A 113835-nucleotide genomic window follows, 5' to 3' on the forward strand; every position below is an offset into this window, starting at 1 on the left:
ATTTCCCATGAGTCCGGGTTTGATCTCCTGACCGATATAGCAGTGGTCGCTGACAGCTATCAGTTCCCGACGGTATACGCTGGTAATAAATGATGGAATGAAAATAAAAAACCCACCAGGAACGGTGGGTTTTTCACACTTAGAATTTGATCGGACGCTTGTCGCTTTCGAAGCCTGCATAGCCAGGTTTCTCCTGGGACCGCTCCCCCTGCTCCTTTTTCGCGATATCGTCGACGGCTTCACGGAGCGCTTCAACGAGCTCCTGCGTCCTGGACATCTTCAACATCCTGTCTATCGCGCTTATCTCACCCAACATAACCATGACACTCCCCTGGCTGGCGGTTCGCAAATCTCACCATGAACGCTGACAAGCCCTTGAGTGGTCTGTTACGCAAAACGGTTCCAGATATTCCAGGTGCGATGCGTCCGGCTTACTGCTGGAGTTGTGGTGTTTCCTGCCCCAGGCAGCGCACAGCCTGTTTCTTGTTATTCACCAACACACCGCTCAGGCCTTTCTGCTCAGTGTCGAACATCACCAGTACACCATCCACGCATTGCGCCACCTGAGCGGCTGGCGCCAGGGAGATCTTGTAGTCCTCGCCGGGCACGGTCTTGAGCATGGTGAAGTCGCTGAGCAACAACGCATCTTCCGGCTTGGCGAAGTGCAGGTAGCCGTAATACCACAGGCAACCGACAGTACCGATGATGGTGCCGATACCGGTGAGGATCAGCGGGATCATATTGCGTTCTTCGCTCATTGCGGGCTCTCTGATGAGTCAACTTTAGGAATCGGGTAATTCGGGATTTCGCCCAGGCGACGCAGGCCGTTGAAGTGCTGAGGGTCATCCAGGTAACGCAGCATCACGGTTTGCCAGGTCTTGTCGGCAAAGGTCTGCACATGCCCGCCGCGGGTCAACTGCAACACCCTGGGTGGCGGTGCGGCCTGGTACAGGCGGATCCCGTTGGCCACCGGCACAATCGGGTCATCCAGGCTGTGGAACAGCAGCTTGGGTACTCCTGTCAGCCGGGGCATGGCGTAAATGGCACTGTCGGCGTCCGGGACCAGCCAGGACAACGGCACCTGAAACGGCCATGTTAACCAGGAGGTACTCAGGGCGAATTGTCCTACGTCACGATAACTGGCGGGCACGCCGTCCAGCACCAGCGCCTTGAGCCGGGGTTGGCGCTCCGGGTGGGCGGCCAGGTAATGCACCGCCAATGCGCCACCCAGGCTCTGGCCCAGTACTATCAACGGCTGGCCTTGGGTTTCGGGAGCCTTGTCGATCCATTGGAACGCCGCGTCCACATCCTGGTAGATCGCCGGTAATGATGGCTTCCCCTCCGACAAGCCATAACCGCGATAGTCCACCAACAGCACTTGGTAGCCCTGCTCGGGCAACCACCAACTGCCGCCCAGATGCCAGGCCAGATTGCCGCCGTTGCCATGCAGGTGCAGCACCGTTCCCTTGAGCGGCACTCCGGGGTTGGCCGGTAGCCACCAGGCGTGGAGCTTTATGCCGTCGGCAGTGGTGAGGGTGACGTCACGGTATCGAAGGTGAGCTTTTTCCGGCGTGAACGGCAGGCCGGGCTCGGGGTAGAACAGCAGGGAACTGCAGCCGTTCAATGTGAGTAGCAGGCACAGAATGCCGAGGATTCTCATCCGTTGAAGCCTCGCGAATAGCACGGTTTAAAGGATATTGGAGTAATCCGCCTCGATCCGATCCAGGCTCAGGTGGTTGAGGAAGTTGGAGAAGCACATCCACGCCGCCAGCGCGTTCATGTCGCGGAACTGCTCGGGCAGGTACTTGGGTGGCACCACCAGGCCTTCGTCGACCAGTTGGCGCAGAGTACGCATGTCTTCCAGGGTGGTCTTGCCGCAGAACAGCAGCGGTACTTGTTCCAGCTTGCCTTTGCGCACGGCCAGCTGGATGTAGTTGTAGACCATGATAAAGCCCTTGAGGTAGGACAGGTCCTTGGTGAACGGCAGACCGGTCGGCACCGAACCACGGAAAACACGACTGGCGTTGCCGTAGCTTTCAGCCATCTCAAAGCCTTGCTCACGGAAGAACTCGAACACCTGCAGGAAGTCGGCGCCCTCTTCCACCATATGGATGGCGCGGGTGCGGTTGGTCAACTTGCGCAGGCGGCTCGGGTAGGAGGCGAAGGTGATGATCTCCATCAAAATCGCCAAACCTTCCTGGGTCACGGTGGACGAGGGCGGGCCCTTGGACAGGAAGGTGCAGATCGGCTGGTTCTGGCCATTGAGGGTAGTGCCGACATGCACCAGGCCTTCATGCACCTCCAGGGCGCGCACGTCGCGGTCGTTGAACATCGCGTCGGCGCGGATCTTGATGTAGTCGGCGCCCGCTGCGGCGTCAGCGACAATACCGTCGGACTCGAACACGCGGATGGTCTCTTCGGCCTCACCGAACACCTTGTTCAGGCGGGTTTGCAGCAAGGCGACGGCGTCCTTGGCGGTGAGCGTCTTGGCCTCATCCTTCAGGTCACCACGGCCATCGATATTGTTAAGGTAATCGGAAAGCATCAGGCCCAAGTCAGCCAGGGTCGGGTCGCCGGCGTGAAACGCATCGGAGGCAGCGCCATACAGTTCCTGGGAAATCAGGCCGAAATCCTCGGTACCACGCGCTTCGAGCATGCGCACCACCATGCGGTATTCCTTGCACATGCGGCGCATGATCTGCCCCACCGGGCTGAATTGGCCGAGGCGGCGGGTGATGTCGCGCTCGATGTTCTGGAACTCCAGCTTCACCGCACTGGAGTCGAACGACAGTGGCCGATTGAGGTAGTAGTCGCGGCTCACCGCCGGCATTTCCTTGCCCTTGGCCTTGAGGAATCCCTGGCGAATGTTTTCGTCCCACTTCACGGCGTCGAGGACGCGAATCGGTGTTTGCGCCAGCACAATGCGATCAGACAAGGTGCGTATCGTCTGCTGGTAATCGTCCACCCGGTGCTTCCTCTTTAAACGTTATTTGCCCGCGCGCTGGTAGCGCACGGCTTCCACGAATACATCGGCATTGGCCGGGTCATCCAGGTAGGCAAACACCTGGTCCAAGGGGCTGTCGACCAGCACCCCGGCGCCCTCGACCGTGTCCACGGTGCTGCCGTGCAACGCCTGCTGGCCTATGGCTTGGTGGATCTGCTCAAGGTCGAGGTTGTAGACCACCAATTCGTGCTTTTCGTTGATCTCAAACCCCGCCAGGATGAAATGCCCACCCAGCTTGGCCGGCAGCGGCGCCGACAAATACCAGCGGCTGCCATGGCGCGAAACGGTAAACAGGTATTCGTCACGCTGGCCGGGCTTGGCTGTAGGGTAGCTCACGGCTTTATAGCGGTGTTCACCAACGGCACTGATATGCAGGTTGAGCGGCTCGCCCCAGGCATTTTTGCTCGACCACTGGCCGAGCAGGGCCGGCGGCGCGGCCTCATGGGCTGGCAGCGGGTCCTTGAAGGTCACCAGGCAACCGCTGAGCAGCAGGAACGACAAGGCGATTGCAACCACGCACCAGGCTTTCATTGGACATCCCCCGGTGTCAGACCGAAGCCAACACCAAATGCATATAGCGCTTGAGGATCTCAAGCATCTCTTCACCGGTCAGAGGCTCTGCGCTGCCCAGCAGGCCCTGATATTCCATCCGACTGATTATCGCCGTCAACACTTTGGCATCCTGTTGCGGCTCGCGCGAGCCCAACACCTGGAAGAACTGCCCGGTGCCCTGCAACAGAATCTGCTGGTGGGAACGCACCAACTCCGCCAGGCGCGGGTTGAGCAGGGCTTCCTGGCGAAACGCCTGCTCGGCCATCAGGTATTCACGGCGGTTGGTCAATTGGCGCAGGACGTAATCAGCGGTCAGCCGTGCAATGTCATCGGCCAGTTGTGAACGCGATTCGGGGCTGCCATCGCCATAGGCGACCATTTCGCGCAGCAGGCCTTCGTTACGCACCCACAGCTTGCCCATGAATGCGGCGCTGCGCTCGACGTATTGGGCGAAGGTATCGGTGAGCAGGTCATCGATATCCTTGAAGTAATAGGTGGTGGCGGACAGGGGCACGCCCGCCTCCGCCGCCACCGCTCGATGGCGCACGGCCCGTACGCCGTCACGGACCACGATGCGCATTGCCGCATCGAGAATGTCTTGCCTGCGTTGCTCGCTGCCCCGACGACTGGCCTTGCGGCCCTGGTACTGGACGCTTTCAGCCACGGCAGCGGCAATGCCGGCGGCGCCTTCTTGAGCGGTTACGCGGTTCACGACACACATCCTTGAATAGATCAAAACCTGGCGCTGTTTGCTTGACGCTTATTAACGCCACATAAAAAAGCCGCCTTATAAAAGGCGGCTTCGGATTTCGCTACGGTTACGCTTGTGGCCGCATGTGCGGGAACAAGATCACGTCGCGGATCGACGGCGAGTTGGTCAGCAGCATCACCAGGCGGTCGATGCCGATCCCTTCACCGGCGGTCGGCGGCATGCCGTATTCCAGGGCGCGGACGAAGTCGGCATCGTAATGCATGGCTTCGTCGTCGCCGGCGTCCTTGTCGGCCACCTGGGCCATGAAGCGCTCGGCCTGGTCTTCCGCGTCGTTCAACTCGGAGTAGGCGTTGGCGATCTCACGGCCGCCGATGAACAGCTCGAAACGGTCAGTGACGTTTGGGTTGTCGTCGTTGCGACGGGCCAGCGGCGACACTTCGAACGGGTACTGGGTAATGAAGTGCGGCTGTTCCAGCTTGTGCTCCACCAACTCTTCGAAAATCATCACCTGCAATTTGCCCAGGCCTTCGAAGCCCAGCACCTTGGCGCCGGCTTTCTTGGCGATGGCGCGAGCCTTGTCGATGTCGTTCAGGTCGTCGGCGGTCAGTTCAGGGTTGTACTTGAGGATCGAGTCGAACACCGACAGGCGCACGAACGGCTCGCCGAAGTGGAACACCTTGTCGCCGTACGGCACGTCGGTGCTGCCCAGGACCAGTTGCGCCAGTTCGCGGAACAGTTCTTCGGTCAGGTCCATGTTGTCTTCGTAGTCGGCGTAGGCCTGGTAGAACTCCAACATGGTGAATTCTGGGTTGTGACGGGTCGAAACGCCTTCGTTACGGAAGTTGCGGTTGATCTCGAAGACTTTTTCGAAGCCGCCAACCACCAGGCGCTTGAGGTACAGCTCCGGCGCGATACGCAGGAACATTTCCATGTCCAGGGCATTGTGGTGGGTTTCGAACGGCTTGGCTGCGGCGCCGCCAGGAATGGTCTGCAGCATCGGCGTTTCGACTTCCAGGAAGTCGCGCTTCATCAGGAAGCTGCGGATGTGCGCGATCACTTGCGAACGCACGCGGAAGGTCTGGCGTACTTCTTCGTTGACGATCAGGTCAACGTAGCGCTGGCGGTAGCGCTGTTCGGTATCGGTCAGGCCGTGGTGCTTGTCCGGCAGCGGGCGCAGCGACTTGGTCAGCAGGCGCACGTTGGTCATTTCCACGTACAGGTCGCCCTTGCCGGAACGGGCCAGGGTGCCTTCGGCGGCGATAATGTCGCCCATGTCCCAGGTTTTCACCGAGGCCAGGGTTTCTTCCGACAAGGTCTTGCGGTTGACGTAGACCTGGATACGCCCGGTCATGTCCTGGATCACCATGAACGAGCCACGGTTGAGCATGATGCGACCTGCCACCTTGACCGGGATCGCAGCCTCTGCCAGTTCTTCCTTGGTCTTGTCCGCGTACTGTTTCTGCAAGGCATCGCAGTAGTTTTCGCGGCGGAAGTCGTTGGGGAAGGCATTGCCCTTGGCGCGCTCGGCAGCAAGCTTTTCCTTGCGCAGGGCGATCAGGGAGTTTTCTTCCTGTTGCAGGGCTTGCGGGTCGAGTTGTTGGTCGCTCATGTCTTTTGAAATTCCATCACAGATACGTTTTCCCCAGCCTTCGGCTGGGGATCGCGGGCAAGCCCGCTCCTACAAGGTTCTTTAGAGGCCGGATTTCAGGCTGGCTTCCAGGTATTCGTCGATATCGCCGTCGAGCACCTTGTCACAGTCGCTGCGTTCGATGTTAGTGCGCAGATCCTTGATCCGCGACGCATCCAGCACATAAGAGCGGATCTGGTGACCCCAGCCGATGTCCGACTTGGTGTCTTCCAGCGCCTGGGATGCGGCGTTGCGTTTCTGCATTTCCTGCTCGTACAACTTGGCCCGCAGCATTTTCATGGCGGTGTCCTTGTTGGCGTGCTGGGAACGTTCGTTCTGGCAGCTGACCACGGTGTTGGTCGGTACGTGGGTGATACGTACGGCCGAGTCGGTGGTGTTTACGTGCTGGCCACCGGCACCGGAGGATCGGTAGGTGTCGATGCGCAGGTCAGCCGGGTTGATCTCGATCTCGACCTTGTCGTCGATCTCCGGCGAGACGAACACCGCGCAGAACGAGGTGTGGCGACGGTTGCCGGAGTCGAACGGGCTCTTGCGCACCAGGCGGTGCACGCCGATTTCGGTACGCAGCCAGCCAAAGGCGTACTCACCCTTGATGTGCACGGTCGCGCCCTTGATTCCGGCAACTTCACCGGCGGACAGCTCCATGATGGTCGCTTCGAAACCGCGCTTGTCCGCCCAGCGCAGGTACATGCGCAACAGGATGTTGGCCCAGTCCTGGGCCTCGGTGCCGCCGGAACCGGCCTGGATGTCCAGGTAGGCGTTGTTCGGGTCCATTTCATGGCTGAACATGCGGCGGAATTCGAGTTTGGCGAGGTTTTCCTCGAGACGGGCCAGCTCGGCGACGACATCGCCCACTGCGCCTTCGTCGTTTTCTTCGACGGCCATGTCCAGCAGGTCACGGCAATCGGCCAGACCGGTGTTCAGCTCGTCAAGTGTATCGACGATCTGCGCCAGCGCAGCGCGCTCGCGCCCCAGTTCCTGGGCGTATTCAGGTTTGTTCCAGACAGCAGGATCTTCAAGCTCGCGATTGACTTCGGTCAGACGCTCATGCTTTTGATCGTAGTCAAAGATACCCCCGAATAGTTTCGGAGCGCTCGGACAGGTCCTTGATGGTGTTAAGGATCGGGTTGATTTCCATGGCGGGCAGCACTCGTTGGCGAACTTTTGAAAGCCGGCGAGTATAACGGCAAATGGGGGGGAACGGCAGTCCGCTGGGCGAAAAGGCAGGATTTGTACACAACCCAAGACCCATCAAGATCCCAATGTGGGAGGGGGCTTGCCCCCTCCCACATTGAATGGGGTAAGACTTCAGGTCACTCGATACCGACCTGATTGCGCCCATTATGCTTGGCCGTATACAACCCCTTGTCCGCCGCCACAATCACCTGCCGACAATCCGTGCCCTGCTGCGGCGTCATCGTGGACAAACCAATGCTGATGGTCAGGCTGGAACCCTCGGTCGGCGCAATGTGCGGAATTTTCAGCGCAGCCACCGCCATCCGCAGCTTCTCGGCCACCAACCGCGCCCCGCCCGGCGAGGTATTCGGCAGCACCAGGGCAAACTCCTCACCGCCATAGCGCGCCGGCAAATCCGAAGGCCGACTGCTGGCCTCTCGGATGGTCGCCGCCACCTTGCGCAAAGCCTCGTCACCTTCGACATGCCCGAAGCTGTCGTTGTAAGTCTTGAAGAAATCCACATCAATCATCAACAACGACAACTGAGTCTGGTCACGCATGGCACGCCGCCATTCCAGTTCCAGGTACTCGTCGAAATGGCGACGGTTGGACAGCCCGGTGAGGCCATCGGAGTTCATCAGCCGTTGCAGCACCAGGTTGGTGTCCAGCAGTTGTTGCTGGCTGACCCGCAACGCACGGTACGCCGCATCCCGCTGCAACAGGGTCATATAGGAGCGCGAGTGATAGCGAATGCGCGCCACCAATTCGATGTTATCCGGCAACTTCACCAGGTAATCATTGGCCCCGGCCGAAAACGCCGCGCTCTTGATCAACGGGTCTTCCTTGGTGGAAAGCACGATGATCGGGATATTCTGCGTGGCCGGGTGGTTGCGGTATTCGCGCACCAGGGTCAGGCCATCGAGGCCGGGCATTACCAGGTCTTGCAGGATAACGGTCGGCTTGATGCGGATCGCCTGGGCAATCGCCTGGTGCGGATCGGCGCAGAAGTGGAAGTCGATATTTTCTTCATGGGCCAGGCCACGCCGCACGGCTTCGCCGATCATGGCCTGGTCGTCGACCAATAACACCATGGCGGCATTTTCGTCGGTCTTGATGTCGTCGATCTGTAAATCATTCATGTGCAGTCACCTGAATTACTGCCTGCAAGCCAGCACCGCAAGAGGCCTTGTTCATTTGGCAAAGACCTCCAGCAATCGGGGCGCAATTCTATCCAGTGGGCGAATTTCAACAGCAGCATCTATCGCCGCCGCCGCTTTGGGCATGCCGTACACCGCCGAGCTCTGCTGATCCTGGGCGATGGTCAAATAACCTTGTTCACGCAGCAATTTTAGGCCCTGGGCACCGTCGCGCCCCATGCCGGTCAGCAACACGCCGACGGCATCGCCATTCCAGTGGCTGGCCACGCTTTCGAAAAACACGTCGATCGACGGCCGGTAAATCTCGTTCACCGGCTCTGCGGTATAGGCTAGCGTGCCATTCTTCAATAAACGAATGTGGTGGTTGGTACCGGCCAGCAGCACCACCCCGCTTTGCGGTGGCTCGCCCTCGCGGGCCAGGCGTACCGGCAGGCCGGAGGCGCTGCTCAGCCACTCGGCCATGCCGGCGGCGAACACCTGGTCCACATGCTGCACCAGTACGATGGCGGCGGGAAAGTCCCGGGGCAAGCCCTTGAGCAGGATTTCCAGGGCAGCCGGGCCACCTGCCGAAGACCCGATGGCCACCAGGCTCTGGCGTTTGCCGGTAGTCCGCGGCGTGACGGTTTCGGCGCGTACACGGCTGCCGCGCTGGCCGATCAGCCAGCCGATATTGAGGATCTTGCGCAGCAGCGGCGCCGCCGCATCCTTGGGATTGCCCACGCCCAGGGTCGGCGTGTCCACCACGTCCAGGGCGCCATGGCCCATGGCTTCGAACACCCGGCTGACGTTGGCCTGGCGGTCGACGGTCACGATGACGATGGCGCACGGGGTCTCGGCCATGATCTGGCGGGTAGCCTCCACGCCGTCCATCACCGGCATGATCAGGTCCATCAGGATCAGGTCCGGGGTCAGCTCGGCGCAGCGCTGCACCGCTTCCAGGCCGTTGCTGGCCACCCACACCACTTCGTGCGCGGGCTCGAAACTCAAGGCGCGGCGCAAGGCCTCTACCGCCAGGGGCATGTCATTGACGATCGCAATCCTCATGCCCGTGCGCCTCCGATCAGCTCCACCACGGCGTCCAGCAGGGCGTCATCGTGGAAACTGGCTTTGGCTAAATAATAGTCGGCGCCGGCGTCCAGTCCACGACGTCGGTCTTCTTCACGGTCTTTGTAGGACACCACCATCACCGGCAACGATTGCAGGCGACTGTCACGGCGCAAGAGTGTGACCAATTCAATACCGTCCATACGAGGCATATCAATATCAGTGATCAACAGGTCAAAGTCTTCGGAACGCAAGGCGTTCCAGCCGTCCATCCCATCGACCGCCACGGCCACTTCATAACCACGATTAAGCAGCAATTTGCGTTGCAGTTCGCGCACTGTCAGAGAGTCGTCCACCACCAACACCCGCTTGCGCGGTGCCTCGGTGGCTTGCTGGCTGCGCCGGGCAATGCGCTCCAAGCGGCCGGTGTTGAGCAGTTTGTCCACCGAGCGCAGCATGTCTTCGACGTCGACGATCAACACCACCGAGCCGTCGTCCAGCAAGGCACCGGCGGAAATATCCTGGACCTTGCCCAGGCGATCATCCAGCGGCAACACCACCAGCGTACGCTCGCCGACAAAGCGCTCCACGGCAATCCCATACACCGCATCACGCTCGCGGATCACCACCACTTTCAAGGTGTCCGACTGACTCTGCCCCGCCGGGCGCTGCAACAACTGGCTGGCGGCGACCAGCCCGACATGCCGGCCCTCGTGCCAGAAATGCTGGCGGCCCTCCAGTTGCACGATGTCGTCGGGCGCCAGGTCGCACATGCGTTCGATATGGGCCAGCGGGAACGCGTAGGCTTCTTCGCCGACCTCCACCACCAGGCTGCGCACCACCGACAGGGTCAGCGGCACCTCCAGGTGGAAACGACTGCCCTGCCCTGCCGTTTGCTCCAGCACCACCGCACCACGCAGTTGGCGGACCATATGCTGCACCGCATCCAGGCCGACCCCGCGCCCGGACACTTCGGTGACCTTGTCGCGCAGGCTGAACCCCGGCAGGAACAGGAACGTCAGCAGTTCTTCTTCGCTCAGGCGCAGGGCGGTTTCCACCGGTGACAGGTGCCGGTCGACGATGGTGCCGCGCAGGCGCTCCAGGTCGACGCCATTACCGTCATCGCTCAATTCCAGCACCAGCAACCCGGCCTGATGGGAGGCGCGCAGGCGGATCAAACCTTCCGCCGGCTTGCCCGCCAGCAGACGTTGCTCAGGCATTTCGATGCCGTGGTCGACGGCATTGCGCAATAAATGAGTGAGTGGCGCTTCGAGCTTTTCCAGCACGTCGCGGTCGACCTGGGTCTTTTCGCCTTCGATCTCCAGGCGTACCTGTTTGCCCAGGCTGCGACCGAGGTCGCGCACCATGCGCACTTGCCCGGCCAGCACATCGGCAAACGGGCGCATGCGACAGGCCAGCGCGGTGTCATACAGCACTTGGGCGCGCTGGCCGGCTTGCCAGCCAAACTCGTCCAGTTCAGCGGTTTTTTCCGCCAGCAGGGCCTGGGCTTCGCTGAGCAGGCGGCGGGTGTCGGCCAGGGCTTCCTGGGCTTCGAGCGGCAGTTGTTGAGTCTTGAGTTGCCCGTCCAGCGTATCCAGCGCTCGCACGCTCTGGCTCTGAAGGCGCTTGAGACGCTGCAGGCTGGCCAGATACGGCTTGAGCCGCTGGGTCTCCACCAGGGATTTACTCGACAGGTCGAGCAGGCTGTTCAAACGCTCGGCGGTCACCCGCAGCACGCGTTCGCCGCCTTCGGTCATGCGTTTGTTCTGGCGTGGCGGCTCGGCGACCACCGGCGGCGCGGGCTCCGGTTCGGGTTCGGGCTCCGGCAGCAGTGTTTCGACGATGGGCGCTGGCTCTGGCACAGGCGCCTGGGACGGGTCCAGCAAGCGCTCCATCAACGCCACATAGGCGTCGATGTCAGCCGGCCCCACATCATTGCCCGGCGTGGCGATGCGCATCAGCAGGTCGGTGCCTTGCAGCAGCGCATCGATATGTTCGGGTTGCAGGTACAGGCGACCTTCCTGGGCACTGACCAGGCAATCTTCCATGACGTGGGATACGCTGACCCCGGCGTCCACCCCAACGATCCGCGCGGCGCCTTTGAGCGAGTGCGCCGCGCGCATGCATGCTTCAAGCTGATCGGCCTGGGTCGGGTTGCGTTCCAGGGCCAGCAGGCCCGCGCTCAATACCTGAGTCTGCGCATCGGCTTCCAGGCTGAACAGTTCCAGCAGCGAGGCATCGCGCATCTGGTCGGGGGTCATGTGAGGCTCCGGGTCACGGCAGACAACAATTGCGCCTCGTCCAGCCAACGCAGGCTGCGGCCTTTCCACTGCAACACGCCTTGGGTGAAGCGCGCACTGGCCTGGGCGCCCGAGGCCGAGGCGGCCTTCAAGGTGCGCTCATCGATGGCATGGATGCCGTCGACTTCATCCACCGGCACCACCACCGGACCATCCTGCGCGGCGATGATCAACATGCGCGGCATGATGCGCCCACCGCTGGCGCCGTTGCCGGTGGCATCCAGGCCCAGCAGTTCCACCAGCGACAGGCACGCCACCAGCGCACCACGGACATTGGCCACGCCGAGCAAGGCGCGGGAACGCTGGTGGGGCAGCGAATGAATCGGTTGCAGCGGCGCAACTTCCACCAGGCAGCGGGTGGCAATGCCCAGCCATTCCTCACCGAGGCGGAACATCAGCAGGGAGCGGGTGACCACGTCTTCGCCGACGTCAGCAGCGGCAACCGGACGATGATCATCCTGCTGCAAGGCATAACGGTCCAGCAAACGTGTGGCCGCTGCCGAGTACACCGAGCAGTTGCGGCAGTGAATATGGTCCGCCAGCAGCGGGCAGGACTTGTCGCCATGGATGCCGATGCGGTTCCAGCAGTCGTCGATGGCCTGGGTATCGGCCAGGGTCAGGTCCAGCCCTGCGGTATCGAGTGCGTCGGTGTTACTCATCGTTTGGACTCACTGTCAGCTCGCTCACTCCGCGCGGCACGCGCCTGCAAGCGGCGCGCCCCCGCACTGTCGCCCTGGGACTCGAGCAACGCCGCCAGGTGCATCAAGGCCTGCGGGTGCTGGGGTTCCAGGTACAAGGCTTTTCGATAATAACCCTGGGCTTCCAGGGCGCTGCCGGCCACATCGCTGAGCAGCCCCAGCCAGTAGAACACCTGGGCGGCCGGCGGATGGTTACTCAAATACTGTTCGCATGCAGCGCGGGCTTCGGCGCTTTTGCCTTCGTTGGCCAGGGTAGCGATGCGGCTGAGCAAGTCGCCCGCATCGGTTTGCACCGTCTTGATCGGCACCACCTGGGCGCTGGCCTTGCTGAAAGGCCGTGGCTTGCTCGGGATCGGTGCCGCACTGCGTTGCGGGACGGGCGCGGCGCTCGGCACAAATACCGGCTCGGGCTTGACCGGCTCGGCATGCCGACTGAACGCAAAGGACTGTGGCACACCAATCGAACGCATGCCGTGGCGCCCCAGCAGGCTGCCCTCGGCCGGACCGATAAACAGCACGCCGTCCACGTGGGTCAGGCCCTTGAGCACCTCGAACACTTGTTTCTGGGTCGGCTGGTCGAAGTAGATCAGCAGGTTGCGGCAAAACACGAAGTCGTAGCTCGCCTCATTGGCCAGCAGTGTCGGGTCGAGCAGGTTGCCGACTTGCAGGCGCACCTGTTCGCGCACGCGGTCGGCAATGTGATAACCGTCACCGTACTCGGTGAAATGGCGGTCACGGAAGGCGATATCGCCGCCGCGAAAGGAGTTTTTGCCATACACCCCACGCCGTGCGCGCTCCACCGACAACGGGCTGACATCCACGCCCTGCACCTTGAACTGATGCGGCGCCAGCCCGGCATCCAGCAACGCCATGGCGATCGAATAAGGTTCTTCACCGGTGGAGCACGGCAGGCTGAGGATGCGCAGTGCGCGCATCTGCTTGATTTCGGCCAGGCGCGCCTTGGCCAGGCGGGCCAGGGTCGCAAAGGATTCGGGGTAACGGAAAAACCAGGTTTCCGGGACGATCACCGCTTCGATCAGCGCTTGCTGTTCATCCTGGGAGCTTTGCAGGTACTGCCAGTATTCGCCGGGGGTCTGCGCGTTGACCGCCTGAGTGCGTTGGCGCACCGCCCGCTCGATAATGGCTTCGCCGACCGAGGCAACGTCCAGGCCGATGCGTTCTTTCAGGAAGGCAAAGAACCGCGGATCGTGGCTCATAGGCTCAACCCGGGGCAAAACAGCACGGCGCGCACGTCGTCGGTCAGCAGGTCATTCACGCCGATCCACTGCATCAGGCCCTGCGCATCTTCGCGCACCGGTCCCAGGTACGGCGCCTGGCGGTTGTCCAGGCCATAGGGCTGGAACTGGGCCGGGTCGCAGCGCAGGGTGTCGGTGGCCTGTTCCAGGATCAACCCCAGCCAACGCGGCTCGCGCCAGGGCTCCGGCTGGTAATTGACCAGCACCAGCCGCGTGCTGGTACGCGCCTGAGCAGCGGTGCCGAAAGTCAGGGCGCTGAGGTCGATCACCGGCACCAGCGCGCCGCGATGGGCAAAGATGCCCGCCACCCACAGCGGCGCATGGGCAATCGGTTTCAATGGCAGGCGCGGCAGCACCTCGGCCACTTCCGTGGCCTTGAGGGCATAACGTTCGTTGCCGATGTGGAACACCAGGAACAACGCCTTTTTCGCTGCCGGGACGGCGCCGCGTTTAGCCGCGAGGTCGCTCATCAGACTTTGAAACGCGACACGCCGCTGCGCAGACCGACCGCCACCTGGCTCAGCTCATCGATGGCAAAGCTGGCCTGGCGCAGGGACTCGACGGTCTGGCTGCTGGCATCGCCCAGTTGCACCAGGGCGTGGTTGATCTGCTCGGCACCGGTGGCCTGGGCCTGCATGCCTTCATTGACCATCAACACCCGCGGCGCCAGCGCCTGTACCTGGTGGATGATCTGCGACAGTTGCTCGCCCACTTGCTGCACTTCGAACATGCCGCGGCGTACTTCTTCGGAGAACTTGTCCATGCCCATCACGCCCGCCGACACCGCCGACTGGATCTCGCGCACCATCTGCTCGATGTCGTAGGTGGCCACGGCAGTCTGGTCGGCCAGACGCCGCACTTCGGTGGCAACCACGGCAAAACCACGCCCGTATTCACCGGCTTTCTCGGCTTCGATGGCGGCATTCAACGACAGCAGGTTGGTCTGGTCGGCGACCTTGACGATGGTCACCACCACCTGGTTGATGTTGCCGGCCTTCTCATTGAGGATCGCCAGCTTGGCGTTGACCAGGTCGGCGGCGCCCATCACCGAGTGCATGGTTTCTTCCATGCGCGCCAGGCCTTGCTGGCCGGAACCGGCGGCAACCGAGGCCTGGTCGGCGGCGGTGGACACTTCGGTCATGGTGCGCACCAGGTCCTTGGAGGTGGCCGCGATCTCGCGGGAGGTAGCGCCGATCTCGGTGGTGGTGGCGGCAGTTTCGGTGGCGGTGGCCTGTTGCTGCTTGGAGGTGGCGGCAATCTCGGTCACCGAAGTGGTCACCTGCACCGACGAGCGCTGGGCCTGGGACACCAGGGCCGTGAGTTCGGTCATCATGTCGTTGAAGCCGGTTTCGACCGCGCCGAACTCGTCCTTGCGTTCCAGGTTCAAGCGTTTGCTCAGGTCACCGTCGCGCATGGTTTCGAGGATATCGACGATGCGCTGCATCGGCGCCATGATCGCGCGCATCAGCAGCAGGCCGCACAGGCCGGCAGCGAGGATTGCCAGGGCCAGCGATACAAACATGCTGATTTTCGCGGCGGATACTGCATTATCAATCGCGTTGGTCGCACGGTCGGCGACGTTCTTGTTCTCGGTGATGATGTCGTTGAGCTTCATGCGGCCTGCGACCCAGCTGGGCGTCATCTGCGTATCGAACAGTTTGCGTGCGCCAGCTATGTCCTTGTTCTGCAGGCGCTCTACGACGGCAGCCAGCGCCTTGTTGTAGGCCTGGTGCTGGATTTCGAATTTATCGAACTCGGCCTGGTCCTCGCCTCCACTGATGGTCGCCTGGTAGTTGGCCATCTGCTGCAGGATGCGCGCTTCATAGGACTTGAAGTCGGCTTTGTCGGTGTCGGTGAACCCCTTGTCTTCACGCAGGCCGATCAACTCCAGGGTCTGCAGGTAACTGTCGACCCACGCGCTACGGATCATGGAGCTGAGGTAGACCCCGGGCACCGCGTCGTCGCGCACCGCGACTTCACTGGTTTCGATCTTCAGCAACCGTGAATAGGAGACCACGACCATTAACAGCATGATGGCGATAATGACCGCAAAACTTGCCAGGATGCGTTGGCGCAAGGTCCAGTTCTTCACAGTAATTCCTCGGAGGGCCATTCAAATGGAGGGGAGTATAGCTGAGCAGAAGCCCTCATTTATCAACGGGTTTTGCTGTAGCGTCCACAGAATGCAAATGTGCTAGGAGGCTTGCCCCCGATGGCGATGTGCCAACCAACTGTAAATAGGCTGAAACACCGCTACCGGGGGCAAGCCCCCTCGCACATTTTGATCGCTGCACGCCCCGTCTTTACGCGTTCAGCCGCACCTGTTTTTCCAGTTCCAGCTTCAAGCCGGGCTCGAGCTTCAGTTGGCGGGCCAGCTCGTCAAGGTAGGCTTTCTCCATGAAGTTCTCCTCGTCCACCAGCATCACGCTGGCGATGTACATCTCGGCCGCCATTTCCGGAGTGCCGGCAGCCCGCGCCACATCGGCCGGGTCCAAGGGTTTGTTGAGTTCGGCGTGCAGCCAGCTTTGCAGCTCGCGGTCGTTGTCCAGCTTGGTGAATTCGCCTTCGATCAGCGCACGCTCGCGCTCGTCCACATGGCCATCGGCCTTGGCCGCCGCAACCAGCGCCTTGAGGATGCCCTGACTGTGTTGCTCGACCTGGGCCGGTGGCAGGCGATCGATAGTCTGTGGCTCGCCCTGGGGCGCGCTGGCCTGATTGGCCTGCCAGTTGCCGTAGGCCTTGTAGGCGATAACGCCCAACGCCGCCAAACCGCCGTAGGTCAGCGCCTTGCCGCCGAATTTACGCGCCTTCTTGTTGCCCAGCAGCAGGCCCATGGCCCCCGCCGCCAGCGCGCCGCCGCCAGCACCACCGAGCAGGCTGCCCAGGCCGCCACCGCCGAGCAGACCGCCCAGAGCACCTTTGTCGTCCTGCCTACGCTGGCCGCCAGCCTTGTTTTGCAGCATGTCCTGGCCAGACTTGAGCAACTGATCGAGCAATCCACGGGTATTCATTCGCAGCCTCCAGACACTTGGGTTCATAGGACCAATAGGCCCCCAGCGTAAAACTAAGTGCCAAAAAGCCCTGATCTAGAGTGCTTCCAGATGTAACGCGACCGCCCTTCACTTAAATCGATATACACTCGAACAAATCTATAAAAACACCCCACTGGTAATTCCAGCATGATGACCTTGCGTCAAATCCGGCACTTTATTGCCGTGGCCGAGACTGGTTCGATCTCCGCCGCCGCGCAGACGGCGTTTATTTCCCAGTCGACCCTGACCCTGGCGATCCAGCAACTGGAACAGGAAATCGGCGTCAACCTGTTCAACCGTCACGCCAAGGGCATGACCCTCACCCACCAGGGCCATCAGTTCCTGCGCCAGGCGCACCTGATCCTCGCCACCGTCGACAACGCCAAGCGCAGCCTGCAACAGAGCACCGACCAGGTCGCCGGGCAGTTGATCATCGGCGTGACCAGCCTGGTGGCCGGTTATTACCTGGCCGATTTGCTGACTCGCTTCCAACGCGCCTACCCCAATGTGGAAATCCGCGTGATGGAGGACGAACGCCCGTATATCGAGCATTTGCTGGTCAGCGGCGAAATCGACGTGGGCGTGTTGATCCTCTCCAACCTCGAAGACCGCCACGCCCTGCAGACCGAAGTGCTCACCCACTCCCCGCACCGGCTTTGGCTGCCCGCACAGCATCCGCTGCTGGAACACGACAGCATCAACCTGGCCGACGTGGCGCGCGAGCCCTTGATCCAGCTGAACGTCGATGAAATGGGCCACAACGCCCAACGCCTGTGGACCAGCGCCGGCCTGCAACCGCGCGTGACCCTGCGCACCGCCTCCACCGAAGCGGTGCGAAGCCTGGTGGCGGCAGGCCTGGGCGTGTCGATCCAACCCGACATGACCTACCGCCCCTGGTCGCTGGAGGGCGACATTATTGAAGCGCGGCCGATTGCCGACCTCAGCCAGACCCTCGACGTGGGCCTGGCCTGGCGCCGTGGCACGGCGCGCCCGGCACTGGTGGACCCGTTCCTGACCGTTGCCCGCGAACAGCCGCACCCGCGCAAGCCATCTATTTAATCGAATGCTGTATTCAGTATTTAGTATTTGTTGACCTCGCGCCTGACCTCTAGTCTCTGCTTATCCCCTAAGAGAAAGGTCAGGCCCTCGTAAGAGAACGCCCATGGCCGCACAAGAAAAGAGATCACGAAAAATGTCCGGCGCGCCCACCCCGCTGCTCACTGCGTTGCTGATCGACGGCGAACTGGTCCCGGGCCAGGGTTTTGCCGAGCCGATCCTCAACCCGGCCACCGGTGAAGTCCTCACCCAAATCGCCGAAGCCAGCGCCGAGCAGGTCGAGACCGCGATCCTTGCCGCCCACCGTGCCTTTGCCGGTTGGTCGCGGACCACGCCGCAGCAACGTTCGAACATCCTGCTGGGCATTGCCGACGCCATCGAAAAACACGCCGATTACCTGGCCCGCCTGGAGTCCCTGAACTGCGGCAAGCCGCTGCACCTGGCACGCCAGGATGACTTGAGCGCCACCGTGGATGTGTTCCGCTTCTTCGCCGGGGCCGTGCGTTGCCAGACCGGGCAACTCAGCGGTGAATACCTGCCGGGCTACACCAGCATGGTGCGTCGCGATCCGATTGGCGTAGTGGCCTCGATTGCGCCATGGAACTACCCGCTGATGATGGCCGCGTGGAAAATCGCTCCGGCCCTGGCGGCCGGTAATACGCTGGTGTTCAAGCCATCGGAACACACGCCGCTGTCGATCCTCGCCCTCGCCCCGGTGCTCAAAGACCTGTTACCGCGTGGCGTGATCAACATTCTGTGTGGCGGCGGCGAAGGCGTTGGCAGCCATCTGGTCAGCCATGCCAAGGTGCGCATGGTTTCGCTGACCGGCGATATCGTCACCGGGCAGAAGATTCTGCAGGCTGCCTCCAAGACCCTGAAACGCACGCACCTGGAACTGGGCGGCAAGGCGCCGGTGATCGTATGCAACGACGCCGACCTGCAAGCCGTGGTCGAGGGTGTGCGCGCCTACGGTTACTACAACGCTGGCCAGGACTGCACCGCCGCATGCCGCATCTACGCCCAGGCGGGTATCCACGACAAACTGGTCGCCGAGCTCGGCGCCGCTGTCAGTAGCCTGCGCTTTGCCGGCAAGCGCGACACCGACAATGAGCTGGGGCCGCTGATCAGCACACGCCAGCGCGACCGCGTGGCCAGTTTTGTCGAACGCGCCCTCGGCCAGCCACATATCGAACGCGTCACCGGCGCCGCCGTGCATTCCGGTGCCGGCTTCTATTACCAGCCGACGCTGCTGGCCGGCTGTAAACAGAACGATGAAATCGTGCAGCGCGAAGTGTTCGGCCCGGTGGTCACCGTAACGCGCTTCGACGAACTGGAACAGGCGGTGGACTGGGCCAACGACTCCGAGTACGGCCTGGCCTCGTCCGTGTGGACCCAGAACCTGGACAAGGCCATGCAAGTGGCGGCGCGCCTGCAATACGGCTGCACCTGGATCAACAGCCATTTCATGCTGGTCAGCGAAATGCCCCATGGCGGCTTGAAGCGCTCGGGGTATGGGAAGGATCTGTCCAGCGACTCGCTGCAGGACTACAGCGTGGTGCGACACATCATGGCGCGCCACGGCCAGCATCTTTAAAACAACAACTAAGCTCTTGCGTTACCGGTTCAAACAACTGCCCCGACCATAATTAAAGAAGAGGGAACCCCCATGTCTGCGCACAAGACCGCACTGCTCAGTGCTTTGACTACCGCGCTGCTGGCCAGCGCCAGCCTGCAGGCCGCCGAACCGCTCAAAGCGGTGGGTGCCGGTGAAGGCCAACTGGATATCGTCGCCTGGCCCGGCTATACCGAACGCGGCGAAAGCGACAAGGCCTACGACTGGGTCAGCGGTTTCGAGAAGGAAACCGGCTGCAAGGTCAACGTGAAAACCGCCGCTACCTCTGACGAAATGGTCAGCCTGATGGCCAAGGGTGGCTATGACCTGGTGACCGCGTCGGGCGATGCGTCGCTGCGGCTGATCGTCGGCAAACGGGTGCAGCCAATCAATACCGCACTGATCCCCAACTGGAAGAACATCGACCCCCGCCTGAAAGACGCGCCGTGGTACGTGGTTGGCCAGCAAACCTACGGCACCCCGTACCAGTGGGGGCCAAACGTGTTGATGTACAACACCAACGTATTCAAGACCGCGCCCACCAGCTGGAATGTGCTGTTCGACGCGCAGAACCTGCCGGACGGCAAGCCGAACAAAGGCCGCGTGCAGGCGTATGACGGCCCGATCTACATCGCCGACGCGGCGCTGTACCTCAAGTCGGCCAAGCCGGAACTGGGCATTCAGAACCCGTACGAACTCACCGAAACACAGTACAAGGCCGTGCTTGAATTGCTGCGCGCCCAGCAACCGCTGATCCACCGCTACTGGCACGACACCACCGTGCAAATGAGTGACTTCAAGAACGAAGGCGTGGTGGCCTCCAGCGCCTGGCCGTATCAGGTCAACGGCCTGCAGAACGAGAAGCAGCCGATTGCCTCGACCATTCCGAAGGAAGGCGCCACCGGCTGGGCCGACACCACCATGCTGCATGCCGAAGCCAAGCACCCGAACTGTGCCTACAAATGGATGGACTGGTCGCTGCAACCGAAGGTCCAGGGCGATGTGGCCGCCTGGTTCGGCTCCCTGCCGGCGGTGCCGGCGGCGTGCCAGGCAAGCGAATTGCTCGGCGCCGAAGGCTGCAAGACCAACGGCTTCGACCAGTTCGACAAGATCGCCTTCTGGAAAACCCCGCAGGCGGAAGGCGGCAAGTTCGTGCCCTACAGCCGCTGGACCCAGGATTACATCGCGATCATGGGTGGCCGCTAGACTCCATCGGTCTCCTGTGGGAGGGGGCTTGCCCCCGAGTGCAGTGTGTCAGCCAGCACATCTGTAACTGATCCACTGCTTTCGGGGGCAAGCCCCCTCCCACATTGACCGCATTCACAGATGTTTTGTTTTTTCAGAAGTCCAGGCCGGGCCGCTGCGACGACCCGTGCCTTTTCGGAGCACCGCACCATGACACTTGCAGTCCAATTCACTCACGTTTCCCGTCAGTTCGGCGAAGTGAAAGCCGTTGACCGGGTTTCCATCGATATCCAGGACGGCGAGTTCTTTTCCATGCTCGGGCCTTCCGGCTCGGGCAAGACCACCTGCCTGCGCCTGATCGCCGGGTTCGAGCAGCCGAGCGCAGGCTCGATCCGTATCCACGGCGAGGAAGCCGCCGGCTTACCGCCCTACCAGCGCGACGTGAACACCGTGTTCCAGGATTACGCGCTGTTCCCCCATATGAATGTGCGCGACAACGTTGCCTACGGCCTCAAGGTCAAGGGCGTGGGCAAGACCGAGCGCCTCAACCGCGCCGAAGAAGCCCTGGCCATGGTCGCCCTCGGCGGCTACGGCGAGCGCAAGCCGGTGCAGCTCTCCGGCGGTCAACGCCAACGGGTGGCCCTGGCCCGCGCCCTGGTCAATCGCCCGCGTGTGTTGTTGCTGGATGAACCCTTGGGCGCCCTCGACCTCAAGCTGCGCGAGCAGATGCAGAGCGAACTGAAAAAGCTGCAACGCCAGCTGGGCATCACCTTTATCTTCGTGACCCACGACCAGACCGAAGCGCTGTCGATGTCCGACCGCGTCGCAGTCTTCAACAAAGGTCGCATCGAGCAGGTCGACACCCCGCGCAACCTGTACATGAAACCGGCCACCGCCTTCGTCGCCGAGTTCGTCGGCACCTCCAACGTGATACGCGGCGAACTGGCGCAGCGCCTCAGCGGCAGCACGCAACCCTTCTCGATCCGCCCGGAACACGTGCGCTTCGCCGAGGGCCCGCTGGGCGCCGGCGAAGTGGAAATCAGCGGCCTGCTCCACGACATCCAGTACCAGGGCAGCGCCACCCGCTATGAACTGAAACTGGAAAACGGCCAGGCGCTGAACATCAGCCAGGCCAACAACCAGTGGCTGGACATCAGCAGCGGCCACCAGGTCGGCCAGTCCATCACCGCCCGTTGGGCGCGGGAAGCCATGACCCCGCTGACCGACAGCGCAGGCGAGGTGTGACATGAGCCTGGCTATTTCCCACCCGCCGATGCGCAGGTTTTCCAACCTGCTCTACCGCAAGCCCAACCTCTACCTGGCAATGCTGCTGGTGCCGCCGCTGATCTGGTTCGGCGCGATCTACCTCGGTTCGTTGCTGACCCTGCTGTGGCAAGGTTTCTATACCTTCGACGACTTCACCATGGCGGTCACGCCAGACCTGACTCTGGCCAACTTCGCCGCGCTGTTCCAGCCGTCGAACTTCGACATCATTGTGCGCACCTTGAGCATGGCGATCGTGGTATCGATCGCCAGTGCCATCGTGGCCTTCCCCATTGCCTACTACATGGCGCGCTACACCACGGGCAAGACCAAGGCGTTCTTCTACATCGCGGTGATGATGCCGATGTGGGCCAGCTATATCGTCAAGGCTTATGCCTGGACCTTGCTGCTGGCCAAGGGCGGCGTGGCGCAGTGGTTCGTGCAGCACCTGGGCCTGGAGCCTGTGTTGCAGTTCGTGCTGGGCGTTCCCGGCGTGGGCGGCAGTACCTTGAGCACCTCGCATCTGGGACGGTTCATGGTGTTTGTCTATATCTGGCTGCCGTTCATGATCCTGCCGATCCAGGCGTCCCTGGAGCGTTTGCCGCCGTCCTTGCTGCAAGCCTCTGCCGACCTGGGCGCCAAACCGCGCCAGACCTTCATGCAGGTGATATTGCCGCTGTCGGTGCCAGGGATTGCCGCAGGTTCCATCTTCACCTTCTCGCTGACCCTGGGCGATTTCATCGTGCCGCAACTGGTCGGCCCGCCCGGCTACTTCGTCGGCGGCATGGTCTATGCGCAGCAAGGCGCCATCGGCAACATGCCCATGGCGGCGGCGTTCACCCTGGTGCCGATCGTGCTGATCGCGGTTTACCTGTCCATCGTCAAACGCCTGGGGGCCTTCGATGCACTCTGAAAAATCCTCATTGGGCCTGAAGATCGCCGCCTGGGGCGGGTTGGTGTTTCTGCACTTCCCGATCCTGATCATCTTTCTTTATGCCTTCAACACCGAAGAAGCTGCGTTCAGCTTTCCGCCCCAGGGCTTCACCCTGAAGTGGTTCAGCGTGGCGTTCGCGCGGCCGGACGTACTGGAGGCGATCAAGCTGTCGCTGCAGATCGCCGCCATCGCCACGCTGATCGCCATGGTGCTCGGCACACTGGCCTCGGCGGCGCTGTATCGCCGCGAGTTCTTCGGCAAGCAAGGCGTGTCGCTGATGTTGATCCTGCCGATTGCGCTGCCGGGGATCATCACCGGTATCGCACTGCTGGCGACGTTCAAGACGCTGGGTATCGAGCCGGGGATGTTCACCATCATCGTCGGCCACGCGACCTTCTGCGTGGTGATCGTCTACAACAACGTCATTGCCCGCTTGCGCCGCACCTCCCACAGCCTGATCGAGGCCTCGATGGACCTGGGCGCCGACGGCTGGCAGACCTTCCGCTACATCATCATGCCCAACCTGGGCTCGGCGCTGCTGGCCGGCGGCATGCTCGCCTTTGCATTGTCGTTCGACGAAATCATCGTCACCACCTTCACCGCCGGCCACGAGCGCACCTTGCCGCTGTGGCTGCTCAACCAGTTGAGCCGCCCGCGGGATGTGCCGGTGACCAACGTGGTGGCGATGCTAGTGATGCTGGTAACGATGTTCCCGATTCTCGGTGCCTATTACCTGACCCGCGGCGGTGAAAGCGTGGCCGGGAGTGGCGGCAAATAACGATGCTATTGAAGGAACACGGTTCAAATGTGGGAGGGGGCTTGCCCCCGATGGCAGTGGGTCAGTTGTAGAGGGTGTGACTGGAAGATTGCTATCGGGGGCAAGCCCCCTCCCACATTTAGAGCCAGTTTATTCAAGGAAATAACGATAGTTGGTGGAGAGCTGAACCATGCAAACCAAATTACTGATCAACGGCCAACTGGTCGAAGGCGAAGGCCCGGCGCAGGCTGTATTCAACCCGGCTCTGGGCCGCGTACTGGTAGAAATCAAGGAAGCCAGCGAAGCCCAGGTCGACGCCGCCGTGCGCGCCGCCGACGCGGCCTTCGAAGGCTGGTCGCAAACCGCGCCCAAGGATCGTTCGCTGCTGCTGCTGAAACTGGCGGACGTGATCGAGGCCCACGGCGAAGAGCTGGCCAAGCTGGAATCGGACAACTGCGGCAAGCCCTACAGAGCCGCGCTCAACGATGAAATCCCGGCGATTGCCGATGTATTCCGTTTCTTTGCCGGCGCCAGCCGTTGCATGAGCGGTTCGGCCGGCGGTGAATACCTGCCCGGCCACACCTCGATGATCCGTCGCGACCCGGTGGGCGTGATCGCGTCCATCGCGCCGTGGAACTACCCGCTGATGATGGTCGCCTGGAAAATCGCCCCGGCCCTCGCCGCCGGTAATACCGTGGTGCTCAAGCCGTCGGAGCAAACCCCGCTGACCGCATTGCGCATGGTCGAACTGGCCGCTGAAATCTTCCCGGCCGGCGTGCTCAACCTGGTGTTCGGCCGTGGGCCTACCGTGGGCAGCCCACTGGTGACGCACCCTAAAGTGCGCATGGTGTCGCTGACCGGCTCCATCGCCACCGGCGCAAATATCATCTCCAGCACCGCCGACAGCGTGAAACGCATGCACATGGAGTTGGGTGGCAAGGCGCCAGTGATCATCTTCAACGATGCGGACATCGACGCCGCCGTGGAAGGCATTCGTACCTTCGGTTTCTACAACGCCGGCCAGGATTGCACGGCGGCCTGCCGGATTTACGCGCAGGCGCAGATCTACGACAAGTTCGTCGAAAAACTCGGCGCGGCGGTCGCCAGCATCAAGTATGGATTGCAGGATGACCCGGCCACGGAGTTGGGCCCGTTGATTACTGCGCAACATCGCGACCGTGTTGCCGGGTTTGTCGAACGCGCCGTGGCGCAACCGCACATTCGCCTGGTCACGGGTGGCAAGGCGGTGGAAGGCAATGGTTTCTTCTTTGAACCCACCGTGCTGGCCGACGCACAGCAGGACGACGAGATCGTGCGCCGCGAAGTATTCGGGCCGGTGGTCTCAGTGACCAAGTTCAACGACGAAGCGCAGGTGCTGGGCTGGGCCAACGATTCGGACTACGGCCTGGCGTCGTCCGTATGGACCGCCGATGTAGGACGTGCCCACCGCCTGGCGGCACGCCTGCAGTACGGCTGCACCTGGGTGAACACCCACTTCATGCTGGTCAGCGAAATGCCTCACGGCGGTCAGAAACTGTCTGGCTATGGCAAGGACATGTCCATGTACGGGCTGGAGGACTACACCACCGTGCGTCATGTGATGTTCAAGCACTGACGATTCAACCCGGCATTCCCTCTGGATGCCGGGAACCTATAACAATAATTTTCAGGATCCCCCATGGATATCACCCGCCGCGACTTCCTCAACGGCGTCGCTGTCACCCTCGCCGCCGGCATGACCCCACTGCAAATCCTGCAAGCCGCCCCTGATGGCCGTTACTACCCACCCGCCCTTACCGGCCTGCGCGGCAGCCATGCCGGCTCGTTCGAAGTGGCGCACCAGATGGGCTGGGAAAAGAAGGTGTTCGACACCGACAAGCTGCCGGTCACCGAAGACTATGACTTGGTCGTCGTGGGCGGTGGCTTGAGCGGGCTGTCGGCGGCGTGGTTCTATCGCGAGAAGCACCCCAAGGCGAAGATCCTGATCCTGGAAAACCACGACGACTTCGGCGGCCACGCCAAGCGCAATGAATTCCAGGCCGGTGGCCGCATGATCATCGGCTACGGTGGCAGCGAGGCGTTCCAGTCGCCCAACCACCTGTACAGCAAGGAAGTGAACGGGCTGCTGAAAAAGCTCGGCGTGAACATCAAGCGCTTCGAAACCGCCTTCGACCGCCGGTTCTACCCCGGTCTCGGGCTGTCGCGCGGGGTGTTTTTCGACAAGGAGAACTTCGGCGAAGACAAGCTGGTGACCGGCGACCCGACGCCGATGGTCGCCGACGACATCGCCCCCGACCAACTCAACGCACGGGCGATTCGCGATTTCATCAATGACTTCCCGTTGCCGGCGGCAGACCGTCAGGCCCTGATCGAGCTGCACACCGCGCCCAAGGACTACCTGCCGGGCAAGACCGCCAAAGAAAAGGCCGACTACCTGGCAGCCACCAGCTACCGCGATTTCCTGCTCAAGAACGTCGGTTTGTCGGAAGGCGCGGTGAAGTACTTCCAGAGCCGCACCAATGACTTCATGGCGCTGAGCATTGATGCCGTGGCGTCGGCCGATGCCTACAGCGTGGGTTTCCCAGGTTTTGCAGGGATGAACCTGGCGCCAATCAGCGAAGAAGCGGCAGCCGAAATGGAAGAGCCCTACATCTATCACTTCCCGGACGGCAATGCGTCGGTGGCACGGTTGCTGGTACGCAGCCTGATCCCGGGCGTGGCGCCGGGACATACCATGGACGACATCGTGCTGGCGGCATTCGACTACGCCAGGCTGGACCAACCCAAGGCGGCGGTGCGGCTGCGCTTGAACAGTACGGCGGTCAGTGTGCGTAACGTCGGCGACGGTGTGCATATCGGCTACAGCCGTGGCGGCCAACTCGCACAGGTGCGTGGAAAACGCTGCATCCTGGCCTGCTACAACATGATGATTCCGTATTTGTTGAAGGATTTGCCGGCACCGCAGGCTCACGCCTTGAGCCAGAACGTGAAGTACCCGCTGGTGTACACCAAGGTGGTTATCCGCAATTGGCAGTCATTCCAGAAGCTCGGCGTTCACGAGATTTACGCGGCAACCCAGCCCTACAGCCGGATCAAACTGGACTACCCGGTGAGCATGGGCGGCTATGACCACCCGCGCGACCCGACGCAGCCGATCGGCTTGCACATGGTCTACGTGCCCACCAGCCCCAACAGCGGCATGAACGCCCGCGACCAGGCCCGCGCCGGGCGTGGCAAGTTGTATGGGCAGACGTTCGAACAACTGGAAGCGCAGTTGCGCGACCAGTTGCAACGCATGCTCGGGCCCGGCGGTTTCAATCATGAGACCGATATTCTGGCGATCACTGTCAACCGCTGGTCACACGGTTATGCGAGCTTCTCCAACAGCTTGTTCGATCAAGCCGATGAAACCGAAGCGTGGATGCAACTGGCGAAAAAGCCGGTGGGGCATGTGAGCATCGCCAACTCGGATGCGGCGTGGAGTGCGTATGCCCATGCGGCGATTGATGAGGCTTACCGAGCGGTGGGTGAAGTCGCCTGAAATGCAGTCTAAATGTGGGAGGGGGCTTGCCCCCGATTGAGTTGGACCTGCGCAGTATTCAGTGACTGGCACACCGCTATCGGGGGCAAGCCCCCTCCCACATTTGGATCTTCATATTTCTTAACTGATGTGTTCGGTCACAGAATCGGAAATGTCTTGTCGCATTTGCAACGCCATCACCACGCTATCAATCAATTTTCCTGCGTCATCGAACCGCTTAAGCTATCCGGCGTCTGTTTAATGTCCGTTGCGTTTGGTCGAAGGCATGTCCGAACCGTAATTTCTGATCCGCTACGTGCCAGGAACGGCGCGGGATTTGCTCACGACAGGTTGTCTCTATGCACCGCAGGAATTTGCTCAAAGCGTCCATGGCCATTGCGGCTTACACCGGCTTGTCGGCCAGCGGCCTGCTCGCCGCCCAGGCCTGGGCCGGGAACCGTGCTGCCGATGGCAAGGCCGTGGCGTTCGACTTCGACACGCTCAAGGCCCAGGCCAAACAACTCGCCGGGACCGCTTACAAGGACACCAAACAGGTGTTGCCGCCCACGCTGGCGACCATGACCCCGCAGAATTTCAACGCCATCGGCTACGACGGCAACCATTCGCTGTGGAAGGAATTGAACGGCCAACTGGACGTGCAATTCTTCCACGTCGGCATGGGCTTCAAGACGCCGGTGCGCATGCACAGCGTCGACCCCAAGACCCGTGAAGCCCGTGAGGTGCATTTCCGCCCCTCCCTGTTCAACTATGAAAAAACCACGGTCGACACCAAGCAACTGACCGGCGACCTGGGCTTCTCCGGCTTCAAGCTGTTCAAGGCGCCGGAACTGGATCGCCATGACGTGCTGTCGTTTCTCGGTGCCAGCTACTTCCGCGCGGTGGATTCCACCGGCCAGTACGGCCTTTCTGCCCGTGGCCTGGCCATCGACACCTACGCGAAAAAACGCGAGGAATTCCCCGACTTCACGCAGTTCTGGTTCGAAACCCCGGACAAGAACGCCACCCGCTTCGTGGTCTACGCACTGCTCGACTCGCCGAGCGCCACCGGCGCGTACCGCTTCGATATCGACTGCCAGGCCAACCAGGTAGTGATGGCCATCGACGCCCATATCAATGCGCGTACCACCATCGAACAATTGGGCATCGCGCCGATGACCAGCATGTTCAGTTGCGGCACCCACGAACGCCGCATGTGCGACACCATCCACCCGCAGATCCACGATTCGGACCGCCTGGCGATGTGGCGCGGCAACGGCGAGTGGATCTGCCGACCGCTGAACAACCCGGCCAAGCTGCAATTCAACGCATTTGCCGACAAAGACCCGAAGGGGTTCGGCCTGGTGCAGACCGACCATGAGTTCGCCAGTTACCAGGACACCGTGGACTGGTACAGCAAGCGCCCGAGCCTATGGGTCGAACCGACGACCGCCTGGGGCGAAGGCTCGATCGACCTGCTGGAAATCCCGACCACCGGCGAGACCCTCGATAACATCGTGGCCTTCTGGACGCCGAAAACACCCGTGGCCGCCGGCGACTCGCTCAACTACGGCTACAAGCTGTACTGGAGCGCGCTGCCGCCGGTGAGCACACCGTTGGCGCAAGTCGATGCAACCCGTTCGGGCATGGGTGGCTTCACCGAAGGCTGGGCACCGGGTGAGCACTATCCGCAAGTCTGGGCGCGTCGCTTTGCCGTGGACTTCAAGGGCGGCGGCCTGGATCGCCTGCCGCCAGGCACCGGGATCGAGCCGGTGGTGACCTGTTCCCATGGCCAGGTGAAGGACTTCAGCGTGCTGGTGCTGGATAACATCAAGGGCTACCGCATCCTGTTCGACTGGTACCCGACCAGCGACAGCGTGGAGCCAGTTGAGCTGCGCCTGTTCATTCGCACCCAGGACCGCACCTTGAGCGAAACCTGGCTGTACCAGTACTTCCCGCCGGCGCCGGACCAGCGCAAGTACACCTGATGCACCGCGTTCCCACGCTTGCGTGGGAACGCCCCCTCTTCGGTTCAGAACCGCGACACACTCTTCATTGCCCCAATCAAATAGCGCATCGCCACCTGATCGTTCTCGGTCAGCGCTCGATACTGCGCCAGCAACTCCATTTCATCCGAGCTCAACCTTCGCCCCCGCAATGACACCCTGCGGGTCAGAAAAGACGCTACCGCACCCGCCACACCATAGGACTTGGCCATGGACTGCTTCTCCTGTTATCCAACAAATACTCCTGGTGCCCATAACCCCTTCCCGTGAAGCGCAATGCCTGCGTGGGAAAACCGACTGACTCCCTGGGCCAGAAATCAGGCTTACCCTAAGCGTAGAAACGATCTCGCCAAGCGTGCGATTTTTTTAGAGTAATCACTTAAATAATTACATCGGTAACGAATACCTACAGCGCTATCCCACGCTATGACCGTAAAAAAACCCACCGGGTCAGGGTGGGTTTCGGCGGAGCGTGTCAGGGCTCAATCTCTCAAATCCGACTCGTGGATGGGTTGGTCACGATGGGTAGCACGCTGGTACTGCGCCGGCCAGATCGCCTTGCGCCCGCCCAGGTCATCATCGGCGTGCAACGGCCAGTACGGGTCGCGCAACAGCTCACGGGCAAGGAAGATAATATCGGCCTGACAGGTGCGCAGGATGTGCTCGGCCTGGGCCGGCTCGGTGATCATGCCCACGGTGCCGGTGGCGATGCCCGACTCCTTGCGCACGCGTTCGGCGAAGCGGGTCTGGTAGCCAGGGCCAGTGGGGATCTCGGCGTTGGCGGCGGTACCGCCTGACGAAACGTCGATCAGGTCCACGCCCAGCTCTTTCAGGCGACGCGCCAGCTCCACGGTTTCATCCGGGTTCCAGCCGTCTTCCACCCAGTCGGTGGCCGACACCCGCACAAACAGCGGCAGCTCCTGGGGCCAGATATCACGCACGGCCCTGGTCACTTGCAGCACCAGGCGGATGCGGTTTTCGAACGAGCCACCGTACTGGTCCTGACGTTGGTTGCTGATCGGTGACAGGAATTGATGCAGCAGGTAACCATGGGCGGCGTGGATTTCCACCACTTCAAAACCGGCGGTCAGCGCACGTTTGGCAGCGGCGACGAAATCGGCGATCACTTGCTGGATCTGCCCTTCGTCCAACTGCCTGGGTTGGGTGTGCTGAGGGTCGAAGGCAATCGGCGACGGCCCCACCGGCACCCAGCCGCCGTCCTCCGGCTTGACGCTGCCATGCTTGCCGATCCACGGCCGATGGGTGCTGGCCTTGCGCCCGGCGTGGGCCAGTTGAATGCCGGCCACCGCGCCCTGGGCGGCAATGAAGCGCGTGATGCGTTGCAGCGGTTCGATCTGGGCGTCGTTCCAGAGACCCAGGTCCTGTGCGGTGATGCGGCCATCTGCGGTCACGGCGGTGGCTTCGGTGAAAATCAGCCCGGCGCCACCGACGGCGCGGCTGCCAAGGTGCACCAAGTGCCAGTCATTGGCCAGGCCGTCATCGCTTGAGTATTGGCACATCGGTGAGACCGCGATGCGGTTGAGCAGGGTCAATTGACGGAGGGTATAGGGTTCGAGCAGCTGACTCATGGCGCACCTCTTCTGGGTTCTGTGGGCACTATTCAAACGGTGCTTAGAGCCTAGTCGACAACGCTGGATTGCACAGGGTTCAGAAGGAAAAGCGGGAGCCGATTGCCGGCCCCCGGTTGGCTGCCGCTTACATTTCGACCTGGGTGCCCAGCTCGATCACGCGGTTTACCGGCAGTTTGAAGAAGCGCAGATTGCCGTTGGCGTTTTTCAACATAAAAGCGAACAACGCTTCGCGCCAGCGGGCCATGCCCTTGATTCGCGAAGCGATCACCGTTTCGCGGCTGAGGAAGTAGGTGGTGCGCATCGGGCTGAAGTCCAGGCCATCCAGGTGACACAACTTCAGCGCTTCGGGCACGTCCGGCTCATCGGTGAAACCAAAGTGCAGGATCACGCGGAAGAAGCCTTCGCCGTAGGAATCCACCTCGAAACGCCGTGTGGCCGGTACGCGGGGAATATCCTCGTAGACCACCGTCAGCAGCACCACTTGCTCATGCAACACCTGGTTATGCAGCAGGTTGTGCAACAGCGCGTGGGGCACGGCGTCCGGACGCGCCGTGAGGAACACGGCGGTACCCTGCACGCGATGGGGCGGTTGCACGCGGATACTGCCGATAAAGATCGGCAGCGGCAGGCCGCCTTCGTCGAGGCGCTCAACCAGCAATTGCTTGCCGCGCTTCCAGGTGGTCATCAGCACGAACAGCACAATCCCCGCCAGCACCGGGAAAGCACCGCCCTGGATGATCTTCGGCACGTTGGCGGCAAAGTACAGCCCGTCGACCAGCAGGCAGCACACCAACACCGGCACGGCCAGGATCGGGGGCCATTTCCACAGCAGCAGCATCACCGCCGACACCAGGATGGTGGTCATCAGCATGGTGCCGGTCACCGCCACGCCGTAGGCCGATGCCAGTGCGTTGGAAGATTCGAAGCCGAGCACCAGCAGGATCACGCCGACCATCAACGACCAGTTCACCGCGCCGATGTAGATCTGGCCCTGTTCGGCGCTGGAGGTGTGCTGGATATGCATACGCGGGATGTAACCCAACTGGATCGCCTGGCGCGTCAACGAGAACGCACCGGAAATCACCGCCTGGGACGCGATCACCGTGGCCAGGGTGGACAACACCACCAGCGGGATCAGTGCCCAGCTCGGGGCCAGCAGGTAGAACGGGTTGCGCGCGGCTTCCGGATCGCCCAGCAGCATCGCACCCTGGCCGAAGTAATTGAGCACCAGCGCCGGCAGCACCAGCATGAACCAGGCCCGGGCGATGGGTTTGCGCCCGAAGTGGCCCATGTCGGCATACAGCGCTTCGGCGCCGGTCAGTGCCAGCACCACCGCGCCAAGGATGGCCACGCCAATGCCGGGGTGAGCCTCGAAGAAGCGCACGGCCCATATCGGGTTCAGCGCACTGAGCACTTCAGGGTGCAGGGTGATGCCATACACACCGAGGCCACCCAGCACCAGGAACCAGGTCACCATCACCGGCCCGAACAACTTGCCGATGTGATCGGTGCCGTGCTTCTGGATCAGGAACAGCGCCACCAGCACCACCAGGGCGATGGGCACGACCCATTTCTCCAGGCCGTCGAACGCAAGTTCCAGGCCTTCAACGGCGGACAATACGGAAATGGCTGGGGTGATCATGCTGTCGCCATAGAACAGCGCCGCGCCACACAGGCCGCACACCACCAGGAAACTGCGCAGCTTCTTGCGCTCCCCTGCCGCCCGCCGTGCCAGAGCCGTAAGGGCCATGATGCCGCCCTCGCCCTGGTTGTCGGCGCGCAGCACGAACAGCATGTACTTGATCGAGACCACCCAGATCAGCGACCAGAAGATCAGCGCCAGGATCCCCAGCACGCCATCATGGTTGACCTGAACCCCATAACCGCCGTTGAACACCTCTTTGAGGGTGTACAGCGGGCTGGTCCCGATATCGCCGTAAACCACCCCGACCGCTGCCACCAGCATGCCAATCGGCTTGGCGTTTGACTGCTCGGCACCTGCTGCCTGACTACTCGCGTGACCCATCAACCACTCCTGCCCTTTGACCTGCGGTCTTTTATTAACAACGCGTCTAAGCTGACCCTAGCATGCGCCGTTTTACTTCTCGTAACAGACGTTTTGTTGACCTTAGGGTTTTACCTACGCACAACGGCGCGAAGCATAGCGCAGCACTCGTCGCATTTCCCTGCATAAAGCTGGTCAAGTGCGCTGCCCGTCGCTAGAATTGCGCACTTTTTGATCAGAGGCGCGCCAAGCGCCCGTCCGCAGCCCTGTCGTGCCCGACGGGCGGCGTCATTCAATACCGAGGTTAGACATGTCCACCACCATCGCAAAAGCCAACCCCAAGGTTGGCTTTGTTTCCCTGGGTTGCCCGAAGGCTCTGGTCGACTCCGAGCGCATCCTCACGCAACTGCGTATGGAAGGCTATGACGTTGTGTCCACCTACCAGGACGCTGACGTGGTGGTGGTCAACACCTGCGGCTTCATCGACTCGGCCAAGGCAGAGTCCCTGGAAGTGATTGGCGAGGCCATCAAGGAAAACGGCAAGGTCATCGTGACCGGCTGCATGGGCGTGGAAGAAGGCAATATCCGCAACGTGCACCCGAGCGTGCTGGCCGTGACCGGCCCGCAGCAGTACGAGCAGGTAGTCAACGCCGTGCACGAGGTGGTGCCACCGCGCCAGGACCACAACCCGCTGATCGACCTGGTACCGCCGCAAGGCATCAAGCTGACGCCGCGTCACTACGCTTACCTGAAGATTTCCGAAGGCTGCAACCACAGCTGCAGCTTCTGCATCATCCCGTCGATGCGCGGCAAGCTGGTCAGCCGTCCGGTCGGTGACGTACTCGACGAGGCCCAGCGCCTGGTCAAATCCGGCGTCAAAGAGCTGCTGGTGATCTCCCAGGACACCAGCGCCTACGGCGTCGACGTGAAATACCGCACCGGTTTCTGGAACGGCGCGCCGGTGAAAACCCGCATGACCGAACTGTGCGAAGCCTTGAGCAGCCTGGGTGTGTGGGTGCGCCTGCACTACGTCTACCCGTACCCGCACGTGGACGAGCTGATCCCGCTGATGGCCGCCGGCAAGATCCTGCCGTACCTGGACATCCCGTTCCAGCACGCCAGCCCGAAAGTGCTCAAAGCCATGAAACGCCCGGCCTTCGAAGACAAGACCCTGGCGCGCATCAAGAACTGGCGCGAGATCTGCCCGGAATTGATCATCCGTTCGACCTTCATCGTCGGTTTCCCCGGCGAAACCGAAGAAGACTTCCAGTACCTGCTGGACTGGCTGACCGAAGCCCAACTGGACCGCGTCGGCTGCTTCCAGTATTCGCCGGTGGAGGGCGCCCCGGCCAACCTGCTGGACCTGGCCGTGGTGCCGGACGACGTCAAGCAGGACCGTTGGGAGCGTTTCATGGCGCACCAGCAGGCCATCAGCTCGGCGCGCCTGCAACTGCGCATCGGCAAGGAAATCGAAGTGCTGATCGACGAAGTCGACGAGCAAGGCGCCGTTGGCCGCTGCTTCTTCGACGCACCGGAGATCGACGGTAACGTGTTTATCGACGATGCCAGCGGCCTGAAGCCGGGCGACAAGGTCTGGTGCACCGTGACCGATGCCGATGAATACGACCTGTGGGCTGAAAAGCGCGACTGATCGGCGTAAAAATTTGAAAAAGCCCTGCTTCTGGACAAGATGCGGGGCTTTTTTAGGTCTATCGTTTTGCCCATCAACGCCGATCATCGGCAAGGGGCAGCGGGCATGCGTCAGCATTCGGTTATCCACACACCTAAAACCAGCGACTACACCGAGTTGGCGCGGATCTGGGAGGCCTCGGTACGCGCCACCCATGACTTCCTGCCGGACAGTTACATCGAGTTGCTGAAAAACCTGGTGCTGACCCGCTATCTGGATGCCGTGATGCTGATCTGCACCAAGGACGCCCGTCAGCGCATCACCGGGTTTGCCGGGGTCGCGAGCGGCAAGGTGGAGATGCTCTTCATCGACCCGCAGCACAGGGGCCAGGGCCTCGGGCGGCAGTTACTGCGCTATGCCATCGAACAACTGAATGCCGACGAACTGGATGTCAACGAGCAGAATCCCCAGGCGCTGGGGTTCTACTTCAAACAAGGCTTCGAGGTGATCGGACGCACGGAGCATGACGGCCTGGGCCAGCCTTATCCGTTACTGCATATGCGTCTGGCAACGCCTGACACAATGGTGAACAACTGTGGGAGGGGGCTTGCCCGCGATAGCCGATCACCAGCCACTGGTTTCTTTGCTGATACACCGCCATCGGGGGCAAGCCTCCTCCCACATTCAGACCGGGTTGAGCCAAATAAGACCGCGCGCCCTGAAATGGAGCCGGGATTAACCGGCGCCAGGCAGGTACAATAGCCACCCCCTTTTGTTACGGCCCTTGTCATGACTGACCCCATACGCCTCTCCAAACGCCTTATCGAGCTGGTCGGTTGCTCCCGTCGGGAGGCTGAGCTGTTCATCGAAGGCGGCTGGGTCTCGGTGGACGGTGAAGTGATCGACGAACCGCAGTTCAAGGTCACCACCCAGAAGGTCGAACTCGACCCCGAGGCCAAGGCCACCGCACCCGAGCCGGTGACCATCCTGCTGCACGCCCCGGCCGGCGTGGATGCCGAAACGGCCATGGCGTCGATCAGCGCCGAAACGCTCTCGGAAGAACACCGCTTCGGCAAGCGCCCGCTCAAGGGCCACTTCCTGCGCCTGACCGCCAGCGCCGACCTGCAGGCCAAGGCCAGCGGCCTGCTGGTGTTCACCCAGGACTGGAAGATCCTGCGCAAGTTGACCGCCGATGCCGCCAAGATCGAGCAGGAATACGTGGTGGAGGTTGAAGGCGACATGGTTGCCCACGGCCTCAACCGCCTGAACCACGGCCTGACCTATAAAGGCAAGGAACTGCCGGCCGTCAAAGCCAGCTGGCAGAACGAAAACCGCCTGCGCTTTGCGATGAAAAACCCGCAACCGGGAGTGATCGCACTGTTCTGCGAAGCGGTTGGCCTGAAAGTCATCGCCATTCGCCGTATCCGCATCGGTGGCGTGTCCATCGGCAAGGTGCCAGTCGGCCAATGGCGTTACCTGTCCGGCAAAGAGAAGTTCTAAGCCGCCGCACTTTTTCCGACACCGCCTGACTGGCGGTGTCCTCAGTTGAATACCAGGATTGCCCACCATGATTCACAACGACGTACTGCGCAGCGTGCGCTACATGCTCGACATCAGCGACAACAAGATGGTCGAGATCATCAAGCTCGGCGGCATGGACGTGACCAAGGACGACCTGCTCACCTACCTCAAGAAGGACGAGGAAGAAGGCTTCGTGTTCTGCCCGGACGACGTCATGGCGCATTTCCTCGATGGGCTGGTGATCTTCAAGCGCGGCAAGGACGAAAGCCGTCCGCCGCAGCCGATCGAAACGCCAGTGACGAACAACATCATCCTCAAGAAACTGCGTGTGGCCTTCGAACTGAAGGAAGACGACATGCATGCCATCCTCAAGGCCGCCGAGTTCCCGGTGTCCAAGCCGGAACTGAGCGCGCTGTTCCGCAAGTTCGGCCACACCAACTACCGTCCATGCGGCGACCAGTTGCTGCGTAACTTCCTCAAGGGCCTGACCCTGCGGGTTCGTGCGTAAGCCATGAGTTACCAGGTCTCGCCCGTCGGGTTCGTGCGCTCCTGTTTCAAGGAGAAGTTCGCCATTCCGCGCCAACCGCAGTTGGCGCCAGCCGCCCGTGGCATATTGGAGCTAGTGGCGCCGTTCGACAGCGGCGAGGCGGTGCAGGGCCTGGAGCAGGTCAGTCATGTGTGGCTGCTGTTTCTGTTCCACCAGGCCCTGGAAGACAAGCCACGCCTGAAAGTGCGCCCACCTCGCCTGGGCGGTAACACGTCCATGGGCGTGTTTGCCACCCGCGCAACCCATCGCCCCAACGGCATTGGCCAATCAGTGGTGAAGCTGGACAAGGTGGAACCGGGGCGCCTGTGGATTTCCGGGATCGATTTGCTGGATGGCACGCCGGTCCTGGATATCAAGCCGTATGTGCCGTATGCCGACATTGTCGACACGGCCACCAACAGCATCGCCAGCGCAGCGCCGCAGCTGATCCCCGTGCAGTGGCTGAAGACTGCGCTGCAACAGGCACAAGGGCATGCTCAGCGCCTTGGCGAGCCCCTGGTGGAACTGATTGATCAGTGCCTGGCGCAGGATCCACGACCGGCGTATCAGGTGCCGGGACCGGAGCGCGAATACGGCGCGCAGTTCTGGGATGTGGATGTGCGTTGGCACTATCCCGAGGCGGGGGTGATTTGTGTGTTGGAAGTGCTACCGGCTGGATAAACCGAAAACCCAATGTGGGAGGGGGCTTGCCCCCGATAACAGTGTGTCAGCTACAGATGTATCAACTGACACGCACTCATCGGGGGCAAGCCCCCTCCCACATTTGGATCTTCTGTGTGGCCCAGTCAGCATATGGCCCGGCTATCTTACTTCTCGACGAACGCGCGCTCGATCAGGTAATCACCCGGCTCACGCATGCGTGGCGAAACCTTCAGGCCGAAGCTGTTCAGCACTTCGCTGGTTTCATCCAACATGCTTGGGCTGCCGCACAGCATGGCGCGGTCGTCCTCGGGGTTGATCGGGGGCAGGCCGATGTCGCTGAACAGCTTGCCGCTGCGCATCAGGTCGGTCAGGCGGCCTTCGTTCTCGAACGGCTCGCGGGTCACGGTCGGGTAATAGATCAGCTTGTCACGCAAGGCCTCGCCGAAGAATTCGTTCTGCGGCAGGTGCTCGGTGATGAATTCGCGGTAGGCGACTTCGTTGACGTAACGCACGCCGTGGCACAGGATCACCTTTTCGAAACGCTCGTAGGTTTCCGGGTCCTGGATCACGCTCATGAAGGGAGCAAGGCCGGTACCGGTGCTGAGCAGGTACAGGTGTTTGCCTGGCTTCAAATCGTCAAGCACCAGGGTGCCTGTCGGTTTTTTGCTGATGATGATCTCGTCGCCTTCCTTCAGGTGTTGCAATTGGGAAGTCAGCGGGCCATCAGGCACCTTGATGCTGAAGAACTCCAGGTGCTCTTCCCAGTTCGGGCTGGCAATGGAGTAGGCGCGCATGAGCGGGCGGCCGTTGGGCTGTTGCAGGCCGATCATCACGAACTGACCGTTCTCGAAGCGCAGGCCCGGATCGCGGGTGCACTTGAAGCTGAACAGAGTGTCGTTCCAGTGATGAACACTGAGGACACGCTCGTGGTTCATGTTGCTCATGTACGGGGGACTCCTGGAAATGGGTCTGCGCCAAATGTAGTTGCGCAATTGCACAGCATTCTAATGGCGGCGACAATATCTGTTAACTGGATTATTAAGATAAGGGTTATCGGTTATATCGATATGCGATTTACTCTCCGTCAACTGCAAGTCTTCGTCGCCGTCGCCCAGCAGGAAAGCGTCTCCCGCGCTGCTGGCCTTCTGGCCTTATCTCAATCCGCCGCCAGCACTTCCATTACCGAGCTGGAGCGTCAATCCAGCTGCCAATTGTTCGACCGTGCAGGCAAACGCCTGAGCCTCAACGCGCTCGGTCATCAACTGTTGCCCCAGGCGGTAGCGCTGCTGGACCAGGCCAAGGAGATCGAAGATCTGCTCAACGGCAAGTCCGGCTTCGGCTCCCTGGCGGTCGGCGCCACCCTGACCATCGGCAACTACCTGGCCACCCTGCTGATCGGCAGCTTCATGCAGCAGCACCCCGAGAGCCAGGTGAAACTGCATGTGCAGAACACTGCACATATCGTGCACCAGGTTGCGCATTACGAAATTGACCTGGGTCTAATCGAAGGCGACTGCAGCCACCCGGATATCGAGGTGCAAACCTGGGTGGAAGATGAACTGGTGGTGTTTTGCGCGCCGCAGCATCACCTGGCCAAGCGTGGTATGGCGAGCATGGATGAGTTGACCCACGAGGCGTGGATCCTGCGGGAGCAAGGCTCGGGCACACGCTTGACCTTCGACCAAGCCATGCGCCATCACCGCAGCGCGCTGAATATCCGCCTGGAGCTGGAACACACCGAGGCGATCAAGCGTGCGGTGGAATCGGGACTGGGGATTGGCTGTATTTCGCGGCTGGCGCTGCGCGACGCGTTTCGCCGCGGCAGCCTGGTGCCGGTGGAAACCCCGGACCTGGACTTGGCCCGGCAGTTCTACTTCATCTGGCATAAACAGAAGTACCAGACCTCGGCCATGCGCGAGTTCCTGGAGTTGTGCCGCGCCTTCACCGCCGGGGTTCAGCGCAGCGACGAGATCGTGCTGCCGAGCATTGCCTGAGACTCAGATCAGGATGACGGCCCACACCAGGGTGATCATGGTCAGGGCCACGAATTGCGCAGCGCTGCCCATGTCCTTGGCGTTTTTCGACAGTGGGTGGCGGTCCAGGGAGATGCGGTCGATCGCCGCCTCTACCGCTGAATTGAGCAACTCGACGATCAACGCCAGCAGGCACACGGCGATCAACAACGCTCGCTCGACCCGGCTGACATTCAGGAAGAAGCTCACCGGGATCAGGATCACGTTGAGCAACACCAACTGACGGAACGCCGCCTCGCCGGTGAACGCCGCGCGCAGGCCATCCAGGGAATATCCCCCAGCATTGAAGATACGTTTGATACCGGTTTGACCCTTGAAAGGCGACATAGATGTAGGCAACTGAACCAAAGAAGTGGGGAAACTAGATCACGCAAAGTCAAAAAAGCGTGAATCGGTAACAAACTAGTGCTGCGAAATTGACTCAAGTTGTTGCAAGAGCAGCGCCGCCTGGGTGCGTGTACGTACGCCCAACTTGCGGAAAATCGCCGTCACATGCGCCTTGATCGTCGCTTCCGAGACGCTCAGCTCATAGGCAATCTGCTTGTTCAACAGGCCTTCGCAGACCATGGTGAGCACCCGGAACTGCTGGGGCGTCAGGCTGGCAAGGCCATCACGGGCAGCCTTGGCTTCGTCGGACACGTTGATTTGTTCAAAAGCCTGCGGCGGCCAGGACACGTCGCCATCCAACACTGTGCGCACGGCTTTCTGGATATCTTCCATCGCACTGGACTTGGGAATGAAACCGCTCGCGCCGAACTCCTTGGAGCGCACGACCACGTCGGCTTCTTCCTGGGCCGAGACCATCACTACGGGGATCTGCGGGTATTGGCCGCGCAACAGCACCAGCCCGGAGAAACCGTAGGCGCCCGGCATGTTCAGGTCGAGCAGCACCAGGTCCCAGTCGGACTTTTCGGTGAGGCGGGCTTCCAACTCGGCAATGCTGGCCACTTCAACCAGGCGCACGTCCGGGCCGAGGCCCAGGGTCACGGCCTGGTGCAACGCACTGCGAAACAGCGGGTGGTCATCGGCTATCAGGATTTCGTATGTGGCCATTGATTAAATGATCCTGTTTTCAGGGGTGCCCTGATCGGCGCCCAGCATGCCCAGCGTAGCCTGGAGGGTCAAGCACTACGCCCGTGGGCATTTTAGCGGGTTGCGGGTGCGTGGTGCCATCATGCAAACGTCGTCTGGTTATGCGGTCGGAATATAGGGCGCAAGGCGCGTATGCACAGTGTCCGCAGGATCCAGCGGCATCTGGAACTTGGCGGCCAGGTAATGGGTACTGAAGACATCCAGATAGGCGTCCAGGACTTCACTGGCTGCCAGATCATCGGCCAGCTCAAGGCACAGGGCAGCGACTTCAGCGGTACAGAAATGGTCGTCGCGCTTGGAGCGGCGCAATTTGTAGCGCGACAGCTGTTCCGGCGCCAGGCTGAGTACCGGCAAATGCTCCAGGTAGGGGCTTTTGCGGAACATCTTGCGCGCTTCACTCCAGGTGCCGTCCAACAGGATGAACAGCGGGCGCTTGCCCTCCTCCACCTTCACTTCACTCACAACGCGCTCGGGCACGACGAATTCGCCGGGGAACACGATATAGGGCTGCCAATGCGGATCGGCCAGCAAGGTGAGCAGTTCAGGGTCGACCTCAGTGCGCGACCAGGCGAATGCCGTGGTGTCCTGGATGACATCGGCGATCAACCAACCGGTGTTGCTGGGTTTCATCGGCTCAACGTCATGCATCAGCAGGCACATGGCGGAGCGCGCTTCGACCTTGGGCCGCCAGGCGCATAGGCAGTATTCGGGGATGACTCGGCAGCCAGGGCAGCGTTCGGCACGCGAGCCACGATTGAGAAACGGCCGCACGGCACGGGCCAGGCGCTGGGTGCGCAGGCGGGAAACGGCGTGGCTCATCGGCTGTGCCGCAGGGACGGGTAAATCGACACGGTGAAAACTCGTGGAAGGCGGAAGTGGCCGCAGTTTACCAGCGATACGCCTGGCTGTAGTGGCAACGGCTCACCTATAATTGCGCGCCACTGAACGCACAGCGCAGTGGCTGGTCTATGCACCAGTAACCGAATCAGGAGAGTTTCATGCTGCGTTCCATGCTGCGTCTTGTCGCCCCATCCGTCGCCCTCGCGCTGGTATTGCCCGTGTGCGCCCAGGCGGCCTCGCTGCTGGAGGCCCAAATGAACCGGAAGCTGCAAAGCGTCGCGGCCGAAAGCAACAAGGACCTGCCCCGGGAAATCGACGAAAAAACCCTGGAAGTGGCCTACACCGTGGAAGGCATGCAACTGATCGATCACCTGAGCGTCCTGCCTGACCGCGCCGAACAGATGCGCGCCAACCCCAAGGCGGTGTATTTCCAGCTGGGCCAGAGCGTGTGCCTGAACAAGGGCTACCGCGAGCTGATGGCCAAGGGCGCAGTGATGCGTTACGAAATCACCGAGAACAAGACCAACCGTCCTGTGGCCTCGGTGAAATTCATCGAAGCGGATTGCCCGGCACCGGCGGCGGCAAAGAAGAAAAAGTAACAGCATGGCCTTCGCGCGCTGCCGTCCGGTGGCGCGTACTCCCCCGCTTCAACGTCCTGCCAACGGCTAAACTCCCTGATGAGTGACCAATAAGCGGTTGCCAGCCAAGGGTTTTGCGGCCCATGATCAAGTCATCCCGACCATTCATTCACAGCACTTTTCATGCTGTTCTGTAATATTTTCAGGGCAAAAGAAGGTTGCCCCCTGCGGCAAGCAACGACACATGCAGTGTCGTCGCCTCCGGCGAACGGCTCGTCGGCCACCCGGGCCCTGCAATAAGGAGAAGTTGAATGCCTTACGAACCGAATGAGCGCCTGCTTCGGCACTTTGAAGAAAACGGTGCTGACCTCACGCAGCAGGTCGACGCTCAACTCCAGCTGATCGCTCCCAACAGCCCGAATATTCCCCTGTATCGCGACATGATCCTCACCGTGCTGCGCATGGCCCAGGACGACCGCAATCGCTGGAACGCCAAGATCACCCTGCAAGCCATCCGTGAACTGGACAATGCCTTCCGCGTGCTCGAACAGTTCAAGGGCCGCCGCAAAGTGACGGTATTCGGCTCGGCCCGTACTCCGGTGGAAAGCCCGCTGTACGCCCTGGCCCGCGAAGTCGGCGCTGCACTGGCACGCTCTGACTTGATGGTGATCACCGGCGGTGGTGGCGGCATCATGGCGGCGGCCCACGAAGGCGCGGGCCTGGAACACAGCCTGGGGTTCAACATCACCCTGCCGTTTGAACAGCATGCCAACCCGACCATTGATGGCACCGAGAACCTGCTGTCCTTCCACTTCTTCTTTACCCGCAAGCTGTTCTTCGTCAAGGAGGCCGATGCGCTGGTACTGTGCCCAGGCGGTTTCGGCACCCTGGATGAAGCGCTGGAAGTACTGACCCTGATCCAGACCGGCAAGAGCCCATTGGTGCCGGTGGTATTGCTGGACGCGCCCGGCGGCGGGTTCTGGCAAGGCGCCCTGGACTTTATCCGCAGTCAGTTGGAAGCCAACCGCTACATCCTGCCTACCGATCTCAAGCTGATACGCCTGGTGTACAGCGCCGAAGAGGCCGTGGAAGAGATCAACCAATTTTATGCCAACTTCCACTCCACCCGCTGGTTGAAGCGTGAGTTTGTGGTGCGTATGCATCACCCTCTCAGCGATGGGGCATTGGCCCATTTGCAGACTGAATTTGCCAGCCTGCGGTTGAGCGGAGAGTTTCAACAGCTCGCGTACACCGGCGAGGAACATGATGAGCCACGGTTCAGCCATTTGACGCGGCTGGTGTTCAACTTCAATGGCCGCGATCAGGGCCGGCTGCGGGAGTTGGTGGATTACATCAACCTGCCGGAGAACTGGGCGCAGGCTCAGGGGAAGGCGCAGCAGCGGGTTACACCGGAGTCGGCTTGATTTTTTGAGGGCAAAAAAAAAAGACCCACTATTTTCATAGTGGGTCTTTTTGGTGGTGTTTCAGGTGGAGTGGAGGCGAGGCATTTGGGGCTGCTGCGCAGCCCAACGCGGGGCAAGCCCGCTCGCCACAACAAGCTCGCTCGCCACAGCAAGCCCGCTCACCACAACAAGCCAGCTCGCCATAGAAGTCTGCTCATCAATGCGGCCAGCATAGCAAGGTGTTCAGTCGTCCATATCCCGACCACTCAACAAGCGGCTTATCATTTCCATCGAAAACCCGCGATAACTCAGGAAGCGACCTTGCTTCGCACGCTCCCTGGCATCAATCGGAAGATGGCCCGCGAACTTGCGTCGCCAGGTGTCTTCCAACTGCGCCTGCCAACTGATGCCGCACTCACGTAGGGCAAGGTCGATATCAGCTCGCTGCAGGCCACGCTGGCTCAGCTCTTCGCGAATACGCGCCGGGCCGTAGCCGGATCGGGCTCGATAGGAGACAAAACTTTCAAGGTAACGGGATTCGGAAAGCAGCCCCTCTTCCGTCAAGCGGTCGAGGGCGGTTTCGATCATCTCGGGCTCCGCGCCGCGCTGACGCAGTTTACGCGTCAGTTCGACTCGACCATGCTCGCGGCGAGCGAGCAGGTCCATTGCGGTGCGCCGAACGGCGACGAGTGTATCCAGTACAACGGTCATCGTTTGCTTCAGATATCAGTGTCAGCTTCTTCCACTTCTTCAACCGGCTCGCGGTTGGCGGCAGCTTTCACGTCTGGTGCTGCGGTCAGCAGCTTGTCGCGAATCTGCTTCTCAAGCGTGGCGGCGATGTCCGGATTATCCGCCAGGAACTTGGCCGAGTTGGCCTTGCCTTGGCCGATCTTGCTGCCGTTGTAGGCATACCAGGCACCGGATTTCTCGACGAAACCGTGCAGTACGCCCAAGTCGATCATCTCGCCGTTCAGGTAGATACCCTTGCCATAGAGAATCTGGAACTCGGCCTGACGGAAAGGCGGAGCCACTTTGTTCTTCACGACTTTGACGCGGGTTTCGCTACCCACAACCTCGTCACCTTCTTTCACCGCGCCGGTACGGCGGATGTCCAGACGGACCGAAGCGTAGAACTTCAGCGCGTTACCACCGGTGGTGGTTTCCGGGCTGCCAAACATCACACCGATCTTCATACGGATCTGGTTGATGAAGATCACCAGGCAGTTGGCATTCTTGATGTTACCGGTGATTTTACGCAGCGCCTGGGACATCAGACGGGCTTGCAGGCCCACGTGCATGTCACCCATCTCGCCTTCGATTTCAGCCTTGGGCACCAGGGCGGCCACGGAGTCGACCACGATCACGTCGATGGCGTTGGATCGCACCAGCATGTCAGTGATTTCCAGGGCCTGCTCACCGGTGTCCGGCTGGGAAACCAGCAGGTCGTCGACGTTGACGCCCAGCTTGCCGGCGTATTCAGGATCCAGGGCGTGCTCGGCATCGACGAAGGCGCAGGTGGCGCCCATTTTCTGTGCCTGGGCAATCACCGACAGGGTCAGGGTGGTTTTACCAGAAGATTCAGGACCGTAGATTTCAACGATACGGCCTTTTGGCAGGCCGCCAATGCCGAGCGCGATGTCCAGACCCAGAGAGCCAGTGGAAATAGCCGGGATCGCCTGACGGTCGTGATCGCCCATACGCATTACGGCACCCTTGCCGAATTGACGTTCGATCTGACCCAGGGCCGCAGCCAAGGCTTTCTTCTTGTTGTCGTCCATTAAAGTCCTCACGTAATCAATAAGGCCTGGTCGGCCAACACCTGTATAAGTAGACAGTATTGTTCCACAAAGATCAGAGATCGCCTACCCCTGATTTTCTATTTCTGCTGCAGCTCGTCGCAACAAGCCCTCTAGCGCGGCCTTTACCGTTTGTCGGCGGACCTCATCGCGGTTGCCGGTGAAGTGCTCAAGCTCGGCCGTGATCTCTTCGCCCACGCCAAACGCCAGCCATACGGTGCCGACCGGTTTGTCTGGCGAACCACCGTCCGGCCCTGCCACGCCACTGACGGCGACAGCAAACCGCGCCAGGCTTTTTTCCTGGGCGCCACGGACCATTGCTTCCACCACTTCCTGGCTGACCGCCCCGACTTTTGCAAACAATGTCTCCGGCACATTCAATTGCCGGGTCTTCTGCCGATTGGAATAGGTGACATAGCCCGCCTCGAACCAGGCCGAGCTGCCCGGAATTCGCGTGATGGCCTCCGCGATACCGCCGCCGGTGCAGGACTCGGCCGTGGTGACATGGGCGTTGAGCACCTGCAGGCGGCGGCCCAGTTCGGCAGCCAGTTGAGTGATTTCCTTCACGGTCGTCTCCAGTCGTGGGCGGGGGTTCGCCTACCCTACAGGAGACAATCTCACACGCAAGTGACGGACTGTCTCAAGACACTAACGGGCGACGGCTCGCACATACGCCTGGCAGGCACGCAAGGCAATCAGGGCGCTGTCGCCGTCGTCGGTGATGCGGATAATTCGCTGAGCATGCGCTGGGTCAAGTCGGGCTCGCGGGGCTGCATGAACCACGCTGCCGGCGGCGGTGGCGGCCGGCATTGGGCAGCCACTGGAAGCGTCGAGAAGGACTGACAGCCGCACATCAGCAGTGGCAATGCGGTCACGCAAAGCGGCTTGAGTACGTTGGGCATCGCTCAACTCCCGCGCATGTTGTTGGTCGATGACACTGAGCTGTTGCTCAAGGGCCAGCCGTCTGTCTTGTTCGGCCTGCTGTAGATTCAGGGCTTTCTGGGTCTGTGCGGCCGACAAGCGTTCAATCTGTGCCCCGTACCGCCAAGCCTGCACCTGCCAGACAACGACCACCAGCACGCATACGCCAATCGCAACTAAGAAACGCATAACACCGCCTTCGCCCGCGCCCACAGCTGCAAACGATCCTCCAGGCCATTGAGCCCGCCGTTGATGCGCCGGGTGATGGTGGTGAACTGGTCCTTGTCAGCGAGTTCATTCAAGCCATTGCTTTGCCAGAACCAGGCGGCGGATTCACAGGCCCATTGCGGTTGCTCCAGCAGCTCGGGTTGTTGCAGCAAGCGTTCGTCGCCAAACAGGGCCTGGCTGCAGGCCAGGTAGTTGCGGCGACCGGTGATCTGGATCAGCCCCCGGCCCCTGTACTTCTGGCCGTCGCCGTCGGCTTCAGGGGTATTGCCCAGGCGTGCGGCCAGGGTGCCGGTGTCGTACTTGCTCAGGTATTGATCGCTACCCAGTTCGCGCACGTAGCGCAGTTGCCCGGACTCGTGGCCGATTTGGGCGAGGAAGGCGGCGATGCGTTGTGGCGTGTTGATTTGACGGTGGAGCATGGCGCAGTTCAGCGCAGTAATGAAAACTCCCGCCTTGATGCGGGAGTTCGGTAGGATTGTTACGAGTTGCTGCTCAGACAGGACCATATTGTCTCCACATCAGAAACCTCAAACGAAGCATGAGGGGTGTCAATGGCGCGGTTTATTCTGCGAGGGACAAACCGCTCGCGCTGATCGTGCAGCGATAGCTGTCTTTGCGCTTGCCACTGGCCGTCACGGTATTGATCGACCAGCGCCCTTGCATGAAGCCTGGCCATGACTCATCCAGCAGCAACAAGCCTTCAGCGGCGAATGCGGGGTTTCCAGGGCAAATCACCTCGATCTTCAGCCCTTCACGTCTCACACGGCGCATCTCGCCTTCAGCAGCGGAACGGGCTTCAGCTTCGTTCTGGTAACGCTGCGTAACCTCTTTAAACGGCTCGATACCCACCTGCACCACGTTTTTCTTACCGGCCGCCGCATCCCACCAGGACGCTTTTGCGCCGTCATATTTGGCGCGACTGCCCTCGGACATCTTGGCGCTGATAAAAGCACGCTCACCCGGGCGATTGTCACGCGTCAGCGACAGCCGCACATCCGGCAGGGTCTTGCCCGACAACGACGTGAGCTGGCCTTTACGGCCCAGCACATAAAACTCATCGACCGGCTTGGCCACGGCATCAAAACGTCTGGCCAAGCGTGTCAGCAACGCCATGTCACTTTCGTTGGTCTGGTCAATGTGCGGAATCTGCTTGCCTTCAAGGTCAGGCGCCACCCGTGGTGAATAACCGTAGCGCGCCGTCAATTGACGGAACAACGCGCCCAGGGTGATCGGCCCGTGACTGGCGGTGCGACGTTGCTTGAACCCGTCCATGTCAAACGGTGCCGCCGTGGCCTCCAATGCCAGGCGCATGGGAAACAGTGACGGTGTGCGCTTGGTGATCTTGAACGTCCCCTTGTCCACCAGGCCGGTTTCCAGATACCCCACGCGCAGACCGATTTTCCCACCCAGGTCGGGCAGGCCATCAAGGCCCTCGATATCGAGGGTTAACTTGAGATGGTCTGAGACAAGACCGGCCGTATCACTATGCTCCCACTCCAACAGGCGTTCGTTAAGCAGCGCGGCATTGGCTCCGTAGATTTCCACCACTGGCGTATATCCAAGTGTCATAGTCGCTCCTTAGTCCCAGGCCGAAACGGGCTGCTTCGCAATGGGCTGCCTGTCCAGTTCCGGCACAATCACACTGACACCTGCCGGCAGTACTGCGCCCTGCTCGGCCAACCCTGGGTTCAACCGCCACAGCACTTCCTCGGCGGCATCGTCACAGCGGCCAAGCTCGCGGTACAGCAACAGGTTCACCGAATCACCAGCAATACTTCGCACCCTACGCATTGACGAACTCCTCCAATACCAGCGACCAATTGATAACCATGGCGGTGCCATCGTCGATCACATTGGATTGTTTTTCGCTCACCGATTTGATCGTCCACAGCCCCCAGCTGAGGCCTACGCCATCGACCAGCGGCAATGGCGCACGCAGGGCTTGCAACGCACGCAGCTCATCCAGGCGCGCCATGCCGGTTGCCCTTGCGGCCTTACCGCCGAAGGTCAGCGTCTCAAGCTCTTGGCCGACCTGGCTGGACTTGGGTTTGCCGGCAATAATCGGCAGGCCGACCCATCCACCTGTGCTGGCGCGGTCCAGGGTGTCGTAGGCGAATCCACGCGATAGCCCGAAAATAAACGTGCCCAATGCCATCTGTTGCCGCATCACACCCCTCCAATATCGGTCAGTGCCGAATCACGTCGCGACCCCAGCAGGTCGCTCATCGACAGCGGCGAAAATTGCGCTTCGATCTGTTGCACCACCAACTCCGCCAGCTGTTGATAGCTGGCCTGCTCCGTTGCATTGATGGTGATCTGCGGGGCGAACGTGACTTGACGGTTGTCGGCCGGGGCATTGTCCAGGCGCTTGCTGACGTCCGCGGGCGCGGGCAGGCGGTCGCTTGAACCGAGCAGCTTGTCACCGAGCCAACTGCCAGCCTCACTGCCCAACAAACCACCGATTGCACCACCGACCGCTGTACCGACACCGGGAAAAATCATGGTGCCGATGGCCGCACCGGCAGAGGCCCCGGCCCAGGCGCCACCGGCGGCACTGAGCCCGGCGCCGACGGATTTGGCGTCACCGTTGCGCACGCCTTCAACCACATTCATAGCGGTATCGACATACCGCATCGGGCCGAGACGACGGGCACCGACCGACTCCAGCCGGGTCATGGTGCCGGCCAACCGCGAAGTCGAGGCTTGAGGCAAATGGAGCGCCTGCGCAGCGTGCAACGCAGGCGGCGTGGGCAACATCGCCTTACCCAATCGATCGGATGCATCACGCAGCCAATTACCGAGCCTGCCGCCTTTTTTACCCGAGCCCTTGCCCTGGGCTTTACCGGAAGTGCTTTGTCCACGCTCACGCTCGTAGCCCGGCGGCAGAATAATGCTGGGACGTGTGGAGCCGCTCTGCGACTCGTCAGGGCAGCAGCAACCTTGACCCTTGTCCTTTTCTTTATCGTAACCGCCGTCCTTGAACAACTTGCCAACCCCGGGCAACTTGCCCAGCGTCATATCCACCAAATTGCCCGTCACCCGCTCTTTAATCGTCTCGCCCACGCCCGAAAAAAATTCGGAAACCACTGGTGAAACGACCGACGACATCACCGTTTCAGCAGTCTTGAGCGATTCAGCGGCGACCGGTGAATCGCTGGCCCAATTGTTGACGGTGTCCAACACGCCGGTTTTAGCCCGCAGCCATGTGGCTTCTCCCAGGACCGGCACAGGTTCAAGTGTTTTGGTCAACCGCTCCGTGCTTTTGGTCGACTCTTCGCGCAAGACCGTTATTGATTTTTCCGGGGGGAGTTTCGATCCAAACGCAAAGCTGGCATTCGCCTGCTGAAAAGCCGTGACCGGGTCGAGGCGCTCCATGTTGCGCACCGTCAAGGCTTCGTGGGTCAGGCGCCGATCATCCACCTTGCTCGACTGGAACGCCGTGGCGCTGCTCGGCTCAATCTGCCTGTCAGTTCTGGACGGGTTAACGTCTACGGCTTCAAGCCGCGATACAGAGGCGCGCAGTCCATCCACGCTGCTGCGCAGTAACCCCAGGGACAATGACAGACCACCGAGCTGCAAGCTTGCGTTAGTCAGCGCCACGCTCATCGGGTGTATCGGTGTCGCCTCACCAAGGTGTTCAGGTGCCAAGGCGCCTGAGTTGACAATGGCGGCGTCCTTGCCGACGACCGCCTGGCCATCCTTGGCCGTGGCATACGCCAACGAATACTTGTCCTGCATCCCGCTTACTCCTGTTTGACGCCAAGGCGAGTGATCGCGATGTCGTAGCGGCGCAATGCTTTCCCGGCGTCCCAGTCGAGGATCTCGGCCTCATTGACTGAGTAAATCAGCGGCACCACATCGAGGATCACTTCGATGTCGCGCTCCGAAAGAAGTCCGCCGGTTGATTTAAAAAATCGTCGATACGCTCCTGCAATTCAGTCCAGTCAGGCACGGTCAGGCCGGCCAGGTCAGGAATCATCAGGCCGGCGCAGTGAGCAGTGATGAACTCGGCGCGTTCTTTGTTGGTGGCGAGTTTTTTCATCACCTTGGTAGCGCGCAGCGCGGGCATTTCCAGGGGCAGTTCGATGAGGTTTCGGCCGGCTGCGTCGAGGGGCAACAGCAGTCGGACGGGTTGGTCGTGGGTCGACTCCGCTTGTTCGCCGAGAAAGAACGACGCAGGAAGAGTCGACATCTCGTGTACGTACTGGGAAATGCTCACGTAGTCCGGGCGCTTGAGTTGGTCGAGTTCTTTTTCCGACAGGCCGGTGGCGAGTTTCGCCAGTTCGAAAAACTGGTCGTCCTCGTCATCACCGGCCCGGGCCAGCGCGTCTTTTTGCGCGGCGTAGTACAGCGGTTTGAGTTGCACCTGCTCGATTATCGCGCCGGTATCGGCGGTGATCGGGGACAGCAGGACATGCAGCGGTGGCATCCAGGCCATGGGACAGCTCCTTGGTGAAGTATGGGGGCGAGCACGCCCGCCCCCGGGGCATTACGGCATCAGCACGGCGCGGCGCGCATCGCCGAGGATGTCGACGCCGTTGAGCACGAACTTCTGGGTGCGTACATCGATGTCGATGACCGGAATACCGTTTTCCAGGCGGTTGTAAGTGCGGCAGGACAGCTCCAGGGTGGTGAGTGCCTTATCGCCCATCTTCAGCTTCGCTTCGGACAGGGATTTGAGCTTGCCGCCAACGGTGTGGTAGGTGAAGTAGGTCTTGCCATCCTGATCCTGGCCGGCTTCGCGCACGTTGAGCAGGATGTCATCACCCAGGCGTACGCCCAGCGCGAGCATGATCTCCGGGCCGGCACCTTGCAGCACCAGCGTGGCGCCGAGCACCTTGCCGCTCTTGGCCATTTCCTCGGCGATAAAACGCCCGCCGGACATGGGCTCCATGTCGAACTCGATCTTCGGCGGAGTGAACTCCTCCACCGTCGCGGACAACGGCAGGCCTTGAAGGGTGGCCGCGATGGCCTGTCTGACTCGGTTGGTAAACATTAGAGAACGTCCTCCAGGAACTGCTCGATGATTTCATCGCGGGCATTGAGTTGATAAATCATGTGTTCATTCGGCGCGTAGCGGCCGTAGTCGATGACGATGAACCAGGTGCCGTTCTTGTACTTCTCGACACTGTTCAATTCCGGATGCAGGTACACGCTGCCACCAGGGATGGTTTCATCGGCGACCAGGGTTTGCAGCCAGTCGTTGATGCGCTTGACCTCCTGGTCCATGAAGGACTTGGTGAGGTTCTTGGCCATGGCTTTCTGGCCGGCCTTGACCAGCTTGCGGCTGATCGCATCTTCCAGGCCGACGTAGCTGATGAACTTGCCGGTGATGGAGCGGTTACCCAGCAGCGAGAAACCGCCGAGGATGGTACGGGCGTAGTAGCTCACGCCGTAGCGGTTGAGCAGGTCGCCTTCGGTGGAGGTGTCGAGGATGTTGTACTCGACCACGCGGGAAACGTCCTCGGCGAACGTCACCTGATTGCCTGGGCTTTCCCACTGCTTGACCTTGGCCAGCGCAGCGATGGCCAGGGACGATGGCGCGAGGAACACGTTTTTCTTGGCCGCCTTGGAGTACACCGACGGCATGTTGTGCACCAGAAGGCAGCGGTCAAAACCGAGATCGGCGCCGCCCAGTTCGCCGCTGTAGGTCACTTGGTCGGCGACGCTGGCGTCTTTGCCATCCAACACCACGCGAGCTTTGATGCGCTTGCCGAACGAGGCGAACTCACCGGCTACCGCCTTGGTGCCGGTGAAGCCTGGGGCGCCGATGATAGTCAGGTCTTCCGGTACGCTGGCCAGCGCGGCCAGGCCCAGTTTACGACCGGTCACCGGCTCGTCACCGCCGATCACGTTATTGAGCGTGTCCGCCGGGGTGGCGCCCTCCTCCACGATCACCACATAGACCGGTACCTTCACCACCTTGAGTATCTGGTACACGGCGTGGAACAGCGTGCCCGACTCCGTGCCGGTCGGGTCCAGCAGCGCCTGGGTGGTTAAACTGTTGATGCGGAACGGCGCATTCTTCGGGATCGACGCATGGGCCTTCGGCGCAGTGCCGACCAGGCCGATCACGTTGTCACCCAGGCCACCCATGGCCTCGGGGGATTCGGTGGCATTCACGGTGATGCCGTTGTGCTCGAAGTTCAGAACCTCAGCCATGGTCAGTCAGCCTTCTTGGGGGTGGAATTGAGGACGCTGGTCAGTTCCAGGCGGCCAGCGGTGCGCAGGGCGGATGCTTCGACGTCCAGCAGCTCAAGTTCCTCGCCGACGGTGGACCAATGGCCGCCTCCGGTGGGGAAAGGGATGAGGACGGTGTAGGTTTGGCGGTTTTGCATAGGGACAAATCTCCGGGTGGAAAACGCCAAAGCCCCTGCGGGAGGGGCTTTGGGAGGCGAAAAAAAACCGCTTTCGCGGTAGGTTATTTAAGGAATATTGGCAGGTCCGGCCATACCACCTTATAAGGGTCGCCGGAGTCTTGGGGAACATCACGCACGGCCTGACGATACAGCGCGAGCTCACTTCGTTGCGCATCCGTGAGTGGACTATCTACGGCCTGCATTGCTTCTGTTGCGTTCAGCAACTGTCGACGACAGGTACGAATGGACGCCCACTCGGCGAGGGCGATAGACTCAGGATTAGGTTTGTATTGAGATCCCACTTCAATTGTTTCGCTCATTTAAAACTCCACCTTATCTGTCAGTGACAGTTTCGACTTAAGACTCCCCACTGCAAACAACCCTCCGATACCGACCTGCATTGTATCGATACGAATGGTTGTCACATAAATGCTTGGAAACTTCAAGCGCATAATCACATTACCAGTCGAATCGGTGTAAATTCCTGGAGACATGTTCCCGAAAACGGCTTTGTTCAATACTGCCCTTTGAGGCGAGTAGCAGTAGCCCACAATAGTCTCGTCTACGATAGTTGCACTGCCGTAACTGTAACCACGAATATTAAACCAAAACATTTGATCGTGAGTATTGATATTCACCGGCAGTTTGAAGTGCATGTAAATATTATCCGACGTGCCTAGATCAACGACGGAAAATCCGCCAGATGCACCTGTGTTTTGGGGCCCACCGGTCCCCCACACGCCGCCTTGGAACACGTTAAGTTGGACCGAACCTGATGCCCCTACCAACCCAACCATATCTTTTTTGCTGCGGAATTCATCAAACTCTGCACGCGCCACATCCATCCGTGTGTCAATTTGAGAAATCTTCCCGTTGACGACAGCTGTCAAACTATCTGTTGCAGTGACCAACTCACCTATTTTCTGCTCAATGCCCATATTGAACCTCTTAATTATTAATCGTCCCGAATAGTGCCAACGCACACAGCCTTCAGATTATTGTTAACCGTTATTTTCCAGAGCCATCACTCGAAATAACACACCGACGTGCCTGGCCATATTATTCACAGTGGCGGCTGCTAAAACTGCCAACTCTTCCGTAAGCAACAAGTTAAAGTTGTCACTCCCCACCACGATCGTCACACTGTTCGCTGGCAATGGCGAAATATCCAGCGTAAATTTTTGCAGTACTCGCGCTGCCGCCGCTTTATACGTCAACAACTTCCCTGCCACGGAATACACCGCCAGCAAAGTCCCGCTGGCGAGATAAAACCCGAACTCGCCGATTTCATATTCGGCCTCGCCATCAAACAGTGCGGCCATCCTGAGTTGCCGGTCGCCCAAGTCCTCGTAATCCACAATGGCGACCCGTTGGCGCTCATCGCGCAAGGCTATTTCCGAGCCGTCAGGGCTGTAGCGGCCGGTACCGGCGCCAATGTGGGTGATTTCGCCTTTCAAGCCCTGGTTCTTTGCCTGCAGCACTTCATCCAAACCTTTGGAGGTGAAGCGCACCAGGCGCGTAATGTCATCTGTCATGGCTGCGCCCTGAGGTCGTAGTCGTTAATGGTGTAGTGACGGGTGGCCCCGACACTGTTAAGCCGAGCAGCCAACGCCAACTCCGGTAGTGCGCTGGTCAGAGAAAACTCACCATCACTCAACGAAGCATGTGCGACTTGAGTGAACGCAAGGCGCCCTTGGGTTTCGAGAACGATGGTGATCGTTGCCAGGTCCCGCTCACTCTGCGCTGCATTGATGCGGCGGATTAGGCGGTTGTGGTCACCACTGGACCAACTGCGCCCGATGATGGCCTGTACATCAAAGGTGTAAGGCAAGCCCAAGGGCCGCTGCTGATACCAGGCACTGATGTTGGGAGTGAACCCCAGTGACTCCACCGCGTGAACGAGCGCCTTCGGTGTCCCCGCCTGACGCTGTATCTGCCAGGACAAGGCCACAGTCAGGCGTTTTTCCGACTCGCTGGCGTCAGCATCCCATTCACTGACGCCGCGGTCGGCGGCCAGATAAGGAAGAAACTCGCTGGGCGTTTGCAGCGGACTCATCAAGGCCGGAAATGGCGGACTCACTCGATCCAGCAGCCTGCCCAACCCCAGGTCCAGCGCCCTTTCCAGCGGTGAGCTGTTGACCGGCAACAGGCTCGCTTTGGGTTCATCCATCATAGCGTGCGCACCTCCACCTCGACGCCCGTGCAATACGGGGCCTGGAACGCGGTGCTGATGATCGGCTCCAGCGGCTCAAGGATTTGCAGTTGCGCGGCGCCGGCACTGTGGATCGCGTAGTCGATCCAGCTCGGGTCGACCCGGCCTTCCAGGCGATGGCACGAGTCGGCGTAGGTTTGCAGCAGTTTCTGTGCCGCGACCTGGGTCAAGCCCGAATCCGGGCCGGCGTTGATCTTGGCGACCACCCGAATCTTGTAGCGCTGGATCTGCGCGCCCTGGACGCTGACCAGATCGGTCTCCGGCCTTACATCGGGCCGTGCGAAATGTCGCCGAACGCCGTCAAGCAAATCGGCGGAAGCGGTGCCATCACCCTCCCTGGAAAGCACGGTGACCATCACCTCGCCGGGCGCGGTACGTCGAGCGTTGCCGTCCTTGACCTGCGCCGCGTAGCCGTCCGGATCAAAGGTGTAGCTGACGGTCACTACGCCCGGCGTGGCGCTTTGCACCTTGACCGATGGCCGCTCGCCCAGGGTGAACACCTCGCGACGATACTGCATGCGCGAGCCTGCCGCCGGGGCGTGGGGCGCCAGGTAGTAACGCAGGCGGGCGTCGTCGTCGCTTTCCAGAATCGGCGGCACCGGCGGGAAAGCGGCCGGGTCACCTGGGTCGAGGACCTGGCGCTCCAGGCCCATATCGGCCAGGCGTGCATCCAGGTTGCTGCCGGTGGCCCACCACGCCAGCATCTGCTTGATGCGGGCGTTGTACTTGCGTTCGTGGGTTTGCAGGCGCACGCAAAATGCTTCCATGGCCAGGGTCAGCAGTTCGCTTTCATTGTCGAGGCTGATCTTGAGTTTGGCCGCGCTTTGCGGGGCGCGAGTGGCGACGTAATCAACCACGAAGGCCTTGAACTCGGCCAGCAATGGTTCGAACTCATCGACCGCGATGATGGCCGGTTCGGCCAGTTGGTTCTGGCCAGGGATCAACATGCTCATGTCACGACCTCGAAGGATTGCTGGCGGTTTTTCCAGGTGCCGGCAAAACGCAGCAACAAACCGGCGCCCTGACGGGTAGCGACGATGATCTGGGGCTGAAAGTCGGCGATACCGTTCTGGGGGTTATAGAACGCCTGGGCGGCGTGGCTTTGGGCGAGGATCAGCAGATCGTCACCGAGGTTCTGCCCGAGCAGTTGCGGGATCAGCGAGCCGTACAACGGGCGCTTCTGGCGAGTGCCCACGGGAGTGGTCAGCGCTCGGGTGGCGCGCTGCACGAATTGCAACCAGTCATCGACGGCTGCCCCGGTGTCACGGTCGATTCCAATCATGGGATGTCCTTATCAGGGGCTGATGACCCGGCCTTGATGGTCCACCACCGGGCCGGTGAAGTGCGCGCCGCCGGCATCCAGCGACAGGCTGGTACCGCCGACTTGCAGCGTGATGCTCTGGCCGCTCATCGTCAGGCTGGCGGCGCCGACCTTGACGTAGACCTGTTCGCGAGAACCGATAAACGTGGTTGGGCCGTTGACCCAATTGAAGGCGTGGCTGGCGTCGTCGTAGTCGCTCTGGGTGCCATCCTGATAACGCCGCCGGGTCAGCGTCGGAACACTGGAAACCGGCGGAAAACGATCGCTGTTCAAGCCGAACAAAGCCACCGACTGCGCCCCACCCTCGCCGCCGCCATAGTTGAGCAACAAGCATTGTTCGCCCACTGAGGGGATACGGGTTTCGGTCTGCGCCCCGGCGCTGGGGTTGAAAAACCTGATCGCCGGACTGAGTAAGTCCCCGTGGCTGATCGTGCAGGTATTGCTGGCGGCGTCGACCTCCTGGCACACGCCAATTCGGCAGAAGCTTTCTGCGCGTCGATAGAGATCTTCAAGCTGGGCTTCCATTTCGGCCAGGCGCTCGACGATCGGCCCCAGTTGCATGCGTAGCAATGCATCGAACATGGGCTACTCCTGCAACGGGCGGTATTGGTCGGGATCATCGATGTTCGTGACTTCCCAGGTGCAGGCAAACAGCGGCTTGCCTGTGGGATCTTCGAGCAGCGACGGGCCGAGATAGAGGGTTTGGATGAAGGAAACAGTCCAAGTGTCGTAATCCGTTTCCGCACCGTTGAGCACGGAAGGTGCCGCGACAATCGCAGTGGGCAGGTCGCATTGCTCGGGCGGCAGGCCCCAGCGGTTATCCAGAGCCAGGTCCATCAATTGACTGGCCAGATCGCAGGCATCAAACGGTGCCGAGCCGCCGGCGACCATGACCTTGAGTGAAACCGACAAGGCGTGCGCCTTGCGCCCGGCAAGGGAGCGAACGCCCGGGCCATTGCGATCCACGCTGATCAAAATGCCCGTTTTATCGCCCGCTCCAGAAAAGTCATGATGATTACCAACCCGCAGCTGTGGGAACGCACTCTTCAGTGCGTCTCCAATCGCCACAGGCAGTTGGGAAGGTTTTTCGAGAAGTGTCATCTGCTTGCATCCTTGCAGCGCTTACTGCTGATCCGGGCGAGAGTTCGGGGCCTGGTTGACCCCGATGCGCTTGGCGGCCCAGCGTTCATAAAGGCCGATGGCCACGTCCGCACCGGCCATGGCGGTGAGGCAACCAATGGCCCCGGCGGTCCAGATCGACATGCCGGCGGCGTAGCACAGCATCAAGGCCGAGACCCCGCAGACCATGCACGCCCCGGACCGCAGGGCCAGGCGCCGGATCAACGACCAACCGCGGGCGCCCTCCTTGTCGGCGCGCCACATTTCGCCGGACACCCCGCCGATCAGGGCCAGTACGATCACCAGCCAGATAGGCATTTCCGCTAACGCTTGCTGCTCGTTTGTCATGTCACGCCTCCTGGCTGAGCACTACCGGCGCCGGGCCGGCTCTTGGGTAAATCCATTTCGTAGGTAGGCATTCCAAAAAGCCCGGTTGCCCGGGCTTTTCAGTAATGCGGTCCATATTCGATCTTTCGGCGCTACTGGCGCGGTACGGATCTTTCCTTGATGTTTTTCCGACCACGATCCCTGTCTGCCGGATAACTGCTTCTGGTGCTTTACGCTGCACACCCGGGTCAGTTGCCAACCCTCTGAACCGTTATGAGGCCGGTTCATCGCTGCCTGTGTTGGTCATGCTTTGAAACTAAAGAGCGTCGGCATCCTTGCCGGTATTGCCTGACATCCCTGCCATCGCTCAGATGGCGTCCTTGCCGGTGTTGCGTGCCTTCCTTGTCTTTCCTGGCAGCATCCTTGCCGCCTCCACCAAGCCTTGTTTGGCTGGCTTGAGATGAAGAATAGATATGTATGCATATACAGTCAATGCACAAATGCATTTATTTTTACCAAATAAATGCATTGGCGCATTTACAGCCTTGTAGGACGGGGGTTTGGCGATTTTCTGCAGACGGAAAAAAGCCCGCTCGTTGGCGGGCGTTGTCTTACGCGGGAAGGTTAACGGGCGTACATACCCCACCAGAACACATGACCCAGAATGCTGATCTGCTCATCCTGGATTTCCTGGAAGCTGTAGTCCTCATCCGGGTGCTCATCGCGGTTGAAACTGCGCAGGCGGATCCCGGAAGGCAGGCGATAGAGCTGTTTCACGCGCAATTGGCCGTTGTGATTGATGGCATACAAGTCACCATCGACGATATCGCCGATGCCACTCTTGCCCGCGTTCACCCCGACCGTCGCACCGTCGCGCAGCACCGGCAACATGCTGTTGCCGCGCACCGTCACGCACTTGGCCTGGTCGAACTGCACACCGTTATGCCGCAGGCTGCGCTTGCCGAACCGCAGGCTGGCCTTCTCGCTTTCCTCGATGACGAATCTTCCTGATCCAGCAGCCAATTCAACCTCGCGCAGAAAGGGGATCGACACCTCGTCATCATTGACGGGCGTGTCGTCGTCCCACAGGCTTATGTCCTTGAGTTCCGAATGCATCGGGTCGCGCGCGTCATCGCGCAACGCGCCCATCGCCGCGCGCCCGCGCAGGTAATCGGTGCTGACACGGAAGTACTCGGCGATACGGGAGATGTGCTTGTCCGACGGATCAACGATCTTGCCGCTGAGGATCCGGGACAGCGTGGATTGTGGCACGCCGGTGCGCCGGTAAAGCTCCGTGGGGGAGATCCGGTCGCGGTCCAGCAATTCTCTTAAGACGATAGAAACGTTGCGTTTTTGCATAACGAGGATAGTGACGGGAGTTTTTTGGCTTGGCAAATGCTAATTTGCATTTTTTATGCATACTATCACGCACTATGACAACCAAATCCTCCGTCCACGTATCCCGCGCCGAGTACGCCCGACGCATGAACCGCGTACTCAACTACATCGATACCCACCTGGATACCCCCTTGGAGGGTGCCCGGTTGGCCGATATCGCCAACTTTTCGCGCTTCCATTTTCATCGGATTTTCGCGGCGTGGATGGGCGAGACATTGGGCAGTTATGTCCGCCGGCGGCGACTGGAGAAGGCGGCGTTCCGCCTGTCCTGCGGCAACCACGAAACCGTACTGGAAACAGCATTGGCCAGCGGTTTCAACTCGGGCGAAGCATTCGCACGGGCCTTCAAACTACAGTTTGGCTGCACGCCATCCGAGTGGCGCACCAACACACCGCAGCGACTGGCAGCACAGGCGGCTGCCATCGGCCCGCGCCCGGGTGCGCAGCAGAGCAATCCTGATCAGGTCTTCGGCAATACCCATCAGGCACATGAGCGTACGTTCGACGACGCTGGGCTCTCTTCTCCTTCAACGAAAGAGCCCACCATGGACGTACGCATCATTGATTTACCCAAGGTACGCGTTGCCTACCAACGCCTGATCGGCCCCTATGGCCCCGCAATCGGCCACTTCTGGCGCGGGACCATGGCGCCGTGGATGCACTCCAATGGCCTCGGCGATGAACGGTGTTACGGCATAGGGTATGACGATCCATCCATCACGCCCCCGAACAAGTGCCGCTACGATGCTTGCGTAGAAGTGCCAGCCTCTTTTGTGACCAGCGCCCAGGCAGACATTCAGACCCTGCCGGGCGGCCGCTATGCCGTAGCGAGCTTCAAAGGGAAAACAGAAAAAATAGCCGATGCCTGGATGTGGCTGACGCGAGAATGGATGCCTTCCAGCGGTCTGCAATGCGATGACCGACCATGTTTCGAGATGTTCTTTGCGGCAACCGCAACCGATTCTGACACCGGTGAGTTCATCTGCGACATCTGCATCCCTGTGCGGTCGCTGTAATACAAAGGCATGAAAGATACCGGCGGCGCGTTTACTTGCAGTTAAGTAAATGCAGCGCCGGCTTTTGCGTTTTACCTATCCGTTTGCGACCTGCGAAGCTCCGACCTCGCATGTTAACCTTGCGCCCATCGCAAAATCGCAGGGCGGAATGCCCCACATTTGCCCCACTCCTTTCAACGAATTTGCCTACGACCAATGAGTAAAACCACTTCAGACCTGTCCTCCCACACCCCGATGATGCAGCAGTACTGGCGCCTCAAGAACCAGCACCCTGATCAGTTGATGTTCTACCGCATGGGCGACTTCTACGAGATCTTCTACGAAGACGCAAAGAAGGCCGCCAAGTTGCTGGACATCACGCTGACCGCGCGCGGACAGTCGGCGGGGCAGTCGATTCCGATGTGTGGGATTCCTTACCATTCGTTGGAGGGTTACCTGGTCAAGCTGGTGAAGCTGGGCGAGTCGGTGGTGATCTGTGAGCAGATCGGCGACCCGGCGACCAGCAAGGGGCCAGTTGAACGCCAGGTGGTGCGAATTATTACGCCAGGAACGGTGAGTGATGAGGCGCTGCTGGATGAGCGTCGCGATAACCTGATTGCCGCCGTGTTGGGCGATGAGCGCCTGTTTGGCCTGTCGGTACTGGATATCACCAGCGGCAACTTCAGCGTGTTGGAGATCAAGGGCTGGGAGAACCTGCTGGCGGAGCTGGAACGCATCAACCCAGTGGAGCTGTTGATCCCGGATGATTGGCCAAAGGATCTGCCGGCAGAAAAACGTCGTGGGGCCAAGCGCCGTGCGCCTTGGGATTTCGAGCGTGATTCGGCGCTGAAAAGTCTGTGCCAGCAGTTCTCCGTACAGGACCTCAAAGGCTTCGGGTGCGAGACCCTGACCCTGGCCATCGGCGCCGCCGGTTGCCTGCTTGGCTACGCCAAGGAAACCCAGCGCACCGCCCTGCCGCACTTGCGCAGCCTGCGTCATGAGCGTCTGGACGATACCGTGGTGCTCGATGGCGCCAGCCGTCGCAACCTGGAGTTGGATACCAACCTGGCCGGTGGTCGCGATAACACCTTGCAATCGGTGGTCGACCGCTGCCAGACGGCCATGGGCAGCCGCCTGCTGACCCGCTGGCTGAACCGTCCGCTGCGGGACCTGACAGTGCTGCAAGCACGCCAGACGTCCATTACCTGCCTGCTGGACGGCTATCGCTTTGAAAAGCTGCAGCCACAGTTGAAGGAAATCGGCGATATCGAGCGCATCCTGGCGCGGATCGGCCTGCGTAACGCACGACCCCGTGACCTGGCGCGCCTGCGCGATGCCCTCGGTGCCCTGCCGCAACTGCAGGTGGCGATGACCGAGCTGGATACGCCGCACCTGCAACAGCTTGCAACTACAGCCGGGACTTACCCGGAGCTGGCGGCCTTGCTGGAAAAAGCCATCATCGACAACCCGCCGGCGATCATCCGTGACGGCGGCGTACTCAAGACCGGTTACGACAGCGAACTGGACGAACTGCAGTCCCTGAGCGAAAACGCCGGGCAGTTCCTGATCGACCTGGAAGCCCGCGAAAAAGCCCGCACCGGTCTGGCCAACCTGAAAGTCGGCTACAACCGTGTGCATGGCTACTTTATTGAGTTGCCCAGCAAGCAGGCCGAATCGGCGCCGATCGATTATCAACGTCGCCAGACCCTCAAAGGCGCCGAACGGTTTATCACCCCGGAGCTGAAAGAATTCGAAGACAAGGCACTGTCGGCCAAGAGCCGCGCCCTGGCTCGAGAGAAGATGCTCTATGAGAATCTGCTGGAGGACTTGATCAGCCAATTGGCACCGCTGCAGGACACTGCCGCAGCGCTGGCCGAACTGGACGTGCTGAGCAACCTCGCCGAGCGTGCGCTGAACCTTGATCTGAACTGCCCGCGTTTTGTCAGCGAGCCGTGCATGCGCATCGTGCAAGGTCGTCACCCGGTTGTAGAACAGGTGCTGACCACGCCGTTCGTTGCCAACGACCTGTCCCTGGACGACGATACCCGTATGTTGGTGATCACCGGTCCGAACATGGGCGGTAAATCCACCTACATGCGTCAGACCGCTTTGATCGTGCTGTTGGCGCATATCGGCAGCTTTGTACCGGCGGCCAGTTGCGAGCTGTCCCTGGTGGACCGCATTTTCACCCGGATCGGCTCCAGCGATGACCTGGCCGGTGGGCGCTCGACCTTTATGGTGGAAATGAGCGAAACCGCCAACATCCTGCATAACGCTACCGAACGCAGCCTGGTGCTGATGGACGAAGTGGGGCGCGGCACCAGCACCTTCGACGGTTTGTCCCTGGCCTGGGCGGCAGCCGAACGCCTGGCGCACCTGCGTGCCTACACGCTGTTTGCCACGCACTATTTCGAGCTGACGGTGTTGCCGGAAAGCGAGCCGCTGGTAGCCAACGTGCACCTGAACGCCACCGAGCACAACGAGCGCATCGTGTTCCTGCACCACGTGCTGCCAGGGCCCGCCAGCCAGAGCTACGGCCTGGCCGTGGCGCAACTGGCGGGGGTGCCGAACGATGTGATCACCCGCGCTCGCGAGCACCTCAGCCGCCTGGAAACCACGGCCCTGCCCCATGAGACGGTGGTCGCCAGCCCAGCCAAAGCCGCCAGCAAACCGGCTGCGCCGCACCAGAGCGACATGTTTGCCAGCCTGCCCCATCCGGTGCTGGATGAATTGGCTAAGCTTGACTTGGATGGCTTGACGCCGCGAAAAGCGCTCGAAATGTTATATGCACTGCAAGTTCGGATATAACGCAGACGCTTGCAAGCTGGTAGACTCTCGCGCGGTTTGGGATGCTGCAGGCTATTAGCCTGGCCTGCAGACTATCGCTCCCAAACCTCGCGAGCCCTGCCACAAAGGGTTTCGCTGCCGCCGCCTGAGGAGAAAATTAGAAATGACCTTCGTCGTTACCGACAACTGCATCAAGTGCAAGTACACCGACTGCGTCGAAGTGTGTCCGGTGGACTGCTTCTACGAAGGCCCGAACTTCCTGGTTATCCACCCGGATGAGTGCATCGATTGCGCCCTGTGTGAACCTGAATGCCCGGCCGTCGCTATTTTCTCCGAGGATGAAGTCCCGGCGGAGATGCAGGAATTCATTCAGTTGAACGTCGAGCTGGCGGAAGTCTGGCCGAACATCACTGAGCGCAAAGATCCGATGCCGGATGCAGCGGAGTGGGATGGCAAAAAAGGTAAGATCGCACACCTCGAACGCTGATAGCGTCGCCCCATCCAAAAGGCCCCTTGCGGGCCTTTTTGCGTTTCTAGGTGGCCGGTTTCCCTTTCCTACAGGCAAAAAAAAGGGGCGGTATGACCCGCCCACATTTTTTCCCTAGTCCCTGTATTCCTTTTCATCATCCTGATGAATCGCATCCTGCGACGTTCCTTCAACCATCGTTCCTTGATGGCCGTGCCAATCCGTGGACACAGGGCTGATCTTAAAGAGTTCCAAAGGAAGTTCAACGGGATCCTACCCATGAACTGACATGCGATCGCCCTGAATACGGAATAATTAATTGTTAAATTTCAATTGGTTAGAAAAAAGCTTCGAAGAAAACCGACGTCCGTGGAAGGTAAAAAAACCAAACACTTACGAAAAAGTAAGCAAATGCTTACAAGACCAACTGCGTGATTGAGAAACAAACACACCTTGACCATCTTCCAGACATGAAAAAGCCCCGACACGTCGGGGCTTTTTTCCCTTCAACCGCCTCAGTCGTCGCTGACGGTGATGGTCGGCATGGCTGGCGTGGCTGCTTCCTGCAGGACGATCCGCGCACCTACATGACGCGCCAGCTCCTGATAGATCATGGCGATCTGGCTGTCCGGTTCAGCCACGACGGTAGGCTTGCCACCATCCGCCTGCTCGCGGATGAGCATCGACAGCGGCAACGAGGCCAACAGTTCCACGCCGTACTGAGTGGCCAGCTTCTCGCCGCCGCCTTCGCCGAACAGATGCTCGGCATGACCACAGTTGGAGCAGATGTGCACCGCCATGTTCTCCACAACGCCCAGCACCGGGATGTTGACCTTGCGGAACATCTCTACACCTTTCTTCGCGTCGAGCAGCGCCAGGTCCTGGGGCGTGGTAACAATCACCGAGCCGGCCACCGGGACTTTTTGCGCCAGGGTCAACTGGATATCACCGGTGCCTGGCGGCATATCGATCACCAAGTAGTCCAGGTCGCCCCAGGCGGTCTGGGTAACCAGCTGCAGCAAAGCGCCGGAGACCATCGGGCCGCGCCAGACCATCGGCGTGTTGTCATCAGTGAGGAAGGCCATGGACATCACTTCCACGCCCAGGGACTCGATCGGCACGAACCACTTCTGGTCCTTGACCTTCGGCCGTGTGCCTTCGGCGATGCCGAACATCACGCCCTGGCTCGGGCCATAGATATCCGCATCGAGAATGCCCACGCGCGCACCTTCGCGGGCCAGGGCCAGGGCCAGGTTGGCCGCCGTGGTGGATTTACCCACGCCGCCCTTGCCGGACGCCACGGCCACTACGTTCTTGACGTTGGCCAGGCCAGGGATCTGTGCCTGGGCCTTGTGCGCGGCGATCACGCACTGGATGTCGACCTTGGCCGAGCGCACGCCGTCGAGGTCTTCAATGGCCATTTGCAGCATCTGCGCCCAACCGCTCTTGAACAGACCGGCTGCATAGCCCAGTTCCAATTGGACCGACACCTGGTCACCCTGGACGTCGATGGCGCGTACACAGCCGGCACTGACCGGGTCCTGGTTCAAATAAGGGTCGGTGTACTGGCGAAGCACGGCTTCCACCGCTGCGCGATTGACGGCGCTCATGGGCTACTCCCGAAAAAGACTGACTGAAACAGGCGGCTATCCTAACCGTTCCAGCGGCGTTACGGCATGCTTTCGCAGGTTGGGAAGATTCTGAAACAGCACCACGGGGTGAAATATATTTCCCGGCGCTTTATAGTGGCCGACCTCCGTTTCATCAAGTAGCCGAGCCCCATGTCCGAGCCACGCAAGATCCTCGTCACCAGCGCCCTGCCCTATGCCAATGGTTCCATCCATCTTGGCCATATGCTTGAGTACATCCAGACCGATATGTGGGTGCGCTTCCAGAAGCATCGCGGCAACCAATGCATTTATGTCTGCGCGGACGACGCCCACGGTTCGGCCATCATGCTGCGCGCCGAAAAGGAAGGCATCACCCCGGAGCAACTGATCGCCAATGTGCAGGCTGAACACAGCGCCGACTTTGCCGAGTTCCTGGTGGATTTCGACAACTTCCACTCGACCCACTCCGAAGAAAACCGTGAACTGTCGAGCCAGATCTACCTGCGGCTCAAGGAAGCCGGGCATATCGACCAGCGTTCGGTGACCCAGTATTTCGACCCGGAAAAGAAAATGTTCCTGGCCGACCGTTTCATCAAGGGCACCTGCCCGAAATGCGGCACTGAAGACCAGTACGGCGACAACTGTGAAAAGTGCGGCGCAACCTATGCACCCACTGACCTGAAGGATCCCAAGTCGGCGATCTCCGGTGCTACCCCGGTGCTCAAGGATTCCCAGCACTTCTTCTTCAAGCTTCCGGATTTCCAGCAGATGCTGCAAACCTGGACCCGCAGCGGCACCCTGCAGGATGCCGTGGCCAACAAACTCTCCGAATGGCTCGACAGCGGTCTGCAGCAATGGGACATCTCCCGGGATGCGCCGTACTTCGGTTTCGAGATCCCGGGCGAGCCGGGCAAATACTTCTATGTATGGCTGGATGCGCCGATCGGTTACATGGCCAGCTTCAAGAACCTTTGCGACCGCACGCCGGAGTTGGACTTCGATACGTTCTGGAGCAAGGACTCCAGCGCCGAGCTGTACCACTTCATCGGCAAAGACATCGTCAACTTCCACGCCCTGTTCTGGCCGGCGATGCTCGAAGGTTCGGGCTACCGCAAGCCAACCGGCATTGCCGTACACGGCTACCTGACGGTCAACGGCCAGAAAATGTCCAAGTCCCGTGGCACTTTTATCAAGGCGCGCACCTACCTGGACCATCTGTCACCGGAATACCTGCGCTACTACTACGCGTCCAAACTGGGCCGTGGCGTCGACGACCTGGACCTGAACCTGGAAGACTTCGTACAGAAGGTCAACTCGGACCTGGTCGGTAAAGTCGTCAACATCGCCAGCCGTTGCGCTGGGTTTATCCACAAGGGCAACGCGGGTGTACTGGTAGCCGAGAACGCTGCGCCGGAACTGACCGACGCCTTCCTGGCCGCCGCGCCGAGTATTGCCGACGCCTATGAAGCCCGCGACTTCGCCCGTGCGATGCGCGAGATCATGGGCCTGGCCGACCGCGCCAACGCCTGGATCGCCGACAAGGCACCATGGTCGCTGAACAAGCAGGAAGGCAAGCAGGCGGAAGTCCAGGCGATCTGCGCCACAGGCATCAACCTGTTCCGCCAGTTGGTGATCTTCCTCAAACCCGTGCTGCCACTGCTGGCCGCCGACGCCGAGGCGTTCCTCAACGTGGCGCCGCTGACCTGGAACGATCACGCCACCCTGCTCGGCAATCATCAGTTGAACGAGTTCAAGCCACTGATGACCCGTATCGACCCGGTGAAAGTCCAGGCCATGACCGACGCTTCGAAAGAAGACCTGGTCGCCAGCCAGACCGACACTGGCGAATCGGCGCCGGCGGGTAATGGCGAGCTGGCCAAGGATCCGATTTCCGCGGAAATCGACTTCGACGCTTTTGCTGCAGTGGACCTGCGTGTCGCGCTGATCGTCAAGGCCGAAGCCGTGGAGGGTGCCGACAAGTTGCTGCGCCTGACACTGGACCTCGGCGGCGAGCAACGTAACGTGTTCTCCGGGATCAAGAGCGCTTACCCGGACCCGTCCAAACTCGATGGCCGCCTGACCATGATGATCGCCAACCTCAAGCCTCGGAAAATGAAGTTCGGCGTGTCTGAAGGCATGGTAATGGCGGCCGGCCCTGGTGGCGAAGAGATCTACCTGCTCAGCCCTGACAGTGGTGCCAAGCCGGGTCAGCGCATCAAGTAAGCTACCTTGCATGGGCATGTTGTGGTGAAGGAGCTTGTTGTGGCGAGCGGGCATGCCCCGCTCACCACAACAAATCCCTGCCCTCCCATTAAACCCAGTTTGCTATGCCTGTGATCACAGCATGAACCTCATTCAACGCATCGACGCACTGCTGCCGCAGACCCAATGCGGCAAGTGCGGGCACCCGGGTTGCAAGCCTTACGCCGAGGGCATCACCCGTGGCGAGGCGATCAACAAGTGCCCGCCCGGTGGCCAGGAAACCATCGCCGACGTTGCACGGTTGCTGCAGGTGCCGGTGCTGGATCTGGACGCCAGTCGCGGGGAAGCACCCGCCCAGGTTGCCTACATCCGCGAAGCTGAGTGCATCGGTTGCACCAAGTGCATCCAGGCCTGCCCCGTAGACGCAATCGTCGGCGCCGCCAAGCTGATGCACACCGTCATCATGGATGAATGCACCGGTTGCGACCTCTGCGTCGCGCCCTGCCCCGTCGACTGCATTGAAATGCGCCCGACAACCACTGTATTGCCGATTGTCGGTGGCCTGGCGACAAATGATCAGCAACGCCATGAACGCCACCTCAAGCGCGACCGGGCAAGGCGACGGTATGAGCAACGCAATGCGCGCCTGCAACGGGAGGAAGCGCAAAAACTCGCTGAACGCCAGGCCCGGACCAAGCGCTCCGTGCCGGCTTTACCTGTGCAAGCCGATACGGCACAGGATGTCGCGATCAAGAAAGCTAAAATCGCTGTCGCAATGAGCCGGGCCCAATTGCACAAATCCTTGAAGGCGTTTGGTCACCCTCCGACCTTTGAACAGCAGTCGCAGTTGATCATCCTGCAACGGCAATTCGAAGCGGCGGAACAAGCGCTGGCCGCCTTGGAGGTGGGTGTCGTACCGAAAGCAGCGACGTCATCCAGCAACACTGCTGATCTGAAACGCGCCAAAATCCAGCTGGCGATGCGTCGAGCGGAACTGAAGAAAGCCCAGGACCTGAACATCGAACCTCGGCAACTGGCCGAGGCGCAACGCAAGCTGGAGGACGCGCAGCGCCAAATGGATGCGCTCAACAACGCCTGATCTGCAAACCGGGTGTGTGTTGATACAATCCCGCCGACCTTCTGCAAGGAACCCACCGCCCCATGAACGCCGCAAAACGCCTGGAAATATTCCGCAGGCTTCACGAAGACAATCCAGAACCCAAGACCGAACTGGCCTACACCTCGCCGTTCGAGTTGCTGATTGCGGTGATCCTGTCGGCCCAATCCACCGACGTCGGCGTCAATAAGGCCACGGCCAAGCTGTATCCCGTGGCGAACACACCAGAGGCGATCTATGCCCTGGGTGTGGAAGGGTTGTCTGAGTACATCAAGACCATCGGCCTCTACAACAGCAAAGCCAAAAACGTTATCGAGACTTGCCGCCTGCTGGTGGAACTGCATGGCGGTGAAGTGCCACAAACCCGTGAAGCCTTGGAAGCCCTGCCAGGAGTAGGTCGTAAAACTGCCAATGTGGTGCTCAACACCGCGTTCAGGCAACTGACGATGGCGGTGGACACCCATATCTTCCGGGTCAGCAACAGAACCGGCATTGCCCGTGGGAAGAACGTGGTTGAGGTCGAAAAGCAGTTGATGAAGTTTGTACCCAAGCCCTATCTACTGGACTCTCACCACTGGCTGATCCTTCATGGACGCTACGTTTGCCAGGCCCGCAGGCCGCGTTGCGGCAGCTGTCGTATCGAAGACCTGTGCGAATACAAGGACAAGACGTCCGACGATTGAGGGATTATTGGTTTTCTCGATCAGCCGATTGAAAAAATCTTTTTTACCCGATCATGGATTATCGTTATAAGGAGCGCCAACGGCAGTCCTAGCCCGGAGTGAACCTTATGAGCACTGGCAAAGAACAACTGGAAGTGGAAGACGACCTTGTTGAGTCGGATGACGATGGGGCAGAAGCACCCATTGAGGTAGCCAAGACCAATTTGAGCAAACGCCGCACCATCGACAATCTTCTGGAAGAACGACGCTTGCAAAAACAGCTGGCAGATTACGACTTCGATCTGTGATCGAACGGTCGACGGCCGGAAGCCTCCCTTACGGAGGCTTTTTTCTGCCGGTCACCCAGACAATGTGCGCTGCAGTGCCCTCCTCTATACCAAGCCGTTACGCTGGGCCAGTTCGATCAGGTCCACAAGGGAGCGGGCGTTGAGCTTGAGCAGCAAACGTGTCTTGTAAGTGCTGACGGTCTTGTTGCTGAGGAACATGCCGTCGGCAATTTCCTTGTTGGTCCGGCCCCGGGCCAACTGCTGCAATACCATCATTTCCCGACCCGACAGACGCTCGACCATATCGGCCTCGCTGGCATTGCCCATGGTGGAGCGTACCGAGTTGAGTGCCTGGTTGGGGAAGTAGCTGTAGCCTGACAGCACCGCCTTGATCGCACTCAGCAACTCGGTCAGGTCCTGTTGCTTGCACACGTAGCCGGCAGCCCCCGCCTGCATGCAACGCATGGAAAAATGGCCAGGGGCCTGGGACGTCAGCACCAGCACCTTGAAGGGCACGGATTGCTTGGTAGAAGACAGCCGGCAAATAACTTCCAGCCCGTCAAGTTTGGGAATCCCAATATCCAGTATGACAATGTCCGGCATATGCTCCCGTGCAAGTTGCAATGCATCGACACCGTTATCGGTCTCGGCAACGACCTCATAACCATGACGCTCCATTAGCATACGCACAGCAAGACGAATGACGGGATGATCATCCACGATCAGCACTTTATTCATGAGAAAGTCCAATTTCGCTGTTCGAATTATTTAGAGCAAGCACAATAGCCTAGTCGTTTCCTGGTTGGCATAGCGTTCCCCCCCGAGCAACAGCAAGCAGAGACCCACCCCACAGCGATAAAGGAATCGCCCTACAAAAAAACGCCAACTCAGATGTATCCAGTTTTATAGATCCTTTCAGACCTTTCCGGGGACTTACATATTTTGAGTGAAATATCCATGGAGCATCAGGGGGTGGGTAAACGTGCCGCACACAACTCTCAGGAAATGCCCCTTCCCTCTGCACTCCACTCAAGAATCCCGACAAGAAATGTCCGACTGTTTTAGTTCCATTTAACATATTCTCTTACACCCTTAATTCCTACAGCGTATTCCGTGCTTTATACGTTTGCCTCACTTTCATGAGTGAATCTTCTGTAAGACCAGTTCCTAGTCAGGTGTAAAAAAATCATTCGCCCTACAAACTTTCAACAACAGCACCCTCGAAGGTGCATTTGAAAATGCGTCGACTGAAAAACATCAACAAATGTTTAACCAGCTATAAACATCGCAATTCCACACAAAATCCATAGACAAAAAAAATGGCCCCTGAATAAGGGGCCATTCTTAAACCGGCTGAGACTTAGAACAACGAGCGACCTTTGTTGGCCGCAATGCGCATGCGCAGTGCGTTCAACTTAATAAAGCCTGCTGCGTCCGCCTGATTGTAGGCGCCGCCATCTTCTTCGAAGGTAGCGATGTTGGCGTCGAACAACGACTCATCAGACTTGCGACCGGTGACGATCACGTTGCCCTTGTACAGCTTCAGGCGCACAACGCCGTTCACATGCACCTGGGAAGCATCGATCATCTGTTGCAGCATCAGACGCTCAGGGCTCCACCAGTAGCCGGTGTAGATCAGGCTGGCGTACTTGGGCATCAGCTCGTCTTTGAGGTGAGCCACTTCGCGGTCCAGGGTGATGGATTCGATGGCCCGGTGGGCGCGCAGCATGATGGTGCCGCCTGGGGTTTCGTAGCAACCACGGGACTTCATGCCCACGTAGCGGTTCTCGACGATGTCGAGACGGCCGATACCGTGTTCGCCACCGATACGGTTCAAGGTCGCCAGCACAGTGGCCGGGGTCATTTCGACGCCGTCCAGCGCGACGATGTCGCCATTGCGGTAGGTCAGTTCCAGGTATTGCGGCTTGTCTGGAGCGTTCTCCGGGGAGACGGTCCATTTCCACATGTCTTCTTCGTGCTCGGTCCAGGTGTCTTCCAGCACGCCGCCTTCATAGGAGATGTGCAGCAGGTTGGCATCCATCGAGTACGGGGACTTCTTCTTGCCGTGACGCTCGATCGGGATCGCGTGCTTTTCAGCGTAATCCATCAGTTTTTCACGGGACAGCAGGTCCCATTCACGCCAAGGGGCGATTACTTTCACGCCTGGCTTGAGTGCATAGGCGCCCAGCTCGAAACGCACCTGGTCGTTGCCCTTGCCGGTAGCACCATGGGAAATGGCGTCGGCACCGGTTTCGTTGGCGATTTCGATCAGGCGCTTGGCAATCAGCGGACGTGCGATGGAAGTACCCAGCAGGTACTCGCCTTCGTAGACGGTGTTGGCGCGAAACATCGGGAAGACGAAATCGCGGACGAACTCTTCGCGCAGGTCGTCAATGTAGATCTCTTTCACGCCCATGGCTTGCGCCTTGGCACGTGCAGGTTCGACCTCTTCGCCCTGACCCAGGTCAGCGGTGAAGGTCACCACTTCACAGTTATAAGTATCCTGCAGCCACTTTAGGATCACCGAAGTGTCCAGGCCGCCGGAATACGCGAGAACGACCTTGTTTACGTCGGCCATGCCATCACTCCACGGGGTTGTACGGAAAGGCGTCGATTCTACCGACCAAAACCGTGGATTTACAGGGGCGCGACAGCAAATGAAGATAAAGCGACAGATTATGTCGAACGGGCGACCGATGGTCGCACCTTAAGACGTGTGTGCAGGGTTACTTGCGCCAGTGGCTTGGGGCGCCGGCTTCTCGGGTGCTGCCACGCGTTCAAGCTGGATATTCACACGACGATTGCGTGCCCGGTTGGCCGCATTGGTGTTGGGCGCAAGGGGGTAGCTTTCGCCATGGAAGCGCAGGGTGATCTGCGACTCCTGGATACCGTTGGCCTTGAAGTAGTCCATCACCGCCAAGCCACGGCGGCGAGAGACGTCGCGATTGGTCAGGCGGTTGCCGCTGTTGTCCGAATGGCCATTCAACTCGATATGGTTGACCGTCGGGTCGGCTTTCATGAATGCAAGAATCACGTCGAGCTTCTTCTTGGCGGCTGCGTCCAACTCGATACCGCCCCCCGGGAATCCGACTTCGGTCTGTTTGACCTGATCGTAATTCATCGGCAACAGCTTGGCGGTGCACAGCTGGTAGTCGTTATAAGCCTTATTGAATTTCACCGGCAACAAGCGGATTTCGGAGTAGCCGCCTTCACGGCCGTAGTGGCGGACCGTCGGGCTGCGCCCTTCCAGCAGTCCGGTGAACAGGCGACCGGCCTGGGCCTGCGAGCTATTGAACAACACATCGCCACTACCGGCACGCACGGCGCCGAGGTTGATATCGCCTCGGCCTGGCTGCCAAGGGGCGGCGGCGGCCAACAAGGTGGCCGAGCCTGTGCCCAGCGAACCGTTATAGGCTTTCAGACGAAATGTTGCCTGCTCACCCGCCCGGCGCACGAACTCACCCGAACCGAAGTCTGTGATCGGCTGGGTCAGACGGCACTCGAACTGGTCGCCCTCTACCTTCCACTCAATGTTCTCCAGACGTGTCTGGAACGTGAGGGCCATCGCGGGCAGGCTGGCGAACACACTGAGCAGGGCTAGATAATGCTGGCGCACGGGAGGCTCCACTGGTTTCTACAACACTTCAAAGCGTCATACATCGATAAGGCATACAAAAGGCTATCGGTTGCATCCTGCAAAACTTGATAGCGAGTGCCTGATAGAGTCTTTTCCGGTAGCATTCCCCCCAGATTGACCCGCCTGGAATCCCCAATGTCCGACCGCCTGACCCTGCTGCGTCCCGACGACTGGCATATTCATCTTCGCGATGGTGCTGCGTTACCCCACACCGTGGCCGATGTGGCGCGTACCTTTGGCCGCGCCATCATCATGCCTAACCTGGTTCCTCCGGTGCGTAACGCCGAGCAAGCCGATGCCTACCGCCAGCGTATCCTCGCTGCACGGCCGGCCGGCAGCCGGTTCGAACCGCTGATGGTGCTGTACCTTACCGACCGCACCCAGCCCGAAGAAATTCGCGAGGCCAAGGCCAGTGGGTTTGTGCACGCCGCCAAACTGTACCCGGCCGGCGCCACCACCAACTCCGATTCCGGCGTGACCAGTATCGACAAGATCCTGCCGGCCATCGAAGCCATGGCCGACGTCGGCATGCCGCTGCTGATCCACGGTGAAGTCACCCGTGGCGATGTGGACGTGTTCGATCGCGAGAAGATCTTCATCGACGAACACATGCGTCGCGTGGTGGAGCTGTTCCCGACCCTCAAGGTCGTGTTCGAGCACATCACCACTGCCGATGCAGTGCAGTTCGTCACCGAGGCCTCGGCCAACGTCGGTGCGACCATCACCGCGCATCACCTGCTGTACAACCGCAACCACATGCTGGTAGGCGGGATTCGGCCGCACTTCTATTGCCTGCCGATCCTCAAGCGCAACACGCACCAGGTGGCCTTGCTGGATGCGGCGACCAGCGGCAATCCGAAGTTTTTCCTCGGCACCGACTCCGCGCCTCACGCCCAGCACGCCAAAGAAGCCGCGTGCGGTTGTGCCGGCTGCTACACCGCCTATGCCGCCATCGAGCTGTACGCTGAAGCGTTCGAACAACGCAACGCGCTGGACAAGCTCGAAGGGTTCGCCAGCCTCAATGGCCCGCGTTTCTACGGCCTGCCGGCGAATACCGATCGCATTACCCTGGTTCGTGAAGACTGGACCGCCCCTGCCAGCCTGCCGTTTGGCGAGCTGACTGTCATCCCGCTGCGCGCCGGTGAAACACTGCGCTGGCGCCTGCTGGAGGAAAGCAAGTGAGTGAAGACCATTACGATGACGAACACGAGCACAGCGGTGGCGGATCCCGTCATCCGATGGCCGAGCGGTTCCGCGGCTATCTGCCGGTTGTCATCGACGTAGAAACCGGTGGTTTCAACTGCGCCACCGATGCGCTGCTGGAAATCGCCGCGACGACTATCGGCATGGACGAACAGGGTTTTGTGTTCCCGGAACACACCCACTTCTTCCGCGTCGAGCCGTTCGAAGGCGCCAATATCGAAGCGGCTGCCTTGGAGTTCACCGGGATCAAGCTCGATCACCCATTGCGCATGGCAGTAAGTGAAGAAGCGGCACTGACCGATATCTTCCGTGGCGTGCGCAAGGCATTGAAGGCCAATGGCTGCAAACGCGCGATCCTGGTCGGCCACAATAGCAGCTTTGACCTGGGCTTCCTGAATGCCGCCGTGGCGCGGTTGGACATGAAGCGCAACCCGTTTCACCCGTTCTCCAGCTTTGACACCGCTACTCTCGCCGGGCTGGCGTATGGCCAGACCGTGCTGGCCAAAGCCTGCCAGGCAGCCGGCATCGACTTTGACGGTCGTGAGGCTCATTCGGCCCGCTACGACACAGAGAAGACGGCCGAGCTGTTCTGCGGCATCGTCAACCGCTGGAAACAGATGGGCGGCTGGGAAGACTTCAACGACTGAAGTGGAATCCCGCGCATAAAAAAACCGGCCTTCTCAGGCCGGTTTTTTTTGCCGCAAACGTGGCTTACAGCTTGCCAGCGTTCTCGGTCAGGTAAGCCGCAACACCTTCCGGCGAAGCGTTCATGCCTTTGTCGCCTTTTTTCCAATTGGCAGGGCAGACTTCGCCGTGCTCTTCGTGGAATTGCAGGGCGTCTACCAGACGGATCAGCTCTTCCATGTTACGACCCAGTGGCAGGTCGTTGATGATCTGGGAGCGAACCACGCCTTTGTCGTCGATCAGGAACGCGCCACGGAAGGCCACGCCGCCTTCGGACTCAACGTCGTAGGCCTTGGCGATGTCGTGCTTCATATCGGCAGCCATGGTGTATTTCACTTTGCCGATGCCGCCATCATTGATGGCGGTGTTGCGCCAGGCGTTGTGGGTGAAATGGGAATCGATGGAAACGGCTACCACTTCAACGTTGCGCGCCTTGAAATCGTCCATGCGGTGGTCCAGAGCGATCAGCTCCGACGGGCAGACGAAGGTGAAGTCCAGCGGGTAGAAGAACACCAGGCCGTATTTGCCTTTGATGGCTTCAGACAGTTTGAAGCTGTCTACGATTTCGCCATTGCCGAGGACGGCAGGTACGTCGAAATCCGGGGCTTGTTTGCCGACGAGTACGCTCATTGGTTATCTCCTGATGTAAGGGTGACGATTGAAGTAAAAGGACCGGCCTCGAGTCTGCCGTTTATAAGCGACAGCCCTGTGACGCAGTCACGCTTCGTGAAGACCGACCATCATACACTGAAAAAACCGTTCGTCAGTGCGGGCACGGTGCCAGTGAATACCCTACGATTCTACTTTGACAATCATTCTCGTTAACATTAAGATCCACCGCACTTAAGCCTTAAACCCGCGATGGTTCTCCCTTATGTATGTGTGCCTTTGTACTGGCGTCACCGACGGAAAAATCCGCGAAGCAATCTATGAAGGTTGCTGCAGCTACAAGGAAGTGCGTGAAGCCACCGGCGTTGCCAGCCAGTGTGGCAAATGTGCTTGCCTCGCCAAGCAAGTGGTACGGGAAACCCTGACACAGCTGCAGACCGCTCATGCTGCGCTCCCCTATTCAGCAGAATTTACACACGCCTGATTAGGCATGTTTTAAAGAACCGGACTTAGTGTCCGGTTTTTTTATGCCCGCAATTCAATAAGTTAGCGCTAAGACGCGGAACACAAACATTCTTATTCCGATTAATTTTCATTTATTATTCAATAACTTAGGTTTGACACTAGGGATTTCGCCGCTCAAACTCCGCTTTATACACAGCTATTACAGGGCAGGACCCCAGTCATGAAAGGCGACATCTCAGTCATCCAGCAACTCAACAAAATCCTTGCCAATGAACTGGTCGCGATCAATCAGTACTTTCTGCATGCACGCATGTATGACGATTGGGGCCTGGAAAAGCTGGGCAAGCGCGAATACAAAGAATCGATCAAGGCCATGAAGGACGCGGACGCGCTGATCAAACGCATCCTGTTCCTGGAAGGCCTGCCGAACGTGCAGGACCTGGGCAAGCTGAACATCGGCGAGCACACCCAGGAAATGATAAGCAGCGACCTGGGTTTCGAGCGCAAGAGCCACAGCGACCTCAAGGCCGCCATTGCTCACTGTGAAACCAAAGGTGACTTCGGCAGCCGCGAACTGCTGGAAGACATCCTGGAAGACCAGGAAGAGCACATCGACTGGCTGGAAACCCAACTGGGCCTGATCGATAAAGTCAGCCTGGAAAACTACCTGCAGTCGCAGATGGGCGAGTAACCCCGCTTCCTGTAGAAGCAAAAAAGCCCCGCTCTCTCTCGAGAAGCGGGGCTTTTTATTGCAGGCCAATCACGCGTCGGTCTTGGCCGCCGCATTTGCCGCTGCTTCTTTGATCAGCGTTTGCAACGAACCATCAGCCGCCATCTCAACGATGATGTCGCTGCCGCCGACCAGTTCACCGGCAACCCACAGTTGTGGGAAGGTCGGCCAGTTGGCGTACTTCGGCAGGTTGGCGCGGATTTCAGGGTTTTGCAGGATATCCACGTAAGCGAATTTCTCGCCGCACGCCATGATGGCCTGGGAAGCTTTCGCGGAGAAACCGCACTGAGGAGCATTAGGCGCGCCCTTCATGTAAAGCAGAATGGTGTTGTTGGCAATCTGCTCTTTGATCGTTTCGATGATATCCATGGAACACCTCGGCTGGAACTTTGCGACTCACAGGTCGGCACGGTGGCGCATTGTAACGCAAAATTCCAGCGTGGTGCTCAGGCGGCTGCTACCTGCACCGGAACGCCATTGAGTGCGGCATTGCCCGACAACTCATCCAACTGCCGCTCGTCGGTCAAATCGTTGGCGCTCGCCCCCGGCTGTCCGCTGGCGATTGTCATCTGCACGCCTGGACGGCCATGGCCCCAACCATGCGGAAGGCTGACTACGCCGGGCATCATGTCCAGGCTGGCCAGGACTTCCACTTCAATCATGCCGATGCGCGAACTCACGCGCACGCGCTGCCCATCGCTCAACTGCCGAGTGGCCAGATCATCCGGGTGCATGAGCAATTGATGACGTGGCTTGCCCTTCACCAGCCGATGGTAGTTGTGCATCCAGGAATTATTGCTGCGCACGTGACGGCGGCCGATCAACAGCAGTTCGTCAGCCGCCGGCACTGGCTGCGCGGCAAAACGCGCCAGGTCGGCAAGGATCACCCCCGGCGCCGCCTGTACCTTGCCATCAACGGTTTTCAAGCGTGCCGCAAGATTGGGCTGCAGCGGCCCCAAGTCCACACCATGAGGATGGTCCGCCAGCACGGCCACCGACAACTTGTGGCTGGACGCATCACCGTACACCCCGGCACGCAGCCCGAAGTCGATCATCTGCGCAGGCGGCATGGTCGGCTTGAGCGCCGCGCCCGTCTGTGCGGCAAAGGCCTTGGCCAGTCCGACAAAGATCTCCCAGTCATGCAGCGCGCCCGCAGGCTTGGGCAGGATTGCGCGATTAAAGCGGGTGACATTGCGCACCGCGAACATATTGAAGGTGGTGTCGTAGTGATCATTCTCCAGCGCCGACGTGGACGGCAGGATCAGGTCGGCATAGCGCGTGGTTTCGTTGATATAAAGGTCGATGCTGACCATGAACTCCAATCCGTCGAGGGCTTGCTCCAACTGCCGTCCGTTGGGCGTCGACAACACCGGGTTGCCCGCCACCGTTACCAACGCACGGATTTGTCCTTCCCCTTCGGTGAGCATTTCTTCGGCCAATGCTGACACCGGAAGCTCGCCGCCATACTCCGGGCGCCCGGAAACCCGGCTCTGCCAACGATTGAAATGCCCACCACCAGTCGATGCCACCAGATCCACCGCCGGCGTGGTGCACAGCGCCCCCCCCACGCGGTCCAGGTTGCCGGTCACCAGGTTGATCAGTTGCACCAGCCAATGGCACAGCGTGCCGAACGCCTGGGTCGATACCCCCATGCGTCCGTAACACACCGCCTTGTCGGCGGCAGCAAAGTCCCGCGCCAACTGGCGGATCTGTTCGGCAGGCACCGCACACTGACGGCTCATGGCCTCGGCGGTAAAGCCAGCGATGGCGCGACGAACCTCCTCAAGGCCTTCAACCGGCAAATGGCTGGTGCGGGTCAGGTTCTCGCTAAACAACGTGTTGAGCACTCCGAACAGCAATGCCGCATCACCACCCGGGCGCACGAACAGGTGCTGGTCGGCCATCGCCGCCGTCTCGCTGCGCCGTGGGTCGACCACCACCACTCTGCCACCCCTGGCCTGGATCGCCTTGAGGCGCTTCTCCACATCAGGCACGGTCATGATGCTGCCGTTGGACGCCAGTGGGTTGCCGCCCAGAATCAACATGAAGTCGGTGTGATCTATATCCGGGATTGGTAACAGCAGGCCATGGCCATACATGAGGTAGCTGGTGAGGTGATGGGGTAACTGGTCTACAGAGGTGGCGGAAAACCGATTGCGCGTCTTCAACTGGCCCAGGAAGTAATTGCTGTGGGTCATCAGTCCGTAGTTGTGCACGCTGGGATTGCCCTGATACACCGCCACTGCATTCTGCCCGTGCCGCGCCTGAATCCCTGAAAGCCGCTCGGCTACAAGCGCAAAGGCGTCTTCCCACGCAATCGGCTGCCATTCACGGCCCACCCGCAGCATCGGCTGGTGCAGGCGGTCGGGGTCATTCTGGATATCCTGCAGCGCCACAGCCTTGGGGCAGATATGCCCGCGACTGAATGTATCCAGCGGATCCCCTTTGATCGAGGTGATCGCCAGGCTGCCGTCGTCGGCCTGGGTGGTTTCCAGCGTCAGGCCACAGATGGCTTCACACAGATGGCAGGCACGGTGGTGGAGAGTCTTGGTCATGGCCAGTCTCTTTTATAGGGGCTTTGATCCCACTATGGGCCGGGAGCGGCAGGCGCGCCAGCAACGTTCGCCACGTGAATCGACCAGCATCAGGCCCGGCCATGAGCAAGCGTGAGCAAATGTTTCAAAACCCGCCCCATAGCCTCTGAAACCGACGCAGCCCGGTCTGCGCCCGCCTCCGCGCATTGCAAAAGGTCTCGGCGCCAGTGTACAAATGGCCCGCTGCTGTCTGGAATTCATCTTCAAAAGCGCTTCGGCGCCCTGCTTGAACACCCTTAAAAACCGTAGCCCTATTGGTAAGACGCGACATTTAATTATAAGATCGCGCCTTCCCCTATTTCGTCGCCCCGTGCGGCTTTCGCCGCAGGTCTCGCCCGTTGTCACAACAAACAAGGCTTTGAGTATCTGCGGTCTGTTGCAAAAAGGTAGTTAATGATGAGCGCAAGGCACTTTCTCTCCCTGATGGATTGCACGCCCGAAGAGCTGGTCAGCGTGATCCGTCGAGGCATTGAGCTTAAAGACCTGCGTAAGCGCGGCGTACTGTTCGAGCCTTTGAAAAACCGCGTGCTCGGCATGATCTTCGAGAAGTCGTCGACCCGCACCCGTGTGTCGTTCGAAGCCGGCATGATCCAACTCGGTGGCCAGGCTATCTTCCTGTCCTCGCGCGACACCCAACTGGGCCGTGGCGAGCCGATCGCCGACAGCGCGAAAGTGATGTCGAGCATGCTCGATGCCGTGATGATCCGTACCTTCGCCCACAGCACCGTGACCGAATTTTCCGCCAACTCCCGTGTACCGGTGATCAACGGCCTGTCCGATGACCTGCACCCGTGCCAACTGCTGGCCGACATGCAAACCTTCCTTGAACACCGTGGCTCGATCCAGGGCAAGACCGTGGCCTGGATCGGCGACGGCAACAACATGTGCAACAGCTATATAGAAGCGGCCATCCAATTCGACTTCCAACTGCGCGTGGCCTGCCCGGCAGGCTACGAGCCTGACGCGCGCTTCCTGGCACAAGCCGGCGACCGCGTGACCCTGGTCCGCGATCCGCGTGACGCGGTGATCGGCGCCCACCTGGTGAGCACCGACGTGTGGACCTCCATGGGCCAGGAAGACGAAACCGCCAAGCGCCTGGCCCTGTTCGCCCCGTATCAGGTGACCCGCGCCCTGCTCGACCTGGCCGCGCCCGATGTCCTGTTCATGCATTGCCTGCCGGCCCACCGTGGTGAAGAGATCAGCACCGACCTGCTCGACGACCCTCGCTCGGTCGCCTGGGACCAGGCTGAAAACCGCCTGCATGCACAAAAGGCCCTGCTCGAATTCCTCGTGCCACCGTCGTACCACCACGCATGAGCCATCCATTACTGCTGAACCTGCGCAACCTGGCATGCGGCTATCAAGATCAACGGGTGGTACAGAACCTCAACCTGCACCTCAATGCGGGCGACATCGGTTGCCTGCTGGGCTCCTCGGGCTGCGGCAAGACCACCACGCTACGAGCGATTGCCGGGTTTGAGCCGGTGCACGAAGGTGAAATCAGCCTGGCCGGCGAAGTGATCTCCAGTGCCGGCTTCACCTTGGCCCCTGAGAAACGTCGCATCGGCATGGTGTTCCAGGACTACGCGCTGTTTCCTCACCTGAGCGTGGCCGACAACATTGCCTTCGGTATTCGCAAGCACCCGCAAAAAGACCGGGTGGTTGCCGAGTTGCTGGAGCTGGTAAACCTGAAGAACCTGGGCAAGCGCTTCCCTCATGAGCTATCCGGCGGCCAGCAACAACGCGTCGCCCTCGCCCGTGCCCTGGCGCCAGAACCGGCCTTGCTGTTGCTGGATGAGCCTTTCTCCAACCTCGATGGCGAGTTGCGACGCAAGCTCAGCCACGAAGTGCGCGACATCCTCAAGGCTCGCGGCACCAGCGCGATCCTGGTGACCCATGACCAGGAAGAAGCCTTCGCCGTCAGCGACCAGGTCGGCGTGTTCAAAGAGGGCCGTCTCGAGCAGTGGGACACGCCCTACAACCTTTATCACGAACCGCAGACACCTTACGTCGCCAGCTTTATCGGCCAGGGTTACTTCATCCGTGGTCAATTGAGCTCGCCGGAATCGGTCAGCACCGAACTGGGTGAGCTGCGCGGCAACCGCGCCTACACCTGGCCTACCGGCGGTGCGGTGGATGTGTTGCTGCGCCCGGATGACATCGTCTACGCGCCGGACAGCGGGTTGAAAGCGCGGATCGTCGGCAAGACGTTCCTCGGCGCATCGACGCTGTACCGCCTGCAACTGCCGACCGGCGCGCAGTTGGAGTCGATTTTTCCGAGCCATGCCGATCATCAGGTCGGTGCGGATGTGGGAATTCGAGTGGCCGCCGAGCACCTGGTGTTGTTCCAGGCGTCCGGCAGCACGGCCGCACACCTCCCTCCAGTCGAATCCGGCGTACGGCGTTACAGCCCGGTATAAAGCCCCGTCATACCCGGCCAATTTCCGCGAACTTGGCCTGGGTATGCTCAGCCAGCACCGCCGCCGGCAGCTCAACCTCCAACCCGCGCCTCCCCGCGCTCACAAAAATCGTCGCGAACGGCTGCGCCGTCACATCGATAAACGTGCGCAGACGCTTTTTCTGACCCAGCGGGCTGATGCCGCCCAACAGATAGCCAGTGGAGCGTTGCGCGGCCGCCGGGTCGGCCATTTCGACTTTCTTGACGCCTGCCGCGTGCGCCAGGGCCTTCAGATCCAGACTTCCGACGACCGGCACCACTGCCACCAGTAATTCGCCCTTCTCGCTGCTGGCCAGCAAGGTCTTGAACACCTGCGCCGGGTCCAGGCCCAATTTTTCCGCGGCCTCCAGCCCATAGGACGCCGCCTTTGGGTCATGTTCGTAACTGTGGACTCGATGTTCGGCGCGAACTTTTTTCAACAGGTCCAATGCGGGCGTCATGGTATCTCCGAGGCATGGCAAACAGATGGCCAATTCTAGGCCAAGCCCACGTAAAACGCTCTAGTCCGCACACTCTTGTGCTACAAGCGCAATGTGACAAGCGTGATCATTCACCAGACCAATAGTTTGAAAGTGACTGACAGTTCACTTTCGACCTTTGACAGCCGTCATTCTTGTCTATATTTTTTCGTTTCCGAATACTGTAGGAATACACCCGCAGCGTTCAAAGCAGTAAGCCATGGTCGGGATGGGGATCCCTGCCACGGTGAAAATCGCGCAACAGCCCGTTGAGGTTGTGCGCCAGACAAGAACAACAACTGAGGTTTTCCATGACAACTGCTCTTCAACAGCCTTCACTTTCGAGCCAATGCATGGCCGAATTCCTGGGGACTGCGCTTTTGATCTTCTTCGGTACAGGATGTGTCGCTGCGCTCAAGGTCGCGGGTGCCAGCTTTGGCTTGTGGGAGATCAGTATCATCTGGGGGGTCGGCGTCAGCATGGCGATCTACCTGAGCGCCGGTATTTCCGGAGCCCACCTCAACCCGGCTGTCAGCATCGCGCTGTGCATTTTCGCCGACTTCGAAAAGCGCAAACTGCCCTTTTACATTCTCGCCCAGATCGCCGGCGCCTTCTGCTCGGCGGCCTTGGTATACACGCTCTACAGCAACCTGTTTTTCGATTACGAACAAACCCACCATATGGTGCGCGGCTCCCAGGCCAGCCTGGAATTGGCGTCGGTGTTCTCCACCTACCCCCATGCGCTGCTGAGCACCGCCCAGGCGTTCCTGGTGGAAATGGTCATCACCGCCATCCTGATGGGCGTGATCATGGCCCTCACCGATGACAACAACGGCCTGCCACGCGGACCGTTGGCGCCCCTGCTGATCGGCCTGCTGATCGCAGTGATCGGCAGCGCCATGGGCCCGTTGACCGGCTTTGCGATGAACCCGGCGCGGGATTTCGGGCCCAAGCTGATGACCTTTTTTGCGGGTTGGGGTGAAATGGCCTTCACTGGCGGCCGCGATATTCCTTACTTCCTCGTACCGATTTTCGCGCCGATTGTCGGCGCATGCCTCGGCGCCGCGGCCTATCGCGGGCTGATTGCCCGTCACCTGCCGAGCGCCGCACCTGCTATAGCTGAAGCAACACCTGACACGGCTGTCAACGGCAAGACCCGTATTTCCTGATAGCGCCAGCCTGAACGTACCTGCCCTTTTTACGGCCCAGGCTGATTACCGACTTTCTTATTTTCCAAGGCATTCGACATGACCGATATTCAGAATAAGAACTACATCATCGCCCTTGACCAAGGCACCACCAGTTCCCGGGCGATCATCTTCGATCGTGACGCCAACGTGGTCTGCACCGCCCAGCGCGAATTCGCCCAGCATTACCCGCAGGCGGGCTGGGTCGAACACGACCCGATGGAAATCTTCGCCACCCAGAGCGCCGTGATGGTCGAGGCCCTGGCTCAAGCGGGCCTGCACCACGACCAGGTCGCCGCCATCGGTATCACCAACCAGCGTGAAACCACCGTGGTGTGGGACAAAGTCACCGGTCGCCCGATCTACAACGCGATCGTCTGGCAGTGCCGCCGCAGCACCGAAATCTGCCAGCAGCTCAAGCGCGACGGCCACGAGCAATACATCGGCGACACCACCGGCCTGGTCACCGACCCGTACTTCTCCGGCACCAAGCTCAAGTGGATCCTCGACAACGTCGAAGGCAGCCGCGAGCGTGCGCGCAACGGCGAGCTGCTGTTCGGCACCGTCGACAGCTGGCTGATCTGGAAATTTACCGGCGGCAAGACCCACGTCACTGACTACACCAACGCTTCGCGCACCATGCTCTTCAACATCCACACCCTCGAGTGGGATGCGAAGATGCTGGAGATCCTCGACGTGCCGCGCGAAATGCTGCCGGAAGTGAAGTCCTCCTCGGAAATCTACGGCCGTACCAAAAGCGGCATCGCCATCGGCGGTATCGCCGGCGACCAACAGGCCGCCCTGTTCGGCCAGATGTGCGTCGAAGCCGGCCAGGCCAAAAACACCTACGGCACCGGCTGCTTCCTGCTGATGAACACCGGCGACAAAGCGGTGAAGTCCAAGCACGGCATGCTCACCACCATCGCCTGCGGTCCGCGTGGCGAAGTGGCCTACGCCTTGGAAGGTGCTGTATTCAACGGCGGCTCCACCGTGCAGTGGCTGCGTGATGAGCTGAAAATCATCAACGATGCCCACGACACCGAATACTTTGCCGGCAAGGTCAAGGACAGCAACGGCGTGTACCTGGTACCCGCGTTTACCGGCCTGGGCGCGCCCTACTGGGACCCGTATGCCCGTGGCGCACTGTTCGGCCTGACCCGTGGCGTACGCGTGGATCACATCATTCGTGCAGCGCTGGAGTCGATTGCCTACCAGACCCGCGACGTGCTCGACGCCATGCAACAGGACTCCGGCGAACGCCTCAAGGCCCTGCGTGTGGACGGCGGCGCGGTGGCCAACAACTTCCTGATGCAATTCCAGGCCGACATCCTCGGCACCCAGGTCGAGCGCCCACAAATGCGTGAAACCACCGCACTCGGCGCCGCCTACCTGGCCGGCCTGGCATGCGGTTTCTGGGGCAGCCTGGACGAGTTGCGCGGCAAGGCGGTGATCGAGCGCGAATTCGAACCGCAACTGGACGAAGCCGCCAAGGAAAAACTCTACGCCGGCTGGCAAAAAGCTGTCAGCCGCACCCGTGATTGGGAGCCGCACGAAGGCGCTGAATAAGCCAACGTCGGGTTGTAACTGGCAGGGAGCGGATTCCTGCGTCATCATGGGCCACTTTTGTATGGCAGCCCAAAGGACGCCCCATGAATCTGCCTCCCCGCCAACAACAAATCCTCGAACTGGTCCGCGAACGCGGCTATGTCAGTATCGAGGAAATGGCGCAGCTCTTCGTTGTTACCCCGCAAACCATCCGCCGCGATATCAACCAGCTGGCGGACGCCAATCTGCTGCGCCGCTACCACGGCGGCGCGGCCTATGACTCCAGCGTCGAAAACACCGCCTACGCCATGCGGGCCGACCAGATGCGCGACGAGAAACAGCGCATCGGCGAAGCCATCGCCGCGCAGATCCCCGATCACGCCTCGCTGTTCATCAATATCGGCACCACCACCGAATCCATCGCCCGTGCGCTGCTCAACCACAACCATCTGAAAATCATCACCAACAACCTCAACGTCGCCACCATGCTCAGTGCCAAGGACGACTTCGACGTGCTGCTGACCGGCGGCAATGTGCGGCGTGACGGGGGCGTGGTCGGTCAGGCGAGTGTCGATTTCATCAACCAGTTCAAGGTCGACTTTGCCTTGGTGGGCATCAGTGGTATCGATGAAGATGGCAGCTTGCTCGACTTTGACTATCAGGAAGTCCGGGTTTCCCAGGCGATCATCGCCAATGCGCGCCAGGTGATCCTGGCGGCGGACTCCAGCAAGTTCGGGCGCAATGCCATGATTCGCCTGGGGCCGATCAGTTTGGTGGACTGCCTAGTGACTGACCAGCAGCCGGTGCCGGCGTTGGTGCAGTTGCTCAATGACCACAAGGTTCGTCTGGAAGTGGTGTAGCGTCTGCACTGACGCCATCGGGGGCAAGCCCCCTCCCACAGGTTGATCACATTCCAATGTGGGAGGGGGCTTGCCCCCGATAGCTATTGACCTGACCACCCATTTCTCCAGCCAGCACTGGCTGATGTTCAAAAATCTTCCTTTCTCCGCCCTTCGATGAGTTTTTTCAATCGAACTCAGGTGGCTGCGCGCGCGTTTATCCGCTACCATTTTCGCAAATGAACATTAATGTTCGAATTCCAATACGAAAAAGATCGCGAGGCCAGCCGATGAACCCTTCTACCTTGCCTGCTCCACCGCTCGCCGAAGTCTATGACGTTGCCGTTATCGGTGGCGGAATCAATGGCGTCGGTATTGCAGCAGACGCAGCCGGTCGCGGTTTGTCGGTATTCCTTTGCGAAAAGGACGACCTGGCCAGCCACACCTCCTCCGCCAGCAGCAAGCTGATCCACGGCGGCCTGCGCTACCTCGAACATTACGAATTCCGCCTGGTGCGCGAAGCCCTGGCCGAACGTGAAGTGCTGCTGGCCAAGGCCCCGCACATCGTCAAGCAGATGCGCTTCGTGCTGCCGCACCGCCCGCACCTGCGTCCGGCGTGGATGATCCGCGCCGGCCTGTTTCTGTACGACCACTTGGGCAAGCGCGAAAAACTGGCCGGTTCGAAAAGCCTCAAGTTCGGCGCCGACAGCCCGCTGAAAAGCGAAATCACCCAAGGTTTCGAATACTCCGACTGCTGGGTCGATGACGCCCGCCTCGTGGTGCTCAACGCCATGGCCGCCCGCGAAAAAGGCGCACACATCCACACCCAGACCCGTTGCATCAGCGCCCACCGCAGCAATGGCATGTGGGAAATGAACATGGAGCGCGCCGACGGCAGCCTGTTTTCGATCCGCGCCCGGGCCCTGGTGAACGCTGCCGGCCCGTGGGTCGCCAAGTTCATCAAGGACGACCTGAAGCTGGATTCGCCCTACGGCATCCGCCTGATCCAGGGCAGCCACCTGATCGTGCCGAAACTGTATGAAGGCGCCCACGCGCATATCCTGCAGAACGAAGACCAGCGCATCGTCTTCACCATTCCGTACCTGAACCACCTGACCATCATCGGCACCACCGACCGCGAATACACCGGCGATCCGGCAAAAGTGGCGATCACCGAAGGTGAAACCGACTACATGCTGAAAGTGGTCAACGCGCACTTCAAGAAGCAACTGAGCCGCGATGACATCGTGCACACCTACTCCGGCGTACGCCCGCTGTGCAACGACGAATCGGACAACCCGTCGGCCATCACCCGTGACTACACCCTGGCACTGTCCGGTGGCACGGGCGAAGCGCCGATCCTGTCGGTGTTCGGCGGCAAGCTGACCACCTATCGCAAACTCGCTGAATCGGCGATGGCGCAACTGGCACCGTATTTCACCCAGATGCGCCCGAGCTGGACCGCTACCGCCAGCCTGCCGGGCGGTGAAAACATGACGACGCCAGAAGCCCTGGCCGAAGCGATTCGCAGCAAGTTCGACTGGATACCGAGCGAGATCGCCCGCCGTTGGTCCACCACCTACGGCAGCCGCACCTGGCGCCTGCTGGAAGGTGTGCAGTCGCTGGCCGATCTGGGCGACCACCTGGGTGGTGGCCTGTACACCCGCGAAGTCGATTACCTGTGCGCCGAAGAGTGGGCCACCCAGCCCCAGGACGTGCTGTGGCGCCGTACCAAGCTCGGCCTGTTCACCACCCCGGAAGAACAGGACAACGTGCAACGTTACCTGTCCAAGGTCGAGCAAACCCGTGCAAAGATTGAAGCGGCCTGATCAGGTCGCCCCGCGAAGCCCCTGCGCCGGAAGGCCCAGGGGCTTTTTTATGCAAGATAAATCCCACACGCCCTATTCGGTTTTCCGAACGCCATACCACAGCCTATTCGGATTGCCGGATCACGGTGTGACAAATTCCTCGAAGAAAAAATTTAATACCCTTATAAATCAAAGATATAACCTTTTATTCGAGGTATGGCACGACTCATGCTATACACTCCCTGACGATTGCCTGAGACGCCTCAGGAGCCGTCACGGGCATTCGCTGTACAAGAGAGCCGTCTAGCCGGCTTCATAAAAAAAACAAATGTCGAGGAAGTATTGATGCGCATCGTTCCCCATATCCTGGGCGCAGCTATCGCTGCTGCTCTGATCAGCACTCCAGTTTTCGCCGCCGAACTCACCGGCACACTGAAGAAAATCAACGACTCCGGCACCATCACCCTCGCTCACCGCGACAGCTCCATTCCGTTTTCCTACATCGCGGATGGCTCGGGCAAACCTGTGGGCTACTCCCACGACATTCAGCTGGCTATCGTTGAAGCCCTGAAAAAAGACCTGAACAAACCCGACCTGAAGGCCAAGTACAACCTGGTCACTTCGCAAACCCGTATTCCGCTGATCCAGAACGGCACCGCGGACCTCGAGTGCGGTTCCACCACCAACAACGCCGAACGCGCCCAACAAGTTGATTTCACCGTCAACATCTTCGAAATCGGCACCCGTCTGCTGGTCAAGAAAGACAAGGATGGCAAGCCGAGCTACGCCGACTTCGCCGACCTGAAAGGCAAGAACGTCGTGACCACCGCTGGCACCACGTCCGAGCGCATCATCAAGGCGATGAACGCCGACAAGCAGATGGGCATGAACGTCATCTCCGCCAAAGACCACGGCGAATCCTTCCAGATGCTGGAAAGCGGCCGCGCCGTAGCGTTCATGATGGACGACGCCCTGCTGGCCGGTGAAGAAGCCAAGGCCAAGAAGCCGGACGACTGGGTCATCACCGGTACTCCACAGTCCTTTGAGGCCTACGCCTGTATGGTTCGCAAAGGCGACCCGGACTTCAAGAAGGCTGTAGATGACGCCATCGTTGCCCTGTACAAATCCGGCGAAATCAACAAGATCTACAGCAAATGGTTCGAGAGCCCGATCCCACCAAAAGGCCTGAACCTGAACTTCCCGATGAGCGACAAGGTGAAGGAGCTGATCGCCAACCCAAGCGACAAACCAGCCCCTGACGTAAAAATCTGATACCTGACTAAGCTTATCTCCTGAGGGAGCCAACCTCCCTCAGGCGTCTGTTACTACCTGCTGGCTTTATTGTGGAACACTCGACCTGGCGGTTTTCGAGCCGATCGCGTGTGCCTGGCGTTCATCGCCAGGCGGGAAAGGATCTTCCCCAAGCGGGTGCTTGTACATCGATCGATCTCGAGGGGAGACCCTAATGAATTACAACTGGGACTGGGGCGTGTTCTTCAAGTCCACTGGCGTGGGCAGCGAGACTTATCTCGACTGGTACATCGCCGGCTTGGGCTGGACCATCGCCATCGCTGTCGTGGCATGGATTATCGCCTTGCTGCTGGGGTCCATTCTGGGCGTCATGCGCACCGTGCCAAACCGCATCGTAGCGGGCATCGCGACCTGCTACGTGGAACTGTTTCGTAACGTGCCGCTGCTGGTTCAGCTGTTCATCTGGTACTTCCTGGTACCCGACATGCTGCCGCAGAACCTGCAGGACTGGTACAAACAGGACCTCAACCCGACCACCTCGGCCTACCTGAGCGTTGTCGTGTGCCTGGGCCTGTTCACCGCCGCCCGTGTGTGCGAGCAAGTGCGTACCGGCATCCAGGCGCTGCCACGCGGCCAGGAATCCGCTGCACGCGCCATGGGCTTCAAGCTGCCGCAGATCTACTGGAACGTGCTGCTGCCCCAGGCCTACCGGATCATCATTCCGCCGCTTACCTCGGAATTCCTCAACGTCTTCAAGAACTCCTCCGTGGCGTCCCTGATCGGCCTGATGGAACTGCTGGCGCAAACCAAACAGACCGCCGAGTTCTCGGCCAACCTGTTTGAAGCCTTCACCCTGGCCACGCTGATCTACTTCACCCTGAACATGAGCCTGATGTTGCTGATGCGCGTGGTCGAGAAGAAAGTCGCAGTGCCCGGCCTGATCTCCGTGGGGGGTAAATAATGGACTTCGATTTCAGCGGCATCATCCCCGCCATCCCGGGCCTGTGGAACGGCATGGTCATGACCCTGCAGTTGATGGTCATGGGCGTGGTCGGCGGTATCGCGCTGGGTACGGTCCTGGCGCTGATGCGCCTGTCGTCCAGCAAACTGCTGTCGCGCGTTGCCGGCGCTTATGTGAACTACTTCCGCTCGATCCCGCTGCTGCTGGTGATCACCTGGTTCTACCTGGCGGTGCCGTTCGTATTGCGCTGGATCACCGGCGAAGACACCCCGATCGGCGCGTTCACCTCCTGCGTCGTGGCGTTCATGATGTTCGAAGCCGCGTACTTCTGTGAAATCGTGCGGGCCGGCGTGCAGTCGATCCCCAAGGGCCAGATGGCGGCTGCACAGGCCATGGGCATGACCTACGGCCAGACGATGCGCCTGATCATCCTGCCCCAGGCGTTCCGCAAGATGACCCCGTTGCTGCTGCAACAGTCGATCATCCTGTTCCAGGACACCTCGCTGGTCTACACCGTGGGCCTGGTGGATTTCCTCAACTCCGCCCGTTCCAACGGCGACATCATCGGCCGCTCCAATGAGTTCCTGGTTTTCGCCGGTGTCGTCTACTTCATCATCAGCTTTTCCGCCTCGCTGCTGGTCAAGCGTCTGCAAAAAAGGTTTGCCGTATGATCTCTATCAAGAACATCAACAAGTGGTATGGCGACTTCCAGGTGCTGACCGATTGCAGCACCGAGGTTAAAAAAGGCGAAGTGATCGTGGTGTGCGGGCCGTCCGGCTCGGGTAAATCCACCCTGATCAAGTGCGTCAACGCGCTGGAACCGTTCCAGAAGGGCGACATCGTGGTCGACGGCACGTCCATCGCCGACCCGAAGACCAACCTGCCGCAGCTGCGCTCGCGCGTCGGCATGGTGTTCCAGCACTTCGAACTGTTCCCGCACCTGACCATCACCGAAAACCTGACCATCGCGCAGATCAAGGTGCTGGGCCGCAGCAAGGAAGAAGCCACCAAGAAAGGCCTGCAACTGCTCGAGCGCGTCGGCCTGTCGGCACATGCGCACAAGCACCCGGGCCAGCTCTCCGGCGGCCAGCAACAACGTGTGGCGATTGCCCGCGCCCTGGCCATGGACCCGATCGTCATGCTGTTCGACGAACCGACCTCGGCGCTGGACCCGGAAATGGTCAACGAAGTGCTCGACGTGATGGTGCAACTGGCCCAGGAAGGCATGACCATGATGTGCGTGACCCACGAAATGGGCTTCGCCCGCAAAGTGGCCGATCGCGTGATCTTCATGGACGCCGGCAAGATCATCGAAGACTGCCCGAAAGAAGAGTTCTTCGGCGACATCAGCGCCCGCTCCGAACGCGCGCAGCACTTCCTCGAGAAAATCCTGCAGCACTAAGAAGCAACTCGCTGCTCTGTCTGTGAAGACGGGCTTGTTGTGGCGAGCGGGCTTGCCCCGCGTCGGGCTGCGCAGCAGCCCCGGTACTGAAAAATGCCGTGTATCAGGCATCTCTCAGTACCTGATTTTGGGGCTGCTGCGCAGCCCGACGCGGGGCAAGCCCGCTCGCCACAGAATAAGCACCATCAGCACAACTGGTTGACCCAAGGCATCTGTGATGAAATGCGACCCCAACCAATTTCGCGCCGCACCGCCATCACTTGCCGTGAAACCACGCCTGATCCGCCAACTGTTCCTGCCGCCACTGATCATCGCCCTGATGATCGGCCTGGGTTTCATCGGCTTCTGGGTCAGTGAGTACTACGGCATCCGCACCCTCAGCGACACTGGCGAACGCCAGTTGGAGTTGCATGCCCGCACCGTCGAAAGCGAGCTGAGCAAATACACCTACCTGCCCAGCCTGCTGGAACTGGAGTCCAGCGTCTCCACGCTGCTGGCCGACCCGAACCAGGAAACCCGCAAGACCGTCAACGATTACCTCGAAGGCCTGAACCGACGCAGTCGCAGTCGGGCAATCTACGTGATGGACACCACCGGCCGCGTGCTGGCCACCAGTAACTGGCGCGATGCCGACAGTTACCAGGGTGAAGACCTGTCCTTCCGCGCCTATTTCCAGAACGCCGTGCGGGGCCAGCCAGGTCGCTTCTACGGCATCGGCAGCACCAACGGCGAACCCGGCTACTACCTGGCCCACGGCCTGGAAGAGCATGGCAAGATCATCGGCGTCGCGGTGGTCAAGGTACGCCTCGAAGCCCTCGAAGAGCGCTGGCAACGCGCACGCCTCGAAGCGTTCGTGAGCGACGAAAACGGCATCATCATCCTCTCCAGTGACCCGGCCCGGCGCCTCAAGGCCGTGCGCCCGCTGAGCGATGACACCAAGGACCGCCTGGCCCACAGCCTGCAATATTACTGGGCGACGCTGAACGAGCTGGAGCCCCTGGCCCGCGAGCGCCTCAACGAAGGTACCGAAAAGCTGACCTTCCCAGCCAACAGCGAAGTGGTCAACGACGCCCACGAAGTCAGCTACCTGGCGCAGACCCGTCCGCTCAACGACACGCCGTGGAATTTCACCCTGCTCACTCCGCTCAACGACCTGCGCCGCGCCGCAATCAACCAGGGCATCCTGGTGGCCGTTGCGTTTGGCCTGGTGGCGTTTTTGCTGATTGCCTGGAACGAGCGACGCAAAGTCATCGCCACCCGCCTCGCCGCACGGGAAGCCTTGCAGGAAGCCAACAGCCAGTTGGAACGACGGATTGCCGAGCGCACCGCCGACCTGCGCGCCAGCAACGAACGGCTCAAGGGCCAGATCCGCGAACGGCGCCAGGCCGAAGAAACCCTGCGCCGTGCCCAGGATGAACTGGTGCAGGCCGGCAAACTGGCGGCCATCGGCCAGATGTCCACCAGCATCGCCCACGAATTGAATCAACCACTGGCCGCGCTGCGGACCCTGTCCGGCAACACCGTGCGTTTCCTGGAGCGCGGCGCCCTGGATACCGCCAGCGCCAACCTCAAGACCATCAATGAACTGATCGACCGCATGGGCCGTATCACGGCCAGCCTGCGCTCCTTCGCCCGTCGCGGAGACGACCAGGGCGAAGCCAGCCTGGCCAAAGCGGTAGACGCCGCGTTCCAGGTGCTCGGCGCACGCCTGGACAGCCTGCCACTGACCCTGCACCGCGACTTTTCCCACGCCCAATTGCAAATCGACCAGACGCGCCTGGAACAGATCCTGGTCAACCTGATCGGCAATGCCCTCGACGCCATGCAAGCCCAACCGGCGCCGCAATTGTGGCTGGAGGGCAGCAGCAGCGAGGGCAAATACCGCCTGCAAGTGCGCGACAATGGCCACGGCATCGATCCCGAGGCGCGCAAGCATTTGTTCGAACCGTTCTTCACCACCAAGCCCGGCGAGCAAGGCCTGGGCCTGGGCCTGACGCTGTCCGCCAGCCTCGCGGCGGCCACCGGCGGCAACCTCGCCGTGGAACACCCGGCCAGTGGTGGAACGGCCTTTGTCTTGTGCCTGCCGCTGGCGGGCACTCAACAAGCTGAGTCGACATGAATACAAACGCTACCGCCGTTAAAGAAGACCTCACCGTGCTGATCGTCGAAGACGACCCCCACGTGTTGCTCGGCTGCCAGCAAGCCCTGGCCCTGGAAGATATTCCCAGCGTCGGCGTGGGCAGTGCCGAAGAAGCCTTGAAGCGCATCGGCGAAAACTTCGCCGGCATCGTGATCAGCGATATCCGTTTGCCGGGCATCGACGGCCTGGAGCTGCTCACCCGCCTCAAGGCCCTGGATAAAAGCCTGCCGGTGGTGCTGATTACCGGGCACGGCGATATTTCCATGGCGGTCGGCGCGATGCGCAACGGCGCCTATGACTTCATGGAGAAACCCTTCTCCCCCGAACGGCTGGTCGACGTCGCCCGGCGCGCCCTGGAGCAGCGCGGGCTGGCGCGGGAAGTGTGGTCGCTGCGTCGGCAATTGGCCGAGCGCGATTCGCTGGAAGGCCGCATCATCGGCCGTTCGCCGGCCATGCAGAACCTGCGCGAACTGATCGCCAACGTCGCCGACACCTCGGCCAACGTACTGATCGAAGGCGAGACCGGCACCGGCAAGGAACTGGTCGCGCGCTGCCTGCATGATTTCAGCCGGCGTCACGCCCACCAGTTCGTCGCCCTCAATTGCGGCGGCCTGCCGGAGAACCTCTTCGAAAGCGAGATTTTCGGCCACGAAGCCAACGCCTTCACCGGTGCCGGCAAGCGCCGCATCGGCAAGATCGAACACGCCCACGAAGGCACGCTGTTCCTCGATGAAGTGGAAAGCATGCCGATCAACCTGCAGATCAAGTTGCTGCGGGTATTGCAGGAACGCACTCTGGAACGCCTGGGGTCGAACCAGAGTGTCGCAGTGGATTGCCGGGTGATCGCCGCCACCAAGTCCGACCTCGACGAACTGAGCCGCGCCAACCAGTTCCGCAGCGACCTGTACTACCGTCTCAACGTGGTGACCCTGGAACTGCCGCCCCTGCGCGAGCGTCGCGAAGACATCCTGCAACTGTTCGAACACTTCCTGCAGCAGTCATCCCTGCGTTTCGACCGCACCGCGCCGGAGCTGGACAACCAGACCCTGTCGAGCCTGATGAGCCACGACTGGCCGGGCAACGTGCGCGAATTGCGCAACGTCGCCGAACGCTTCGCCCTCGGCCTGCCCGCCTTCAAAAAAAGCGGCGCCGGCAGCGGCGGCCAGGGGCTGGCCTTTACCGAGGCAGTGGAGGCCTTCGAACGCAACCTGCTCAACGATGCACTGCAACGCAGCGGCGGCAACCTGACCCAGGCCAGCCAGGAACTGGGGATGGCCAAGACCACGCTGTTCGACAAGGTCAAGAAGTACGGGTTGAGTCACTGATGGACTTGCTATTGAAGGCCGCCCTTGGCGCGGCAGTAGTGCTGATTCTGGCGGCGCTGGCCAAGACCAAAAACTATTACATCGCAGGGCTGGTGCCGCTGTTTCCGACCTTTGCGTTGATCGCCCACTACATCGTCGGCAAAGGGCGCTCGGTAGACGACTTGAAGACCACGATCCTGTTCGGGATGTGGTCGATCATTCCGTATTTTGTGTACCTGGCGACCTTGTATGTGATGGTCGATCGGATGCGGCTGGAAGCGTCACTGGCCGTGGCTGCCGTGGCGTGGTTGATGGCCGCGACGGTGCTGGTGAGCATCTGGGTACGCGTCCACACCTGACCCAACACGGTCAAAACTGTGGGAGGGGGCTTGCCCCCGATGGCGGTGTATCAGATACAGAAAAGCTGTCTGACCCACTGCAATCGGGGGCAAGCCCCCTCCCACATTTTTATCCCGGTTGAGTCAGCGGACGATCTTGTCGACCTGAATACCCAGCTTCTTCAGGCGATACCAGAAGCTGCGCTCGGAAATACCGATCTTCGCCGCCGCTGCGGCCTGCACCCCGTTGCTCTCCTGCAACGCTGCCAGAATATAGGCCTTCTCCACCTCTGCCAGCGCCGCATCCAGGTCCTGGGGAATGCCCGGCCCATCGCTGAGGATCGCCGTCACACCGCCCTCGCTCGGTTTGGATGCAAACAGGTAACCCGGCAGGTCGATATCCTCGATTACCGGTGAGGCCGCCACGATGGTCGCGCGCTCCACGCAGTTCTGCAGTTCACGGATATTGCCCGGCCAGTGATACGCCGCCATGGCCTGCAAGGCTTCCGGGCTGAAGCCAGTGATACGTTTGCCGGCGGTGGCACTCAGGGTGTGGGCGAAGTGGCGGGCCAACGGCGCGATGTCTTCCACTCGCTCGCGCAAGGCCGGCAATGGGATCGGGAACACGTTGAGGCGGTAATACAGGTCTTCGCGAAACTCTTTGTTGGCCACCGCGTCCAGCAAATTCTTGTTGGTGGCGGCAATCACCCGCACGTCCACCTTGCGCTCGCGCGGGTCGCCCACCGGTTCGATCACCCGCTCCTGCAATGCACGCAGGATCTTCGCCTGCAACGCCAACGGCATGTCGCCCACTTCGTCGAGAAACAACGTGCCCTTGTCGGCCTGCTGGAAGCGCCCTACCCGGTCGGCCACGGCGCCGGTAAACGCGCCTTTGCGATGGCCGAACATTTCGCTTTCCAGCAGCCCTTCCGGGATCGCCGCACAGTTGACCGCCACGAACGGCTGGTCGGCACGGCTGCCGTGTTTGTGGATGGCGCGGGCGACCATTTCCTTGCCGGTGCCGCTTTCGCCGGTGAGCAGGATGGTGGCGCTGCTGTCGCGCACCGAGTCCACCGCCTGCAGCACTTTGCGAAACGCCGGGCTGTCGCCGACCAGGCTGTCGAACTGTGCATGCTCGTCCAGTTCGGCGCGCAGGCGCGCGTTGTCGCGCATGATGTCGCGAAACTGCAGGGCCTTGGCCACGGTGATGTCCAGCTCGTCGATATCGAACGGCTTGGCGATGTAGTCGTAGGCACCATTGCGCATCGACTGCACGGCGTTTTTCACGGTGCTGTAGGCAGTCATCACGATCACCGGCACGTGGGGGTAACGCACCTTGATCTCGGCCAGCAGCGCCGGCCCGTCCATGCCTGGCATGCGCCAATCGCTGATCACCAGGTCGATGTCTTCCTGCTCCAGCACCTTGAGCGCGTGCAGGCCGTTGCCGGCGATGAACACCTGCACGTTGTTCTGGCTCAGGGCCGACGCCAGCAGGTCGCAGAGCTTGGGTTCGTCGTCGACTACCAGAATGTTATGCGTCATGACTGTCCTCGTCGTCTTCGCCCATCGCCGGAATGTACAGGCTGAACGTGGCGCCGGCATCTTTTTCACTGGCGCATTCGATGCTGCCGTCGTGACTTTCCATGATCGAATAGACTTTGGCCAGGCCCAGCCCGGTGCCCGAGGCCTTGGTGGTGACGAACGGGGTAAAGATACGTTCGATCATGTCCGCCGGAATGCCCTGGCCGGTGTCGGCGATGCTGATCACTGTGTTGTCGTCCACCGAGCGAATGCCCAACGTCAGCCGCCCGCCTTCGGGCATCGCGTCGACGGCATTGAGAATCAGGTTGAGACACGCCTGCTTGAGCTGCTTGGCGTCGGCATAGATGGTCGCTCCCGGCGCCTGGTCATCGACATGCGCATCGATCGCATGGGTGGCCAGTTCCGGCGCGCAAAAGCCGAGGATCTCGTCCACCAGCGCGCGCGCCGGTTGCAACACGCGCAGTGGCGGGTTGGGCTTGGCGAAGTCGAGGAACTCGGTGATCAGGTCGTTGATGCGGCTGACCTCACTGACCACGTATTCCAGGTGACGCTTGTCGGTTTCCGGCAGATCGGCACGCCGATGCAACAGTTGCGTGGCTGTCTTGATGATGCCCAGCGGGTTGCGGATCTCGTGGGCCAGGCCCATGGCGACTTCGCCCAGGGCGTGCAGGCGATCGCGTCGGCGCAACTGGGCCTCGAGGTAATGCAACTCGCCCAGGCGCTCGGTCATATGGTTGAAGGTGCTGCTCAACTGCGCCAGCTCATCGCCGCCGCTGACCGGCACACGGTGTTCGTAGTGACCCGAAATCACCGCGTCCACACCTTGGGACAGGTCGCGCAGCGGTTTGGTCAGGCGCCGCGACACCAGCACCCCGGCCGCCAGCGACAAGGCCGAGCTAAGCAGGAAGATCAGCACGAACAGGTTGCTCTGGTTGACCAGCCCGACCAGGCTGGTGTGGCGCAGCAGACCGCTGAAAATCACACCCTGCAAATCCCCCGCATCATTGAAGATCGGCCAGTACAGCCCGCTGTAGTTGTTGGTGAACTGCTCGCTGGGCTGGCGGGTGCTGCGCATCGCCGCTTCGACGCTCTTGGGGATGCGCGAGGGGTGATCCACGAAGCGCTGGGTCGAGAAGATCTCGGAAAAACCGTCGGGGTTGGCCAGGTACAGGCGCAGGTCGAGGGAATGCACATCGGCCACGCTGGTGAGGAAACTGCTGTCCAGGTAGGTGGCGACCAGCAACAGGTAGTCGACACCGTCACGGCTGGTTTCGAAGGTCGACACCACCAGGCCGGTATTCACCCCGGCCACCTGCACGGTCTGCAACACCGCGTTGCTGGTCAGGTTGATCTGTTTGACGATGTCATCGGAGGCGGTGCTGAATTCGACCTTGTGGTCGCTGGCGCGAATCAGCGCCACCACGTCGATGTCGGTAGCGTCGGCAATGTCGGCGGTCAGGCGGTCGTGCTTGGCGGCTTGCCGGCTTGACGGGGGGCTGGTGTAGCGCAGGAACAATTTGGCCATGCGCGCGTTGTCGTGAAGGATGTCGCCGATTTCGTCCTTGACGATCTTGGTCGACTCCTGCAGCCAGATGCGCACATTGCTGTCGAAGATCTGCGACAGCGTGGTCGCGGCCAGCTCGGCCGCGATCATGGTAGGAATCACGCTGACCAACCAGAACGCCAGCACCAGCTTGCGCTGGACGCTCCAGCGCGAAATGGCAAAGGGGCGGGCTTTCTGGCGGGTCTTGGTGATCATCAGGTTTCGCTTATCGCAGCAGCCATGGCAGGGTCGGAACGGTCCGGTCGAATAAACAGTTTTACAAGCTTGAGCAGGCCGTTGACCAGCCGGTTGCGGTGACGGAAAAACACACTGTTGCCCTGGAACTCGCAGCCCAGGCGCAGCTTACTGGCATACCCGGCCTGGCCGCACTCATACACGGCAATATTGTGTTGAATACAGTAGTCGACATTGGTCAGCCAGCTGCGGAAGTACAGGTTGTAGTCGCGGGTGAACGCCACGTCATGCCCGAAAAACTTGTCCACCAGCCGGTGTTGGTCGACCAGCACCAGGTTGAACGCCACCAGTTGCTCGTCCACCCAGTAAAGAACACAGACCGCGCGCTCATCCAGGCGTTCGAGCACACCGGTGAAGTAACCGGAGGGCAGCCGTTCGAACTGCAACTCGGCACGCGTGAGCGTGGCCTCGTACAAGCGCATCACCTCGGGCAGCACGTCGTCGATATTGCGCCGCCACTCCACCCGCGGCCCCGGCGCACGCAGCTTGCGGCGCAGGTCCTTGCGCGTGGATTTGCCCAGCGAACCCAGGTAGGCATCCACCGAGCCGTACGGCAGCGGCAACACACCAGTGGGCAAGCTCGGCATGCTCTGGAAGCCTGCCGCGCGGCAGCTCTGGAGCCAATGCGGGTCCTTGCTCGGCGCATCCTTGACCGCCACCAGGCCGATGCCGAAGTCATCGGCATCCTGGCGGGCGGCGCCCAGCAGGTGCTTGAGCAACAGCGGACGCTGGGCGTCCGGCACGCTGCTGGCGAAACCCACGTCGCAGCGTTCGGCCACCGGCGATCCGAGGGCATACAGCCCCAGCTGCAAAAGCCCCGGCCACAATCGCTCGACACGTTCGGTCAAGCGCTTGCCGGCGCCCGACACCGTGGTGTCGAGGCGATAATGCGTGATGAACGCGGCCGCCACGGCCACCAGCGTTCCATCTTGATAAACCGCGAGATAACGCCACTGGAAATCATCAATGGCGGCGTTTTCCACGGCGACGTAATAGTCCCAGTCCTCCAGGGCACCCGGGAAACAGTCGTTCCAGGCACTGCGCTGGATAGCCCGGATGGTCGGGAAGGCTTGGGCGGTGATCACATCGTGTCCTTTGTCAGAGTCTATGGCCGAGAGTGGGCTTGCTGTATCGAGTGGGCTCGCCACAAAGTGAACTGGCGCCCATGGCGGAGGTGTGTTGTTCGATGAAATCGGCGCTCAACTCGATCACCCGGCGGTATTGCAGGTCGACGGTGATCATGTGGTAGCAGTTGTCCAGCAGGATCTTGGTCACCGGCCCGCCGAGGTGGCGTTCCACGTAATCGGCGTTCCAGCGGCTGGTGATGTCGTCCTCGATGGAGTGCAATACCAGCGCCGGTACGTTGATCGACGGCATGCGTTTCTTGACCACGGCGTTCATCCAGTGCAATTCACGCACCGTCACGCCCTCCATCGTCAACAGGCCCGCCTCGCTGCTTTCGCCTTCCTTCATCTGCCGTTCAACGATGGCGCGCAGGCGTTCATTCTTGATGCCGTAGGGCGGCTTCTCGGTAAAGCGGAACAGGCGCACGCCGAACGGGATACGGATGAGCAACGGCGTGATAAACGCCATTTTGTTGATGCTCCACCCGTCGTACTTGAGCGTGGTGGAATACATCAGCAAACCGGCCACCTGGCCCGGATGCTCCGACGCCAGGTACATCGACATCACGGCGCCCATCGACAAGCCGCCGACAAACACCTGCGCGTGGCGTTGCTTCACGCCCACGAAGGTCTTGCGCACGCCTTCGTACCAGTCCATCCAGCCCGTGGCCTGCAGGTCGCTGTTGTCACCGCAGTGCCCGGCCAGGGTGGGCACGTACACCGTGCAATTGCCCACCTTGGCCAGGCCCTTGGCGACCTGGCGCAACTCCGTCGGGGTGCCGGTCAGGCCGTGGATCAACAGGATCCCGACCGGACCGTCACCGAGAACGAAACCGGCATCACCTTCACCGAGGTCGATCCCGACGCTGTTCACCGGTTGGTCGCCCGCACCAGCAGTTGCTCGAGCAGCTTCAGGCCCAGCTCGATTTCCGGGTAGCTGATTTCCAGGGACGGTGCCAGGGTGATCACGTTCTTGTAGTAGCCGCCCACATCGAGGATCAGCCCGAGTTTCTGGCCGTCCACCACCATGTCGCCCTTCATGCCTTCTTCGACCATGTAGTCCAGGGTCGCCTTGTCCGGTGTAAAACCATCCGGGGCGCAGATTTCGCAGCGCAGCGCCAGGCCCAGGCCGTCGACATCGCCAATGATCGGGAAACGTTTCTGCAGGTCCTGCAGGCCTTCGAGGAAGAACTTGCCCTTGGCCATGACCATCGCGCCGTAGTCGATCTCGTTGGTCATCTTGAACATTTCCAGGCCTACCGCCGTGCCCAACGGGTTGGAGGCGAAGGTGGAGTGGGTCGAACCTGGCGGGAAGATCTTCGGGTTGATCAACTCTTCACGGGCCCAGATGCCGCCCAGTGGGTTGAGGCCGTTGGTCAGCGCCTTGCCGAACACGATCACATCCGGCTGCACGTCAAAGTGTTCGATCGACCACAGTTTGCCGGTGCGGTAAAAGCCCATCTGGATCTCGTCGGAGACCATCAGGATGCCGTGTTGATCCAGCACGTGCTTCAACTCGCGGTAGAAGTTCATCGGCGGGATCACGTAGCCGCCGGTGCCCTGGATCGGCTCGACGTAGAACGCGGCGTATTCGCTGGAGCCGACTTTCGGGTCCCACACCCCGTTGTATTCAGTCTCGAACAGGCGGGCGAATTGCTGCACGCAGTGGCTGCCGTATTCTTCCTTGGTCATGCCTTTGGGGCCACGGAAGTGGTACGGGAACGGGATGAACTGCGCGCGCTCGCCGAAGTGGCCGTAGCGGCGACGGTAGCGGTAGCTGGAGGTGATCGACGAAGCACCCAGGGTGCGCCCGTGGTAGCCGCCCTCGAAGGCGAACATCAGGCTCTTGCCGTTGGTGGCGTTACGCACCACTTTCAGGGAGTCTTCGATGGACTGCGAACCGCCCACGTTGAAGTGCACGCGACCGTCGAGGCCGAATTTCTTCTTGGCGTCGACCGCGATCATTTCCGACAGCTCGATCTTGCCCTTGTGCAGGTACTGGCTGGCGATTTGCGGCAGCGTGTCGATCTGCTGTTTCAACGCGTTGTTCAGGCGCGGGTTGGCGTAGCCGAAGTTGACCGCCGAGTACCACATTTGCAGGTCGAGATAGGCCTGGTCTTCGGTGTCCCACACGTAGGAGCCTTCGCAACGGCTGAAAATACGCGGCGGCTCGATGTAGTGAACGGTGTCGCCGTAGGAGCAATACTTGGCTTCTTTGTACAGAAGGATCTGGTCTTCGGCGGTAGCGATACGGATATCAGACATGATGGAAGAGTTCCTGGTTGTCAGCAGTAAAGGTGGTGGCGTTGGCGGCGATGCCCTGAGGCAGCAGGGCCAGCAATGCAGGCAGTTCGGCAAAGGTGTCGAAGCGTGCGTGAGGAATGTCGTTGGCTTCGCAGTACTTGGCGAGGCTGCCCTTGGCGAACACGAAGTCGGCGGTGGAGGCCACGCACATATCGGACTTGCCGTCGCCGATCACCAGCACGCGCTTGTTGCGTGGGGTGGACTTGCACTTGCAGTTGCCGGAAGCGGCACGGCAGGCGTCGCTGGCATACGGGAAATCGATGCGCCAGCTGTTCTGGTCGACCTGGCGCAGGCGGTTGGCAAGGATCGGCAGCAAGGTCACGTAGTTGCGCGACAGGATGCGGGCAATGCCCTGCTCGATGCCGTCGCTGACCACTTCGATGGTCGCACCCAGTCCCATGACGTGGTCGACGAAGTCGGGGAAGTCCGGGTCGATCTCGACGCTGTCGAAGTACGCCAGCAGCTCGGAAGGTGTGGCCTTGATCAGCGCCAGTTGGCGGCTCAGGCATTCGCGTGAACCGATATGCCCATCCAGCCATTCCTGTTCGATGGTTTCCCACTCGGGGCCGGCGAAGCGTTGGAGGACGTTGTCGATGACATCGGTGGGGGTAATGGTCCCGTCGAAGTCACACACGATATGCCACTGGATCATCGTTGTTTACCTTGGAGGAGCGCGCTGTGTGCGCTTGCACCAGAGGTAGAGCAGGGACTGTGCCAACTGGCCACCACCCAGCAGGGCTGGGCCCCTGGCGCGTATCGAGGGCGGAATGTGTCGTCGAAGCTACAATTTTTGTAGCTTGCTACAAACAAGATGAGTGCTTGCGTGAAGCGGGCCCTTCGCGCGTTCATGCGCACGTAATCAATCAAGGAACCTGACCATGTACAGGATCACATGCGCTGCATTCGCCGGTTTGCTTGGCCTTTGGAGCTTTTCAAACGCTGCCCTGGCCGAAGGCATCACCGGTGAAGTGGGCGCAGGCATCAGTTATCAACCCCATGACCCCACCGCCAGCCGCTACGAAGTCCGCCCCGTGCCCTACCTGGACCTGGATTGGGGCAGCGTCAGCCTGGGCACCGATGACGGCTTGACCTGGAGCGCGCTCAACACCCACGGCTTTACCGCCGGCCCCTATATCAACTACCTGTCGGGGCGCACGTCCAATGGCGATCTGCAAGGCCTGCGCAATGTGTCGGACATGGCCGAGGTGGGTGGCTTCGTCCAGTACGCCCCGGCTGATTTCTGGCGGGTCTACGCGCAAGTGGGGCAAGCCGTGGGCGGTGGGCATTCGCAGAGTGGCGCCCTCGGCAAACTGGGCGGCGAACTGGGCTACCCGCTGGGCGGTGGGATCATCGGCAGCAGCGGGCTGGTCGCGCATTTTGCCGATGCACGCCAGACCAACACGTTTTTTGGCGTGGATGACAACGAAGCCGCTTCCACCGGCTTTCGTCCCTACAACGCCAGCGGTGGCTTCCAGAACCTGACACTGACCCAGAGTTTCGAATTTCCCCTGGCTGCCAACTGGTCCTTGCTGACCAGCGCCAGCTGGATTCACTTGGTGGGATCGGCCGCCAACAGCAGCATCGTCAAAGAGACCGGCGATGTGAACCAGGGCCAGGTGCAGACGGCCATCAGCTACAAGTTCGATTAGGTTGGTCTGGGGTTTGCAACAAGGTGCTGGAATCCACTTTTCCAGGACACTCTTCATGGCTCGCCCCGCTTACCGCCTGCTCCATCACTCGCTCTGGGACCTGGTGCCCATCGCCCTGGGCCTGGCGCATTTCGCGTTTGTCGTCTGGCTGGTTGCCGCCTTCCATCACCTGAGCTGGTGGGCCCTGGTGCCGCTGGCGCTGCTTTACGCAGTCAGCCTGTCGTGGAGCATCAACAGCATCTCCCACAACCAGATCCACAACGCCTACTTCACCCATCGCGCCATGAACCGGGCCTTCGACCTGCTGCTGTCGGTGACCATCGGTTTCTCCCAGACGCTCTATCGCGACATCCACAATCGCCACCACCGTGGCAACGCCGACCTGCCGGGGCCGGACGGTAAAACCATCGACCCACTGTCGATCTACCAGCGTGGCCACAACGGCCAGCCGGAAAACCCGTGGGCCTATACCTTCCTGAGTTTTTTCCGCGACGACCCCAAGCCCTTCTATGACGAGATGAAGCGCAAACGCCCGGCCGATGCGCGCTGGGTCAAGGTCGAGATCGGCGTGACCGTGGCGTTCTACATCGCGCTGGCGTTCTACAACTGGCAGGCGGTGCTGTGGCTGTTGCCGTTCTGGTACCTGGGCCAGTGCCTGTCATCGCTCAATGGCTACTACGAGCATTTCGGCGGCAACCCGGACCTGCCAATCGCCTGGGGCGTGAGTTCCTACAGCGTGTTGTACAACCTGATCTGGATGAACAACGGCTACCACGCCGAGCATCACTACCGGCCGAAGATGCACTGGACCCAGGTGAAGGCGTTTCATCGGGAGATTGCCGGGCAGCAGCGGGAGGCAGGGGTCAAAACACTTCCGGTGTCCCATGGTCTAGGGTTTTTGGTGGCACACCGCAAACCCTAGGCACTCAGTTTTCTTCGCCCTCTGCCAGGAGGGCGATACCACCGATAATCACCGCCACCCCCACCCAGTGCAGCGGGCTGATATGTTCCCCCAGCCCCAGCCACGAACCCAGCAACACCACCACGAACACCAGTGAGCTCAGCGGAAACGCCAGGGACAGGCTGCTGCGCCGCAGGATCAGCATCCATACGAAAAACGCGCCGATGTAGCTGGCAATCGCTGCCAGGATCCCTGGATTGCGCGCCACTTGCGCCAACCACTGCCAACTGAAATCCATCTGCCCCAGTTGATCCCCGGCCACTTTGGTAAACAACTGGCCAGCGCTTTCGGTGCAGATCAACAAGGCCCACAGCACCACCGTGCCGAGGCGCCCGTGCAACCATCCGTTATTCATAATCTGCGTACTCATGCCTGACTCCCCGCAATCGCTACCAACATCACGCCTAAAGTAATCACCAGCGTGCCCAACCAACGGCGCCGGCTGACGGTTTCGCCCAGCACCACCTTGCCCGCCAGCACCACGCCGCAATACGCCAGCGCGGCCGCCGGAAACAGCAGGCTCAGCGGCGCTCGGGACAACGCTTCAAGCCACACGAAAAATTCGACGGCATAGGCGCCGATCCCCGCCCACAGCAACGGCGCATTGAACACCTGGCCCCAGAACGCATTCAGGCGAAAACTGCCGTCCAACTCCGGCAAACGGTCCAGGCCGATCTTGAAACACAGCTGGCCGATCACATCGAGCACGATGGAAAACGCCACCAGCAACACCACGGTCAAGGTCACGGGAACAGCTCCTCAAACAGGTCAATCAGGGCTTCATTGGTCGCGGCATTGCGCTGCAGATCCTCAGGGCTCCAGCGCTCGGGCGGCGGCTGGTCGGACTTGGCTTCCCAACGCTTGAAGGCATTGCTGAACGCCGGCGTGGCGAACTCGCCGCACACGTCGATGCCGACGATGCGCTTGCGCGCCGCCAACGCCCGCAAGGCTTGCAGCAGGTGGGTCAGGCGCATGCCGCCCTGATCCCAATTGGTGGCGGCGTCTTCGCTGGCGAGTACGTCTTTGTCGAGGGTGATCCAGATTGCCTCGGTGGGCAGGCTGTCGATCATCTGCTCAAGGAACGCCGCCCAGTCCAGGTCGGCCAGGTTGCGCCAATGCAGGTGGTTTTCCCGCTGCTGGTGGCCAGCGCCGTCCCCTACCCGCCCCCAGACTTTGGAGGGCGCATGCTGCCAGGGAAACAGCTGCAATTGCCCGCGTTTGAGGGCACCGAGGTTGCCGCCGCGCAGTTGCGGGTTGTGCAGGTCGTCGCTGCACGGGCCGAGGGTGACGATGCGTTTGATCGCCGGCATTTTCAGCGCGCGATTGACCCACGAACCACAGTGACGCTTGGGCGCAAAGCGCACCCAGTCGGGGTGGTTGTCGAAGTGGATCAGGCTGATGGGCTCTTTCAAATCAGCCAGGAATGCCGGCGTGAGGTGGTGATAATCGCCGGAGCCGACAAACAGGATTTCCGGCCGTGCGTCGGAAGGCCGGGGTCGTTGGGCCAGGCGTTCGGCGAAGCGCTTCCAGGTTTTTTCGGTGGACCACAGGCGCAGCTTGGGGCCAAGGTCCAGCAGGTCGATACGATGGGCGCGCCCACTGGCCAGGCGCCGTGCAATCGGTGCCTGGCCGGTGAGGCTGTGGTCGAGGTCAAGAATGTTCAAGGCAGTGTCCCCTAAGGCTTTAAGGGGTCAATGCAAGGGACGGGCCAGCACCTGTCTCAAGACCAATGGAGAACAATGTGGGAGGGGGCTTGCCCCCGATAGCAGAGTGTCAGTCAACACATGTCTTAACTGAACCACCGCTATCGGGGGCAAGCCCCCCTCCCACATTTTGACCTGCGTTCGGCTTTAGCTTTTGGCTTCGCTGATGATCTGCCGGATCGCCCCCACAAAGGCTTCAGCCGGCTGACCACCACTGACGGCGTACTGGTCGTTGAACACGATGGTCGGCACCGAGGTCACGCCACGGGAGATCCACAGTTGTTCCTGTTCGCGGACTTCGGCGGCGTACTCGTCGCTGGCCAGAATCTCGGCCGCACGCTGGATATCCAGCCCGACGCTCTCGGCAATGATCGCCAGCGTCGCGTGGTCGGACGGGTCCTGCCGGTCGGTGAAATACGCCTTGAACAACGCTTCCTTGAGGTTGTATTGCAAGCCCTCCAGCCCGGCCCAATGCAACAGGCGGTGCGCGTCGAAGGTGTTGTAGATGCGGCTCTGGCCGTCAGTGCGGAAGGCGAAGCCCAACCCGGCGCCCATGTCGCGGATGCGCTCGCGGTTAGCCTGGGATTGCTCGGCGGTGGAGCCATATTTCTCGGTGATGTGCTCGACGATGTTCTGCCCTTCGGCGGGCATGTTCGGGTTCAGTTCGAACGGCTGGAAGTGGATCTCGGCTTGCACATCGGCGCCAAGCTGGTCGAGGGCTTCGGTCAGGCCGCGCAGGCCGATGATGCACCAGGGGCAGGACACATCGCTGACGAAATCGATTTTCAGGGGAGTACTCATGGCAGGCAACCTCGCTGGCAGTAATGCGCCGTAAAGGTTGCACGATACACCAATGTCACAACACCTTCGAAGGCTCGCCCAGGTCAATCTGCGCCCAGTGCGCCGCATCTTCCCGATGGGCCTGCAGGTACGGCAACACGGCCGTCAACAGGGGCGCCTTGAACGCTTCCTGGAACCGATGGGCCATGCCGGGAATCAGCTTCAACTGGCTGCCCTGGATATGCGCCGCCAGGTGCACGCCGTGCATCACCGGCAACAACGGGTCGGCCGTGCCGTGCACCACCAGGGTCGGCACGCGCAGTTGGTTGAGCAACGGCACGCGGCTCGGTTCGGCGAGGATCGCCATGATCTGGCGCTTCACGCCGTCCGGGTTGAAGGCGCGGTCGTAGGACAGCGCCGCCTGGTGCAACAGCGCCTGGCGATCATCCTTGACGTTCGGGCTGCCCAGTGCGGCGAGCAAGTCGGCCTGCTGCTCCAGGGCCACTTCACGATTCGGCGCGCTGCGTCGCGACAACAGCTGTACCAGCGCGGCATTCGGCGCCGGCAGGCCTGCGGCGCCGGAACTGGTCATGATCAGCGTGAGGCTTTCGACCCGCTGCGGCGCCATGGCGGCCAGGTGCTGGGCGATCATCCCGCCCATGCTCGCGCCGAGTACGTGGAATTGCTGGATCTGCAACGCGTCCATCAGGCCTATGGCGTCATCGGCCATGTCGGTCAAGGTATACGGAGCCGCCACCGGCAGGCCGAGTTTGTAGCGCAGCACTTCGAAGGTCAGGTTGGCATTGGCCGGAGCCTGGCGCCAGGTGGACAGGCCGACGTCTCGATTGTCATAGCGGATCACCCGGAACCCTTGCTGGCACAAGGCGACGACCACCTCGTCAGGCCAGTGGATCAACTGCCCGCCCAGGCCCATCACCAGCAGCAAGGCAGGGTCGGACGCACGGCCGATGCTCTGGTAGGCGATGCTCACCTGAGCCAGGTCGACCATTTGGGTCGGGACATTCACATCACATCGAGAAGCCGCAAAAGACGGCAGGCCGAACACTAAGGCGGCCAATAAAAACAACACACGCATGGAAAACACCGAAACGCAGAACCCCAGTAGAGCGCGAGTCTGATGAAGTTTGTTCAAGCGCGCTGCCACAGTTGCGTGACAGTTTGATGAAGAGTGCCCAGCGGTCGACACGATATGTATATGGCGCCGAGTACCGACGCTGACGAGCTCTAATCGGTTTTTCAAGCGATGGAGCCCTGTACATGCCCCCTGATCCGCACTATGGCGCACAAGTTTTCGGCCTTTCCCGCCCGCTGAAGCCCGAGGTCACCGATGAAGTTCTGTTGTTGGACGCGATCCAACGCTGGCAGGAATGTCACCGCGACATGCAGGCCTTGATAGCGGGAACACCCTCGGTTCGCAGCACTATCAGTCAGATGATCCACGATCATTGGCAACTCAACGCGGAACTGACCGGCATAGAATTCATGGCCACGGCACTGCGCGGCACCTGCCGCATTTCCTTGATCGAAGCCTGCCTGTACATGCAACAGCGTCCAGCCATGGACACGACACAGGTGCCCAAGGGCAGCGTGGTCGGCCTGCCGGAAAACCATGTGCTTTCGGGTTATACGCTGTCCATGCTGCTGGATGAGCTCAAGGGGATGGATCTGGAGCAAGCGCTCAAGGACGCATGGACCGGCTACTTCTGGCACACCCGGGCGCCCCTCCAGCCCCAGTCCTGTCGCGCCCGTGCGGCAGAGTTGTACCACATTCATTTCGAAGCCTCGGCCGAGGCCCAGCTTGCCCAAGGCACCCTCAGTGACGAGGCGGTCAAACTGATACGTGCCGTCATCGATCCACCCCAGGCAGGCCAGCAAGAACAAAAAGTCTGCGCTGAACAAATGTTCCTCACGGGCACCACGGCCGATACACGGGTGCTGCCCGGTGCCTGGGTCTTGACCCCGGATACCGATCAGCCGGTACAACAACTGTTGTACTTGCCAGCCCATCAACCGGCCTGGCGAACCTTCAGCAAACGCACGGACATGGAGCGCTGGTTGCTTGAACAGCAAAGGTTGCTGTTCTCTACCCCACAGGATGATCCTTTCGCGCAGATCGAATACCAGGTCAAGCAGCGGCCGCTGGAGACCGGCATCACGCTGTGGCTCGGCCAGTTGGCCGATGCGCAGTACCGCGCAACCATCCATGCCCTGCCCGCACTTGACATTGAGGATGCCTACCAGGCGCGCCAGAAGGTCGAAGCATTCGACCAGCAGCGACGGGAGCAGTCACCGTTTGCCACGGCGCCCCTGCCGCCCACCTCGCGCGTGAAAGGCACAGGCACGCTTGCGCAGTTTGGCCATCTGCACCCTGGCCTCGGCCTCAGCGAGCGTCAGAGCGCAGTGCAACATCAACGCGACGCGCTTGACGCCCTGCTGACCCACGATACGACCACCGCCAGCAGGGAGGCACGCCTGCGACCATTAAAGCAATTGATGGGTGAGCTGCGTGCGCAGCAACAGACCTGCGAGCGAGCGGCGCGGCAACTGCTGCAACGGCGCCCGCTGGATATCACCAGCCTGAACACTCAATTCACCGCATTGTACCAGGCCAGGCTTGCGGGGCTGCGGCTGGAGGCAGGCATTCAACGGACGCTGAACCAGATCAGCACCGACGAGTTCAAGTTGATCGAGATTGCCCTGGCTGCCCCGCTGTCCGAAGACCGCAGCCTGGCCGTTTCCGTCTGTTCGATGACGCTGGCAGTGACCGAAAAAAACAACGCCACGAGCAGGATCACCACGAGCGAGCTCAAAGGTCCTTTGGTGATTACCGCATCGCCCAACCTTGAGGTGCCACCGACGAACAACGCCATCCATCTGGTCTACTGGCCGGGTCGCGACGGCGCCCTGCAACGCTTTGCTTCACGCGCTGCGCTGCAGGAAAGCCTGTTCCAGATCAGCGCCGAAGACACTGAGCTGGCTTTGCACCTCACCGAATTGACCGGCAATGCCTTTGAACACAGCCTCAGCCAGCAACAGCTCGATTGCGACGAGCAGATGGCCGAAACCCGCTCAAGGGGGTCGGCCGCTGCGTTGGAAGAACTGCGCGAAACCTTACTCCCAAGCCTGCTGCTGCCAGAGCACAGCGCCCGCGCGGCCGCCCTGCTGGAGATCGAAGAGCAAGACAACAGCAGCCGGATCGCGGAAAAACTGCCGGTCTGGCTGAATGGGCAAACCGCTGAGCAGCGCGAACAGTTCAAAAACCAGCTCAAGCGCTACATCCGAGCACTTGAGCGGGCCGAGGTCCTGAGCGATCAGTCACTGATGCCGCGCGATGAATTCGTGCGCCAACACCTGGATGCGCGCTTGCGCAAAGATTTTTCTCTGACCCAGGCTTTTACCGTGAAGCTGGACCTGCCGGTTTCGGTCAGATCAGAACAAAGGCCAGTACCGGGTGGCAGCGGTGTCGGCGGCACGCCAGTGAGGGTGCACTACACACCCAGCCAAGCGCGCAGCACGTTATCGCTGGATGAATTGGCGTTGAGCAATGTCGACGACGCAACCGACCTGCGCCTGCGATTCTTGAGCGTGGACGTGACGGCAGAGGACGCCGCCGAACAGGCAATCCTCAAGGCCGGCATTACCCGCGAATACCTGATCCGGACAGTGCGCGAGCTGAACCTGGCCGGCGCTTATGAGACAAGAATCTACCAGGCGTTCAAAGGAACCCCGGCAGAATCCATGTTCCAGGTGGATTACCGCCGGGAATGCCTGAGTGCGCCCCTGCGCCTGATGCTGGCGCTGCAAGGCGAAATGGCATTGCGTCAACACCATATCAGCGCCGACGAACACCACCTGTTGGACATCGCCATTCACGCCAACACCCGGGAAGGCTGGGAAACGGGCGACAAGCGCATCGTCTTGTTGCCGGCGATCCTGACCGTCGGTGACGCGGACACCACCACTGAAAGCCCAGTGACTCTGTCGGGCATTACGTTCATTCACGAACGAACCAGTGGCGTGACGTTGCTCTACCTGCCGGACGCGCCGGATGAACGCTACCTGCGGCGTTTCGACAGCCTTGAACAGGCGCGCCAGCGATTATTCGACCTGTGCAGCCTCGATACGATGATCAACTACGTGGCAGGACGCGCAATCACCGGCCCCCTCGACGGGCACATCAGCCGCATCGACCAAGCGGTTGTCAAACGCTATGACGCAATCATCGGCGTGGGTTCCGCCTGGCCCGCCACCACCTCGCTGACCGAGCACCTGCTCGACGCCCACATGGGCCGCTTGATCGAAGCCAACAGAACCGACGCACGCTCCAACGAAGACCTGGCCAGGGAGCGTTATGCATTGAGGAGCGGCCACCTGTTCAATGGCATCAGGATTGCCTTGAGCTTTGTCCCCTATATCGGCACTGCCATTTCGCTGGTCGATGGCGTCACCAGCCTGTACAGCGCCGTCGACGCCTTCAGGCACGGCGAGGTTCACCACGGCATCGAACAACTGGTCTCGGCATTCGACAGCCTGGTGTATGCCGGCATGGATGCCTTGGTGTTCGCCGCTCCGCCCGCGGGCAAAGCGGCCACCGCGCGCACGTTGACCCGCCAGCATCAACTCAGGCACCCCACGCGCCAAAGCTTCTGGCGTAACGTGAAATCTCGCCAGGCCATGCCTTCTCAAAAGCGTTTCGCCGGTTACGAACACCCTCGCCCCCTGTCGGTCGGCAGTTTGCAAGCGGTGCACGCCGGTCCTTATCGGAATACGCTGCGCCATCGGTCCGGCGATCACTTCATCATCAACGAAGGCCGTTACTTCAAAGTAAAATTCGACCCCACCACCCACGAAATGCGGCTGATCACCCCAGGCAAGTCCTACATGCCAGCCATTGCACTTGATGAGGCCATGCAGTGGGATACCTACGCTGCGGTACATGGCGGCCACCTCACCGGCTATGGCGGCGGCAGTCGGCACAGGCAGCGCGCACGCCGAGGCAGCGATATGCCCGCTGCCGTAGAGCGGCAACTGCCGGCCCCCGTGTCACGGGTAAATGCACAACGCGACGCCCAGCTCGCGGAATATGACCAGTTGTGCAGGACGTTTGACGCTCAATTGGGCGTGACCATGGAGAAACTGGTCAGTTTCCAGCAAGAACATCTTATCTCGCGCAGGCCCCAGGACCGCGTCCGCAGGTACCGCGAGACAAAAGAACTGGATGCCCTGCTGGCCAGCGAAATCGCGGATTGCATTCGTCAACATGAAATGGCCGAAACCCTCGCGCAGCTTCCCGGTGAAACCCTGCGCCAACAGATCAAGCAAAACCAAGTGAGGGTGGCTCACATTATCTCGGAGCGATTGGTTCATCGTGCCAAGCACGCCCAAGCCATCGGCTTGGACTTGCTTGAGGAGATCACAGAAATCAAGGCGCGACTGGCCTCGACGCCACTCTGGAGCGCAGCACACGTTGCGTTGCTGGATGAGCTCAAGCGCGTGCGTCTGCAGTTTGTCAACGAGTGGGATCTGATAGGCACCTCGACCAAATCGTTGCGTACCTGGTACAAACGCGTGACCGAACCCGTCCGACGCAACCTGCTAAAAGAGGATGTGTTGCCACTGCTGGAGAAACACAGCGAGAACACCCTGTTGACCACTCGAATGGGACAACTGCTGGAGACCGTGGGAAGCCGCCCGAAACCCACCGACGTTACGTGGGTACTCCAGGAAAAACTGCTGCACGATCTGAGGATAAAACTGGATATCAGTCTGGCCTCTCAGCTGCAACTGCCCGACGCCAACATCAGTAAGGTCCAGCGCAATCAATTCCTGGAAAACCTGATCAAGGTCTACGAACAGGCTCATCGCGATTTGATCTCCTGGAACGTGCTCTCGCCTGACCATTTCGATCCGACCTGCCTCCAGCCATTGCTCGACGGCCTGACCCAATTGACCCACCAAGCCAGGCGCAGCCTGCGCAAATCCCACACACCGGCGCCTACCGGACGTAGAACGGTGTTTGAAACCGAAGACGGGCAGTTGCGCCTTGGGGTACAGGAATCCCCCAGGCAGTTTCTCGTCAGTAACGAAAAAGGCGTGACGGTCGAGGTATGGGAGCAAATGTCGGACAGCCACCGCTATCGCTTGAACATCGAAAAAAGTCGGCCCGTGGATGTGCCACCGGCCTTACCCACCGACACCAAGATGCTGGTGGATGAAGCCCGCAAGCGCCTGGATGCCGTCGATGCGTTGGAAAACACTGTCAACAGCTACAAAACCATGGAGCCAGTCAACCTTGAGCACATGTTGGTCAGTGAAGCCCATGCTCTCGAATCCCGCGCCCGCATCGTGCAAAACCATGAGGCCGGTAACCCGCTGGTCGAGCAACTGCTCACCCGCGCCGACCGACTCAAGCGCGCGGGTGAAACCCTGCGCATCCAGCGCACCGTGGAAAGCCAGAAGCCCACGGAGGGCTACCTGGACTACCTGATGAGCAAAGGCCGGCTGGAGGTGCGCAAACTCGGAACACGCAAGAAACTCAGGGATAAACGCCCGGACGGACAGCCAGACTACTTGCAGGAATATGCCCTTCACGACACGACCACGCCGCAGGCGCCTGTGCTCTGGTACGCGCACTTTCACTACGTGGCGGAGCATTCGGCATTCGACAGTTTTGCCAAGGCGCATATCAAGCTCAGGGCCCAACAGTACCTGGGCATGAAATGGCAAACGGCTCAACGAGAGGGTGGCGCCACTTTCGCAGACACAAACATCTGGCGCGGCAACATCGACCTGCCAATCGCCAATCAGTATTTTCTGAGAGTCTGACCGACAGGCATCACCTGCGGGCCAACATGAATTGTCTTCAATGATTTATCATTAAAGACAAATTCTTCTCATGGAGGCGACCGTGCTGGAAATCCGTCATTTGAAAACCCTGCACGCCCTGCGCGAAGCTGACAGCCTGGTGGAAGCGGCCGAGCGCCTGCACCTCACGCAATCAGCGCTGTCCCACCAGTTCAAGGAACTGGAAGAACGCCTGGGCATGCCGCTGTTCGTGCGCAAGACCAAGCCGCTGCGTTTCACCAGCGCAGGGCTGCGCCTGCTGCAACTGGCCGACGCCACCCTGCCGCTGCTGCGCGGCGCCGAGCGGGATATTGCGCGCTTGGCCGGCGGCACCGCCGGACGCCTGCACATGGCGATCGAGTGCCACAGTTGCTTCCAGTGGCTGATGCCGACCATCGACCAGTTCCGCGATGCCTGGCCGGAAGTCGAGCTGGACCTGGCCTCGGGTTTCGCCTTCGCCCCGCTGCCGGCCCTGGCCCGTGGCGACCTCGACCTGGTGGTCACCTCCGATCCGCTCGAGTTGCCCGGCATCACCTACGTGCCGCTGTTCACCTATGAAGCCATGCTGGCCGTGGCCAATCAGCACCCGTTGGCGAACAAGGCGTACATCGTGCCGGAGGACCTGCTGACCGAAACCCTGATCACCTACCCGGTGGAGCGTGACCGCCTGGACATCTTCACCCGCTTCCTGGAACCGGCCGACGTGGAACCGGCCCAGGTGCGCACCTCGGAACTGACGGTGATGATGATGCAACTGGTGGCCAGCGGCCGTGGCGTATGCGGCATGCCCCACTGGGCGCTGCATGAATACAGCTCGCGTGGTTATGTGAAAGCCAAGCGCCTCGGCGAGAAAGGCTTGTTCGCGACGTTGTATGCGGGGATTCGCGCCGACATGCTG

At 60.6% G+C, this 113835-nt stretch carries 110 protein-coding genes and 1 pseudogene (1 of these 111 running past the window's edge); 45 read left to right on the forward strand and 66 right to left on the reverse strand.

From position 1 onward, the window contains the following. Positions 1 to 139 precede the first annotated feature (139 nt). The 16 genes from BMX59_RS30395 to BMX59_RS01135 form a co-directional block, all read right to left on the reverse strand. A complete protein-coding gene (locus BMX59_RS30395; protein ID WP_156682175.1) occupies positions 140 to 277 on the reverse strand; it encodes a hypothetical protein in 138 nt (45 codons plus the stop codon). 154 nt (positions 278 to 431) lie between these two features. Beyond that, entirely contained in the window at positions 432 to 758 is a 327-nt protein-coding gene (locus BMX59_RS01065; RefSeq protein ID WP_092241116.1) for a PA3694 family proteiin, read from the reverse strand. After that, positions 755 to 1660, reverse strand: a complete 906-nt coding sequence (locus BMX59_RS01070) for an alpha/beta hydrolase (protein WP_093119365.1) — start codon at positions 1658 to 1660, stop codon at positions 755 to 757. Before BMX59_RS01070 ends, BMX59_RS01065 begins: the two co-directional genes overlap by 4 nt. A 27-nt stretch (positions 1661 to 1687) precedes the next feature. Then, positions 1688 to 2965: a flavohemoglobin expression-modulating QEGLA motif protein gene (locus BMX59_RS01075; RefSeq protein WP_010212629.1), complete on the reverse strand. Its 1278-nt coding sequence runs from the start codon at positions 2963 to 2965 to the stop codon at positions 1688 to 1690. 21 nt (positions 2966 to 2986) lie between these two features. Continuing rightward, the gene (locus tag BMX59_RS01080; RefSeq protein ID WP_093119367.1) at positions 2987 to 3535 is read right to left on the reverse strand and encodes a hypothetical protein; all 549 of its coding nucleotides are present in this window, start codon (positions 3533 to 3535) and stop codon (positions 2987 to 2989) included. Between the two features lie 16 nt (positions 3536 to 3551). Beyond that, on the reverse strand, positions 3552 to 4268 hold the full coding sequence (locus BMX59_RS01085; RefSeq protein WP_092241110.1) for a TetR/AcrR family transcriptional regulator: 717 nt from the start codon (positions 4266 to 4268) through the stop codon (positions 3552 to 3554). Positions 4269 to 4374: 106 nt separating this feature from the next. Then, positions 4375 to 5877, reverse strand: a complete 1503-nt coding sequence (lysS, locus tag BMX59_RS01090) for a lysine--tRNA ligase (RefSeq protein WP_058425327.1) — start codon at positions 5875 to 5877, stop codon at positions 4375 to 4377. Positions 5878 to 5958: 81 nt separating this feature from the next. Continuing rightward, positions 5959 to 7054 (reverse strand): peptide chain release factor 2 gene (gene prfB / locus BMX59_RS01095; RefSeq protein WP_102591687.1). Its coding sequence is split into 2 segments (ribosomal slippage): positions 5959 to 6981 and positions 6983 to 7054, totalling 1095 coding nucleotides; the frame shifts between segments, so codons are not numbered across the junction. Between the two features lie 175 nt (positions 7055 to 7229). Beyond that, on the reverse strand, positions 7230 to 8231 hold the full coding sequence (locus BMX59_RS01100) for a diguanylate cyclase (protein WP_012722554.1): 1002 nt from the start codon (positions 8229 to 8231) through the stop codon (positions 7230 to 7232). A 51-nt stretch (positions 8232 to 8282) separates the two neighbouring features. Continuing rightward, complete coding sequence (locus BMX59_RS01105; RefSeq protein ID WP_092241108.1) at positions 8283 to 9293, reverse strand: chemotaxis response regulator protein-glutamate methylesterase; 1011 nt, start codon at positions 9291 to 9293, stop codon at positions 8283 to 8285. After that, a complete protein-coding gene (locus BMX59_RS01110; protein ID WP_093119371.1) occupies positions 9290 to 11554 on the reverse strand; it encodes a hybrid sensor histidine kinase/response regulator in 2265 nt (754 codons plus the stop codon). Before BMX59_RS01110 ends, BMX59_RS01105 begins: the two co-directional genes overlap by 4 nt. After that, positions 11551 to 12252, reverse strand: a complete 702-nt coding sequence (locus BMX59_RS01115; protein WP_092241104.1) for a chemotaxis protein CheW — start codon at positions 12250 to 12252, stop codon at positions 11551 to 11553. The genes BMX59_RS01110 and BMX59_RS01115 overlap by 4 nt, the downstream gene beginning before the upstream one ends. After that, positions 12249 to 13508 (reverse strand): CheR family methyltransferase, encoded by a 1260-nt coding sequence (locus BMX59_RS01120; protein WP_092241102.1) that lies wholly within the window; start codon positions 13506 to 13508, stop codon positions 12249 to 12251. Before BMX59_RS01120 ends, BMX59_RS01115 begins: the two co-directional genes overlap by 4 nt. Continuing rightward, positions 13505 to 14017, reverse strand: a complete 513-nt coding sequence (locus tag BMX59_RS01125; RefSeq protein WP_092241100.1) for a chemotaxis protein CheW — start codon at positions 14015 to 14017, stop codon at positions 13505 to 13507. The genes BMX59_RS01120 and BMX59_RS01125 overlap by 4 nt, the downstream gene beginning before the upstream one ends. Further along, entirely contained in the window at positions 14017 to 15639 is a 1623-nt protein-coding gene (locus BMX59_RS01130; protein WP_093119377.1) for a methyl-accepting chemotaxis protein, read from the reverse strand. Before BMX59_RS01130 ends, BMX59_RS01125 begins: the two co-directional genes overlap by 1 nt. Before the next feature lie 211 nt (positions 15640 to 15850). Next, entirely contained in the window at positions 15851 to 16558 is a 708-nt protein-coding gene (locus tag BMX59_RS01135; protein ID WP_071488760.1) for a tellurite resistance TerB family protein, read from the reverse strand. Between the two features lie 168 nt (positions 16559 to 16726). Between BMX59_RS01135 and BMX59_RS01140 the strand changes: the two genes are divergently transcribed. From BMX59_RS01140 to BMX59_RS01180, 9 genes are all read left to right on the forward strand, one after another. Beyond that, positions 16727 to 17638 carry a LysR family transcriptional regulator gene (locus BMX59_RS01140; RefSeq protein ID WP_071488759.1) on the forward strand — a complete coding sequence of 304 codons (912 nt, stop codon included), beginning with the start codon at positions 16727 to 16729 and terminating at the stop codon, positions 17636 to 17638. Positions 17639 to 17771: 133 nt separating this feature from the next. Beyond that, positions 17772 to 19229, forward strand: a complete 1458-nt coding sequence (locus BMX59_RS01145) for a gamma-aminobutyraldehyde dehydrogenase (protein ID WP_175486650.1) — start codon at positions 17772 to 17774, stop codon at positions 19227 to 19229. Between the two features lie 72 nt (positions 19230 to 19301). After that, positions 19302 to 20453, forward strand: a complete 1152-nt coding sequence (gene ydcS, locus BMX59_RS01150; protein ID WP_093119381.1) for a putative ABC transporter substrate-binding protein YdcS — start codon at positions 19302 to 19304, stop codon at positions 20451 to 20453. A gap of 189 nt (positions 20454 to 20642) precedes the next feature. Further along, positions 20643 to 21677, forward strand: a complete 1035-nt coding sequence (locus BMX59_RS01155) for an ABC transporter ATP-binding protein (protein ID WP_071488756.1) — start codon at positions 20643 to 20645, stop codon at positions 21675 to 21677. Position 21678: 1 nt separating this feature from the next. Beyond that, positions 21679 to 22608, forward strand: coding sequence for an ABC transporter permease (locus BMX59_RS01160; RefSeq protein WP_092241091.1), 930 nt, complete (start codon positions 21679 to 21681; stop codon positions 22606 to 22608). Then, positions 22598 to 23407, forward strand: a complete 810-nt coding sequence (locus tag BMX59_RS01165) for an ABC transporter permease (protein ID WP_025856826.1) — start codon at positions 22598 to 22600, stop codon at positions 23405 to 23407. The genes BMX59_RS01160 and BMX59_RS01165 overlap by 11 nt, the downstream gene beginning before the upstream one ends. A 169-nt stretch (positions 23408 to 23576) precedes the next feature. Continuing rightward, the gene (locus BMX59_RS01170; protein WP_092241089.1) at positions 23577 to 25001 is read left to right on the forward strand and encodes a gamma-aminobutyraldehyde dehydrogenase; all 1425 of its coding nucleotides are present in this window, start codon (positions 23577 to 23579) and stop codon (positions 24999 to 25001) included. A 63-nt stretch (positions 25002 to 25064) separates the two neighbouring features. Further along, entirely contained in the window at positions 25065 to 26927 is a 1863-nt protein-coding gene (locus BMX59_RS01175) for an NAD(P)-binding protein (RefSeq protein WP_092241087.1), read from the forward strand. Between the two features lie 338 nt (positions 26928 to 27265). Next, positions 27266 to 28891 (forward strand): glucan biosynthesis protein D, encoded by a 1626-nt coding sequence (locus BMX59_RS01180; protein WP_092241085.1) that lies wholly within the window; start codon positions 27266 to 27268, stop codon positions 28889 to 28891. 44 nt (positions 28892 to 28935) lie between these two features. Here BMX59_RS01180 and BMX59_RS01185 read toward each other — a convergent pair whose 3' ends face one another. The 3 genes from BMX59_RS01185 to BMX59_RS01195 form a co-directional block, all read right to left on the reverse strand. Further along, on the reverse strand, positions 28936 to 29121 hold the full coding sequence (locus BMX59_RS01185) for a hypothetical protein (protein ID WP_058423750.1): 186 nt from the start codon (positions 29119 to 29121) through the stop codon (positions 28936 to 28938). A 270-nt stretch (positions 29122 to 29391) separates the two neighbouring features. Continuing rightward, positions 29392 to 30498, reverse strand: a complete 1107-nt coding sequence (locus BMX59_RS01190) for an NADH:flavin oxidoreductase/NADH oxidase (protein WP_092241083.1) — start codon at positions 30496 to 30498, stop codon at positions 29392 to 29394. A 127-nt stretch (positions 30499 to 30625) separates the two neighbouring features. Beyond that, positions 30626 to 32527, reverse strand: a complete 1902-nt coding sequence (locus BMX59_RS01195) for a potassium transporter Kup (RefSeq protein ID WP_071488750.1) — start codon at positions 32525 to 32527, stop codon at positions 30626 to 30628. Between the two features lie 289 nt (positions 32528 to 32816). Here BMX59_RS01195 and rimO point away from each other — a divergent pair, with 289 nt between their 5' ends. The 5 genes and pseudogenes from rimO to tsaA all read left to right on the forward strand — a co-directional run bounded on the left by rimO (position 32817) and on the right by tsaA (position 36864). Continuing rightward, positions 32817 to 34157: a 30S ribosomal protein S12 methylthiotransferase RimO gene (gene rimO, locus BMX59_RS01200; protein ID WP_003231334.1), complete on the forward strand. Its 1341-nt coding sequence runs from the start codon at positions 32817 to 32819 to the stop codon at positions 34155 to 34157. A gap of 105 nt (positions 34158 to 34262) precedes the next feature. Beyond that, positions 34263 to 34703 (forward strand): annotated as a pseudogene (locus tag BMX59_RS01205) (GNAT family N-acetyltransferase); the annotation flags it as partial. A 222-nt stretch (positions 34704 to 34925) separates the two neighbouring features. Further along, a complete protein-coding gene (locus tag BMX59_RS01210; protein ID WP_078047152.1) occupies positions 34926 to 35636 on the forward strand; it encodes an rRNA pseudouridine synthase in 711 nt (236 codons plus the stop codon). A 67-nt stretch (positions 35637 to 35703) separates the two neighbouring features. Then, complete coding sequence (locus BMX59_RS01215) at positions 35704 to 36165, forward strand: YehS family protein (protein WP_016977930.1); 462 nt, start codon at positions 35704 to 35706, stop codon at positions 36163 to 36165. 3 nt (positions 36166 to 36168) lie between these two features. Beyond that, the gene (gene tsaA / locus BMX59_RS01220; RefSeq protein ID WP_093119388.1) at positions 36169 to 36864 is read left to right on the forward strand and encodes a tRNA (N6-threonylcarbamoyladenosine(37)-N6)-methyltransferase TrmO; all 696 of its coding nucleotides are present in this window, start codon (positions 36169 to 36171) and stop codon (positions 36862 to 36864) included. A 146-nt stretch (positions 36865 to 37010) separates the two neighbouring features. On the opposite strand, the gene fpr is transcribed toward tsaA, so the two are convergent. Continuing rightward, on the reverse strand, positions 37011 to 37790 hold the full coding sequence (fpr, locus tag BMX59_RS01225; RefSeq protein WP_003189055.1) for a ferredoxin-NADP reductase: 780 nt from the start codon (positions 37788 to 37790) through the stop codon (positions 37011 to 37013). A gap of 123 nt (positions 37791 to 37913) precedes the next feature. Between fpr and BMX59_RS01230 the strand changes: the two genes are divergently transcribed. Next, positions 37914 to 38840: a LysR family transcriptional regulator gene (locus tag BMX59_RS01230; protein WP_093512263.1), complete on the forward strand. Its 927-nt coding sequence runs from the start codon at positions 37914 to 37916 to the stop codon at positions 38838 to 38840. Positions 38841 to 38843: 3 nt separating this feature from the next. Here BMX59_RS01230 and BMX59_RS01235 read toward each other — a convergent pair whose 3' ends face one another. The 3 genes from BMX59_RS01235 to BMX59_RS01245 form a co-directional block, all read right to left on the reverse strand. Then, complete coding sequence (locus BMX59_RS01235) at positions 38844 to 39206, reverse strand: diacylglycerol kinase (RefSeq protein WP_058423756.1); 363 nt, start codon at positions 39204 to 39206, stop codon at positions 38844 to 38846. 75 nt (positions 39207 to 39281) lie between these two features. Continuing rightward, positions 39282 to 39932 carry a response regulator transcription factor ErdR gene (gene erdR, locus BMX59_RS01240; RefSeq protein ID WP_071488746.1) on the reverse strand — a complete coding sequence of 217 codons (651 nt, stop codon included), beginning with the start codon at positions 39930 to 39932 and terminating at the stop codon, positions 39282 to 39284. A gap of 138 nt (positions 39933 to 40070) precedes the next feature. Next, entirely contained in the window at positions 40071 to 40790 is a 720-nt protein-coding gene (locus tag BMX59_RS01245) for a tRNA-uridine aminocarboxypropyltransferase (protein WP_071488745.1), read from the reverse strand. Positions 40791 to 40969: 179 nt separating this feature from the next. Here BMX59_RS01245 and BMX59_RS01250 point away from each other — a divergent pair, with 179 nt between their 5' ends. Further along, positions 40970 to 41410, forward strand: a complete 441-nt coding sequence (locus tag BMX59_RS01250) for a PA3611 family quorum-sensing-regulated virulence factor (protein ID WP_071488744.1) — start codon at positions 40970 to 40972, stop codon at positions 41408 to 41410. Between the two features lie 290 nt (positions 41411 to 41700). Beyond that, a complete protein-coding gene (locus tag BMX59_RS01255) occupies positions 41701 to 42813 on the forward strand; it encodes an LOG family protein (RefSeq protein WP_093119391.1) in 1113 nt (370 codons plus the stop codon). Positions 42814 to 43035: 222 nt separating this feature from the next. On the opposite strand, the gene recX is transcribed toward BMX59_RS01255, so the two are convergent. From recX to BMX59_RS01365, 24 genes are all read right to left on the reverse strand, one after another. Next, a complete protein-coding gene (recX, locus tag BMX59_RS01260) occupies positions 43036 to 43503 on the reverse strand; it encodes a recombination regulator RecX (protein WP_093119393.1) in 468 nt (155 codons plus the stop codon). 8 nt (positions 43504 to 43511) lie between these two features. Then, a complete protein-coding gene (gene recA / locus BMX59_RS01265) occupies positions 43512 to 44570 on the reverse strand; it encodes a recombinase RecA (RefSeq protein ID WP_003189042.1) in 1059 nt (352 codons plus the stop codon). Positions 44571 to 44654: 84 nt separating this feature from the next. Further along, positions 44655 to 45155: a CinA family protein gene (locus tag BMX59_RS01270; RefSeq protein ID WP_071488741.1), complete on the reverse strand. Its 501-nt coding sequence runs from the start codon at positions 45153 to 45155 to the stop codon at positions 44655 to 44657. An 81-nt stretch (positions 45156 to 45236) separates the two neighbouring features. After that, a complete protein-coding gene (locus tag BMX59_RS01275) occupies positions 45237 to 45698 on the reverse strand; it encodes a lysis system i-spanin subunit Rz (protein WP_093119396.1) in 462 nt (153 codons plus the stop codon). Then, the gene (locus BMX59_RS01280) at positions 45686 to 46243 is read right to left on the reverse strand and encodes a glycoside hydrolase family 19 protein (protein WP_093119399.1); all 558 of its coding nucleotides are present in this window, start codon (positions 46241 to 46243) and stop codon (positions 45686 to 45688) included. The genes BMX59_RS01275 and BMX59_RS01280 overlap by 13 nt, the downstream gene beginning before the upstream one ends. 55 nt (positions 46244 to 46298) lie before the next feature. Next, positions 46299 to 47306, reverse strand: a complete 1008-nt coding sequence (locus BMX59_RS01285; protein WP_093119402.1) for a phage tail protein — start codon at positions 47304 to 47306, stop codon at positions 46299 to 46301. A 9-nt stretch (positions 47307 to 47315) separates the two neighbouring features. Then, entirely contained in the window at positions 47316 to 47528 is a 213-nt protein-coding gene (locus tag BMX59_RS01290; RefSeq protein WP_071488737.1) for a tail protein X, read from the reverse strand. Beyond that, positions 47521 to 47904: a phage tail protein gene (locus BMX59_RS01295; protein WP_071488736.1), complete on the reverse strand. Its 384-nt coding sequence runs from the start codon at positions 47902 to 47904 to the stop codon at positions 47521 to 47523. Before BMX59_RS01295 ends, BMX59_RS01290 begins: the two co-directional genes overlap by 8 nt. Continuing rightward, a complete protein-coding gene (locus tag BMX59_RS30655; protein WP_256572922.1) occupies positions 47904 to 49475 on the reverse strand; it encodes a phage tail tape measure protein in 1572 nt (523 codons plus the stop codon). The genes BMX59_RS01295 and BMX59_RS30655 overlap by 1 nt, the downstream gene beginning before the upstream one ends. A gap of 5 nt (positions 49476 to 49480) precedes the next feature. Further along, the gene (locus BMX59_RS30660; RefSeq protein ID WP_017844653.1) at positions 49481 to 49606 is read right to left on the reverse strand and encodes a hypothetical protein; all 126 of its coding nucleotides are present in this window, start codon (positions 49604 to 49606) and stop codon (positions 49481 to 49483) included. Next, positions 49603 to 50175, reverse strand: a complete 573-nt coding sequence (locus BMX59_RS01305) for a phage tail assembly protein (RefSeq protein ID WP_093119405.1) — start codon at positions 50173 to 50175, stop codon at positions 49603 to 49605. Before BMX59_RS01305 ends, BMX59_RS30660 begins: the two co-directional genes overlap by 4 nt. 51 nt (positions 50176 to 50226) lie before the next feature. Beyond that, positions 50227 to 50733 carry a phage major tail tube protein gene (locus BMX59_RS01310; RefSeq protein WP_071488733.1) on the reverse strand — a complete coding sequence of 169 codons (507 nt, stop codon included), beginning with the start codon at positions 50731 to 50733 and terminating at the stop codon, positions 50227 to 50229. Beyond that, positions 50733 to 51899 (reverse strand): phage tail sheath protein, encoded by a 1167-nt coding sequence (locus tag BMX59_RS01315; protein ID WP_093119407.1) that lies wholly within the window; start codon positions 51897 to 51899, stop codon positions 50733 to 50735. The genes BMX59_RS01310 and BMX59_RS01315 overlap by 1 nt, the downstream gene beginning before the upstream one ends. A gap of 2 nt (positions 51900 to 51901) precedes the next feature. Then, positions 51902 to 52075: a hypothetical protein gene (locus tag BMX59_RS30400; RefSeq protein ID WP_175486651.1), complete on the reverse strand. Its 174-nt coding sequence runs from the start codon at positions 52073 to 52075 to the stop codon at positions 51902 to 51904. 83 nt (positions 52076 to 52158) lie between these two features. Then, positions 52159 to 52416, reverse strand: coding sequence for a phage tail assembly chaperone (locus BMX59_RS01320; protein WP_093119414.1), 258 nt, complete (start codon positions 52414 to 52416; stop codon positions 52159 to 52161). Beyond that, positions 52417 to 53034: a hypothetical protein gene (locus BMX59_RS01325; RefSeq protein WP_093119416.1), complete on the reverse strand. Its 618-nt coding sequence runs from the start codon at positions 53032 to 53034 to the stop codon at positions 52417 to 52419. 63 nt (positions 53035 to 53097) lie between these two features. Continuing rightward, positions 53098 to 53631, reverse strand: a complete 534-nt coding sequence (locus tag BMX59_RS01330) for a hypothetical protein (protein WP_093119418.1) — start codon at positions 53629 to 53631, stop codon at positions 53098 to 53100. Further along, positions 53628 to 54266: a phage tail protein I gene (locus BMX59_RS01335; protein WP_093120068.1), complete on the reverse strand. Its 639-nt coding sequence runs from the start codon at positions 54264 to 54266 to the stop codon at positions 53628 to 53630. The genes BMX59_RS01330 and BMX59_RS01335 overlap by 4 nt, the downstream gene beginning before the upstream one ends. Further along, a complete protein-coding gene (locus tag BMX59_RS01340) occupies positions 54266 to 55261 on the reverse strand; it encodes a baseplate J/gp47 family protein (RefSeq protein ID WP_093119420.1) in 996 nt (331 codons plus the stop codon). The genes BMX59_RS01335 and BMX59_RS01340 overlap by 1 nt, the downstream gene beginning before the upstream one ends. Continuing rightward, positions 55258 to 55590 (reverse strand): phage baseplate protein, encoded by a 333-nt coding sequence (locus tag BMX59_RS01345; RefSeq protein ID WP_071488728.1) that lies wholly within the window; start codon positions 55588 to 55590, stop codon positions 55258 to 55260. Before BMX59_RS01345 ends, BMX59_RS01340 begins: the two co-directional genes overlap by 4 nt. Before the next feature lie 12 nt (positions 55591 to 55602). Next, the gene (locus BMX59_RS01350; protein WP_093119423.1) at positions 55603 to 56211 is read right to left on the reverse strand and encodes a phage baseplate assembly protein V; all 609 of its coding nucleotides are present in this window, start codon (positions 56209 to 56211) and stop codon (positions 55603 to 55605) included. 3 nt (positions 56212 to 56214) lie between these two features. Continuing rightward, entirely contained in the window at positions 56215 to 56730 is a 516-nt protein-coding gene (locus BMX59_RS01355; protein ID WP_093119425.1) for a hypothetical protein, read from the reverse strand. Between the two features lie 21 nt (positions 56731 to 56751). Further along, positions 56752 to 57096: a phage holin family protein gene (locus tag BMX59_RS01360; RefSeq protein ID WP_071488725.1), complete on the reverse strand. Its 345-nt coding sequence runs from the start codon at positions 57094 to 57096 to the stop codon at positions 56752 to 56754. 603 nt (positions 57097 to 57699) lie between these two features. Further along, positions 57700 to 58434: a LexA family transcriptional regulator gene (locus tag BMX59_RS01365; protein WP_092241067.1), complete on the reverse strand. Its 735-nt coding sequence runs from the start codon at positions 58432 to 58434 to the stop codon at positions 57700 to 57702. 125 nt (positions 58435 to 58559) lie between these two features. Between BMX59_RS01365 and BMX59_RS01370 the strand changes: the two genes are divergently transcribed. The 3 genes from BMX59_RS01370 (at position 58560) to fdxA (ending at position 62742) form a co-directional block, all read left to right on the forward strand. Beyond that, positions 58560 to 59489, forward strand: a complete 930-nt coding sequence (locus BMX59_RS01370) for an AraC family transcriptional regulator (protein WP_175486652.1) — start codon at positions 58560 to 58562, stop codon at positions 59487 to 59489. 195 nt (positions 59490 to 59684) lie between these two features. Then, entirely contained in the window at positions 59685 to 62276 is a 2592-nt protein-coding gene (gene mutS, locus BMX59_RS01375; RefSeq protein ID WP_071488722.1) for a DNA mismatch repair protein MutS, read from the forward strand. Between the two features lie 142 nt (positions 62277 to 62418). Then, on the forward strand, positions 62419 to 62742 hold the full coding sequence (fdxA, locus tag BMX59_RS01380) for a ferredoxin FdxA (RefSeq protein WP_071488721.1): 324 nt from the start codon (positions 62419 to 62421) through the stop codon (positions 62740 to 62742). A gap of 494 nt (positions 62743 to 63236) precedes the next feature. On the opposite strand, the gene apbC is transcribed toward fdxA, so the two are convergent. After that, a complete protein-coding gene (gene apbC / locus BMX59_RS01385) occupies positions 63237 to 64331 on the reverse strand; it encodes an iron-sulfur cluster carrier protein ApbC (protein WP_093119431.1) in 1095 nt (364 codons plus the stop codon). 171 nt (positions 64332 to 64502) lie between these two features. On the opposite strand from apbC, the gene metG reads away from it, so the two are divergent. From metG to BMX59_RS01405, 4 genes are all read left to right on the forward strand, one after another. Further along, on the forward strand, positions 64503 to 66554 hold the full coding sequence (gene metG / locus BMX59_RS01390) for a methionine--tRNA ligase (RefSeq protein ID WP_093119434.1): 2052 nt from the start codon (positions 64503 to 64505) through the stop codon (positions 66552 to 66554). A gap of 121 nt (positions 66555 to 66675) precedes the next feature. Beyond that, positions 66676 to 67632, forward strand: a complete 957-nt coding sequence (gene rsxB / locus BMX59_RS01395; protein WP_093119437.1) for an electron transport complex subunit RsxB — start codon at positions 66676 to 66678, stop codon at positions 67630 to 67632. A 62-nt stretch (positions 67633 to 67694) separates the two neighbouring features. Beyond that, positions 67695 to 68333: an endonuclease III gene (nth, locus tag BMX59_RS01400; RefSeq protein ID WP_071488717.1), complete on the forward strand. Its 639-nt coding sequence runs from the start codon at positions 67695 to 67697 to the stop codon at positions 68331 to 68333. 107 nt (positions 68334 to 68440) lie between these two features. Further along, complete coding sequence (locus BMX59_RS01405; protein ID WP_092241058.1) at positions 68441 to 68620, forward strand: PA3496 family putative envelope integrity protein; 180 nt, start codon at positions 68441 to 68443, stop codon at positions 68618 to 68620. Between the two features lie 84 nt (positions 68621 to 68704). On the opposite strand, the gene BMX59_RS01410 is transcribed toward BMX59_RS01405, so the two are convergent. From BMX59_RS01410 to BMX59_RS01420, 3 genes are all read right to left on the reverse strand, one after another. Then, positions 68705 to 69337 (reverse strand): response regulator transcription factor, encoded by a 633-nt coding sequence (locus tag BMX59_RS01410; protein WP_058423776.1) that lies wholly within the window; start codon positions 69335 to 69337, stop codon positions 68705 to 68707. A gap of 622 nt (positions 69338 to 69959) precedes the next feature. Further along, a complete protein-coding gene (locus BMX59_RS01415) occupies positions 69960 to 71177 on the reverse strand; it encodes an argininosuccinate synthase (protein ID WP_010212738.1) in 1218 nt (405 codons plus the stop codon). Between the two features lie 129 nt (positions 71178 to 71306). Continuing rightward, the gene (locus tag BMX59_RS01420) at positions 71307 to 72215 is read right to left on the reverse strand and encodes a flagellar protein MotY (protein WP_092241056.1); all 909 of its coding nucleotides are present in this window, start codon (positions 72213 to 72215) and stop codon (positions 71307 to 71309) included. Between the two features lie 156 nt (positions 72216 to 72371). Here BMX59_RS01420 and pyrC point away from each other — a divergent pair, with 156 nt between their 5' ends. Together pyrC and rnt are read left to right on the forward strand one after the other, a co-directional pair. Next, positions 72372 to 73418: a dihydroorotase gene (pyrC, locus tag BMX59_RS01425; RefSeq protein ID WP_071488714.1), complete on the forward strand. Its 1047-nt coding sequence runs from the start codon at positions 72372 to 72374 to the stop codon at positions 73416 to 73418. Then, positions 73415 to 74086 carry a ribonuclease T gene (rnt, locus tag BMX59_RS01430; RefSeq protein ID WP_010564138.1) on the forward strand — a complete coding sequence of 224 codons (672 nt, stop codon included), beginning with the start codon at positions 73415 to 73417 and terminating at the stop codon, positions 74084 to 74086. The genes pyrC and rnt overlap by 4 nt, the downstream gene beginning before the upstream one ends. A 64-nt stretch (positions 74087 to 74150) precedes the next feature. Here the strand turns inward: rnt and BMX59_RS01435 are convergent, their stop codons facing one another. Beyond that, complete coding sequence (locus BMX59_RS01435) at positions 74151 to 74753, reverse strand: peroxiredoxin (RefSeq protein ID WP_003172097.1); 603 nt, start codon at positions 74751 to 74753, stop codon at positions 74151 to 74153. Between the two features lie 244 nt (positions 74754 to 74997). On the opposite strand from BMX59_RS01435, the gene BMX59_RS01440 reads away from it, so the two are divergent. Further along, the gene (locus BMX59_RS01440) at positions 74998 to 75216 is read left to right on the forward strand and encodes a bacterioferritin-associated ferredoxin (RefSeq protein ID WP_093119442.1); all 219 of its coding nucleotides are present in this window, start codon (positions 74998 to 75000) and stop codon (positions 75214 to 75216) included. 201 nt (positions 75217 to 75417) lie between these two features. Further along, positions 75418 to 75888 (forward strand): bacterioferritin, encoded by a 471-nt coding sequence (bfr, locus tag BMX59_RS01445; RefSeq protein ID WP_012722487.1) that lies wholly within the window; start codon positions 75418 to 75420, stop codon positions 75886 to 75888. Between the two features lie 69 nt (positions 75889 to 75957). On the opposite strand, the gene grxD is transcribed toward bfr, so the two are convergent. Beyond that, positions 75958 to 76296 carry a Grx4 family monothiol glutaredoxin gene (gene grxD, locus BMX59_RS01450; RefSeq protein ID WP_016970749.1) on the reverse strand — a complete coding sequence of 113 codons (339 nt, stop codon included), beginning with the start codon at positions 76294 to 76296 and terminating at the stop codon, positions 75958 to 75960. A gap of 77 nt (positions 76297 to 76373) precedes the next feature. Continuing rightward, on the reverse strand, positions 76374 to 78482 hold the full coding sequence (locus tag BMX59_RS01455; RefSeq protein WP_093119445.1) for a molybdopterin oxidoreductase family protein: 2109 nt from the start codon (positions 78480 to 78482) through the stop codon (positions 76374 to 76376). A 435-nt stretch (positions 78483 to 78917) separates the two neighbouring features. Here BMX59_RS01455 and argF point away from each other — a divergent pair, with 435 nt between their 5' ends. After that, the gene (gene argF / locus BMX59_RS01465) at positions 78918 to 79838 is read left to right on the forward strand and encodes an ornithine carbamoyltransferase (RefSeq protein ID WP_092241052.1); all 921 of its coding nucleotides are present in this window, start codon (positions 78918 to 78920) and stop codon (positions 79836 to 79838) included. Next, positions 79835 to 80941: an ABC transporter ATP-binding protein gene (locus BMX59_RS01470; protein WP_071488711.1), complete on the forward strand. Its 1107-nt coding sequence runs from the start codon at positions 79835 to 79837 to the stop codon at positions 80939 to 80941. The genes argF and BMX59_RS01470 overlap by 4 nt, the downstream gene beginning before the upstream one ends. 7 nt (positions 80942 to 80948) lie before the next feature. On the opposite strand, the gene ybaK is transcribed toward BMX59_RS01470, so the two are convergent. Continuing rightward, complete coding sequence (ybaK, locus tag BMX59_RS01475) at positions 80949 to 81419, reverse strand: Cys-tRNA(Pro) deacylase (RefSeq protein WP_071488710.1); 471 nt, start codon at positions 81417 to 81419, stop codon at positions 80949 to 80951. Positions 81420 to 81748: 329 nt separating this feature from the next. Here ybaK and BMX59_RS01480 point away from each other — a divergent pair, with 329 nt between their 5' ends. The 11 genes from BMX59_RS01480 (at position 81749) to BMX59_RS01530 (ending at position 94233) form a co-directional block, all read left to right on the forward strand. Then, positions 81749 to 82606: an MIP/aquaporin family protein gene (locus BMX59_RS01480; protein ID WP_071488709.1), complete on the forward strand. Its 858-nt coding sequence runs from the start codon at positions 81749 to 81751 to the stop codon at positions 82604 to 82606. Between the two features lie 78 nt (positions 82607 to 82684). Continuing rightward, the gene (gene glpK, locus BMX59_RS01485; protein WP_071488708.1) at positions 82685 to 84190 is read left to right on the forward strand and encodes a glycerol kinase GlpK; all 1506 of its coding nucleotides are present in this window, start codon (positions 82685 to 82687) and stop codon (positions 84188 to 84190) included. Positions 84191 to 84273: 83 nt separating this feature from the next. Continuing rightward, the gene (locus BMX59_RS01490) at positions 84274 to 85029 is read left to right on the forward strand and encodes a DeoR/GlpR family transcriptional regulator (protein WP_034118315.1); all 756 of its coding nucleotides are present in this window, start codon (positions 84274 to 84276) and stop codon (positions 85027 to 85029) included. Positions 85030 to 85298: 269 nt separating this feature from the next. Further along, entirely contained in the window at positions 85299 to 86837 is a 1539-nt protein-coding gene (gene glpD, locus BMX59_RS01495) for a glycerol-3-phosphate dehydrogenase (RefSeq protein WP_071488707.1), read from the forward strand. Positions 86838 to 87161: 324 nt separating this feature from the next. Next, complete coding sequence (locus BMX59_RS01500) at positions 87162 to 88088, forward strand: glutamate/aspartate ABC transporter substrate-binding protein (protein ID WP_058423787.1); 927 nt, start codon at positions 87162 to 87164, stop codon at positions 88086 to 88088. 193 nt (positions 88089 to 88281) lie between these two features. After that, the gene (locus tag BMX59_RS01505; protein WP_071488705.1) at positions 88282 to 89028 is read left to right on the forward strand and encodes an amino acid ABC transporter permease; all 747 of its coding nucleotides are present in this window, start codon (positions 88282 to 88284) and stop codon (positions 89026 to 89028) included. Then, positions 89028 to 89699, forward strand: a complete 672-nt coding sequence (locus BMX59_RS01510) for an amino acid ABC transporter permease (protein WP_071488704.1) — start codon at positions 89028 to 89030, stop codon at positions 89697 to 89699. Before BMX59_RS01505 ends, BMX59_RS01510 begins: the two co-directional genes overlap by 1 nt. Then, positions 89696 to 90430, forward strand: a complete 735-nt coding sequence (locus BMX59_RS01515; protein WP_071488703.1) for an amino acid ABC transporter ATP-binding protein — start codon at positions 89696 to 89698, stop codon at positions 90428 to 90430. Before BMX59_RS01510 ends, BMX59_RS01515 begins: the two co-directional genes overlap by 4 nt. A gap of 217 nt (positions 90431 to 90647) precedes the next feature. After that, complete coding sequence (locus BMX59_RS01520) at positions 90648 to 92549, forward strand: two-component sensor histidine kinase AauS (RefSeq protein WP_071488702.1); 1902 nt, start codon at positions 90648 to 90650, stop codon at positions 92547 to 92549. Further along, positions 92546 to 93895: a two-component response regulator AauR gene (locus BMX59_RS01525; RefSeq protein ID WP_092241046.1), complete on the forward strand. Its 1350-nt coding sequence runs from the start codon at positions 92546 to 92548 to the stop codon at positions 93893 to 93895. The genes BMX59_RS01520 and BMX59_RS01525 overlap by 4 nt, the downstream gene beginning before the upstream one ends. Next, entirely contained in the window at positions 93895 to 94233 is a 339-nt protein-coding gene (locus BMX59_RS01530; protein ID WP_071488700.1) for a GlpM family protein, read from the forward strand. The genes BMX59_RS01525 and BMX59_RS01530 overlap by 1 nt, the downstream gene beginning before the upstream one ends. A gap of 123 nt (positions 94234 to 94356) precedes the next feature. Here BMX59_RS01530 and BMX59_RS01535 read toward each other — a convergent pair whose 3' ends face one another. Genes BMX59_RS01535 through BMX59_RS01560 form a run of 6 tightly spaced genes read right to left on the reverse strand, consistent with a single transcriptional unit; the run spans position 94357 to position 101632 of the window. After that, a complete protein-coding gene (locus BMX59_RS01535) occupies positions 94357 to 95754 on the reverse strand; it encodes a sigma-54-dependent transcriptional regulator (RefSeq protein WP_093119450.1) in 1398 nt (465 codons plus the stop codon). Continuing rightward, a complete protein-coding gene (locus BMX59_RS01540; protein WP_071488698.1) occupies positions 95744 to 97513 on the reverse strand; it encodes a sensor histidine kinase in 1770 nt (589 codons plus the stop codon). Before BMX59_RS01540 ends, BMX59_RS01535 begins: the two co-directional genes overlap by 11 nt. Beyond that, positions 97513 to 98637: a GNAT family N-acetyltransferase gene (locus tag BMX59_RS01545; RefSeq protein ID WP_093119453.1), complete on the reverse strand. Its 1125-nt coding sequence runs from the start codon at positions 98635 to 98637 to the stop codon at positions 97513 to 97515. Before BMX59_RS01545 ends, BMX59_RS01540 begins: the two co-directional genes overlap by 1 nt. A 13-nt stretch (positions 98638 to 98650) precedes the next feature. Further along, a complete protein-coding gene (locus BMX59_RS01550) occupies positions 98651 to 99550 on the reverse strand; it encodes an alpha/beta hydrolase (protein ID WP_093119456.1) in 900 nt (299 codons plus the stop codon). Beyond that, entirely contained in the window at positions 99547 to 100941 is a 1395-nt protein-coding gene (locus BMX59_RS01555; protein ID WP_093119459.1) for an aspartate aminotransferase family protein, read from the reverse strand. Before BMX59_RS01555 ends, BMX59_RS01550 begins: the two co-directional genes overlap by 4 nt. Then, entirely contained in the window at positions 100934 to 101632 is a 699-nt protein-coding gene (locus BMX59_RS01560; RefSeq protein ID WP_071488694.1) for an MtnX-like HAD-IB family phosphatase, read from the reverse strand. The genes BMX59_RS01555 and BMX59_RS01560 overlap by 8 nt, the downstream gene beginning before the upstream one ends. 226 nt (positions 101633 to 101858) lie before the next feature. Here BMX59_RS01560 and BMX59_RS01565 point away from each other — a divergent pair, with 226 nt between their 5' ends. Both BMX59_RS01565 and BMX59_RS01570 read left to right on the forward strand, forming a co-directional pair. After that, the gene (locus BMX59_RS01565; RefSeq protein WP_092241040.1) at positions 101859 to 102629 is read left to right on the forward strand and encodes a MipA/OmpV family protein; all 771 of its coding nucleotides are present in this window, start codon (positions 101859 to 101861) and stop codon (positions 102627 to 102629) included. Between the two features lie 55 nt (positions 102630 to 102684). After that, the gene (locus tag BMX59_RS01570) at positions 102685 to 103551 is read left to right on the forward strand and encodes a fatty acid desaturase family protein (RefSeq protein ID WP_092241038.1); all 867 of its coding nucleotides are present in this window, start codon (positions 102685 to 102687) and stop codon (positions 103549 to 103551) included. Positions 103552 to 103555: 4 nt separating this feature from the next. On the opposite strand, the gene BMX59_RS01575 is transcribed toward BMX59_RS01570, so the two are convergent. The 5 genes from BMX59_RS01575 to BMX59_RS01595 form a co-directional block, all read right to left on the reverse strand. Then, a complete protein-coding gene (locus BMX59_RS01575; protein ID WP_093119465.1) occupies positions 103556 to 103960 on the reverse strand; it encodes a DMT family transporter in 405 nt (134 codons plus the stop codon). Next, positions 103957 to 104337 carry a DMT family transporter gene (locus tag BMX59_RS01580; RefSeq protein WP_093119468.1) on the reverse strand — a complete coding sequence of 127 codons (381 nt, stop codon included), beginning with the start codon at positions 104335 to 104337 and terminating at the stop codon, positions 103957 to 103959. Before BMX59_RS01580 ends, BMX59_RS01575 begins: the two co-directional genes overlap by 4 nt. Further along, positions 104334 to 105254, reverse strand: coding sequence for an arginase family protein (locus tag BMX59_RS01585; RefSeq protein ID WP_093119471.1), 921 nt, complete (start codon positions 105252 to 105254; stop codon positions 104334 to 104336). Before BMX59_RS01585 ends, BMX59_RS01580 begins: the two co-directional genes overlap by 4 nt. A 186-nt stretch (positions 105255 to 105440) precedes the next feature. Then, complete coding sequence (locus tag BMX59_RS01590; RefSeq protein WP_092241034.1) at positions 105441 to 106094, reverse strand: DsbA family oxidoreductase; 654 nt, start codon at positions 106092 to 106094, stop codon at positions 105441 to 105443. Positions 106095 to 106149: 55 nt separating this feature from the next. After that, positions 106150 to 107169, reverse strand: coding sequence for an alpha/beta fold hydrolase (locus BMX59_RS01595; RefSeq protein WP_093119475.1), 1020 nt, complete (start codon positions 107167 to 107169; stop codon positions 106150 to 106152). 182 nt (positions 107170 to 107351) lie between these two features. On the opposite strand from BMX59_RS01595, the gene BMX59_RS01600 reads away from it, so the two are divergent. Next, the gene (locus BMX59_RS01600) at positions 107352 to 112919 is read left to right on the forward strand and encodes a dermonecrotic toxin domain-containing protein (RefSeq protein WP_256572923.1); all 5568 of its coding nucleotides are present in this window, start codon (positions 107352 to 107354) and stop codon (positions 112917 to 112919) included. Between the two features lie 82 nt (positions 112920 to 113001). Further along, positions 113002 to 113835, forward strand: the 5' portion of a protein-coding gene (gene metR, locus BMX59_RS01605; protein WP_071488687.1) for a transcriptional regulator MetR. The gene runs 84 nt beyond the window's last position; only the first 834 of its 918 coding nucleotides appear in the window; it begins with the start codon at positions 113002 to 113004; the stop codon falls past the right edge of the window.

It is taken from the genome of Pseudomonas sp. NFR09 (genome assembly GCF_900111535.1).
Classification (GTDB): domain Bacteria; phylum Pseudomonadota; class Gammaproteobacteria; order Pseudomonadales; family Pseudomonadaceae; genus Aquipseudomonas; species Aquipseudomonas extremorientalis.

What these genes read in the sequence shown, in the direction of transcription:
- BMX59_RS30395 (WP_156682175.1), bottom strand. Translation starts at nt 277, where the DNA reads ATGTCCAGGACGCAGGAGCTCGTTGAAGCGCTCCGTGAAGCCGTCGAC.
- BMX59_RS01065 (WP_092241116.1), bottom strand. Translation starts at nt 758, where the DNA reads ATGAGCGAAGAACGCAATATGATCCCGCTGATCCTCACCGGTATCGGC.
- BMX59_RS01070 (WP_093119365.1), bottom strand. Translation starts at nt 1,660, where the DNA reads ATGAGAATCCTCGGCATTCTGTGCCTGCTACTCACATTGAACGGCTGC.
- BMX59_RS01080 (WP_093119367.1), bottom strand. Translation starts at nt 3,535, where the DNA reads ATGAAAGCCTGGTGCGTGGTTGCAATCGCCTTGTCGTTCCTGCTGCTC.
- lysS (WP_058425327.1), bottom strand. Translation starts at nt 5,877, where the DNA reads ATGAGCGACCAACAACTCGACCCGCAAGCCCTGCAACAGGAAGAAAAC.
- BMX59_RS01100 (WP_012722554.1), bottom strand. Translation starts at nt 8,231, where the DNA reads ATGAATGATTTACAGATCGACGACATCAAGACCGACGAAAATGCCGCC.
- BMX59_RS01105 (WP_092241108.1), bottom strand. Translation starts at nt 9,293, where the DNA reads ATGAGGATTGCGATCGTCAATGACATGCCCCTGGCGGTAGAGGCCTTG.
- BMX59_RS01110 (WP_093119371.1), bottom strand. Translation starts at nt 11,554, where the DNA reads ATGACCCCCGACCAGATGCGCGATGCCTCGCTGCTGGAACTGTTCAGC.
- BMX59_RS01115 (WP_092241104.1), bottom strand. Translation starts at nt 12,252, where the DNA reads ATGAGTAACACCGACGCACTCGATACCGCAGGGCTGGACCTGACCCTG.
- BMX59_RS01120 (WP_092241102.1), bottom strand. Translation starts at nt 13,508, where the DNA reads ATGAGCCACGATCCGCGGTTCTTTGCCTTCCTGAAAGAACGCATCGGC.
- BMX59_RS01125 (WP_092241100.1), bottom strand. Translation starts at nt 14,017, where the DNA reads ATGAGCGACCTCGCGGCTAAACGCGGCGCCGTCCCGGCAGCGAAAAAG.
- BMX59_RS01135 (WP_071488760.1), bottom strand. Translation starts at nt 16,558, where the DNA reads ATGAATACCCGTGGATTGCTCGATCAGTTGCTCAAGTCTGGCCAGGAC.
- BMX59_RS01140 (WP_071488759.1), top strand. Translation starts at nt 16,727, where the DNA reads ATGATGACCTTGCGTCAAATCCGGCACTTTATTGCCGTGGCCGAGACT.
- BMX59_RS01145 (WP_175486650.1), top strand. Translation starts at nt 17,772, where the DNA reads ATGTCCGGCGCGCCCACCCCGCTGCTCACTGCGTTGCTGATCGACGGC.
- ydcS (WP_093119381.1), top strand. Translation starts at nt 19,302, where the DNA reads ATGTCTGCGCACAAGACCGCACTGCTCAGTGCTTTGACTACCGCGCTG.
- BMX59_RS01155 (WP_071488756.1), top strand. Translation starts at nt 20,643, where the DNA reads ATGACACTTGCAGTCCAATTCACTCACGTTTCCCGTCAGTTCGGCGAA.
- BMX59_RS01160 (WP_092241091.1), top strand. Translation starts at nt 21,679, where the DNA reads ATGAGCCTGGCTATTTCCCACCCGCCGATGCGCAGGTTTTCCAACCTG.
- BMX59_RS01165 (WP_025856826.1), top strand. Translation starts at nt 22,598, where the DNA reads ATGCACTCTGAAAAATCCTCATTGGGCCTGAAGATCGCCGCCTGGGGC.
- BMX59_RS01170 (WP_092241089.1), top strand. Translation starts at nt 23,577, where the DNA reads ATGCAAACCAAATTACTGATCAACGGCCAACTGGTCGAAGGCGAAGGC.
- BMX59_RS01175 (WP_092241087.1), top strand. Translation starts at nt 25,065, where the DNA reads ATGGATATCACCCGCCGCGACTTCCTCAACGGCGTCGCTGTCACCCTC.
- BMX59_RS01180 (WP_092241085.1), top strand. Translation starts at nt 27,266, where the DNA reads ATGCACCGCAGGAATTTGCTCAAAGCGTCCATGGCCATTGCGGCTTAC.
- BMX59_RS01185 (WP_058423750.1), bottom strand. Translation starts at nt 29,121, where the DNA reads ATGGCCAAGTCCTATGGTGTGGCGGGTGCGGTAGCGTCTTTTCTGACC.
- BMX59_RS01190 (WP_092241083.1), bottom strand. Translation starts at nt 30,498, where the DNA reads ATGAGTCAGCTGCTCGAACCCTATACCCTCCGTCAATTGACCCTGCTC.
- BMX59_RS01195 (WP_071488750.1), bottom strand. Translation starts at nt 32,527, where the DNA reads ATGGGTCACGCGAGTAGTCAGGCAGCAGGTGCCGAGCAGTCAAACGCC.
- rimO (WP_003231334.1), top strand. Translation starts at nt 32,817, where the DNA reads ATGTCCACCACCATCGCAAAAGCCAACCCCAAGGTTGGCTTTGTTTCC.
- BMX59_RS01210 (WP_078047152.1), top strand. Translation starts at nt 34,926, where the DNA reads ATGACTGACCCCATACGCCTCTCCAAACGCCTTATCGAGCTGGTCGGT.
- BMX59_RS01215 (WP_016977930.1), top strand. Translation starts at nt 35,704, where the DNA reads ATGATTCACAACGACGTACTGCGCAGCGTGCGCTACATGCTCGACATC.
- tsaA (WP_093119388.1), top strand. Translation starts at nt 36,169, where the DNA reads ATGAGTTACCAGGTCTCGCCCGTCGGGTTCGTGCGCTCCTGTTTCAAG.
- fpr (WP_003189055.1), bottom strand. Translation starts at nt 37,790, where the DNA reads ATGAGCAACATGAACCACGAGCGTGTCCTCAGTGTTCATCACTGGAAC.
- BMX59_RS01230 (WP_093512263.1), top strand. Translation starts at nt 37,914, where the DNA reads ATGCGATTTACTCTCCGTCAACTGCAAGTCTTCGTCGCCGTCGCCCAG.
- BMX59_RS01235 (WP_058423756.1), bottom strand. Translation starts at nt 39,206, where the DNA reads ATGTCGCCTTTCAAGGGTCAAACCGGTATCAAACGTATCTTCAATGCT.
- erdR (WP_071488746.1), bottom strand. Translation starts at nt 39,932, where the DNA reads ATGGCCACATACGAAATCCTGATAGCCGATGACCACCCGCTGTTTCGC.
- BMX59_RS01245 (WP_071488745.1), bottom strand. Translation starts at nt 40,790, where the DNA reads ATGAGCCACGCCGTTTCCCGCCTGCGCACCCAGCGCCTGGCCCGTGCC.
- BMX59_RS01250 (WP_071488744.1), top strand. Translation starts at nt 40,970, where the DNA reads ATGCTGCGTTCCATGCTGCGTCTTGTCGCCCCATCCGTCGCCCTCGCG.
- BMX59_RS01255 (WP_093119391.1), top strand. Translation starts at nt 41,701, where the DNA reads ATGCCTTACGAACCGAATGAGCGCCTGCTTCGGCACTTTGAAGAAAAC.
- recX (WP_093119393.1), bottom strand. Translation starts at nt 43,503, where the DNA reads ATGACCGTTGTACTGGATACACTCGTCGCCGTTCGGCGCACCGCAATG.
- recA (WP_003189042.1), bottom strand. Translation starts at nt 44,570, where the DNA reads ATGGACGACAACAAGAAGAAAGCCTTGGCTGCGGCCCTGGGTCAGATC.
- BMX59_RS01275 (WP_093119396.1), bottom strand. Translation starts at nt 45,698, where the DNA reads ATGCGTTTCTTAGTTGCGATTGGCGTATGCGTGCTGGTGGTCGTTGTC.
- BMX59_RS01280 (WP_093119399.1), bottom strand. Translation starts at nt 46,243, where the DNA reads ATGGTCCTGTCTGAGCAGCAACTCGTAACAATCCTACCGAACTCCCGC.
- BMX59_RS01285 (WP_093119402.1), bottom strand. Translation starts at nt 47,306, where the DNA reads ATGACACTTGGATATACGCCAGTGGTGGAAATCTACGGAGCCAATGCC.
- BMX59_RS01290 (WP_071488737.1), bottom strand. Translation starts at nt 47,528, where the DNA reads ATGCGTAGGGTGCGAAGTATTGCTGGTGATTCGGTGAACCTGTTGCTG.
- BMX59_RS01295 (WP_071488736.1), bottom strand. Translation starts at nt 47,904, where the DNA reads ATGCGGCAACAGATGGCATTGGGCACGTTTATTTTCGGGCTATCGCGT.
- BMX59_RS30655 (WP_256572922.1), bottom strand. Translation starts at nt 49,475, where the DNA reads ATGCAGGACAAGTATTCGTTGGCGTATGCCACGGCCAAGGATGGCCAG.
- BMX59_RS01305 (WP_093119405.1), bottom strand. Translation starts at nt 50,175, where the DNA reads ATGGCCTGGATGCCACCGCTGCATGTCCTGCTGTCCCCGATCACCGCC.
- BMX59_RS01310 (WP_071488733.1), bottom strand. Translation starts at nt 50,733, where the DNA reads ATGTTTACCAACCGAGTCAGACAGGCCATCGCGGCCACCCTTCAAGGC.
- BMX59_RS01315 (WP_093119407.1), bottom strand. Translation starts at nt 51,899, where the DNA reads ATGGCTGAGGTTCTGAACTTCGAGCACAACGGCATCACCGTGAATGCC.
- BMX59_RS30400 (WP_175486651.1), bottom strand. Translation starts at nt 52,075, where the DNA reads ATGCAAAACCGCCAAACCTACACCGTCCTCATCCCTTTCCCCACCGGA.
- BMX59_RS01320 (WP_093119414.1), bottom strand. Translation starts at nt 52,416, where the DNA reads ATGAGCGAAACAATTGAAGTGGGATCTCAATACAAACCTAATCCTGAG.
- BMX59_RS01325 (WP_093119416.1), bottom strand. Translation starts at nt 53,034, where the DNA reads ATGGGCATTGAGCAGAAAATAGGTGAGTTGGTCACTGCAACAGATAGT.
- BMX59_RS01330 (WP_093119418.1), bottom strand. Translation starts at nt 53,631, where the DNA reads ATGACAGATGACATTACGCGCCTGGTGCGCTTCACCTCCAAAGGTTTG.
- BMX59_RS01335 (WP_093120068.1), bottom strand. Translation starts at nt 54,266, where the DNA reads ATGGATGAACCCAAAGCGAGCCTGTTGCCGGTCAACAGCTCACCGCTG.
- BMX59_RS01340 (WP_093119420.1), bottom strand. Translation starts at nt 55,261, where the DNA reads ATGAGCATGTTGATCCCTGGCCAGAACCAACTGGCCGAACCGGCCATC.
- BMX59_RS01345 (WP_071488728.1), bottom strand. Translation starts at nt 55,590, where the DNA reads ATGATTGGAATCGACCGTGACACCGGGGCAGCCGTCGATGACTGGTTG.
- BMX59_RS01350 (WP_093119423.1), bottom strand. Translation starts at nt 56,211, where the DNA reads ATGTTCGATGCATTGCTACGCATGCAACTGGGGCCGATCGTCGAGCGC.
- BMX59_RS01355 (WP_093119425.1), bottom strand. Translation starts at nt 56,730, where the DNA reads ATGACACTTCTCGAAAAACCTTCCCAACTGCCTGTGGCGATTGGAGAC.
- BMX59_RS01360 (WP_071488725.1), bottom strand. Translation starts at nt 57,096, where the DNA reads ATGACAAACGAGCAGCAAGCGTTAGCGGAAATGCCTATCTGGCTGGTG.
- BMX59_RS01365 (WP_092241067.1), bottom strand. Translation starts at nt 58,434, where the DNA reads ATGCAAAAACGCAACGTTTCTATCGTCTTAAGAGAATTGCTGGACCGC.
- BMX59_RS01370 (WP_175486652.1), top strand. Translation starts at nt 58,560, where the DNA reads ATGAACCGCGTACTCAACTACATCGATACCCACCTGGATACCCCCTTG.
- mutS (WP_071488722.1), top strand. Translation starts at nt 59,685, where the DNA reads ATGAGTAAAACCACTTCAGACCTGTCCTCCCACACCCCGATGATGCAG.
- fdxA (WP_071488721.1), top strand. Translation starts at nt 62,419, where the DNA reads ATGACCTTCGTCGTTACCGACAACTGCATCAAGTGCAAGTACACCGAC.
- apbC (WP_093119431.1), bottom strand. Translation starts at nt 64,331, where the DNA reads ATGAGCGCCGTCAATCGCGCAGCGGTGGAAGCCGTGCTTCGCCAGTAC.
- metG (WP_093119434.1), top strand. Translation starts at nt 64,503, where the DNA reads ATGTCCGAGCCACGCAAGATCCTCGTCACCAGCGCCCTGCCCTATGCC.
- rsxB (WP_093119437.1), top strand. Translation starts at nt 66,676, where the DNA reads ATGAACCTCATTCAACGCATCGACGCACTGCTGCCGCAGACCCAATGC.
- nth (WP_071488717.1), top strand. Translation starts at nt 67,695, where the DNA reads ATGAACGCCGCAAAACGCCTGGAAATATTCCGCAGGCTTCACGAAGAC.
- BMX59_RS01405 (WP_092241058.1), top strand. Translation starts at nt 68,441, where the DNA reads ATGAGCACTGGCAAAGAACAACTGGAAGTGGAAGACGACCTTGTTGAG.
- BMX59_RS01410 (WP_058423776.1), bottom strand. Translation starts at nt 69,337, where the DNA reads ATGAATAAAGTGCTGATCGTGGATGATCATCCCGTCATTCGTCTTGCT.
- BMX59_RS01415 (WP_010212738.1), bottom strand. Translation starts at nt 71,177, where the DNA reads ATGGCCGACGTAAACAAGGTCGTTCTCGCGTATTCCGGCGGCCTGGAC.
- pyrC (WP_071488714.1), top strand. Translation starts at nt 72,372, where the DNA reads ATGTCCGACCGCCTGACCCTGCTGCGTCCCGACGACTGGCATATTCAT.
- BMX59_RS01435 (WP_003172097.1), bottom strand. Translation starts at nt 74,753, where the DNA reads ATGAGCGTACTCGTCGGCAAACAAGCCCCGGATTTCGACGTACCTGCC.
- BMX59_RS01440 (WP_093119442.1), top strand. Translation starts at nt 74,998, where the DNA reads ATGTATGTGTGCCTTTGTACTGGCGTCACCGACGGAAAAATCCGCGAA.
- bfr (WP_012722487.1), top strand. Translation starts at nt 75,418, where the DNA reads ATGAAAGGCGACATCTCAGTCATCCAGCAACTCAACAAAATCCTTGCC.
- grxD (WP_016970749.1), bottom strand. Translation starts at nt 76,296, where the DNA reads ATGGATATCATCGAAACGATCAAAGAGCAGATTGCCAACAACACCATT.
- BMX59_RS01455 (WP_093119445.1), bottom strand. Translation starts at nt 78,482, where the DNA reads ATGACCAAGACTCTCCACCACCGTGCCTGCCATCTGTGTGAAGCCATC.
- argF (WP_092241052.1), top strand. Translation starts at nt 78,918, where the DNA reads ATGAGCGCAAGGCACTTTCTCTCCCTGATGGATTGCACGCCCGAAGAG.
- BMX59_RS01470 (WP_071488711.1), top strand. Translation starts at nt 79,835, where the DNA reads ATGAGCCATCCATTACTGCTGAACCTGCGCAACCTGGCATGCGGCTAT.
- ybaK (WP_071488710.1), bottom strand. Translation starts at nt 81,419, where the DNA reads ATGACGCCCGCATTGGACCTGTTGAAAAAAGTTCGCGCCGAACATCGA.
- BMX59_RS01480 (WP_071488709.1), top strand. Translation starts at nt 81,749, where the DNA reads ATGACAACTGCTCTTCAACAGCCTTCACTTTCGAGCCAATGCATGGCC.
- glpK (WP_071488708.1), top strand. Translation starts at nt 82,685, where the DNA reads ATGACCGATATTCAGAATAAGAACTACATCATCGCCCTTGACCAAGGC.
- BMX59_RS01490 (WP_034118315.1), top strand. Translation starts at nt 84,274, where the DNA reads ATGAATCTGCCTCCCCGCCAACAACAAATCCTCGAACTGGTCCGCGAA.
- glpD (WP_071488707.1), top strand. Translation starts at nt 85,299, where the DNA reads ATGAACCCTTCTACCTTGCCTGCTCCACCGCTCGCCGAAGTCTATGAC.
- BMX59_RS01500 (WP_058423787.1), top strand. Translation starts at nt 87,162, where the DNA reads ATGCGCATCGTTCCCCATATCCTGGGCGCAGCTATCGCTGCTGCTCTG.
- BMX59_RS01505 (WP_071488705.1), top strand. Translation starts at nt 88,282, where the DNA reads ATGAATTACAACTGGGACTGGGGCGTGTTCTTCAAGTCCACTGGCGTG.
- BMX59_RS01510 (WP_071488704.1), top strand. Translation starts at nt 89,028, where the DNA reads ATGGACTTCGATTTCAGCGGCATCATCCCCGCCATCCCGGGCCTGTGG.
- BMX59_RS01515 (WP_071488703.1), top strand. Translation starts at nt 89,696, where the DNA reads ATGATCTCTATCAAGAACATCAACAAGTGGTATGGCGACTTCCAGGTG.
- BMX59_RS01520 (WP_071488702.1), top strand. Translation starts at nt 90,648, where the DNA reads ATGAAATGCGACCCCAACCAATTTCGCGCCGCACCGCCATCACTTGCC.
- BMX59_RS01525 (WP_092241046.1), top strand. Translation starts at nt 92,546, where the DNA reads ATGAATACAAACGCTACCGCCGTTAAAGAAGACCTCACCGTGCTGATC.
- BMX59_RS01530 (WP_071488700.1), top strand. Translation starts at nt 93,895, where the DNA reads ATGGACTTGCTATTGAAGGCCGCCCTTGGCGCGGCAGTAGTGCTGATT.
- BMX59_RS01535 (WP_093119450.1), bottom strand. Translation starts at nt 95,754, where the DNA reads ATGACGCATAACATTCTGGTAGTCGACGACGAACCCAAGCTCTGCGAC.
- BMX59_RS01540 (WP_071488698.1), bottom strand. Translation starts at nt 97,513, where the DNA reads ATGATCACCAAGACCCGCCAGAAAGCCCGCCCCTTTGCCATTTCGCGC.
- BMX59_RS01555 (WP_093119459.1), bottom strand. Translation starts at nt 100,941, where the DNA reads ATGTCTGATATCCGTATCGCTACCGCCGAAGACCAGATCCTTCTGTAC.
- BMX59_RS01560 (WP_071488694.1), bottom strand. Translation starts at nt 101,632, where the DNA reads ATGATCCAGTGGCATATCGTGTGTGACTTCGACGGGACCATTACCCCC.
- BMX59_RS01565 (WP_092241040.1), top strand. Translation starts at nt 101,859, where the DNA reads ATGTACAGGATCACATGCGCTGCATTCGCCGGTTTGCTTGGCCTTTGG.
- BMX59_RS01570 (WP_092241038.1), top strand. Translation starts at nt 102,685, where the DNA reads ATGGCTCGCCCCGCTTACCGCCTGCTCCATCACTCGCTCTGGGACCTG.
- BMX59_RS01575 (WP_093119465.1), bottom strand. Translation starts at nt 103,960, where the DNA reads ATGAGTACGCAGATTATGAATAACGGATGGTTGCACGGGCGCCTCGGC.
- BMX59_RS01590 (WP_092241034.1), bottom strand. Translation starts at nt 106,094, where the DNA reads ATGAGTACTCCCCTGAAAATCGATTTCGTCAGCGATGTGTCCTGCCCC.
- BMX59_RS01595 (WP_093119475.1), bottom strand. Translation starts at nt 107,169, where the DNA reads ATGCGTGTGTTGTTTTTATTGGCCGCCTTAGTGTTCGGCCTGCCGTCT.
- BMX59_RS01600 (WP_256572923.1), top strand. Translation starts at nt 107,352, where the DNA reads ATGCCCCCTGATCCGCACTATGGCGCACAAGTTTTCGGCCTTTCCCGC.